We start from the raw sequence: 115,343 nt of genomic DNA, 5'->3' as shown, positions 1-115,343 counted from the left end.
ATGGCGAAAGTAAAACGGGAGAATGGCGAAAGTAGTTAGTGACTACTATCTATGAAATCGTTGAATAAATGGTACGCCCGGCAGGACTCGAACCTGCTACCCTCGGCTTAGAAGGCCGATGCTCTATCCAGATGAGCTACGGGCGCATGTGATTTTTACTAAGCGAGGACATAAGTTAAGAAGTGGTCGGGGCAGAGAGATTCGAACTCCCGACCCTCTGGTCCCAAACCAGATGCGCTACCAGACTGCGCTATGCCCCGACTTAATTCGAGAAGTCATCCCCGAAGAAGGCGAAATAATACGTGGTTAGAATTTAAGAGTCAATCACTGTTTTGATATTTTTTGCTGTTCAGCTCACATCATGCGATCATAGCCGCTTTTGCATAAGCGGGAATGATGAATGAGCGCAAAGATTATCGATGGCAAGGCAGTTGCAGCTGACCTGAAACAACAATTGAAATTAGCGACGGCAGAACGATTAGCAGAAGGAAAACGTCGTCCAGGTCTTGCGGTCATATTGATAGGCGCTAATCCGGCATCGCAGGTCTATGTAGGTAGCAAACGAAAAAGCTGTGAAGAAATTGGATTCAAATCTGAAGCCTATGATCTTCCAGAAACAGCGACCGAAGAAGAGTTACTCTCTCTGATTGATAAATTAAATCAAGATGACGATATAGATGGCATTCTGGTGCAGTTACCTTTGCCTCAACACATTTCTGCGGAAACGGTGATTGAACGAATCGCCCCACATAAAGACGTCGATGGTTTCCATCCATACAATATTGGCCGTCTTGCTCAACGCAATCCACAACTCAGACCTTGCACCCCAAAAGGCGTGATTTCTTTGCTTCGCACTACCGGTGTTGATCTCAAAGGACTCGAAGCAGTTGTAGTAGGTGCATCAAATATTGTTGGTCGTCCTATGGCGTTGGAATTATTACTCGCCGGTTGCACAACTACCGTTTGTCATCGCTGGACTAATAATCTGGAAGAACAAGTTCGCCGTGCTGACTTATTAGTGGTTGCCGTAGGCAAACCCAACTTTATTCCAGGTGAATGGATAAAACAGGGAGCTATTGTCATTGATGTGGGTATTAACCGCTTAGACAATGGCAAACTGACTGGTGATGTTGAATTTGAAAAAGCAAAAGAAAAAGCCAGCTGGATAACCCCAGTACCTGGAGGTGTTGGACCAATGACCGTAGCGACATTGCTGGAAAATACCTTATTTGCCGCCGAAACCTTACATAAAAACTAGAAATATAAGCGCCTGCTATAAAAAAGCAGGCGCGCATGTTCTTATAGTCGACGCCAGCTCGTTTTACCGGCCGCATCCTCAAGCACAATGCCCATTTCAGTCAATTGATCACGAATTTCATCGGCAAGAGCCCAGTTTTTGTCGGCTCTGGCCTGATTACGTTCAGCAACTAAGCCATCGATATCAACTGCTAATTGATCGGATGAGCTATCTCCTGTCAGGAATTTATCGGCATCTTGCTGGAAAAGGCCTAGCACGTCACCAAAAGATGACAATAGACCGGCAAGATAAGCGACTATTTCAGATTGTGTCTGCTCTCTCGCCTTATTTATCGCTTGTCTGACATCAGCCATCACCGACAGTGCTAATGCGGTATTAAAATCATCATCCATGGCGGCTTTAAAACGTCCACCAAACTCTTTATCATCCTGCCAGTTTACCCTCTGTGTTGTATCCACATCACGCAGGGTTGTATAAAAACGTGTTAACGCCGCTTTGGCTTGTTCAAGCTGATCTTCGGCATAATTCAGAGGGCTACGATAATGACTCGACAGAATAAAATAACGAATAGCTTCTGCAGGATACTGTTCCAGGACTTCACGCACAGTAAAAAAATTACCCAAAGACTTAGACATTTTTTCATCATCAATACGCACAAAGCCATTATGCATCCAGTAATTCACTGACTGGCAACCATGGGCTCCCTCGGATTGAGCTATTTCATTTTCATGGTGTGGAAACTGTAAATCCTGCCCACCACCATGAATATCAAACTGCTCACCTAGGCAATGTGCTGACATAGCAGAACATTCAATATGCCAACCAGGGCGTCCATCACCCCATGGAGATTTCCAAGCAGGTTCACCGGCCTTGGCAGCTTTCCACAAAACAAAATCCAATGGATCTGTTTTTGCTTCATTGACAGCTATACGTTCGCCGGCTCGAAGATCTTCAATATTACGACCCGATAATTTGCCATAACCATTGAACTGGCTAACGTCGTAATACACATCACCATTATCAGCTTTATAGGCAAGTCCCTTACTGATGAGGGTCTCAATCATCGCCAATATTTCTGTCATTGACTCAGTGGCTTTAGGCTCAATATCTGGTCTAAGCACACCTAAGGCATCGGCATCCTTGTGCATTTCATCAATGTAACGCTCAGTTAATGTCTGAATTGATTCGCCATTTTCTGCAGCGCGTTTAATGATTTTATCGTCGATATCGGTAATATTTCTGACGTAGGTAACGTTATAGCCTAATGCGCGTAAATAGCGTGTCACTACATCAAAAACCACCATCACACGAGCATGACCAACATGACACAAGTCATACACCGTCATACCACAGACATACATATTGACCTTGCCTTCCTGCAAGGGTTTAAACACTTCTTTCTGTCGGGTGAGACTATTATAGATTTTTAGCATATTAGTTATTTTTTGACGTATCTTCTTTTAAACCAATGGTCAGGTTAAATACCGGCGAATCAACGCTATGGTCATAACGATCAGTGACAAAATAACCTTCTCGTTCAAACTGGAAAGCTGTCTCTGGCTTGCAATTGACAATAGCGGGTTCCGCAACAGCCTTAATCACCTTCAGAGAGTCAGGGTTAACATCGTCCAGATAGTTACCTGTTTCTTTTCCAGGTGCTTCAGCCAGGAACAATCTGTCATATAAACGCAGCTCAACTTCCTTACCTTCTGTTGCTGAAACCCAGTGAATCACACCGCGGGGTTTCATTTCAGCAGGTGGATTCTGACCCACTGTATTAGGTACTAACGAAGCAATCACTTCAACCACATCACCGCTATCATTCTTGATGACATCATCGGCTTTAATCACATAAGCACCACGTAAACGCACATAGTCGCCTATCACCAGACGTTTGAATTTTTTCCGGCTCAGACTAGTGTCTTCTGTAAAGTCAGACGCATCGATATAAATCGTGTTTGTAAAAGGTACTGAGCGATATCCCATAGACTCTTGTTGTGGATGATTAGCAACTTCAAGCCATTCAACGCCATCACTTGCATTAGTGATGGTCAGTTTTAAAGGATTGAGTACACACATCGCTCGTGCTGCGTTTTCATTCAGATCATCACGAATCTCAAATTCCAACTGTGCAATATCGACCACACCATCGGTTTTTGCCACAGCAAGACCATTACAAAATGAACGTAGAGCCGATGCAGTGTAGCCTCGTCTGCGCATACCAGAAATTGTCGGCATTCGGGGATCATTCCAACCAGCCACAATCTGCTCATCAACCAGTTGTTTGAGATTACGCTTACTGGTCACCGTATAATTCAGATTTAAGCGTCCAAATTCGTATTGTTTTGGCTGTGACGGTACAGGCAGATTTTCGATAAACCATTCATATAATGGACGGTGATCCTGAAACTCCAACGTACAGATACTGTGCGTCACACCTTCAATAGCATCGCCCTGCCCATGTGCAAAATCATAGCTTGGGTAGATACACCACTTGTCTCCGGTTTGATGATGCGCTTTTTTGCGAATGCGATACAAAATCGGATCACGCATATTCATATTAGGCGAGGCCATATCAATCTTCGCTCGCAGCACACAAAAACCTTCGTCAAACTCACCCTGTTTCATTTTTTCAAACAAAGTCAGATTTTCTTCAACACTACGGTTGCGGAAGGGTGACTCTTTACCTGGCTTTGTTGCCCAGCCACGATACTCACTTGCTTGCTCAGCAGTCAGATCACAGACATAGGCTTTGCCTTGTTTGATCAGATGAATAGCCCAGTCATAAAACTGTTCAAAGTAGCTTGATGCATAACGTACATCGCCCGCCCATTGAAAGCCAAGCCACTGTACATCTTCTTTAATAGCTTCGATGAATTCCTGCTCTTCCTTTGCTGGATTGGTATCATCGAAACGTAAATGACAGTCGCCGCCAAACTCCTCGGCCAGACCAAAGTTCAGACAGATGGACTTGGCATGCCCAATATGCAGGTAGCCATTTGGCTCAGGTGGAAAACGTGTGACGATTTTTCCAGTCACCCTTCCAGTATCAAGATCTTCCTGAATAATAGGACGAATAAAATTATGATTAACAGCAGATTCGGACATATCGAATGACAAATTTATATGAAAACGCGCATTATACGCTCTCCGCCGGGCTGGGTAACAGCGCTGTTTTGAATAGTGATTCAATAATGCTCTAAATACTGGTTGATTATTGCTTTGTTAGCAAACATTAAGCGGACTCATCAACTACTTATATTTTCTGTTTTATCATGCAGGCTCTTTACAAAAGTCGTCCCCATACCCATCACTTTGTTCCCATAAGAATGCATATTGCTCTATCATGTCGACTTTAAAATTGATCTGGACACTTCCTTATGATCAAACGTTTTATGCAAATGCTATGCTGGCTATTTGCCATTTTTTCTTTTTCAATACAAGCAGATGGGACATCCAAAATGCCACAAGTCAAACTTGAAACCAGTCTTGGCGATATAGTTATCGAACTCAATGAAGATAAAGCACCTGTCACGGTTGCCAACTTCCTTGGTTATGTCAACGATGGTTTCTATGACGGTACGATTTTTCATCGTGTCATCAAAAACTTTATGATTCAGGGTGGTGGTTTTACTCAAGAATTTCAGCAAAAAACCACAAAAGCAGCGATTGAAAATGAAGCTGATAATGGTTTGAGCAATAAGCGTGGCGCAGTTGCTATGGCAAGAACTAATGACCCACACTCAGCTACAGCTCAGTTTTTTATTAATACCGTTGATAACGGTTTTCTCGATTTTCAGGCTAAAGTGCCCAGCGGTTGGGGCTATGCTGTATTTGGTGAAGTGATTGAAGGCATGGACGTCGTCGATGCCATAAGAGAAGTCGATACCACCATGCGAGGTCCTCATCAAGATGTACCTGCAGAAGATATCGTCATCATTAAAGCAACTGTTATCAATTAATCAGACAAAACCTGCTTGTTATTTTACAAGCAGGTTTCTCTCCCATGACCAAACTGTTTATTTCCGATCTTCACTTAAACCCAGCCAGACCTGAATTAACCGCACTTGCCTGTCATTTTCTGCAACAGCAAGCTGATACCGTCTCTGACGTTTTTATACTGGGTGATATTTTTAATACCTGGTTAGGTGATGATTTAGTTCCTGATGAATTTGCTGACTTTATCGAAACACTGCGATCTTTAACGCAAGCAGGTGTAAAACTTTATCTTATGGTCGGCAATCGTGATTTCATGCTGGGAAAAAGATTTGCCGATTCAGTCAATGCCACTTTAATTCAGGATGGCTATCAATTAGAACTGGCAGGCCAACCAGCACTGTTATTACATGGTGATAGTTTATGTATCGATGATGTCGGCTATCAACGTTATCGCAGAGTGGTTAATAATCGTTTTTTGCAGTGGTGTTTTTTAAAACTACCCGCCCGCTTTCGTCAAAAAATATCCGATAAGATCAAACAGCAAAGCCAGCAAAAGAAACAATATAAATCGAGCCAGATCATGGATGTGAATCAAGCAGAGGTTGAGAAAGTTATGCTTGAGAATAATGTCAAACTACTGATTCATGGCCATACCCATCGTCCAGCCATTCATCAAGTCTCATTAACCAACAATAGCGATGCCTATCGAATTGTATTAGGTGATTGGGAAGATAAAGTCAGCTATCTATTAGTCGATGATCAGCAACTTACCTTACATGATCACCGACTTAATCATCAGCAACAATCTTTACGATTTTTTTGAGTTCTCATCTAGCACCTGAATTAACTTTTCAGGTGGCAAATAACCAGGCAGAATCTGACCAGATTCAAGGAAGATCGACGGTGTACCCTGTACACCTAATTGTTGTCCGAGTTCAAATTCTGTTTTGACTGGATTAACACAAGTTTTGGTAGCGATTTCCTGTCCTTGCTTAGCCTTGGTCATGGCTTTTTGTCTATCTGCAGCACACCAGACATTAACAGCATCATCGTAAGATTTAGAGCCTATCCCGCCTCTTGGGAAAGACATATAACGCACACGAATTCCCAAATCATTGTATTTTTCCATTTCCGAGTGCATCTTGCGGCAGTAGCCACAATCAATATCGGTAAACACAGTAATCGTATATTTGGCCTTTTCAGGACCAAAAATAATCATGTCTTTTTCATCGAGCTTATCAAGCGCTTCTTTGCGTAAACTGACTCGGCGTTGCTCAGTTAGATTCGTTCTTGAATCCAATGAAACCATATCACCCTGAATCACATAACGCCCATCTTTAGAAAAATACAAGATTTGTCCATTGATAACCGCTTCGTAAAGTCCAGTATCGTCTATCGCTTTGAGGCTGCTTACTTTCACATCCTGTAATGACTTTTCTATTTTTTTACGTAGCTCATCATTATCGGCATGAACAACACTGACACCTAACAAGGACAGGACTAATATGGTGTATTTCAACATGGGACTTTTAATCTCTAAAATTATTAAACTGCAGTGGCATATCGATTTTATCGTGACTTTTTAACATCGCAATAATCGTTTGTAACTCATCACGTTTTTTGCCTGTTACCCTGACACTTTCTCCCTGAACAGCGGCTTGCACTTTCACTTTACTTTCTTTGATAAGCTTGACGATAGTCCGGGATAACTCTTTATCAATACCTTCTCTAACTAATACATCCTGTTTACGCATTTTTCCATTGCCAACAGAATCTTTAACCTCTAAACAGCTCACATCGACACCGCGTTTAACTAACTTGAGTCGCAAAATATCGAGCAGTTGATCCAACTGAAAATCACTTTCAGCATGCATAGTCAGTACTTTGTCAGACTGTTCCACTTTGGCGTCAGTTCCGCGAAAATCAAACCTGTTCTTCAATTCACGATTTGTCTGATCCACTGCATTGGCAAGCTCATGTTTATCCACTTCAGAAACGATATCAAAAGAAGGCATCTGTTCACCTAAATTACGCTATAAAAATTCGAGTCAGTTTAGCATTTGTGATTGATATCGTCAGTGCTATAAGCACTTAACCACGGGGATGATGCTGACCATGTAATTGTTTTAACCGCTCTTTGGCTACATGGGTGTAGATTTGTGTCGTCGATAAATCAGAATGCCCCAGCAATAACTGAACTATCCTCAAATCAGCACCATGATTCAATAAATGTGTCGCAAATGCATGTCGTAAAGTATGTGGCGACAAATGCTTTTCAATGCCCGCTTGACCAGCATAACGTTTGATTATGTACCAGAAGGCTTGTCTGGTCATTGCTTTACCTCGACGGGTGGGAAATAAATCATCTGTTATTTGCCCATTTAATATAGCTGGTCGACTTTCATATAAATATTGCTGTAACCAATCTAAAGCGATTTCACCGATAGGTATCAGGCGTTCTTTATTGCCTTTACCAATACAACGAATTAAACCTTGGCGAAGATTCACTTGCTCAAATTGTAGTGATACCAATTCAGATACTCGTAATCCTGCTGCGTAGAGTAGTTCCAACATGGTTCTATCACGTAAACCCAGTGGCTCAGTGATATCAGGTTGTGCCAGCAAGGCCTCGACTTCGGCTTCTGTGAGACTATCAGGTAAGGAACGACCGAGTCGGGGTGAGTCAAGTTGCGCCGTTGGATCAGAGTCACGTATGTCTTCACGTAATAAATAACGGTAAAAACGTCGTAATGAGGACAGCAGCCTGGCTTCACTACGGACTTTTCTTCCTTCACGTAGGCGTTGGCTTTGGTAACGTTGGATATCCAGCTGGGTGGCTGAGACTAAATCTATATCAAACTGAGCTAACCAAGCTGAAAAGGCTAATAAATCACGCCGGTAGGCATCGACTGTATGCTGACTCAAACCAGACTCAAGCCAAAGGCTGTCAAGGAAAGGCTCGAGATAATAAGATGTTTGTGACTCACTCATATAACTATTGTTAGATATCAATTATTTAATAGTAACAAGTAAGCAATAAAAAAGGGCAGTGTATAGACACTGCCCTTTTTTTCCAATCGTCTGTTATGACAATTCGGATTATAGCTTTTCTTTAATACGTGCTGCTTTACCAGTCAGATCACGTAAATAGTAAAGTTTAGAACGACGTACATCACCGCGACGTTTTACTTCAACGCTTGCAATGGCTGGGCTATGTGTTTGGAAAACACGCTCAACACCGACACCGCTAGAGATTTTACGAACAGTGAATGCTGAGTGCAGACCACGGTTACGTTTAGCAATAACGATACCTTCAAACGCCTGTTCACGTTCACGGTCGCCTTCTTTGATTTTAACTTTAACAACAACAGTATCACCCGCTGAAAATTCAGGGATATCCTGTCTCACTTGTTCAGCGTTAAGCTGTTCGATAATGTTACTCATTGTTAACTCCCAACTAATCCTGCCCGCTCTCGGCAATAAACTCTTTTAATAGCGAAGCCTGTTCATTAGTCAAAGTCTCTTTGTCTAATAAGTCAGGTCGTCGCAACCATGTTCGTCCCAAGGACTGTTTGAGACGCCATTTACGAATCGCTTCATGGTCGCCTCCCAGCAATACCTCGGGTACTGACTGGTCATCTAAAACTTCTGGTCTGGTGTAATGAGGGTAGTCTAATAAGCCATCCACAAAAGAATCCTGCTCAGCAGACTGTTCATCACCTAACACACCGGGTATCAATCTGGACATACCATCAATCATGACCATGGCTGCCAGTTCTCCACCACTGAGGACGTAGTCACCTATGGACCATTCCTCATCAATCTCTTTTTCTATCAGACGTTCATCAACGCCTTCATAACGGCCGGCCAGTAAAATCAACTTCTGTTTACCCGCCAATTGTTCCAGACTTTTCTGGTCCAATTTTTTGCCTTGTGGTGACAAATAGATAACGGTTGCCTCATCTCCCAGCTTTTGCTTTGCTGCTGTGATGGCCTCTTTCAAAGGCGCAACTTTCATTACCATTCCAGGACCACCACCATATGGCCTGTCATCTACCGTTCGATGCCGATCATAGGCAAAATCACGCGGATTCCAATAGTCTAAATTGAGTAGACCATGTTTCACCGCCCGACCTGTTACTCCATATTGAGTAATCGCATCAAACATTTCAGGAAAAAGGGATATAACACCAAGGTGCATTATCCGATTTCCATCAATAATCTTCACTCCAATCTACCTGGATAATTTCTTCATCCAAATCGACCAGTTTAACAATCTCATCCACTACAAATGGAATCAATATTTCCGCTTTTTTCCCTTCAGCTTTAACAACCAGCACATCATTTGCACCAGTTTCAAGCAGATGGTCGACTTTACCTAAAACCTGATTCTGAAGATTAACCACTGTCAGACCTTCAAGGTCATTCCAGTAAAACTCGTCTTCATCTACGGGTTCCAGTTGCGATTTTTTAATCGCTAAGTCTGCTCCAACCAGCGGCTGAACCTGATCACGGTCAGTGACGTTTTCAATCCCCATCACCACACCTTTACCTTGCAATCGACCACCATACACTTTGATTTCAATCCAATCGCCACGTCTGGATAAAAATAACGGTGAATATTGCAAAATATTGGTACGAGGTTCGGTAAAAGAATACACCTTCACCCAACCTTTGACACCAAAGGCACCGGATATTTTACCTACCGGGATAAACTCCTCGGATGTTGACATAATACCCTGACAACCTAATTATTAAGCGGCTTTTTGAGCTTCTGCAATCAATTTAGCAACGCGTTCTGATGTTTGTGCGCCTTGGCTAATCCAATGTGCAACGCGGTCTAAATCAACACGAAGTTTTTCTTCTTGACCACGAGCAATCGGGTTGAAAAAACCAACGCGTTCGATATAACGACCATCACGTTTGCTGCGTGAATCAGTTACTACGATACCGTAAAAAGGGCGTTTTTTAGCGCCACTGCGAGTCAATCTAATTGTTACCATAATTTAGCCCGTTGAAAACTGGATCGGAAAACCGTCGTATTCTACGCAAGTCTCCGAAGTTTGAAAAGTCCTTTCGACACTTATTAGAAAGGCAGGCCTCCGCCCATAGGAAATTTGCCGCCCAAACCTCTCATCAATTTAGCCATTCCGCCTTTTGAACCCATCTTCTTCATCATTTTCTGCATTTGACTAAATTGTTTCAGCAGACGATTCACATCCTGGATTTGGGTTCCGCTACCAGCCGCAATTCTTTTTTTGCGCGAGCCTTTAATAATTTCAGGCTTCTGGCGCTCTTTTTTTGTCATCGAATTAATGATGGCTTCTAGTTTGGCCAATTCTTTATCATTCACCTGCTGTTTTGCGGCAGCAGGAATATTCCCCATCCCCGGCATTTTGTCTAATAGTGAACCGATGCCGCCCATTTTGCCCATTTGACGTAATTGTTCCTGAAAATCTTCCAGGTCAAAGCCTTTGCCTTTTTTCAGTTTGTTAGCCAGTTTCTCGGCTGAACCAACATCCATTTTACGTTGTGCTTCTTCAACCAGTGACAGCACATCGCCCATCCCCAGAATCCGAGAGACCACACGATCGGGATGAAAGGGTTCAAGGGCAGCTGTTTTTTCACCTACCCCCATAAACTTAATGGGTTTACCAGTAATATGTCTTATTGATAAAGCGGCCCCGCCCCGCGCGTCACCATCGGTTTTAGTCAGAATGATACCGGTAAGCGGTAAAGCTTCATTGAATGCTTTGGCCGTATTCGCCGCATCCTGGCCCGTCATACTATCAACAGTGAATAAGGTTTCTATCGGATTGATCGCAGCATGAATCTGCTTGATCTCATCCATCATGTCATCGTCTATATGTAAACGACCGGCGGTATCGATAATCACCACATCCACATAATCACGTTTAGCCTGTTCAACCGCATTACGCGCGATATCAACAGGATTTTGTGAAGACTGGCTGGGGAAAAAACGTGCATCAACTTCTTTTGCTAAGGTTTCTAACTGATCAATCGCAGCAGGTCGGTAAACATCGGCACTCGCGACCATAACGGATTTACGTTCCCGCTCTTTTAGCCATCTTGCCAATTTCGCTACGCTGGTTGTTTTACCTGCCCCTTGTAGACCTGCCATTAAAATGACCGCTGGAGGTTGGGTGCTCAGATTTAGTGAGTTTGAGTCATCCCCCATCACCGCAACAAGTTCGTCATTGACGATTTTGACCAACACCTGACCGGGGGTTAGACTGCGCAAAACATCCTGTCCCATCGCGCGTTCTTTAACATTATCGATAAATTCACGCACTACTGGTAAAGCGACGTCGGCTTCAAGTAACGCCATTCGCACTTCTCGAAGTGTCTCTTTGACGTTATCTTCGGTAATACGGCCCTGGCCACGGATTTTTTTGAGAGTACTGCCGAGTCTATCGCTTAAGCTATCAAACATAGATCACCTTGTTAGCTAATGATGTCCTAATTTCAGAATTTAGGATTAGTAATTAATTCATCATTATAACTGATATATTGTTTCGGTCATTGCTACATCGTTATATTATTGATGTATTAAGGTAAAAAAAACAGGTTCAAGGATCACACACCATTATGGCAATTGCGAATGCTTTAGCATTTCTACTTTATCTCTGCAGTAGCGTTATTCTTATTCGGCGTTTTGTACAAAAAGATCCAACCAGCGTAAATGCCAGCATCCCGGTTGGGATTTTAATTATCATGGCACTGTTGTTTCACGCGACAGATATCTTTTTCACGATGAAAAATGCCGGAGGATGGGAGCTGGGTTTGTTCACCACGTTTTCGCTCACTACATGGTTGATGGCTTTAATCGCATTATTAATTGGTATGCGTTTACCTAATGCTCATCCGGGCATTATCGTCTACCCGCTGGTCGCTATGAGTTTGATGCTCAAAGTAGAACTTCCATCACCCGAGCCTCCCTCCTTAGCGGAACCCGCATTAGAATGGCATGTTTTATTATCTCTGGCTGCTTATAGCTTTTTTATGCTTGCCGCAATACAAGCGATTATTCTGGCGATACAAGAAAAGCAGCTTCATCAGCGTCATATCAATGGCTTATTACGTAAACTCCCCCCTTTACAGACGATGGAACGCGCTTTATTCCAGCTCCTGACCAGCGGTTTTATATTACTTACCTTAGGTTTAATTACTGGTCTGATGTTTGTTGATGATTTATTTGCCCAGCATCTGGTGCATAAGACGGTGTTGTCCATTATCGCCTGGTGTGTATTCGCTAGCTTGTTGTGGGGGCGCCTACGTTATGGCTGGCGTGGACAAACTGCTGTCAAGTGGACCTTAGCAGGATCTGTCTTTTTATTACTGGCTTATATGGGCAGTAAATTCGTTCTTGAATATTTGATGAGCTAATCGCTTATGTTAGAAGAAACCTCTTTATTGGTTCTGTTTCTTATCCTGTTTTTTTTACTGTTTCTGTCTGCCTTTTTCTCAAGCTCTGAAACAGCCTTGATGTCACTGAATCGCTACCGACTGAGACACCTGGAACAAGAAGGCCATCGCGGTGCGATCATCGCCAGTCAGTTATTGAGTCGCCCTGATCGACTGATTGGTTTGATTCTGTTAGGCAATAACTTTGTCAACATTCTGGCCTCAGCAATTGCCACTGTTATTGGTATCAAACTGCTGGGTGAAAACGGTATCGTTGCAGCGACTTTCGCCTTAACTTTAATCGTTTTGCTTTTTGCCGAAGTGACCCCAAAAACACTGGCGGCACTGCATCCGGAAAAAGTGGCCTTTCCAGCCAGCTTTATCCTCAAGCCATTGCTATTCATACTTTATCCGTTGGTATGGTTTACCAATAGCATCACCAATAATATGGTGAGGTTATTTGGTGTATCACCAGAGCAAGCAGCAACATCGGCCATCAATACTGAAGAACTGAAAGTCGCCCTGATGGAAGCTGGCAGTATGATCCCAACACGTCACAAGGATATGTTGATGAGTATCCTTGATTTAGAAAAAGTGACCGTCAATGACGTCATGGTGCCAAGGAATGAAATTGAAGGATTGGATATTAATGCGCCCTTTCCGGAAATTGTTCAGCAATTATCCCATTGTGGTCATACCAGACTGCCAGTCTATGAAGAGAGTATGGATAATATTGTTGGGATACTGCATCTGCGTAAAGCCCTGCATCTTATCTCACAGAATAATCTGACACTGGAAAGTCTTCGCAGCATTATAAAAGGCGCTTATTTTGTCCCCGAAGGCACACCATTAAATACACAACTTATTAATTTCCAAAGAAATCGTCGTCGAACGGGTTTAGTAGTTGATGAGTATGGTGATCTGCTAGGCCTGATCACTCTGGAAGATATTTTTAGAGAAATCGTGGGTGAATTTACAGCCGATACTATCGACGAAGATAAAGATATTCATCCTCAAAATGATGGTAGTTACTTAATTAATGGTACGGCTAATATTCGCGAAATTAACCGAAATAATAGCTGGAATTTGCCTACTGACGGACCAAAGACCATTAATGGCCTTGTACTTGAGTATCTGGAAAGCATTCCGGATCCCGGAGTCAGTGTCCGTATGGGTGACTATGTTATTGAAGTTATTCAGACGTCAGACAACGCCATCAAGACTGTTCGTATCAGACATTTACAGCCTGAGTTGGAACGGGAAGAATAATCTTGTCGCTCAGATATCTAAAACTATTAGGTCTGAGCGAGAGCGAGATTCGCTCGTTAAAATCCATGCTTCGTATAGCTTCTCCACTACTCACCAGTCAGTGGAGCATTACAGATAGTAACGAAGCTGATTTAGTGATTTATAGCTTTGATTCAATCGCAGGCCGTAAAGCCTGGCAAAAACGCTCGGCGAGTCTGACAGGCTTATTAACCCATCATGCAGATTCTCATGAGCCTGTCGACATCATCTTCCAAAAGCCACTGCATAAAACGCAGTTTGCTGAAACGCTTAATCTGGCTGAGCAAAAATTATCAAGCCATCAGTCTGTTAAGAAATCAAACAGCCAGCTAATTCCTCAAACCAAAGCAAGTTGGTTAAATACATTTCATCATCTTGTCGGCTTTTCAAAAAAGCCTGCGGATAATCTGCCGGCCTTAAATCTGCAGGCGGTTTCCCATGATGAAAATGCCGTTTCCACTATTAAAGATCCGGCCTTGTTACTGGTTTGGTTAAACCAGCTACCTAACGATACATATCAGCGTGTTCCCTCATTACTCGCTAATCTTAAAGCGCTTACTCAGCAAAAAATCAAGCCGGGTCTGTTACTGCCATTACTGGAAATGTATCGCTCTCAGGTAAACGAGTTGTTGTTCACCCGTGATATTGCCGCAGTAAAACGGGATCTGTACATGAATACTGAAAGTTTACGTACGATAAGTTTAATCAATGAGCTTATTGGCTTACTGTCAGTCGCTTACCAGCAAATTGTCCGTTTCTTTTATCAGCGTGGGAAAACGCCACTTGCACAGCCGCTCATGTTGCTGGCACTAAACCGAACAGCAGAAATGCTCGGCTTACAACTCTTACACAGCTTCCAGTATTACCGGGTTGCTCCCGCTGGTATCTGGCAATTACTACATGAACTTTTTCTGTATCAGGAGAAAGCGCAAACGTTACATCAGGAAGTCACTGTTAAACCTTATTATCAGAGTCGCAGTTTTTTTGAGATTTATGGGCAGATAGTTTTGACTGCACTCACCGATCCCTACAGCCAAATGCGGTTTGACGTATTACGCTTATTCAGGCTGATGTCGCAGTTTACTGACAAAATCGTCATTGTCAGGCTCTCAGAACAACAAAGTAAAGTGAACAGTCGCTTCTTACTTCTCGGACATTTTTGTATCAATGCTCAGCAGGATCACTGCCCGCAACCGATGCATAACATACCAAAAGAAATCAGATCAGCAGAAACAAGTCGCTTATTTGATGCTCAAGCGGTGTTAAAGTCTATCGAAACCACATTACGTGAAGCTAAAAGTCACCGTACTCATACAGTTATGTCGGCCGAATTAAGGCTGGTCAGACACATTCTTCCGCAACTTAATACTAGCTATGAAAGACGGTTTGAGCGCATAAAACAAGAAACAGACGAACACATCCAAATCACACTAGGCTTAGAATCTGTCCACCAGAGCTTACAAGGTAATCTGGTCAACGCATTAGACTGGCAACTGGTGAACCTGAGTAATGGCGGCATGATGGCTAAACGTGCGCATACAGATTGTTATCATCTGAATATTGGTGACTTTGTTGGCTTGTTTGATATCAATCAAAAGGTCACACTTGCTGTCATCAAATGGTTACAAATTGACATCCATAATGATGTGCAAATCGGGCTGGAACGCATTATCGGTAAACCAGAGCCCGTGATGTGTCAGCCTGCTGATGAACAAGAAGAACATCCTGCTTTACTGTTACAGACTGATAACGTGACTCAAGCGAATACAAAGATAATATTGACAGAAAAAGGGATCTTTTCACCTAACCGTAAAATTCAGATAAACGGACAGTCTACACCCTACTCAATCCTTGCTAATGGACTTATCGACAGTAGCCTGGACTATGAAATTTTCAACTACAACCTTAATCTCGGTTCATAAATGCGGCTCGATCGCATATCATGAATGCAATTTCTCAGGATAAGAGTTCAAAACGGAATACCAATATGCGTACTGTTATAAAAATTATCATTTTCCTCATCGTTCTGGTTGTAGCCGCTTTAATCGCACTGCCATTTTTTATCAATCCTAACGACTACAAAGATGAAATTTCCCGTGAAGTAGAAAAAGCCACTGGCCGTAACCTGACTCTGCAAGGTGATATTGGCCTGTCAGTATTTCCCTGGATTGCCTTAGATCTCGGTCCTTTAACACTCAGCAATGCTGAAGGTTTTAAAGCCGACTCTTTTGCTAAGGTTCAAGCCGCCGAAATTCGCATTAAACTTATTCCACTGCTCAAAAAACAGTTAGAAATGGACACCATCGTACTCGATGGGTTGGTACTGAACTTAGAGACCGATAAAAATGGCAAAACCAACTGGGATGATTTAATTAACAAAACGGAAGAACAAGATTCAACACCGGCAACAGAGTCGACAAGTCAGCCTGAAGATGCATCTGAACCTGCTTTACAAACCATCACTGTAGCGGGTGTCAAGCTGACCAATGCCAATATTCTCTGGTCCGATGCATCAAAAGGAGAAAGTTACCAGTTACGTAATCTTAACCTGACAACAGATCCTCTTGAACCGGGTGTACCAACTGCGGTTGATATGGACTTTGATCTAATCAGCACCAAACCAGAAGCCAAAGCACATGTTACGCTGAAAACCAATGCCGCTGTGGATATGAAAAAACAACAATATGCACTTCAAGGACTATCATTCTCAGCCATTGCTGAGGGTAAAGAGCTCGCTTTCAATCAAGCAGATTTATCTTTGAAGGGAGACATCAAAGCAGATATGGCTAAACAATGGCTGGAAGTGAGTGATTTAGTTCTTTCTGCCAAAGCGTCGAATAACCAGCAAACGATTGATGCAAAATTAACAGGACAACTTACCTCCAACCTGGCCACACAACAGTCCAATATTGATAACCTGGACCTTACTGCCACTATCGAAGATCCCAGTTTGCCGAATGAAAAAGCCGAACTTCACCTGACTAGCGGCATCAAAGCGGATCTCAAACAGCAAACCCTCACCGTTTCCGCTCTTGCGCTAAAACTGCAGGATTTACTCCTTGAAGGCGATATTCAGGCGAAAGATATTCTGAAAGAAAAACCGACTTTTGCAGGCAGCATTCATATCCAGCCTTTCAGTTTAAGAAAGCTGGCATCAGATATGAAAATTGAACTGCCAGAAATGAGTGATGAATCGACTCTGGAGAAAGTCGAACTTCGTTCAGAACTCAGTGGTTCAACCAATCAAATCAATTTAAATCAACTGGCTTTAACACTGGACCAAAGCAATCTGACTGGCCAATTTTCTGTCAGCAATTTTGCCAAGCCAGCATTCAACTTCAAATTGAAACTGGATCAGATTGATGCTGATCGCTATATGCCTCCAGTTAAAGAAAACAAAGACACTACTGAAGCACCAGCTTCAACAGAACAAGATAACAAAGCCAAACCCGAGGAAGCATTACCTGTTGAAGCTTTACGTCAAATCAACGCTAAAGGCACCATTGATATAGGAAAAATGAAAGCCACTGGACTGACCAGTGAAAATATCCATATCACCATTGATGCCGCCGATGGTCTAGTTAAGCTCACCCCTATGAGTGCAAACTTATATCAAGGCCAATATAACGGTAATGTCATCTTGGATGCACGCCAAGATGCCCTTAAATTATCGTTGAATGAACAGATCAAAAATGTTCAGGCTGGTCCCTTACTTAAAGATATGACTGGTGATGCCAAAATCAGTGGTACCGCTAATGCTAACGCCAAGTTGACAGGTAGCGGCGCCACTGTCTCACAAATCAAACAAACGTTAACGGGCAATGGTGGCTTTGCTTTTACTGATGGTGCTTTGCAAGGTATCAATATCGCAGAAATCATTCGTAAAGCAAAAGCGGCTTTAAAAGGCGAAAAATTGCCTGAATCAGATGCGCCAGTCCAAACTGACTTTTCCAGCATGTCAGGCACATTTACAGCAAACAATGGGGTAATTAACAATCAAGATCTCGCTGTTAAGTCCCCCTTGCTGCGCATTGACGGTGCCGGTAAGGCAAATTTAGCTAATGAAGCACTTGATTACGGCTTAAAAGTTGGGATTGTCGGTACCAGCAAAGGTCAAGGTGGAAAAGAGCTTGAAGACCTGAAAGGTGTCACTATCCCTATCAAAATTACGGGCACATTTTCAGAACCGAAACCCACCGTTGATCTTGCTAATCTTGTGAAAGATAAAGCCAAAGAAGAGCTGAAATCAAAAGCAGAAGAAAAACTCAAAGAAAAACTGGGTGATGATTTGGGCGGTCTTCTTAGTGGTAAGTTGGGTGGTTCAGAAACCAAATCTGAAGCCAGCTCAACAGATGCTGAGAAAGCGACTGACGCTGAGTCGCAAGAAGAAAAATCCTCTGATAAAAAATTAGAAGATGCCGTCAAAGATAAATTAAAGAACTTCTTCTAAGCAATAAGCATTATTTTTACATGCCCGTCTTGATAACATGTCAGGCGGGCTTTTACGTTGAAAAACATGACAACATCGTTCAACTTCGCTGACGCATTACTCGACTGGTTTGATCATCACGGTCGTAAAAATCTGCCGTGGCAACAAAATCCAACGCCCTATCATGTCTGGCTATCGGAGATCATGCTGCAACAAACGCAGGTTGCTACTGTCATCGATTACTACAACCGGTTTATTCATCGGTTTCCTGACGTTCAACCATTAGCAAAAGCAAAACAAGATGATGTGTTAGCGTATTGGTCTGGTTTAGGCTATTACGCCCGTGCTCGCAATTTGCACAAAACCGCACAAATAGTCAGCGAAGAATATACTGGACGTTTCCCAAAAACATTAGAGGAGCTCATCAATTTACCCGGTATTGGACGCTCTACAGCCGGCGCTATACTGACACTGGGCTATCATCAGAAATATCCCATCTTAGACGGTAATGTGAAACGCGTCCTGACACGTTTTTTTGCTATCAGTGGCTGGCCTGGAAATAAAAAAGTCGAAGATAATTTATGGCAAAAAGCAGAGTCGTTACTCCCCGACAAACGTATTGCTAATTATATTCAGGCACAAATGGATTTAGGGGCAACCCTTTGCACACGCAGTAAACCAGACTGCCCAGATTGCCCGCTGCAGAGCCATTGTTTAGCCTATAACACGGCTAGCCCAACCGATTATCCTGAGAAAAAACCCAAAAAAACTATTCCGACCAGAACATGTTACTGGCTTGTCTGTCAGAATGGTGATGAGCTATTTCTGGAACAAAGACCCTCAGCGGGTATCTGGGGGGGCTTGTGGAGCTTTCCAGAAAGACAGGAAAAAGAGGAGCTGATTGCTTATTGTGAACGGACTTTCCATTTTTCTGTCGATAATATCGAACAGTTACCCGAGCTGACTCACGTTTTCAGTCACTTCAAATTAACGATCCGACCGTTATTGATAACGTCACGACCAAAGGGTGTGACCGACAAGAGTGTCGGCAACTGGTATAAAATAGACGACATTATGCAACTGGGTCTTCCGGCACCAGTGCGTTCTTTTTTACACACTTTACAATAGAGGCAAATATGGCACGCACAATACACTGTGTAAAACTCAACAAAGAAGCCGAAGGTTTAGACTTCCCGCCTTACCCAGGTGATATGGGAAAAACCCTTTATGAATCTGTTTCAAAAGAAGCATGGCAAATGTGGTTAAGTCAGCAAACCATGCTGATTAACGAATATAGACTGTCACTTGCCGATCCCAAGTCACAGGCATTTCTGAAAACTGAAATGGAAAAATTCTTCTTTGGCGAAGGCTCTGCTCCTCCAGCGGATTTTGTTCCAAAAGGTTAAAACCCAGATAAAATAGCGCAGTTTCATCAAAAAATAAGGGATAGTTAAATTTAACTATCCTTTTTTTTTGTAATATGGAAATGTTTAATTTTTACGATAAATATATAAAAAACAAAATAATAAAAGAGGAAACACTCATCAGCGTTAAATTAAACTGGGATGTATAACAAAAAAAATATTGCTTTTTATTCTAAAGAGAGTGTCCTTTTTCTATTTTATGTGGTTACAATGCGGATAAGCTTCTCAGAAGTGTAGATCGGGCAACAAGGAGTTGTGCCGATGTAGTTATTAAATTGAGGTTGATATGGCAGAGCAAGTTACAGGTAAAGTTAAATGGTTCAATGATGCAAAAGGATTCGGTTTTATTGAGCAGGTTGATGGTCCAGATGTATTTGTCCATCACTCGGCGATTAAGTCAGAAGGCTTTAGAACATTGAAAGAAGGTCAATCAGTTACCATGGAGGTAACTCAGGGTCAAAAAGGTCCACAAGCAGAAAATGTGATTCCTGGTTAATTTTAACCATACTACGCAACATCAGAGGCCGTTCAGATATAACTGTTCGGCCTTTTTCTTTTCTGTACTACTATCTATGCGTTAAAAACAGACGAACAAACTGATAGCAGCACACATCTCACTTCCCAGAGGATATTGTTATGAAGATAAAAGCAACTGCCATTACCCTTGGTATAGCGTTAACTCTTGGCACTGCAAATGTCATGGCAGATTGGGGCGGTTTACTGAAAGACATTCAAGAAAATAGTAAAACCTTATTAAACTCATCGCTTTCCGAAGCCACTTCTGACAAAACCTCAACAAACCTGGATATTGCCACCATCGTTTCCGGCTTAAAAGAAGCGTTGGTGGTTGGCAGCCAACGGGCTGTTTCCAGTGTTAGTCAAACGGATGGGTATTTAAAAAATGCCGCCATTCATATCCCCCTCCCGCCTCAAATAGAGAAAGCTGGCTCATTAATGCGCCAGTATGGAATGGGCAGTCTGGCGGATGAATTTGAAACAAGTATTAACAGAGCCGCTGAGAAAGCAGCACCACAAGCAACAGATATTCTCGTCAATGCCATCAAAACCATGAGTATTGATGATGCGAAAAACATATTGAATGGCGCTGATAATGCCGCAACAGAATACTTCAGGAAACACACCAGCGATCAACTAAGAACCTTATTTAAACCGACCATTGATGAAAGTCTGGATAAAGTAGGATCTACCCAGTATTACAATCAACTAACAGACAAAATCGCTGATATCCCTGTGGTGGGAAAAAATATCAACATCAATCTACCCGATTATGTAACAGAGCAGGCGCTTGATGGGCTATTCACCATGTTAGCCTCAGAAGAGAAAAAAATTCGGGAAAACCCAGCTGCTCGTACAACAGAGTTGCTCAAAACAGTATTTCAATAATGAATCTTTCTCAATAGCTACTATTGAACGATTGAATGTAATAACATAACGCTTACATAGAAAATAAAGGAAAAATTCATGGCTCAATCGCACAAGCTGAACCTCGCCAGTCAAGGCACTTCATTAAAAGCTTTGTTTAGTGGATACCTGATGGTGGTCGCTGTTGGCTATCTGATGGCGCTGGTTCAGATTCAACTCACACATGGCTTGGCTGATGGTAAATATGGTCTTTCTGTTGATGATATTGTCTACAGTTACTACGGCAACAGAAATAATTCTTTATTAGAAAATAAATTAAGTGGCTCAATGAAGCCAATGGCAAGTGATGAAGATCGTGCTGCCATTGTTACCTGGGTCCATCAGGGAGCAACTGAAGCTGCCTATGAAGGTACAGGTATTAAACAAATCTTTGAAGCAAACTGTATTCCTTGCCATAACGCCGATTCAGGTATGCCAATCCCTGATTACACTGACTTCAAAAACATTAAAGAGCGTGCTGTTGTAGACACCGGGGCTTCATTTCAGTCTCTAGCCCGCGTTTCACATATCCACTTATTTGGTATCGCTTTTATCTTTATGTTTGTCGGTTTGATATTCAGTTTGGCTTCAGGTGTGCCAAAACCATTAAAAGTCACGGCCATTGTTACGCCTTATGTTTTCCTCATCGTCGATATTAGCTCATGGTGGCTGACAAAACTTAACCCCAACTTTGCTTGGATGGTCATCATAGCTGGTGGTGCCATGGCTATGTCATTTGCCTTTATGTGGTGTGTATCGATGTATGAAATGTGGATTATGCCACGCCGTCACAATGATGACCGTGATGCCTTGTTAGATGAATAATTAAACCATCTATCTCGAATAAAAAAGCCATTTACCCACTTAGGGAAATGGCTTTTTTGTTTTAGCCCTATCACAATAAACTCTCGTCAATCGGGAAACTCTTCCATTTCGTCATATAACGTATGGATTTATTTTCTGAAATATCGTAAAAAAATACATAAATCTCACTTTATATAGGCGACACTGATTGTGGATACTTTATGGTTACTTTGTTCTGCTTGCCTCGTATTTACCATGCAAGCAGGTTTTCTTTGTTTAGAAAGTGGCCTTGTCCGCAGTAAAAATAGCATTAACGTTGCAGCAAAAAACATCACTGACTTTACGATTTCCAGCGCTATTTTCTGGCTAATTGGTTTTGGCATTATGTTTGGTGACAGTGTTTCCGGTTTTTTCGGTATTAGTCATTTTATGTTTGGCGAGAAGCCAACAGCCAGCGTAACCACTTTTTTTATTTTCCAAATGATGTTCTGTGGCACTGCAGCCACGCTTGTATCAGGTGCGGTTGCTGAACGCACCAGCTATATCGGTTATGTCATTATTACCATCACTATTACACTGCTTATCTACCCTGTTATTGGACATTGGGCATGGGCAGGCATTCATGATGGTACACCAACCGGCTGGCTGGAACAGTTAGGTTTTGTTGACTTTGCTGGCTCCACGGTTGTCCACTCGGTAGGTGGTTGGGTTGCCTTTGCTGCCATTTTGATTATTGGGCCACGTATCGGCCGTTATGATGTAGATGATCGTCGTATTCCTGGCAGTAACCTGCCCATGGCCGTTTTAGGTGCAATGCTTATCTGGTTTGGCTGGTTTGGATTCAATGGCGGCAGTACGCTTGCCTGGTCTGATAATGTGCCCAGTATCTTGCTTAACACCCTTGTTGCAGCAGTCTGGGGCGGCATTTCAACAACGCTTTTGAAATACTTCTCTGATGGTTATGTTGATGTATTAATGATCATCAATGGCGTATTAGGCGGCTTAGTGTCTATTACAGCAAACTGCCATGCGGTGAGCAGTGACCAGGCCTTTTTAATCGGCATTATCGGTGGGGTTATTGTTTTCTACGGTGACAAACTGCTTGAATGGAAAAAGATTGATGATGCGATCAGTGTTATTCCGGTTCACCTGTTCGCTGGCATATGGGGCACCATCGCTCTGGCGTTATTAGGTGATCCAACAAAAATTGGCACGGGGCTTAGCCGACTGGCTCAATTAGAAGTTCAATTATTAGGGATTGCAACTATCGGTATTTACAGTTTTGTCATTGCCTATGTGGTATTCAAACTTATTAACCGGTTTTATCCACTTCGTGTTGATGCCAATGCCGAACTAATCGGCCTTAACGTGGCTGAACACCGTGTCAGTACCGAGGTCTTTGATTTGCTGGCTGCCATGCATCATCAGCAACAAAAGTCTGATTTTTCATCTACTGTTCCCGTTGAACCGTTCACAGAAGTGGGTCAAATTGCCCAACAGTACAATCGCGTTATTGATAAGGTTAATCAGGAAATAAAACAACGCGATCAGGCTTTCTCTGCTTATAAGGAAAGTGAGTTCCGCAAAGGCGCTATTTTACAAGCGGCAATGGATTGTATCGTCACCATCAATGAACGCGGTGAAATCATCGAATTTAATCCTGCTGCCGAACAGTGTTTTGGTATGTCAAAACGCTCCGTACTTGGACAAAACTTTTTTGTTTTATTTATCACCGAACAATCGCGTTCAGCAGCAATGAGTAACCTGTCACATGGCTTTGTCAGTGGTGATGGTCTGGTACTCAAGCGCCATAATATTGCTGAACTTACACGCAGTGATGGTGAGGAATTCCCTGCTGAAGTGGTGATCACTCAAACCACTGATACAACACAGCCTCGTGTCGAATATACCTTACATATTCGTGATATTACTCAGCAAATAAAACTGCAAAATCGTCTAAAACAACTGGCATATAACGATCCTCTCACTGGCCTCTACAACCGTACCTATTTCATGAGTCATTTAAAACAGCTCATTCAATATCATCAGCAAACGCCTGGTTCCGTCGTTTTAATGTTCTTGGATTTAGACCAATTTAAAAAGATAAATGACAATCTGGGACATAAGGCTGGTGATGAACTGCTATGTGAGGTTGCTAATCGTCTTGGCAAAGTCACACGTGAACTGGATATGGTCGGACGCTGGGGTGGTGATGAGTTTGTCATCGTATTATCTGGCGATATCACGCTCGAGAACGCTGAAAGCAAGGCAATGGATATCCTCGGCGTGATGCGTGCGCCGGTGACGCTTGCTCAACAAAACCTGGTTGTGCCGACCAGTATCGGCATTGCTATATCAGAAAATGGACAGATACAAGCTGAGCAGTTGTTACAACACGCAGATATTGCAATGTATAAAGCAAAACAGGCAGGTCGAAACACCTATCGTGCTTTCCTGGAAGAAATGAGTGAGAAATCCTTACAACATTTTCAACTGGAACACGCACTGCCTGATGCCATCAAAGGTGATCAATTATTTCTTGAATATCAGCCTAAGGTCTCCTGTGAAACCAGTGAAGTCGTTGGTTTTGAAGCGTTATTACGCTGGCAGCATCCAGAGCACGGCTTAATCATGCCTGGCGACTTTATTCCCGTTATCGATGAATCCAATATGATCATCGACGTCGGTGAATGGGTGATTGAAAATGTCATCAAACAGTTATCAGCCTGGCGTGATGCCGGTGCAACATTATTACCCATCGCCATTAATATTTCTGGTCATCATCTGCACTCCAACACATTAACGGCCTATGTTGAAAAATTGATGACGCAGTATGGCATCAGTGGCGAATTGCTGGAGTTTGAAATTACTGAAGGTGTGCTAACCGGCAATACAGAAGAGAGCATCGCTGCATTAACAGCCTTGAAAAAAACCCGTATCCGCTTATCCATAGATGACTTTGGTACCGGCTATTCATCATTAAGCTACTTGAAGAAATTCCCAGTGGATGTGCTGAAAATCGATCAGGCCTTTATCAGAGAGTGCAGTGTTAATATTGAAGATGCCGCTATTTGTAAAGCAATTATTACATTAGCCAAAAGTCTTGGCCTGGAAGTCATCGCAGAAGGTGTTGAAAATCAGGAACAACTACAGTTCCTTAAACAACACCACTGCGATGTGTATCAGGGGTATTATTTCAGCCGACCGATAGCAGCTAAACATGCTATGACTTTATTAGAACAAAATCTGTCTGTCAGCTGATTCGGGACTAGCTGTTGGCCTTTTCTTCCAACAGCTCCCAACGCTCAAAGGCTTCTGCCATTTTGGCTTCTAATTCAGACAGCGCTTGCTGTACCTGACTGACTTTTTTGGGGTCCTGCTGATAAAAATCCGGTTCAGACATCTTTGCGGTTAAGGTTTCCTGTTCCATTTCCAGCTTTTCAATAATGGCTGGCAAGGCTTCCAGGTCTAACTTCTCCTGATAGGTCAACGTGGATTTTTTTGCAGGCTTATTAGCCGGCTTTTCTGCAGTTGTTTTAGCTGCCGGCTTGGGATTGCTCTTTTGAGTATCCGCACGCTGCCTTAACCAGTCATCATAACCACCGACATACTCACGGAGCTGACCATCCGTATCAAACACAATACTGCTGGTCACGACATTATTGATAAATGAACGGTCATGGCTCACTAACAGTAAGGTACCAGAGTAATTCAGTAATAAATCTTCCAGTAGTTCCAATGTTTCAGCGTCCAAGTCATTGGTCGGTTCGTCCATCACCAATAAGTTAGCTGGTTGTGTAAACAGTTTCGCCAACAAGAGCCGGTTTCTTTCACCACCGGATAATGCTTTCACCGGTGTGCGTGCTCTGTCAGGCGTAAACAGAAAATCCTGCAGATAACCAATGATATGTTTACGACTACCATTAATTTCGACGTGATCACTGCCCTGCCCGACATTCTCAACCACCGATTCTTCTTCATTAAGCTGACTGCGTAATTGATCAAAAAAGGCAATGTCCAGATTAGTACCTAATTTCACTGAGCCATGCTCAGGTTCGATCCGTTTCAATAAAATGGATAACAGTGTACTTTTACCGCAGCCATTCGGACCGATAATGCCAATACGATCACCACGCTGAATAACAATAGAAAAATCTTCAAACAGCATTTTACCGTCGTAACTCTGGCTAATATGCTCGGCTTCTAATACCAGCTTGCCGCTTCTGTCAGATTCTTGTAACTGAATGTTGGCTGTTCCCTGACGTTCACGTCGTTGACTACGCTCTTTACGTAAGGCTTCCAATGCTCTGACACGACCCTCATTACGTGTACGACGCGCTTTGATACCCTGACGTATCCACACTTCTTCCTGAGCCAGTTTTTTATCAAATTGGGCATTTTGCTCCGCCTCAGCCGCCAGCAATTCTTCGCGTTTTTTCAGGTAGTTTTCATAATCACCGGGGAAGCTGACCAGATTGCCACGATCCAATTGCACAATGCGTGTAGCCAGAGCCTGTAAAAATGTTCGATCATGGGTGATAAACAGCACGGTGCCGCCATAGCTTTTCAAAAAGCCCTCAAGCCAGGTGATCGATTCAATATCCAGATGGTTAGTCGGCTCATCAAGTAAGAGAATGTCTGGCTGTTTGACCAATGCCTGTGCCAGTAAAACACGACGTTTCTTCCCGCCGGATAAGCTATCAAACTCGGTATCTGCATCCAGCGATAATTTGGAAATGACAGTTTCGACACGCTGCTCTAAAGACCAGCCATCAGCCGCTTCAATTTTATGCTGCGCTTTTTCCAGTTTATCTAACAGAGCCTGTGAGCTGTCTGTTTGTAGTTGATGAATAATATCGTGATATTCCACCAGCAGAGGCGCTAACTGACCTAAACCCGCTGCCACCACATCAAATACTTTGCCATGCGTACCACTCGGGACTTCCTGCTCCAGTCGTGAAATGACCAAATCCTGAATACCGACCATTTCACCAGAGTCAGCAGTGACTTCGCCGGCAATTAATTTCATCAGTGTCGATTTGCCAGCACCATTGCGTCCGACTAAACAGACACGTTCACCACGATCTAATTGAAAATCGACTTTATTTAATAAATTCGGGCCGCCGAAACTGACGGTAATTTGTTTTAATGACAGTAATGCCACGGTTATTCCTCAGCAGCTTGAGCTGCTTCTAATTGTTCGCTGGCATCAAACCACTGCATTTCGGTCTGTTCCAGCTGTGTTTTAAGATCCGCCTGCTGTTGTAATAAGTGTTTTAACTTATCTTTATTGGCATCGGTATAAAGTGCTGTATCGGCAAGCTGCATTTCCAATGAGGACAGAGCTTCATTAAGCTTATCCATCTGCTGTTCCGCTTTTTTCACGCTATTTCGTAATGGCTGTAGCTTTTGCCGCTGTTGGGCGGCATTTTGTCTGTCCTGCTTTTTATTGTTCACAGCAGACGATGATTCTGTGGTTTTTTCAGGTTTATCTTTATTCAACAACCACTGACGATAATCATCCAAATCACCATCAAACACTGTCGCTTGTCCATTAGACACCAGCCATAAATCATCAGTCACCGTACGTAGCAAATGTCTGTCATGCGAGACAACAACCAGCGCACCTTCAAAATCCTGCAAAGCGACCGTTAAGGCTAAACGCATTTCCAGATCAAGGTGATTGGTCGGTTCATCCAGTAACAACACAGCAGGTTTCTGATAGACCAGAATAGCGAGTACCAATCTGGCTTTTTCACCACCCGAAAAAGGAGCTACAGGTTCTAATGCTTTGTCACCATGAAAACCAAAACCACCGAGAAAGTTTCGGCATTCCTGTTCTGAAGCCAGCTTATTCAATCGTTGAATATGTTTTAACGGACTGTCATCTGGTCGAAGTTGTTCCAGTTGATGCTGGGCAAAATAGCCAATGCGAATATCTTTCCCTTCTTTACGTTTACCACTCAGGGGCTCCAATACACCGGCAATCAGTTTAATCAGTGTCGACTTACCTGCACCATTCGGCCCCAACAGACCGATTCGATCTCCCGGTGCCAGACGCATTTTAATATTGCTGATCAGTGGCTTGTTTTCATCATACCCCACCGACGCTTTATCTAAATCCAATAAGGGAGTAGCGAGGCGACTTGGTGGAAAAAATTCAAAATGAAACGGTGAATCCACATGAGCTGGGGCGATTAACTCCATACGTTCCAGGGCTTTAATACGACTTTGAGCTTGTCGGGCTTTGGTTGCCTTTGCTTTAAAACGTGTCACAAAACTGCGCATATGGGCAATTTCGCGTTGTTGCTTTTGGTGAGCCGCTTGTTGATTGGCCAGATGCTCGGCACGAGCCAGCTCGAAATCAGAATAGCTACCCGTATAAAGTTTCACTCGCTGTTGTTCGATATGTGCGATGTGGGTGACCACGCGATCGAGAAAATCGCGATCATGCGAAATCACAATTAATGTGCCGGGATAAGCACGTAACCATTCTTCCAGCCAATATACCGCTTCCAAATCAAGGTGATTGGTGGGCTCATCCAATAATAAAAGATCAGAGCGACACATTAATGCCTGCGCCAGATTGAGCCGCATCCGCCAGCCACCGGAGAACGCATTCACTGGCCAGCTTTCCTGCTCAGCGGTAAACCCCAGACCATGCAACAATTTTCCTGCCCGACTATTAGCCGTGTAGGCATCAATTGCCGCCAACTTATCATGTAATACACCCACTAAGTGACCATCATGATTCGCTTCTGCGTCAGCCAGCTGTTGGTTCAACTCAGTTAATTCGGCATCGCCTTCCAGCACGTAGTCCAGTGCAGACGTGTTTACAGCCGGTGTTTCCTGAGCCACATGCGCAATGGTCCAGACATCAGGAATCGATACTTCACCGGTATCCGCATGAAGTTGTTGCCGTAACATCGCAAATAAACTGGATTTACCGGTACCGTTTGCACCGGTCAAACCCACACGTTGTCCGGGATGAACAATAAGATTGGCCGATTCAAACAGTAATTGAGTGCCACGACGGAGAGAGACTTGATTGAACTTTATCATGGCGCGAATTGTATCAAGGCCGGGGCCGGTCTAGCAGAATTTCTTATGACACCGTGTCTGGTAATTGCCAGTTAATCGGTGATTTCCCGTGCTGGACAAGATAATCATTCGCCTGACTAAAATGACGACACCCGAGAAAGCCACGATGCGCTGATAAAGGCGAAGGATGCGGAGCTTTTAGAACCAAATGTCTCTGCAGGTCAATCACGCTGCCTTTTTTCTGTGCATAACTGCCCCACAACATAAACACGACATGCTCACACCGCTCATTAATAGTTTCGATCACTTTATCCGTAAACTGTTCCCAGCCTTTTCCCTGATGTGCGTTAGCATTTGAATCTTCTACAGTTAATACGGCGTTGAGTAACAATACGCCCTGCTTCGCCCATGATTCCAGATAACCGTGTTTAACAGGGGTCACACCCAGATCGGATTCCAGCTCTTTATAAATATTGACCAGCGATGGCGGCACTTTGACGCCAGGTTTGACGGAAAAGCATAAACCATGCGCTTGTCCAGGCTGATGATACGGGTCCTGGCCCAGGATAACGACTTTAACCTCATCAAGCGGCGTCGTTTCCAGAGCATGAAACCAATCCGCAGAATGAGGGTAAATTTTCTTCTGCTGGTCTTTCTCCTGACGCAGAAAAGCTTTCAAGTCTTGCATATAAGGTGCATTAAACTCTGCAGCCAGGACGGCCTGCCAACTTGGCGCGTGTTCCAGAACCATGTTTATTCCCTACTAGAAAATCAGAACTATGATACCGAATCCGTTTATTGAATAGCCAAATCCGGGGCATAAAATCACCCGCTGGAAAAATTTCCTAAAATAAATCAGGAGAATATCCGATAGGGTGATGTTTACTCTGATGCTAGCCTACGAGTATTTAGTCACATACATGGTGTTCAGAAGTGAAAACACGTATCCGGTTTATTCTCTGCCTTCTTTTTATTAGTCTGTTAAGCGCCTGTGGTGACAATGAGGAAGAATATGATCTCACCGCATCTGACAGCACGGTGCCATCCCCCATAGAAAAAGACGATATTCCTCAATGGCTGGAACCCTATGATAGTCTTGCGCCTGAAGACTGGTTGATTCTTCGTAGTGCAGCGGCATTAAGAGGTGAAGTGACCGATCGTGAACATCGGATTGAGATTTTACAGCATGCCTCACATCACTTCCGTGAGAGCCCACGTATGATTGCTAACCGAGCAGTTCAGCTAGAAGACATGTTATTAGAAATTGGGATCGAAGAAAGCGCTGTCAGTCTGATTGATATGTTTACTCATTTACCGACCGAAGGCACGCCACATAATTTCTCAGCGTATTGTCAGTACTACTTTAATATCCGCGCCAAGGGATATCATCAGGGCTATGCCTTGACCCAACTCTCCAAACTGAAATAAATGCAGCAGCTCTCCCCATCACTGGGATGGGAGAGAGGATTGGTCGGGGAGAGCCGTGCATATTCTTTAATTAACCGGGGAATGGCGTATTAAAACTCAACATCTTAAGTTTTAAAGCCTGTCGTTGCTGCTTATCCAGAACCGCATAAAGCTCATGGGAAAATTCGGCTTTTTTGAGTGCATAACGCTTATGAAGCTTCAAGGACTTATCAATTAACTTTTCCAGTTTTTCCTTATCAAAATCATCCGAGAGTGTCATTTCCTCTATATCGCGTCTGACTTTACGCGCTTCATCCCGATCTTCCTCCATCAAATCACGTTCTTTTTCCAATAAGATCAGTATTTTGGCATTCTGTGCCGTCGTTAAATTGAGGTCATGTAAGAAAAAGCCTACATCATCAGGTTTAGGTAACATATGCATCGACGGTGGTGGCATTTTATTATCACTATGTGGTGGCGAAACATCTCTATCCATCATCGGATTGGCGATAGCCACTATTGGTAATAACATTATCAAAAACATTAGCTTCTTCATTAGCTACCTCCATATACAAACCAGGTCTTTATTCTTTAGGCCTATTTAGGCTCTAAACTTAGGATGTAGTATCCGGCATCTGGATGTTAATGAGGGTTAGCCAAAGGTAAAAACGAGTAAAGATAGTCGTTTAACTCTGGAGCAGACAACAAGTAAGCACTATCATGACAACATCAATAGCATAAGGAGCTTAATGTGGCTAATGTACTCATCATTGATGATGATGCTGAACTGGTTGAACTATTCCAGGAATATTTACAACAAGAGCAATTTCAGGTCAGTGCCAGCTTGACAGGCAAAGCGGGTTTAGAAATGGCATTAACAGGTGATTACGATTTAATCATTCTGGATATGATGTTACCGGACATTACCGGGACAGAAATACTGTTACAAATTCGTCAAAAAAGTTTGATACCGGTACTGATGTTTACAGCCAAGGGCGATGATATTGATCGAATTATTGGATTAGAATCTGGCGCTGATGACTATGTGCCAAAACCTTGTACGCCAAGAGAACTCGTTGCCCGAATTCGCGCCATTCTGCGTCGAATGGATGCTCTGATGGTCGATATGCAGACTCAGGATATTCAGATAGGTCCCTTGCAATTAAGCGCTCAAAAACGTCAGGTTTTATGGTTTGATAAACCGCTTGACCTTACCAGTACTGAATTTAATTTACTCGAAACTTTAGTCCGTAAAGCAGGCCATGTTGTCAGCAAAGACGAACTCTCTCAGCGCGCTTTAGGTCGGCCTTTAGTCAGATTTGACCGCAGTATTGATGTGCATATGAGTAGTATTCGTCAAAAACTGGGAAATCAGCAGGATGGACAATCGTATATCCAAACCATTCGTGGTAAGGGTTATCAGTTCATTCGAGACTAACTGATGAGAATGAGTAAATTATTCTGGAAATTCTTTATCGTATTCTGGCTAGCACTTTTAGTTGCTGGTATCAGCGTTGGCACTGTCGTCTGGTTACACCATAAATCTATTCAAGATCAGGCAAATAAAACCGATCCTGAAATTGATGTCCATGCGCACGCGTTTGTGTCCGTTGCAGCAGATATCTTTAGTTATGGCGGCGAGGCTGCGCTAATCACGTTTCTGGAAAAAGCCCAACAAGCCCCGTTTCCTAAAGTGTATGCCATCAATGATAATGGCAATGAAATCCTTGGTCGCTCAATCGATCCCAAAGTTGTTGCTTATGCGAGAGCCTTATTTCTGCAAGGAGAGTTTCCATTAGCGATCCGTTATGTCACCGATAATGAAGGCCATTCATTACTCCTTTTCTCACCGATGAAGAGAGGGATTTCCGAAACATTATTTATTGGTCCACCTCATGAACGACGTGAGTTTGGACCAGCGCCAATGCTAAATGAACCTTTTCCTTCACCACCATTTGAAGCCATGCATCTGCCTCCACCACCCAATGAGGCCGTCCCCTATCCTTTAATATTATTGATTGGTTCAGGGTTAATTGCCGCTATCTTTTTTAGTGCTTTATTAGCCTGGTACTTCACCAAACCCATTGGTTTATTGCGCCAGTCATTTGCAAAACTTGCCGAAGGCCAATTGCAGACTCGTATTGGTGAAAAAATGGGACGGCGCCGCGATGAATTGGTGGAGTTGGGCAAAAATTTTGATGATATGGCCGGAAAAATTGGGCATCTGATGTCAGCACAACAACGCCTGCTGCATGACGTATCCCATGAACTTCGCTCCCCATTAGCTCGCATGCAAGCGGCAATAGGTATCGCCGAACAACAACCAGAAAAAACCCATGAAATACTGAAGCGTATTGAACGTGAATCACAACGGATGAGTGATCTGGTCGGCGAGCTACTCGTCTTATCTCGTTTAGAAACAGGGGTCACAGATAATGTACAAACCGAAATTTGCTTGAATGATCTTCTTGACGAAATCATCAGTGATGCACGCTTTGAAGCAAGTAGTAAAGAAATCAAGATTCATTACTCAGCCATTGAAGATATCTTTATTACAGTGCGAAGCGAATTGCTCCACCGGGCAATTGAAAATATATTAAGAAATGCGATTAAGTTCTCGCCACCGAAATCGGATATTAAGCTTGTGGTATCAACAGATACTGAAAAAGACCGTCTATTTATTGTGATTGAAGATAATGGTCCGGGTGTTGCTGAAGCGGATTTAGAATCCATATTTAAACCATTCTTCCGTGGTCACCTGACTGAGCGAAACGATAGCATTGGGTTAGGATTAGCTATTGCCTACCGTGCCATTGATACACATGGCGGTGAAATAAAAGCATCTAATAGAGAAAATGGCGGACTTCGTGTCGAAGTCAATTTACCTTATAAGAAATAACCACTCCGATGATCATCGGAGTGGTTACAGTTAGTTAAGCGGAAACAGATAATGCTGGTTCACGCTCAAGATAGCTCATGTCATTCAGCTTGGCATATTCCATCACCTCACTTTGTGTCACAACGCCATCACCATCAGCATCTGCATTCTCAAAATTATCTGCCAGAGCACTGAATAGATCACTCAGCGGTGACTCTTCAGATGACATATCAGATAACTGCTTCTGTGTCAGACCTTCGTCAGACATTGCACCACCACCTTGAGGTGGCACAGGCATAGCAATGTCATTATCTTTTGCGTAAGCCATTGCCTCAGCTTGACTGACAACACCGTCTTCATTGGCATCAGCTTCATCGAAATTTTCGGCTAATGCACTAAACAGGCTACTCATTGGTGAATCTTCAGATGACATCTCGGAAAGCTGACCTTGTGTCAGCCCCTGTTCTGCCATTGCTACTGGTCCCTGTTCACCTGGTGGCGGTGCTACATCGATATCATTGGCTTCAGCAAAACTCATGGCTTCATCACGCGTAATAACACCATCACTATCCATATCGGCTTCATCAAAATTATCCGCCAATGCGCTGAATAATTCGCTCATAGGCGAGTCATCAGATGCCATTTCAGATAATTGAGATTGGCTAAAACCATTATCTTCTTCAGGTGGTGGAGGCATTCTGGCTCGTACCCCAGTCTCATTCGCCGCCAATCCACTTTCGTAAGAACCTGATCCAATACTTGTAGATGATAATGTTGAGCTTGCAGTACTCAATGCTGTTTGTAACAGAGAAGACTCGTCTGAACCTGATGAACCCGACTTTTTCAGATTGTTCAGATACGAGTACAGCATACTGCCATTACTGGCACTTATCCCGTTAATACTCATCACATATTTCCTTATGTTAAAAACAAAAGTAGCTCTAAATAAATAAAGAACTACAAGGCCTATTGAGCAATATATCGGCCACAGGCCTTGGTATTAAAGGGTTTAGCCAGTAAAGTTAAGTTAAATATGTGTAAATTTTTGTAAAAAAGAATATGGCAATGATTATCGCAAAACATTTTAAATATCAAAAACAAACTTGATCATAGTTTCATGATATGTAGATATAGATGACGGCAATAATTGCCGCCATCTAATAAACTGATTTTAAACAAAAAACCCCTGACAAACACAATTGAATCTTTGTCAGGGGAATAGGATGAAAATTGTCACTATGCAATAATCGTGATGTGTGGCTGATTATTGTCTATAGCATTAAATGCTTGCCGGTAACCTTCAGTTCTATTGTTTGACGACGAATTCGTCTTTTTGTCCTTATCAGCTGAGTCATCTTTCATCACCGTTCGCACTAAGACACCGCTGTCATCTATACTCAAATTCAGAGGTCGTTGCTGTTTTCCGATCTGGTTTTCATTTCCCTTCAATCGTATAGCAAGTTCAGCGGCCAGCTCGTATTGACTCGTTGATGTTTGTTTTTGGCTATCTATAGATTCTGGAGTAGAACTATCCAAAGAAAATTGTTCCTGGTTTCTTAACTCAATAACAGAAATATCCTGGAGCGCTTTTTCTACGGTGTCTTTATCGAGAAAATTTTGTTCACCTTCATTCAACTTTTTATAAATAGCATTGGCCTTCTCAGTAATATTCGACTGTCGTGTGTACTGAGACTTCAGACTGTTAGATGTACCATTTATAGTCATAACTCCACCCTTATCAATCAAAGGATGACGATAGTCTTCCAGCTATGCCACCAATTTAGCCAACACTATATTTCTTTTAACTCATTGATAATAGATAGAAAAAAGTAAACCTATGTAAAAGCATGTAAAGACCATAACGCTACCAGGCAAACTAATTCATAAAACGCAAAATTGATCGATAATTTAATCGGGCACTCAAATAAAACCTGCCAAGATTCATAGTAACAACATGAATTTATTATAAAAAACTGATAGCAGAAAATTAATCCAACAAACTACTTGATAATTTAAATAATAATCATTATCATTTGTAACCGATGGAGTTGATAGGAATTTGTATTAACAAAGACTGACCTGCTCCCTCTCTCTTAAATCTGAAAACCGAGTTTGTTGCCAGTCTTTCGGCTGGCAACTTTTTTTCTCTGATTTCACTCCCCCTTCCTCCAAAAATTCAGTTAGGCTGATTTTTCAGCATGTTTTGCCTACAATAGTCAGCTTCGTAGGTACGACTTCAAAAATAAAATGCCCAACAAACTTCTAAAATCCGATGCTGAGTGGCGGCAAGAACTCAGTGAAGAGCAGTTTTATGTGACTCGTCAATCTGGAACCGAGCCCGCATTTTCTGGGATCTACGTCGATCATGATGATGAAGGTGTATACCGATGTATATGTTGTAAGCAGCCTTTATTTTCATCCGACAATAAATTTGATTCAGGTTGTGGCTGGCCAAGTTTTTCTGCACAGATATCGCATGGCGTGGTGAATCATCTGGCAGATCATAGTCATGGTATGGATCGTACAGAAGTGCGCTGTCAGTCCTGCGACGCACATTTAGGTCATATCTTTGATGATGGACCGGCTCCTACAGGGCTGCGTTATTGTATTAATTCGGTCGCTCTCGATTTTGACGATAAAAACTGACTGGACGGTTTATATTATCGAAGCGGAGAACGGTCATCTTTATACCGGCATCACCACCGATATTTCCCGCCGCTTTCAGCAACATCAGCAAGGCAAAGGCGGCGCCAGGTTCTTTCATACCAGTCAGGCAAAAAAAATTGTCTATCAGGAAACCCACCCTGATAGGAGCACAGCCTCCAAACGCGAAGCAGCCATAAAAAAACTAAGTCGTCAGGCGAAATTAGCCCTTATCGCTTCACGCTAACAATCTGTATAATGGCACTTTTTTCAGCGTCATTCTCGTCGCACTTAAATAACAGGATATTCCCTTGCTTAGTACCGCAAATATCACCATGCAATTTGGTGCCAAACCCCTATTTGAAAATGTGTCCGTCAAATTTGGCGACGGCAACCGTTATGGTCTTATTGGCGCTAATGGTTGTGGTAAATCCACCTTTATGAAAATTCTTGCTAAACAACTGGAGCCAACATCAGGCAACGTGATGCGTGATGTGAATGAGTCCTTTGCTATATTAAAGCAGGATCAGTTTGCCTACGAAAATGAACGCGTCATCGATGTGGTGATCATGGGCCAACCTGAACTGTATGAAGTCCATATTGAACGTGACCGTATCTACAACCTGCCAGAAATGAGCGAAGAAGATGGCCTCAAAGTAGCCGAACTGGAAGGCCAATATGCTGAGATGGATGGCTATACCGCTGAGTCCCGTGCAGGCGAACTGTTATTAGGTGTCGGCATTCCTGTCGAACAACACTACGGTCCGATGAGTGAAGTCGCACCGGGTTGGAAGTTACGTATTTTGCTGGCCCAGGTGCTGTTTGCCGACCCAGACATCATGCTGTTGGATGAGCCGACTAACCACTTGGACATCAATACTATCCGTTGGTTGGAAGATACCCTTAATCAGCGTAACAGCACCATGATTATTATTTCGCATGACCGCCATTTCCTGAACAGTATTTGTACGCATATGGCCGATATGGATTATGGTGAGCTGCGAATCTACCCGGGTAATTATGATGAATATATGCTGGCATCAACACAGGCCCGCGAACGTCTGATGGCTGATAACGCCAAGAAAAAAGCCCAGATAAAAGAACTACAAGGCTTTGTCGCTCGCTTCTCAGCAAACGCATCCAAAGCCAAACAAGCGACATCTCGCCAGAAACAAATGGAAAAAATCCAGCTGGAAGATATCAAACCTTCCAGCCGGGTCAATCCCTTTATTCGTTTTGATCAGGAAAAGAAATTATTCCGTAATGCCTTAGAAGTCAGCAAAATCACCCAGTTCTATGAATCGGATGAATCCTCGTTGTTTAAAGACTTTAGTTTCATGACAGAAGTCGGTGAAAAAATTGCGATCATCGGACCCAACGGTATTGGTAAAACCAGTTTAGTCAAAACACTGGTAGGTGAGCTGCCACCTAAAGCCGGTGAAGTAAAATGGTCAGAAAATGCCAATATTGGTTATTACGCACAAGATCATGATCACCTGTTTAAAGACGATTTGACACTGTTTGAATGGATGTCTCAATGGGCAGGTCCAGAAGATGATGAACAAGTCATCAGAGGCACGTTAGGTCGTTTACTTTTTTCTGGTCACAGCATTGATAAAAAAGCCAACGTCTTATCCGGTGGTGAAAAAGGTCGTATGTTATTCGGTAAATTGATTTTGCAACGACCTAACATCCTGGTCATGGACGAACCTACTAACCATATGGATATGGAATCGATTGAATCGTTAAATATGGCATTGGAACAGTTTGAAGGCACACTGATTTTTGTCAGCCATGATCGTGAATTTGTCTCTTCATTAGCAACACGTGTGTTTGATATGGAAGCCGATGGCATCACCGATTTCCGCGGCAGCTATGATGAATACCTGAAAAGCCTCGGTGTCACCAACTAGTTAGTTCATATTCAGTTCAGCTGAGGCGCTAATGCCTCAGCTAAACTTAACTTTAATCCAAGGCTTCTGCCTGAAAAGCATCACAGCGCGATAAATCAAAGCCATGTGAAGCTTGTAATTGTTTATTCGCGTGTCGCAAGGCCGTCCGCATTCCCTCTTCCAGCACCGGATGATAAATCGGCATCGCCAGCACCTGAGTTGCCGTCAGTTCCTGACTGATTGCTAAAGCCAAGGTATGTGCCATATGTTCTGCGGCAGGACAGGCCATTTCAGCACCAAGAAGCTTGCCAGACTCTTTATCCAGGTATATTCGCATCAATCCCTTATTACGTTGTGCCGCCCGTGCCCTTCCCTGATCAGCATAATCCACTTCACCAATCACGATATTCTGCTCTTCAAGCTCAGCATGAGATAAACCAACGACCGCAGCTCCCGGCTCACTGAACACCACACTTAAAGGAGTTCGTCGACAATAGGCATTGATACCGTCGCTCACAACATTATGACCCGCTATGCGGCCCTCATCGGCAACTTCATGCAACAGCATTTTATTCGCACCGGCATCACCGGCAATAAAGACAGCCGTTCCCTCAACTTGCGTTGAATTTGGGTTAATTTCTGGCATGCCTTTGTCGTCAAGACTCACATCCAGCGTATTCAATCCCATCCCATCTAGGTTAGGGCGACGACCTACAGCGACCAAAACCTGATCCACCTCGACTTCATTATGCTCACTAACCACTTTCACACCAGTTTCCGTCTCAATAAGATCGGCCTTGGCCTCAGTGAAAATATCAAACTCTTCAGCCAAAGCTTGCTTTAGCACATCACTGACCTTTTTATCTGTTAGTCCTGCCAATAAAGATTCTGCGCCAAAGGCGGTCACTTTGATGCCTAATCGTGACAAAGCCTGCGCCATTTCAATACCGATTGCCCCGAGACCTATCACCGCCATTCTGGGTTTTAAGTTTTTTTGTTCAAACAAGGTATTTGTTGTCAGTATTTTTTTGTTGCCTATCTGTTCCCAGTCAGCCGGCACTATCGGTCTGGAACCCGTAGCGATGATTATTTTTTTTGTGGTGATTAACTGATCATTAACACTGATCGTGTTCGGCCCCTTAAGACAGGCGCGTCCGGTAATGACCTTATCTTCAATATCACGAATGGATGATAATGTGCTTGATACAAAATAATCTCGCAGATGACGAACCCGCTCGAATACAGCAGCGATATCAATCGTCAGTTGATCGGCGTGTTGAATACCGAACTCAGCAAAAGTATGACGATGATGATACGCATTGGCCGCTTCGATAAGCAGCTTGGATGGCATACAGCCGACTCGGGCACAGGTAGTGCCGTACTCGCCTTCGTTAATTAACAAAAAATTATCAGTCTCTTTCTGTACTTGTTTGAGGGCTGCTAAGCCGGCCGTACCTGCCCCAATGATAATGACATCGGTCTGGGTTGCTTGTGTCATGATTATCCTTTTTGGAGCAATGTTTAATCTTCGATTCTAAATCCGACTTTGATCGTGACCTGCCAGTATTTCACACCATCGTTTTCAATATAGCCACGTGTTTCAATCACTTCAAACCAGTGCATATGCTTGACGGTTTCGCCAGCTTTTTTGATAGCATTTTGAATAGCCTGATCTGAACTTTCACTGGAACTACCGGTTAACTCAATCAGTTTGTATGTATGTTCACTCATCTCTCGCTCCTTTCTGTGATAGATAACGTTCTAAGCCATCATAAAACCTAAAACCTGACATTACCAGAAATGCGCCATATCACATTAAACAAATGATTTTTCTATCTTTTGCTTGTTCAGGATTGTATAATATGCTGTTTATCATCCCGCTCCTCAGTTTTGCGTTCAAAACTGACATTCACAGGTTTTTGCATGTCCACAGAACAACTTGACTCGATCCCCTCATTTAGTGAGTTGGGTATCGCTCCCGCTATTGTCAAAGCAATCAAAGAAGCCGGTTACGAAACACCGTCACCCATTCAAGCACAAAGTATTACGCCTTTATTAGAAGGTCGTGATTTACTGGGCCAGGCCCAAACCGGTACAGGTAAAACTGCCGCGTTTTCTCTGCCGCTATTAAGTCGTTTGAATGACCGTCAAAAAACACCTCAAATTCTGGTACTCACCCCAACACGTGAGTTAGCTATTCAAGTCGCAGAAGCGATGCAAGGCTACGGCCGCCATATGAAAAATTTCCATGTTTTACCCGTTTACGGTGGTCAAAGCATGGGGATTCAACTACGCCAGTTACAACGTAGCCCACAGGTTATCGTCGGCACGCCTGGTCGTATTCTTGATTTGATCCGTCGTGGCAAATTACCACTCGAAGATCTGAAAGCACTTGTGCTGGACGAAGCTGATGAAATGCTGCGCATGGGTTTTATTGATGATGTTGAAACCATACTGAAAGAAACGCCAGAAAATCGTCAGGTTGCGCTGTTCTCAGCAACAATGCCAAAACCGATCCATCGGGTAGCTCAGCGTTATTTAAAAGATCCAGTGGATGTCCACATCCAGTCAAAAACATCGACGGTTGACACGATCACACAACGTTACTGGCAAGTCACCGGTTTACATAAACTGGATGCGCTTACCCGTATTCTGGAAGTCGAAAACTTCGATGGCATGATCATCTTTGTCCGTACCAAAAATGCGACCGTTGATCTGTCTGAAAAGCTTGAAGCTCGCGGTTATGCCAGCTCACCATTAAATGGTGATATGAATCAGGCTTTACGTGAAAAAACCATCGAAAGAATGAAAGCCGGCAAGATTGATATCCTGGTTGCCACCGATGTGGCTGCACGTGGTCTGGATATTGAGCGCATGAGTCATGTCGTCAATTACGATATTCCTTACGACACTGAATCTTACGTTCACCGTATCGGCAGAACAGGTCGTGCCGGTCGTAAAGGTGAAGCCATTTTATTTGTCTCACCACGTGAAAAACGCATGTTGGGCGCGATTGAAAAAGCGACCAAACAAACCATCACCCGCATGCAATTGCCAAGCAGCGAAGATATTGCTGATCGCCGTGTGATGGCTTTCAAACAAGACTTAACGGAAACTATCGAGTCACAGGATTTGGCCTTTTTTGAGAACCTGATTCGTCAGTATCAGGAAGAACATAATGCAGATCCGATTGAAATGGCTGCAGCATTAGCCTTTCAAGTGCAAAAAGCGCGCCCATTAAATCCTCCCGTTGTCCATTCAGAGCGTAAGCAACCCAGAGAGCGTGCTGAGCGTAGTGACCGTCCTGAAAGAGCAAATCGTGGTGAACGTGGTATGCGTTCAGAAAGACCACCCAGAGCAGAACGTAGTCCTCGTCGCCAAACGTCCCATCAAGCTGAAGAAGGCATGAAGACGTACCGGATTGAAGTCGGTACAGAACAAAATGTTGAGCCTAAACACATTGTCGGTGCTATCGCCAATGAAGCTGGCATGGATAGTCGCATGATTGGTCGTATTACGATTAATCAGGATCACAGTCTTGTTGATTTACCAGATGGTATGCCAAAAGATATTTTTCAGCATTTAAGAAAAGTCTGGGTTAACAATAAACAGCTTGAAATTAGTCTGCCTGATTCAGATGCTGATACTTCTTCAGCAAGAGCTGAAAGAAAGCCACGTCGGGCAGGACCACTGCCAGCAAAAACCAAAAAGCGTCCAGCCATAGCCGCAAAAAAGCAAAGAAAAGCGAATCGCGACTAAATTAAGAAAAACTGATTAACAGCCCGCGTATGTGACACATGCGCGGGCTTTTTTTATTGCTTCAATACACTCGCTTCCGCAAACAATTCACTCATGCCACAATAGCGCTATGCTGAATATCATCTGGATGGCTTTTTTCCTTATCGCCTTTGTTGTCGCACTGATTAAATTATTAGTGCTGGGCGACCAGTTGATATTTACTCAACTGATGCAAGCCATGTTTGAACTGGCTAAAACTGCTTTTGAAATAGCATTAGGACTCACCGGCGTGCTTGCCTTGTGGCTCGGCATCATGAAAATTGGCGAACGTAGCGGCTTTATACAATTACTGACCTATGCCCTAACGCCATTATTCCAGCGCCTCATGCCGGATGTTCCCAAAAACCATCCCGCTATCGGTGCAATGGTAATGAATATTTCTGCTAATGCATTGGGCTTAGATAATGCAGCAACCCCGCTTGGCATCAAAGCCATGAAAGAATTGCAGACGTTAAATCCTTTTAAGGATACCGCCAGTAATGCACAAATACTTTTTCTGGTCATCAACACATCTGCGGTGACGTTATTCCCAGTCACCATATTTACCTACCGGGCACAAATGGGCGCCGCCAACCCAACCGATGTGTTTATTCCAATTCTGATCGCAACCTATATTTCAACCCTGGTTGGATTACTCAGTGTGGCATGGGTGCAGAAGATTAATCTCTTGGATCGGGTTGTTCTGGCCTATCTTGGCGGGTTCACAGCCGTCGTTTTTGCTTTATTGTTGTACTTTTCTAACTTGCCACAACAGGACATGGTGAACCAATCATCGTTAATCAGTAATGTAATTTTATTTTCTCTGGTGATTGTCTTTATTACTGCAGCATGGATAAAAAAAGTAAATGCTTATGACGCCTTTATTGATGGTGCTAAAGAAGGTTTTGAAACAGCCATTACCATTATTCCCTATCTTGTGGCCATGCTGGTAGCCATTGGTGTTTTCCGGGCCAGTGGTGCAATGGATATGCTGGCAGAAGGATTACGCCATCTAGTACTTAGTCTGGGATTGGATGATCGTTTTATAGAAGCACTGCCCACGGCATTAATGAAACCCTTCAGTGGCAGTGGTGCCAGAGCCATGATGGTCGATACCATGCAAACCTATGGTGCCGACTCGTTTGCTGGACGTCTGTCCTCCATTGTTCAAGGCAGCACCGAAACGACTTTTTACGTATTAGCCGTGTATTTTGGTTCGGTCGGTATCAAACATATTCGCCACGCGATTGGCTGTGGACTTGCCGCAGATTTTGCTGGCATTTTAGCGGCTATCACTGTGGCCTATTGGTTTTTCGGCTAAGCAGAAAAAAATCATACCTAAACAGCAAAAATTTGCTAAATTTTGCTGCCTGCTCAACCCCTTACCTCAATGGAACCAGCCGGTCATTAGACTCCCAAGCTCTCCATCTAAAGTAATCGGTCTGGTCTTATTTGTCCGTTTGGAGATTGCATGCTTGAAGCCGTTAATTCACCCCACAGAAGCCACCTATGATTACATTGCTGATGCCATAGCTGATAAAGGCTATTGCGTCCTGCCACAGCTTCTCCATGCTAATATGAATAATGCATTACAACAACGTGTGATGAACCTGGATGAAGATGACTTCAAACGTGCAGGTATTGGCCGTGAACAGGACTTTCAGTTGAATAACACTGTTCGTCGTGATGAAACCCGCTGGCTAACGTTGGACAACAGTATTGATAAAGCTTATCTCGATCAGATGGCTGAGTTTCGTCTGGCTATGAACCGTCGCTTGTTTATGGGCTTGTTTGATTACGAAGCCCATTATGCGCATTACGCACGGGGGGCTTTTTATAAAAAACATGTCGATGCATTCAAAGGTGAATCTAACCGGGTATTAACCACCGTGCTCTATCTCAATCCTGAATGGCAAGAAGCTGATGGTGGTCAGTTATTCATTTATGCAGCAGATTCAGATACCGTCATTGAAAGCGTTAACCCAAACTTTGGCTGTTTTGTAATTTTTCTCAGTGAGCAATTTCCACATGAAGTAGTCAAAAGCTACCGAGATCGTTACAGTATTGCAGGTTGGTTCCGATTACATGATCCGTTACAAGCACCTTTAATATGACAAAACTTTTCGACATTTTTCAGTTAGGCCATCCGATTCTTCGTCAACCTACTGAAAGAGTTGAAGACATCATGAATCCCGCCTTCCAGTCACAACTGGATAAGCTGATGGATTTTGTGATGGAAAAAGGCGGCATGGGTATCGCCGCACCACAAGTAGGGATTTCACAGCGTTTTTTTATCATGTCATCCCATCCGAATGCCCGTTATCCTCATGCACCGGATGTGCCTGCTTTTTTTGTTATTAACCCAGAAATCATTTCCACCTCAAATACACAAGAAAAAGACTGGGAAGGTTGCCTTAGCCTACCCGGTATCCGTGGATTAGTGCCTCGTCATACTCAGATTCACGTTCGTTATCAAACCCGCCAGGCTGAATGGGTTGAAACCCGATATGATGGTTTCCTTGCCCGTGTTTTTCAGCATGAGTTTGATCATCTGCAAGGTCATGTTTTTCTTGATCGGGTGGAATCGACTTATGAGGTGATGATGGAACACGAATGGCAAAAACAAATCGTCGAAAACAGAAAAGGCTTATAAACGAATATGGGACAGAAATTTGATGCGTTATCTGATCGCTTAATCGAATTTATTCAGCAACAACATCTCTTTTTTGTTGGCACAGCGACGGAACATAGTCGTGTGAATATTTCACCAAAAGGTATGGACTCACTTCGCGTTCTGACCCCGAACAGAGTCATTTGGCTCAATGTAACCGGCAGCGGTAATGAAACAGCAGGCCATATTCAGCAACATCCCCGAATGACCATTATGTTCTGTGCCTTTAGCGGTAAGCCCATGATTTTGCGTCTCTATGGTACTGCCAGCGTGATTCATCAAAATGATGCCGAATGGCATGAATTATTCTATTTGTTTGATCCACTTCCAGGTGCCCGACAAATATTTGATCTGAACATTGATTTAGTCCAAACCTCTTGTGGCATGGCAGTTCCTTTTTTCGACTATAACGGTGAACGTGAGCAGCTTAATAATTGGGCTGAAAAAAAAGGGACTACAGGGATTGAAGACTATTGGCGAGAAAAAATAGCAAAACAATTGATGGTATCACCACACATATTGAAGATAAGAATCTAAGCTAATCATGCTCGACTATACTGAATATACAAAATTTCTGGTGTCCTTAATCGCCATTGTTAATCCACTAGGTATTATTCCCATTTACATCAGTCTGACGGCTGATTACAGCAGTGCTGAGCGTGCAAAAATAGCACGGACTGTGATTATCGCTGCCACAACCATTCTTTTAGTCACTGCCTTTTTAGGGCAGTGGATTTTAGAGTTTTTTGGCATCAGTATTAACTCGTTTCGTGTTGGTGGTGGCATTATGCTGTTACTGATGGGTATTGGCATGCTTCATAACACCAGTAAAGGCCTGAAACAAAATCATGAACTGGCCCAGCAGTCAGGTGAGTCCATTGCTGTTGTTCCTCTTGCCATGCCTCTTCTTGCCGGTCCGGGTGCAATCAGTACCGTCATCATTAATGCTTATAAAGGTCATGGCGTTGCCCATTACAGTATTATCGCCCTGGATATCATCCTGCTGGGCTTGTTGTTATGGATTTTATTATTGTTGGTGCCATGGATAGCCCGCCGTATGTCTACAAATGGTATCAATATCGCTACACGTATTATGGGGCTTATTCTGGCTGCTATTGCGGTCGAGTTTATTGCGAATGGTTTAAAAGGCCTGTTCCCTGCCTTAGCAGGGTAAAAAAATTTATTGCACTTTATCTTTGTCATTAAAGAAGCTTTTCACCTGCTGCACAATAAGATCTGGTTTGATATCCATACAGGCAAATGGCGTATCCAAATGACACTTACTTTGTGCGCAATACTGACAATCAATATGTTTCTCTGCTGAGACTTCTGCTCCGAGAATGGATGGAGGCAAAGGGCCAGTGATCATATAAGATGGACAATCAACCAGCCTGGCTAACCACTGTGTCGCTGTTGCTACGGTAATTAATAAGTCCGTTTTCGCCAAACGCCCGAGCGTGACATCCATGCTCACTTCACCATTAAACTCGCTCCACACATAATAACCTTCAGCTTCCAGTAAACGCTTCAATTCGTCCTTATAGGGATATTGTTTACTGGCAATACGTCCAGAAGTCGATAAAGCAATAACTCTTTGCCGCTCACCGCATGGAAAAGTCACAGTTTTATCAAAGCTATCCAAAGAAATATCGATAGTTTCAGGGAACTGACAACACTGATTTAGGTAAAACTGTGGATAGGCCATTTCAGCATATTCAGGCTTATCCCACCAACGCTCAAACCACTGGGCCATATTAGGAAAGGTACTTTCTATGTATTGCCATGGCTGTTGAACATATGATTGTTGAATTTCAAAGGTTAACAATGATGAAAATAGCTCTTGCATCGACATTTGCAGGTAGTTACCCGCGACGGGCAACCCCATATCTTTAAGACATCTAGCCAGCACACAAGGCATAAACCAAGTATCAAGATTAATAATCTGATCGTATTCTTCGTAAGCAAGATATTCGGCCAAATCAATAAAGCGAGGTAAGGCTTCCTGCATTTCAGACGGCCACTGTTCTGACGTCACCATATGCACTTTATCAATTTCGGGCATCAAGCCCATGAGTTCAGCGCCAACATTAAATGTCATCACGTCCAGCTCGGCATCAGGGTAGCGTTGTCGCATTATCTTGGCTGCAGGTAATAATATGGAAGCCACATCACCTAAGCCCATCATCCTTAATAATAAGATTTTCATACTAGTATTCTGTCATTTAAGAAACCTAATACTAACAATCCTTTGAGCATAGGGTGTAATAAGTTGTACTTGATAGTACATAGTAGTGAAACGTCAGTGAGTCAGAAGAAATCTTATGCTAGAACTCAAGAGCCAAACATTGTACCCACTTGCTGGGTCAACTCGGCTGAACGGTTTGGGTTGCGTAATGCTGTCATCACTAATTCACGCATACCAGGCATAAACATTAAATCTGCCAGTATATGGCTAAAGCCTTCATAACCAGCTTCATTAACAGCGAGTTTTTCAACAAATAGCTGACACAGTTCCGAAGACTCAAGTACTTTCCAGCAACGACCGGCAATCACGGCTAACACTTCAATATGACGACTGATATCAGACATAAGCGTCTGCTTGACCATACTCTCAACCATGCCCTGAGCAGAGGTATTAGAAACAGCCCTCAGACAAGCACAAACCTCAGTTATATCAGGCTGATTTTGCTCTAACTCATTTTTAAGCCGCCACTGCAAAGCCTCAACCATATTATTCGCTGGTTCAGCATTTTCCATAAATGAAGTCAGCATATGAAAGGGTTGAGGTGGAAGCTGGGGTAAGGTTTGAATTAACGCTTTTGTCAGCGTTTTATCATCAGTTCTCACCGCAATATCGGCAACGCCCTGCATGCCAAGAACTTGCCAACTATCAAACGGTTTCTGACCAGTAAAGTAGTCGTATGCTGCCTCGTAAAATGATGAAGGTCTTAAGCTGAGACTTTTGGTTGCCTGTGCATTAAAAGCCGCCATCCGATCTTCGCGTGGATTGAAGCTATAAGGACTATCTTTTAATGCGCCTTCAATATACTTGCCATCAGCAGCAGCGAGTAAATACTCACCTACCCTATCCAGCACCATTACCAGAAACTCGTCGCGAGCGGCCTGAATTAATAGGCCCTGTTCATCGAGAGGAAACTTGAGAAACCAGACATAGTGTCTGTCTGTGAATTGTGGATGCCAAAAGATAATGCCAAATAGAGCGGTACGTTGGAATGGATACGGATAAGGTACTTCAGCCGCTTCAAAACGAGTAAATTTCTTAGCACTCAGTTTGGTGACTCTACGGCCCATATCAAAGACGCGGTAATGGGCGCCACTCTGCTCCAGAAACTCACTCAGGGTGGTAATAGTATTTTCGCTCATTGTTTGCTCTAATTCAGGTGCGATACTCAGCGTTAATTTTTACGTAGTCGTAAGAAAAGTCACAGGTCCAGACTTGATCATAGGCATCACCTCGGTTCAATTTCACCGTGATAGTAATTTCTGACTCAGCCATCACAGCCTGGCCTTTTTCTTCAGTGTAACTATTCTCAGGTTGACCAGACTCAACAATACAGACATCACCTATAAAAATAGATACGCCTGATAAATCAAAATCCATTAAACCACTTCGACCAACGGCCGCCAGGATTCGTCCCCAGTTTGGATCTGAGGCAAACAATGCCGTTTTTACTAATGGCGAATGGGCTATGGTATAAGCCACTTGTCGACATTCTTCCTGACTTTGGCCTTGTTCGACATTGATAGTAATAAACTTGGTGGCACCTTCACCGTCACGCACAATCGCCTGAGCCAGATATCGACACACATCGGTAATCGCTTCCTGCAAGGCTTCACCTTCAGCGGTGCTGATTTGTTTAACTTCTTCATTACCTGCCTGGCAGGTTGCCATTAATACACAAGCATCATTGGTTGATGTATCACCATCCACCGTGATGCGATTGAATGATTGTCCCATGGCATTATTAAGCATTGTCTTTAATACCGCAGGGTCGATATTGGCATCAGTCGCAATATACGCCAGCATGGTGGCCATATCAGGCCGGATCATGCCGGATCCTTTTGATATGCCTGTAATCGTAACAGTTTTGCCATCAAGCTGTAACTGAACAGATTTTGCTTTAGCAATGGTATCAGTGGTCATAATGCCATGGGCGGCAGCCAGCCAATTATCTTCAGATAAACGACTATAGGCTTCCGGTAATACTGCACTGATTTTATCAACTGGTAGTGGCTGACCAATGACACCTGTAGAGAAAGGTAAAACGCTGGCCTCATTGACATGAGCCACATCGGCGACAGCCTGACAACAGGATTTTGCGGCTAAAAGGCCTGCATCACCGGTACCGGCATTAGCATTACCAGAATTGATGAGTAAATAGCGCGATGCTTCATTGCTTTGATGTTGTTTAGCCACAATAACAGGTGCTGCACAAAACGCATTTTTTGTATAGACAGCTGCTGTTTGTGTACCTTCTGCCAGCTCAATCAAAACAACATCCTGTCTACCAGGCTTTTTTATTCCTGCACTTGCTGTGGCAAGCCGGATACCTTTAACAGCTAATAATGCTTCTGCAGTAGGTGCTGACAAATTCACTGCCATTAACTAATCGCTCCGTGACACTGTTTAAACTTCTTACCACTGCCACAAGGACAAGGATCATTACGTCCCACTTTATTACCTTCACGTGTGTAAGGCTGATGAGCTGCTAAATCTTCTTGTTGATTGTCTTCACTGCTGGCTAATTGCTGAGCCTGCTCATGTTGATATTCCATTTCAGCCGTTTGTCGGCGTTGTTCTTCAACAGCTTCCACATCTTCTTCAGCGCGAACCTGAACACGAGAAATCAACTTGATTACTTCATGTTTAATATTATCCAGCATGGTTTTAAACAGACTGAACGATTCACGTTTATATTCTTGCTTAGGATCTTTTTGTGCGTAACCACGTAAGTTGATACCGGTACGTAAATAATCCATCTGCGCCAGATGATCTTTCCATTGCGAATCTAGTGTTTGCAACATGATGGCTTTTTCAAAATGACGCATCAATTCTTCACCAACCGCCTGTTCTTTCTGTTTATAGGCTTTTTCAGCTTCTTCTACGATACGTTCACGTAATGATTCTTCATGCAGAGAATCATCTTGATCTAACCACGTTCTAACCGGCGCATCTAAAGCAAACTCTTCGCGTAACGCATCCTCAAGACCAGCGGTATCCCACTGTTCATCAATGCTGTTAGGCGGAATATACAAACTGATAACATCATTAATTACACTACTGCGCATTGATGTGATGGTTTCTGACACATCATCAGCCGCCATCAATTCATTACGTTGCTCATAAACGACTTTACGCTGGTCATTGGCGACATCATCAAACTCAAGTAACTGTTTACGAATATCAAAGTTATGACCTTCAACTTTACGCTGCGCATTTTCAATCGCACGGGATACCCAAGGATGCTCAATGGCTTCACCCTCTTCCATACCTAATTTCTGCATCAAACCAGCCATACGCTCTGACGCAAAAATACGCATTAAATTATCTTCAAGCGATAAGTAAAAACGTGTTGAACCAGGATCACCCTGACGGCCAGAACGACCACGCAACTGATTATCAATACGACGAGACTCATGACGCTCTGTACCGATGATATGCAAGCCACCTGCTGCTAACACAGCTTCATGACGGTTCATCCACTCCTGACGAATTTTTTGTTTTTGTTCTTCACTGGTGTCTTCCGGTAACGCCTCTAATTCTGCTTCCAGGCTGCCACCCAGTACGATATCAGTACCGCGACCAGCCATATTTGTTGCAATAGTCACCGCTGAAGGCATACCCGCATTGGCAATAATATGCGCTTCTTTTTCGTGAAACTTCGCGTTGAGCACTTCATGCGGAATTTTGGCTTTTTTAAGCAAACTATGAAGGTATTCTGAACTTTCAATCGATGCGGTACCCACTAACACAGGTTGGCCACGTTTCACACAATCTTTCACATCTTCCAGAATAGCGTCGTACTTTTCTTTCGCCGTTAGGTAAATACGGTCCGCTTCATCCTTACGCAGCATTTCTTTATGTGTCGGAATAACCACCACTTCCAAACCATAAATAGACTGAAGCTCATAAGCTTCGGTATCAGCCGTACCGGTCATACCTGACAATTTGTTATACAAACGGAAGTAGTTCTGGAATGTAATTGACGCTAATGTTTGATTCTCATTTTGAATCTTCACATTTTCCTTAGCTTCAACAGCTTGATGCAGACCTTCAGACCACCGACGGCCCGGCATACTTCTACCCGTGAACTCGTCAACAATCACAATTTGATTATCTTGCACAATATAATCGACATCTCGTTGGAACAGCACATGTGCACGCAGTGCGGCTGTTACGTGATGCATCAGGCCGATATTTGCCGCGTCGTACAAACTGGCATCAGCAGATAACAAACCGATATCGGTCAGCATGGATTCAATTTTTTCATGACCCGATTCAGTAAAATGAACCTGCTTATTTTTCTCATCCAGGGTGAAATCACCAGGCACAGTGACATCATCACCCTCACCTTCTTGTTTGCTCAGGCTTGGAATGAGTGTATTAATTTTCTGATATAACTCAGAGCTGTCTTCCGCGGGACCAGAGATAATGAGCGGTGTTCTTGCTTCATCGATTAGGATCGAGTCAACTTCATCGATAACAGCAAAATGTAATTCTCGTTGAACCTTCTCTTCAAGACGGAACGCCATATTGTCTCGAAGATAATCAAAGCCAAATTCATTATTGGTGCCGTATGTAATATCACAGGCATAGGCTTCGCGTCGGTCATCATTAGACAGACCGCCAACAATTACGCCAGTTGTCAGTCCGAGAAAGCCATACAGTTTGCCCATTTGGGTAGCATCACGTTTTGCCAGATAATCATTAACTGTGATGACATGAACACCTTTACCTTCAAGTGCATTCAAATAGACGGCGAGTGTCGCCACCAGGGTTTTACCTTCACCGGTTTTCATCTCAGCGACTTTGCCATCATTCAGCACCATACCGCCGATCAACTGCACATCGAAATGACGCATGCCAAGCACACGTTTACTGGCTTCACGTACCACGGCAAACGCTTCGGTCAATAAATCATCCGTAGTCTGTCCATCGGCAAGGCGTTGTTTGAATTCTTGCGTTTTAGCCTGTAATGCCGGGTCATCAAGTTGCTCTATTTCGGTCTCAAACTTGGCAATCTCATCTATGTACTTACGCATTTTTTTTAATACGCGCTCGTTACGACTACCAAAAATTTTACTGAAAAACTTGCTAACCATTTTTTCGCCTTACACTGTGTTGACTTCGGCGTGAACGAACACCGATAAAAAGTAATAAATTTGTGATTATAACGCGGACAAAGTCAGCGTTTGTAGATCACACTGTTTCATGTGGAGACTTCCCACGGATAAAACAAGAGCTAAAAAGAATTTACTTGATAAAACTATAAGGATTGATATGTTGACCGTCTCGCAATACTTCATAGTGAACATGTGGCCCGGTTGATCGGCCTGTAGAGCCCATCAGTGCTACTATCTCACCTTTGGTTACACGCTCACCCTTGCTTACTTTGATCGTTTTATTGTGCGCGTATCGTGTGACATAACCATTGCCATGATCGATTTCAACTAAACCGCCGTAACCTCCACGATCACCTACCCAACTCACAATACCATCAGCAACAGCCATAACCGGACTATTTTCTTTTGCTGCGATATCAATTCCTTCATGAAAGGTTTTTTTACCATTAAAGGGATCAATACGATTACCATAGAATGATGATACCCAGCCATTCTTGACGGGTTTACCTTCAGGGATACCCGCTGCAATGTTTTCCTTTGTTATCAGGTATTCCTCAAGCGCGTTTAGTGTGTCGCTCTGACCACGTAATTGACTGGAAAGCTGTTGTATCCCACGATCTAATGCTTCACTACCCAGTGGTGAACCATCATGCTCAATGCCGCCCTGCCCCGGATGTTCATCTAACGAAAAGTCTTCTGTATCGAATCCGGCAATTTGCGCTAAGCGTTCGCTGAACATCTTCAAACGAATCGTTTCCGCCTGCAAGCCACCTAATTGCTTTGCATAAAATTCTTGCAGATTTTCTTCTTGATTATTGCTAGCCAGAGTCTGATTCGTATCGGTTGGCTTTGGAGTTGAAGTGAGAGGAGGTACAGGAAGAGGATTTTCAATAACGCGATCGGTATAAAGCCATTTAGCGAGGCTATAACTGCTCACACTGATCAAACACGTTAACATCAGCATGAGTATCAACAACGTCGATCGCGTCAAATGCCAATGCTTATGGGTCTTGCTGTTTGAGGATATAATGATAACCTGCATTGTTATCCTTTTTCAGTCACTTAAAATATGTCAAAAAAACCTGAGCGCATAAACCAACTCTATCAAAACGATAACCAGATGAAATGGTTATCAATTCGCGCCCAAAAACTGAACAAGCTTAACACCATTTTGCAAAAAAGCCTGCCTTTAAAATTTAGTAATCATTGCACATTGGCAAACATCACGGAAGACAAAATTGTCATCCTCACCGACAAAGCCAATTATGCCAGTCTATTGCGCTTTCAAGCTGCCTTTATTTGCAGTACTTTATCAGCGCATTTACCTAAACCAATCAAAAAACTTGAAGTAAAAGTTCGACCACAGTCTGAACCACTGAAACAGAAAACACTTCCGAATACACTTCGTGTTTCTGCAAAAACAGCAGACCTTCTCGAAAGTACAGCCGCTGAAATGCAAGACGGCCCGTTAAAGGCCGCCTTGAATAAATTAGCTAAACGTCAAGCCCAGGAAAAGGATTAACCTGAGATAGAAGCTGCAGGTCGACTGAAAAGAATGGGGGCATCTTTATCGTCTTCAAAGCTTACTAATTCCCAAGCATCTTCTTGAGCTAATAATTTCCGTAACAATTTATTATTCACTTCATGGCCTGATTTATGACCTTTAAAGGCACCAATCAGACTATGTCCAAGTAAATATAAATCACCGATGGCATCCAAGACTTTATGACGAACAAATTCGTCTTCGTAGCGTAAACCATCTTCATTTAAGACACGGTAATCATCAACCACAATGGCATTGTCCATACTGCCACCTAACGCCAGATTATTTTCGCGTAACTTTTCGATATCTTTCATAAAACCAAAGGTACGAGCACGGCTTACTTCACGGACAAACGATGTGGAGGAGAAATCAACATCGACTTGTTGGGGACGTCCGGTAAAAGCTGGATGCTCAAAATCAATAGTGAAAGACACTTTGAAGCCATCAAATGGCTCAAACTTCGCCCATTTATCACCATCTTCCATCATCACTGGTTTTTTGATTCGAATAAACTGTTTAGCAACATTCTGCTCTTCGATACCTGCTGACTGTACCAAGAAAACAAATGGACCAGCACTGCCGTCCATAATAGGTACTTCAGCCGCATTCAGATCAATATAAGCATTATCGATACCTAATCCGGCAAACGCAGATAATAAATGCTCTACTGTCGAAACGCGCTGACCATGTTCAATCAGCGTGGTTGATAAGGCTGTTTCACCGACATTCTCAGCTTTCGCCTGAATCTCAACTACAGGGTCGAGATCAACTCTACGAAAAATGATGCCTGTATTAGGGGCAGCAGGACGCAGGGTCAGATAAACCATCTCACCACTATGCAAACCGACACCGGTCGCACGAATCACATTCTTCAATGTTCGTTGCTTTATCACGGTGTATTACCCCCTTAAACAGTTACAGATCAAAGCATAATATCATAAGCACAATATTAGCAGCTACACTAAATTAATCAGCCTGGCGACGCAGGAAAGCCGGAATATCCAAATAATCCATATTGACATCACCATTGGCCACTTGTTTCTGCTGGCTATCTTTACCATTGCGAATCACTGTTGGTTCATCATAATCAATTTCAACAGGCTTTTTCACAATTTCAATTTGTGGCGCAGCTTCTTCAGGCGCTTTTGCAACGACGGCTCTAGGAGCTCCTAAACCAGTCGCGACAACGGTGACTCTCAATTCATCCGTCATATCCGGATCAATGACCGTTCCTACTACTACTGTGGCGTCATCTGAAGCAAATTCTTTAATGGTGTTACCCACTTCTTCGAATTCACCAATACTCATATCCAGACCAGCAGTAATATTAACTAACACACCACGAGCACCCGCTAAATCCACATCTTCCAATAATGGGCTTGAAACTGCGAGTTTCGCTGCTTCACGCGCGCGATGTTCACCTTTAGCATGACCTGTTCCCATCATCGCCATACCCATTTCTGACATCACAGTTCTCACGTCAGCAAAGTCGACGTTAATCATACCTTCGCGAGTAATTAACTCTGCAATACCTTGTACTGCACCTAATAAGACGTCATTTGCTGATTTAAACGCATTCAGCAAGGTCATGTCCTTCCCTAATACTTTTAATAATTTTTCGTTAGGAATAGTGATAAGTGAATCAACATGTTGCCCTAACTCTTCAATACCCGCCTGCGCAATTTTCATACGCTTAGCACCTTCAAATGGGAAAGGTTTTGTGACAACTGCCACAGTTAAAATCCCCATTTCTTTAGCTACTTGTGCCACCACTGGTGCAGCACCTGTTCCTGTACCACCACCCATGCCTGCAGTGATGAACACCATATCAGCACCATCAATCACTTCCATGATGCGTTCTCTGTCTTCCAATGCTGCCTGACGGCCTACATCAGGATTAGCACCTGCCCCCAGGCCTTTGGTGATATCACCACCAAGTTGTAACTGGGTAGTGGCAGAACTTTTACGTAATGCCTGTGCATCCGTATTAGCACTGATGAAATCCACCCCTTCAATTTGGTTGATGACCATATGCTCAAGCGCATTACCGCCACCACCACCAACACCAATCACTTTAATGATGGCATTCTCACTGTATGTATCAATTAATTCAAAAGTCATAACTTCTCCCCCAAAAAAATGTGTAAAACAAACATGCTTAATTACTTAGCTTAAAAATTCCCCTGGAACCAGCTTTTCATTCTTGCCAGCATGCCTTTTAAGCCGTCACTTACTTTAATTTCACCATGCCCTGGGGCATGCTCCTGATTGCCGAATAACAGCAACCCAACACCTGTTGCATGAATTGGGTTACGCACCACATCCACAAGTCCCCCGACATGTTGTGGTACTCCCAAACGCACAGGAAGGTGGAAGACCTCTTCAGCAAGCTCAATAGCGCCTTCCATTTTCGAACTACCGCCTGTCAGCACAATGCCGGCAGCCAATAATTCTTCAAACCCACTCCGACGTAGTTCAGCCTGAACTAACATCAATAATTCTTCATAACGTGGCTCTACCACTTCAGCGAGTGTTTGTCTGGCAAGCTGACGTGGAGGCCTGTCACCAACACTTGGTACTTCAATGGTTTCGTCTTCACGAGCCAGTTGAGTCAAAGCGCAGGCATATTTAATCTTGATTTCTTCGGCATATTGCGTTGGTGTACGTAATGCCACAGCGATGTCATTGGTGACCTGATCACCTGCAATAGGAATCACAGCAGTGTGTCGAATAGCACCATCAACAAACACAGCAATATCCGTTGTGCCACCACCGATATCGACCAAACAAACACCTAATTCTTTTTCATCCTGGTCTAAGACGGAATAACTGGATGCCATTTGCTCAAGCACAATGCCATCGACAGTCAAGCCACAACGCTCAATACATTTAGTAATGTTCTGTGCCGCACTCACTGCACCTGTGATCAAATGGACTTTGGCTTCCAGACGTACGCCTGACATACCAATGGGTTCGCGAATGCCTTCCTGATTATCAATAATGTATTCCTGCGGCAAAACATGCAGTAACTGCTGGTCACCGGGGAAATGAACAGCACGTGCCGCATCCATGACACGGTCGAGATCACCTTGTGTCACTTCTTTATCGCGAATCGCCACGGTGCCATGTGAATTTAAACTGCGTATGTGGCTACCGGCAATCCCGGCATAAACAGAATAAATCTGGCAACCTGCCATCAGTTCAGCTTCTTCGATGGCACGCTGAATCGATTGTACGGTCGATTCGATATTGACGACGACCCCTTTTTTCATACCTCTGGCTGGGTGAGAGCCAATGCCAATAATTTCGAGCGCATTATCATTTGGACCGGCATCAGGAACGGGAGCAGCGACGATAGCCACTACCTTTGATGTTCCGATATCCAATCCAACGATAAGTTCTCTTTCAGTTCGTTTCGACATCATACTGTTCCATTAAAATCAGGTTGCTGGCCGGATTTCCATACCACTGCCAGCCCATTGGTGTAACGCATATCAATTTCTTTAATCAGTTCTTTAAAGGTACCTAAGCCACCGAGGTACACCGTAACAAATCGGTCTAATCGCTGTTCATCATCAGTTCGGCCTAATTTCAGGTGCAGGCCGTCTTTAAAATCCACTTGCCAGGCGCGACGTTTATCCATGCTCATACTGATGACTCGCAAGCCCAGTACATTGACCTTTTGCTGAACATCGACCAGACGACGAGACATCATCTCGCTCATACCATCTGGCCCGTTTAACTGAATCAATCCATCAGGCATGGTGTCTTTACTCGGTTTAAACACCTTCCCGTGGCGATTCACCAGACCATCATCATTCCAGCGGGCAACCGCTTCATGCTCAGCCACAATGAGGTGTAGCGTATCTGGCCAAACCCGTCTTACTTGTATCTGTTCTACCCAAGGCAAGGTTTCACCGGCTTTTTGAATGCTGGCCACGTCCACATTTAAAAAGCTGCCCCTGACATAAGGCATAACCGCTTTAACCAATTCATTCCTGTCGGTATGAAGCAAGCTGCCATCCACCGTGACATGTTTTACAGGCAAGGTGTCGGCTTCACGCAGGTATACGCCACCAGCCACTAATAAAACGACTATCAACAAAGCCGCAGAGTGTTTAAACACACTTTTCCATGGCACAGGCGGTCTAGGCTGTTTCACCTTAGGTGCTTGTTGCATCACAGCGCCTCTGCGTGGTTTAGCCATCAGTTCTCATCCTTAAAACTGGTTTCTAAAATACGCCAGACAAGGTCTTCAAAAGACAGGCCTGCCTGCTTAGCTGCCATAGGGACTAAACTGTGATCGGTCATCCCAGGGACACTATTTGCTTCCAACAGAAATAAATTACCCTGGCTGTCCCGCATAAAATCAATACGTCCCCAGCCTTTCATACCTAAGGCATTAAATGCTTTTACGGCAATATCCTGCATACCTTGCTCAACATCAGCATCCAGACCACATGGGCATAAATATTCGGTATCGTTAGCATGATATTTCGCATCAAAATCATAAAATTCATGTGGCGTTTTTAAGCGAATCGCTGGCAGTGCTTCACCATCTAAAATCGCCACGGTATATTCCTCACCATGAATCCATTGCTCAGCAATAACGTCAGCGTCATACTTCAATGCCAAATCAATTGCCTGTTGCAATTCAGTAATATCATTGACCTTTGACATGCCAATACTGGAGCCTTCATTCACAGGTTTGATAATAAGCGGCAGCCCTAATTCATCCACCAATGGTTGCGTATCCGTCTGCTCCGTCACAGGCATAAAAATCGCTGTGGGTAAGCCCTGCTGAATCCACGCCAGTTTGCTCAGTCGTTTATTCATCGATAAAACGGAAGCAGTAATTGCACTGCCTGTATACGGCAAATTAACCGCCTGCAAAAAGCCTTGAATCTCGCCATCTTCACCGCCTCTTCCATGCAATACGATAAAGGCACGATCAAACTCGCCGCTGGCTATCTTCTGACAAATATCAAAACTGACATCAATGCCATAAGCATCAATACCCTTACGCTGTAATCCGGCTAATACGGCATTACCGCTTATCAGTGAAATCTCACGTTCAGCTGAACGTCCGCCCATCAGCACAGCAACTCGACCAAAATCAGCAGCAGAACTTATGCGTTTTGTCATAGTTGCTCTCCAATAATATGTACTTCTGGAATTAACTTGACGCCGTGCTCGTGTTCCACTCGTTGTTGCACATCAGCAATCAGTGTTTCGATGTCTGCCGCAGTCGCTTCACCGTTGTTGACGATAAAGTTAGCATGTTTATCTGAAACACTGGCGCCACCGACTGTCAGCCCTTTTAGACCGCTGACTTCAATTAAACGTCCAGAAAAATCACCTGGCGGGTTACGGAATACCGAACCGGCACAAGGCTGATTTGTTGGTTGGCTGGTATTTCGTTTTTTCAATAACTCACGAATCAGTTCAAGCTCAGCATCACTGTCACCACGTTCAAACTGCATTTTTGCCGCTACAAACCATTGGTTCTCAGGCAAACTGACATGGCGATAATGCACATCAAACGCTTCAGCCGGGTAGTGATGCAGCTCACCCTGTTTATCTATTGTGGTCACTTCGACTACCGAGTCCCATGTTTCCGTACCATGAGCACCTGCATTCATTGCTAAAGCACCACCCAGCGTACCGGGAATGCCTGCCCAGAAAGCCGCGCCTTTCAAGCCCGCCTTAGCCGCTTGTTTAGCCAGCTTGCTGCAATAGAGTCCCACTTCAGCCGTAATTTCATTATCACGGATATCAATTGTTTGTAACGTCCCTGCGGTCACAATAACGGTACCGGCAAAACCACCGTCACGAATCAGTAAGTTACTGCCTAGCCCCACCCATAAAACGGGCTCGTTTTCCGGCAGTTGTTGTAAAAACAGGGCAAGATCATGTCTATCTGTAGGGCGATATAGTTGTTTTGCCGGACCACCTACTCGCCATGAGTTATAACGAGACAAGGGTTCGTTTATTTTCAATTCACCTTTCAGCGTTTGTGGCAGCGCCATCATTCAGCACCCCCATCATTTAATATCTCGGGCAAGGCCTGCGCCATACGACCAATATCACCGGCACCTAAGGTCAACAACACATCACCGTCTTCCAATAAGCCTGGTAATAAGCTGTATAAAGCCTCTTTATCTTCTGCAAAAACCGGCTCAACCTGACCACGTAAACGAATAGCACGGCATAAACTACGAGAGTCCGCACCAGCAATTTTTGCTTCACCAGCGGGATACACTTCTAATACCACCAGGACATCCACACTGGACAATACGTGGGCAAAATCTTCAAATAAATCGCGTGTACGTGTGTAACGGTGAGGTTGGAATACCAACACCAAACGATTATTTGGCCAACCACCACGGGTAGCTGCCAACGTAGCGGCAATCTCCGTTGGATGATGCCCATAATCATCAATAAGCATGGCCTGACCTTGTCCGGCTTTGACCTGACCTAATAAATTGAAGCGACGGCCAACACCATCAAATTTCAATAAGGCTCTTTGGCAATCGTTGACGCTGACATCAAGGTTACGCGCCACAGCCATAGCTGCCGTTGCGTTTAGCGCATTATGTAAACCAGGCATATTCAGCGTCACAGGGAAGCTCTGCCCTGAGCGTTTCTCAACAACGGTGAAAAAGCTTTGGCCCTGATGCTGAGTGAGTTCAACTAACTGATAATCAGCCTCTTCATTCTGGCCGTAGGTAATGAACGGTCTGGTAACATCGGCTAATAAAGATTGAATGACGGGATCGTCCAGACACAAAACAGCCAAACCATAGAATGGCAAATGATGCAGAAATTCAATAAAGGTGGCTTTTAACTTGCCAAAGTCGCCGTCATACGTCGCCATATGATCTTCATCAATATTGGTAACAACAGCAATCATCGGTTGCAGATATAGGAATGAGGCATCACTTTCATCTGCCTCAGCCACCAGATAACGCCCAGTGCCTAATCGGGCATTACTGCCTGCACTGTTTAAACGTCCGCCAATAACAAATGTGGGATCCAGTTCGCCTTCACTTAACAAAGCAGCGATCAAACTGGTTGTTGTGGTTTTACCATGCGTGCCGGCCACCGCGATGCCATAACTGAACCGCATCAGCTCAGCCAGCATTTCAGCTCTTGGCACGACAGGAATTAACTGCTCTCTCGCCGCAATCAGCTCAACATTGTCTGAATTGACGGCGGTAGTCACCACCACCACATCAGCGCCTTCAAGATAGGATGCATCATGACCAATCATAATGGTCGCGCCCAGACTACGAAGGTGTTTGATCAGGCTGTTTTCAGCTAAATCACTACCACTCACCTGATAGCCAAGGTTTAACAAGACTTCGGCAATACCACCCATGCCTACCCCACCGATACCGATGAAGTGGATATGCTTCACGCGACTTTGCATAGCTGAGGTCAGTCTATCCATTTGCGGCCTCCATACATAAATCTGCGATATAAGCCGCTGTACCCATTTTTGCGACTTGTCTTGCCGCGTTTGCCATGTTCAACAATCCTTCTCTATCGCCATCCAGTCGGCGGATGGTGTTGGCAATCACATCAGCATCTAAGCTGTGATCAGCCATTAAAATGGCCGCATTAGCATCAACCAGAACAGCGGCATTGTGGGTTTGGTGATCATCTACGGCGTGCGGATAAGGCACTAAAATTGATGCAATACCTGCTGCAGCGACTTCAGCAACAGTCAGTGCGCCAGCACGACATATCACTAAATCAGCCCAGGCATAGGCTTCGGCCATATCTTCAATAAATTCTTTAACGTCCGCCTCGACACCCGCGTCTTTATATGACTGACGGCAATCATCGCTGTGTTTGCTACCACATTGATGAATCACTTCTGGACGATGTTCAGCCGATATTTTGGCTAAGGCTTTCGGTACATAAGTATTCAATGAGCGTGCGCCCAGGCTTCCGCCTAATACTAAGAGTTTTAAGCGGCCTGTTTTTTCTGTCTGACGAAGATGAGGCATTGGCAAATCTTCAATCATTTTTCTCACCGGATTACCCACCCATTCAGCATCGATTTTTTTATCAAAACTATCAGGGAAACCCGTCAGCACTTTGTCTGCCAGTTTTGCTAATAAACGATTAGTCAGGCCCGGGATCGCATTTTGTTCATGGATAATTAACGGTTTACCCATCAGCCATGCAGCCAGACCACCTGGGCCAGAGGCAAAGCCACCCAAGCCCATTACCACATCCGGTTTTAACTCACGGATAAGCGAACGGGCTTCCAGAACAGCTTTGACAACTTTAAATGGTGCCATCAACCAACCCAACGCACCGTTTCCACGTAAGCCTTTGACTTTAATTTCAGATAATAAATAACCGGCAGCGGGCACTAATTTCGCCTCAATACCATGAGCAGTGCCAATCCATGACACTTCAACATCTCTTTGACGCAATTCATCTGCCACCGCGAGCGCCGGGAAAACATGCCCACCTGTACCGCCTGCCATGATCATGACTCTTTTCATCGTCTGATCCTCGCTGAGGCTTTTTCAGGTACTCGTGTTTCCATATCTACACGGAATAACAATGCAATCGCTGCACAGACAATCACTAAACTACTACCGCCATAACTCATCAAAGGCAGTGTTAGTCCTTTTGTCGGTAAAGCTCCCATATTGACGCCAATATTGACGCAAGCCTGTAAACCTAACCAAATACCGATTCCATAAGCGATCTGTGCACCAAAAACTTGTCCAGCCTGCTCTGCTGCACGACCAATCGCTAAAGCTCGCCAGATAAAGACAAAAAACAGCACGATCACTGTTAATGCCCCTACTAAGCCCAATTCTTCAGCAATGATCGAATAGAGAAAGTCGGTATGCGCTTCTGGTAAATAAAATAATTTCTGCATACTGCTGCCAAGACCAACGCCGAACCAATCGCCACGGCCGAATGCGATCAACGCCTGTGTTAACTGAAAACCGCTGCCGAAGGGATCAGCCCATGGGTCCATAAAACTCTGTAAACGTTCAAGCCGATAAGGTGCAATCCACACCAGCATCGCAAACAGCATGCCCATCACACCAATCAAGGTGGCGAATACATCCAGTCGTGCACCACCCAAAAACAACATAGCCAAAACGGTAGACATAATGACCACCATTGAGCCCATATCTGGCTGTAATAAAAGTAACAATGCAGCAACGCCCAAAAGTGTAAGTGGCGCTAAGACTTTTAAGAATGACACATGCAACTGACCATGGTGACGCTGTAAATAGTCAGCGATATAGATAATCGCAAACAATTTAATCAATTCTGCTACCTGTAAATTCACAGGTCCCAACGGTAACCAACGAGAGCTACCATTCACTTCACGACCAATGCCAGGGATTAATACCATGATCAGCATCGCTACCCCGGCCATCAACAGTTGTGGTGCAATACGCTGCCACACGGCTAAACGCACAGAAATAAACGCCCAGGCCACAGCCAGTCCCACCATCGCAAATGCAAACTGACGAATAAAAAAGTAAAGCGGTTGTTCGAGGCGACTATCTGCAACCGTGATAGAGGCTGAACAGACCATCACCAGACCGATAAACAGCAAAGCGCCTGTGGCAAACAGTAAGCTTTTATCGAATTGCAGTGATGAATCACTCATGCTGCAATCTCCCTGACGGCTTGTTCAAATGAATTGCCACGGTCGGCATAACTGCTGAACATATCAAAGCTGGCACAAGCCGGTGAAAGCAGAACATTGTCACCCTCACTGGCGATCGACTGTGCGATTTTTACTGCATCAGCCATGTCGCTTGCTTGAATTTGCTCAACACCAGGCGGAATCACTTTTGCAATCTTATCGGCATCAACCCCCATCAACACCACGGCTTTAACCGACTGTTTTAAGGCTGACGTCAGCTCTGAAAAGTCCTGATCTTTACCTACACCACCAGCAATCAGAATAATATTGCCTGATCCGGCAAGCCCATTAATGGCTGCCACACAGGCACCCACATTGGTTGCTTTAGAATCATTAAACCAACGAATACCATTGAGCTGTCTGACTAATCGGCAACGGTGTGGCAGACCTTTATATTCACGTAAAGCCGATAACATGGACGACATGGGTAAGGCCATGGCTGAGCCAAGTGCTAAGGCAGCCAACGCATTAGCGATATTATGTGAACCGACAATTTTCATTTGCTCAACCGGCAGTAACGGATATTCACCTTCCGCTAACCAGGTTTGCCCGTCAGCTTCCATTAAACCGAAATCCACCCCATGGGATTGTTTCAAACTGAATCCGATAGTATTTCGGCCAGATTGACGCATGTCATTAACAATGGGGTCATCCTGATTAATGACCATGACGCCATCACCATTAAAGATGGTTTGTTTCGCCCGCTGATATGCTTCCAGCGAATCATAACGATCCATGTGATCAGGACTGACATTAAGTACCACAGCCGCAAACGCATTTAAGGAACGTACCGTTTCTAATTGGAAACTTGATAGCTCCAGAATATAAAAATCAGGTGCAGACTCTTCCAGCAGATCTAATGCTGGCGTACCTAAATTACCACCGGCACGTACTATTTTTCCCGACACCTGAGCCATCAAAGCAAGTAAGGTGGTGACGGTGCTTTTACCATTGGAGCCCGTTATGGCCACAACAGGAGCATCAGCATAACGGGCAAACAGCTCAATATCACCGACAATCTCAATGCCCGCCTGACGTGCTATTTCAATTTCAGGTAAACGTGGGTCAATCCCTGGACTCAGAACAATAAGATCCGCTTTTAATAACCAGTCTTGGTCCAGCCCACCCGTTTTAATTAATACTTGTGGATACTCATTTTTCACCTCCTGCACAGAGGGTGGATTCTCACGCGTATCCATGATGGCAATACCCAAAGCTCTGTTGGCTAAAAATCGCGCGCACGAAAGCCCTGTCTGACCCAGACCGATAATCAGGCAATTTTTATGTGAAAGACTATTCATGCCGTATGTCATCGTATTTTCAACGTCGCTAAACCAATCAACACCAGGAACACAGTGACAATCCAAAACCGCACAATAATGCGAGGTTCCGGCCAGCCTTTCAGTTCATAGTGATGATGAATCGGTGCCATAAGAAACACGCGTTTACCACGTAATTTGTATGAGCCCACTTGAATCATTACGGACAGTGTTTCAATAACAAACACACCGCCCATGATGAGTAAAACCAACTCCTGTCTGACCAATACGGCAACCGTGCCTAATGCCGCGCCAAGTGCTAAAGCACCGACATCGCCCATAAAGACTTGTGCTGGATAAGTGTTAAACCAGAGGAAGCCAAGTCCGGCGCCCACCATTGCCGCACAAAAGACAACAAGTTCGCCCGCACTTGGGATAAAAGGAATTTGCAGGTAGGTGGCAAACTCAAAATGGCCACCGACATAACTAAACAGACCCAGCGCAGCTGCTACCATTACTGTCGGCATAATCGCCAGACCATCTAAACCATCAGTTAAATTGACCGCATTACTACTGCCAACAATCACTAAATAAGTCAGCAGCATGTACCAGCCACCCAGAGGAATAACAATCTCTTTGACAAACGGTACGATGAGTTGCGTTTCAGCCGGCACGGTGGTCGTCATATATAAAAATACGGCAGCACCGCCACCAAACACAGACTGCCAGAAGTATTTGTAGCGACTGATTAAACCACGTGGATCCTGACGGACTAATTTGATGTAATCGTCAACAAAACCAATCAAACCAAAAGCCAGAGTGATAATCAGTACGACCCAGATGTAGCGATTGGATAAATCAGCCCACAGTAATGTACTCACGGCAATAGCCACCAGAATCAGCGCCCCCCCCATCGTAGGTGTGCCCTTCTTACTGAAATGTGATTCAGGACCATCTTGTCTAACCACCTGACCAATCTGTCTGAAACTCAAATGGCGAATCATGGTTGGGCCAATAATCAAGGCAATACCAAGTGCTGTCATCACCCCGAGAATGGCTCTTAAGGTCAGGTATTGGAAAACACTAAACCCACTGTAGAACTGGCTTAGGTAATCACTTAATAACAACAGCATTACTGTGCCTCCGCTACCAGCGCATCGGCCAGTTTGTCGAGTTGCATAAAGCGTGATCCTTTAATTAAACAAGTCACATCTGCAGTTAGTGTGTTTTGCAAAAGCTGTTGCAATGTTTGTACATCCTCAAAATGAATAGCGTTATCACCAAACGCGGCTGCCGCCAGTTGGCTTTTTTCTCCGACCGTAAATAATGTCGTCACACCAGCAGATTTCGCTTGTAATCCCATGGTTTGATGGATGGCATCAGCCTCTTCACCCAACTCACCAAAATCACCGAGTACCAGCCAACGCGGTTCTTGAAATCCAGCTAAGGTTTCTAAGGCCCGAAGATATGAGCCGGGATTAGCATTGTAGGTATCATCAATTAAACGGCTGTCTGACAAGCCTTTACGCATTTGTAGTCGATGGGGCACTGCTTGTATTTTGTTCAGCCCACGCACCATGGCATCAACCGGAATATCTAGGGCAACACTCACAGCGATAGCTGCCAATGCATTGCTGACGTTATGCAATCCCGGCAGAGGTAAAGTCATGTGATGGTTTACACCGTCGATATGCACCAGGAAATGACTAGAAGCGGGTTCTGGCTGAATATATTCAGCATGAATATCCGCATTATTTTGCAGTGCAAACCGAATAGTTTTTCTATCAGCAATTAAAGGTTGCCAGATTGTGTCATAAGGCATATCCGCATTCACTACAGCTACACCGTTTTGCTTCAAGCCCTGATAGATACTGCCTTTTTCTTTGGCAATGCCTTCTTCACTACCCAATCCTTCAAGATGAGCTGAAGCAATATTATTGATAACTGACACATCAGGTGACACGATGCTCATCAGATAAGCAATTTCACCAGGATGATTGGTGCCCATCTCGATCACAGCATAATCATCATTTTTGTCGATTCGACAAACGGTTAACGGTACACCCAGATCATTATTCAAATTACCCTGTGTTGCCGATACAGTACCCACTTCTGACAAGATAGCTTTAACCATTTCTTTCAAACTGGTTTTGCCATTACTGCCTGTGATAGCAACCACTTTTGCTTTGCATTCAGCTAACCAGGCCCGGGCGATCTGCCCAAATGCGACGCGGACATCATCGACCTTAATCTGTGGTAATTCATCATCCTGATATTCACTGACTAATGCCGCGATAGCACCGTTTTCTCTAGCTTTGGCTATATACGCGTGACCATCAACATGTTCACCTTTAAAGGCAATAAACAAATCACCCGGTGTTACCTTACGTGAATCAATCACCGCACCAGTAACGGTAGCATCAACGACCGGCATATCAGCTGCGATAATTTCAGCAATCTGTTTAAGTGGCAGTTGCAGACCCATTAATGTCCTCCCACCACGTTTTTAATGCCATTTGCCTGAGCGTCAAATACAGCCGTCACTACCGTCGCATCACTGAATGGATAACGCACATGATTGATTTCCTGATAGGACTCATGGCCCTTACCCGCTACTAAGACGATATCTTTTGCTTCGGCATGATTTATCGCATAGGTAATCGCTAACTTACGATCAAGTTCGACACGAATTTTTTGAGGCTCATCACAGCCAGCCAGAATGTCTTCGATAATGAGCAAATGATCTTCTGTACGTGGATTATCATCTGTGACGATGACCTGATCAGCCTCACGTTCAGCGACTTTACCCATAAGTGGGCGCTTACCTCTATCGCGATCACCACCACAGCCAAACACACACCAAAGCTGACCCGCATCAGGTAAATGTACCTGCAGTGTTCTTAATGCCTGATGTAAAGCATCAGGAGTGTGGGCATAGTCAATCACAACGGTGGGTTGGCCTGCCTGAGTATAGGTTTGCATACGACCACTCACCGCCTGACACTGATTAATAGCATCGCGACATTGTTCTGTGTCCAGTCCCAGTGCAGTTAATACCCCGATTGCCGCCAGGATATTATCGACATTAAACTCACCTAAAACGGGTAAGTTGACTGCTACAGATTTGTCATTGACCCGGGCATCAAACGCCACTCCGTCACGTTTGTATGAAATATGTTCAGCACGAATATTGACCTGGTTTTCAGCATCACCGTAGGTTAACAACGCTACATTTTTTCTGAGTTTTGAAATGACATCGGTACCAAAAGCATCATCCGCATTAATGACGGCATATTGCACGCTATCCATATCAAATAACCGTTTTTTAGCTGCGGCATAATTGGCCATAGTCTTATGGTAATCAAGATGATCACGACTGAGGTTGGTCAGTACAGCAATATTAATCTCGACACTGTTTAAACGGCCTTGTGCAAGCGCATGTGATGAGGCTTCCAATGCTACATAGTCACAGCCTTCACGTTGGAATCTTGCCAGCAGTTTTTGCATGGTGACCGGATCAGGCGTAGTCATACCAGTCATTTCCAGATCACATAGACGCCCCGCTCCCATAGTGCCAATAACACCGCAAGGTTTATTCATCGATTCAAGCGCCTGAGCAATAAACTGGCTTACTGATGTTTTACCATTGGTGCCGGTTACGGCAATCACTGTCATATCTGCCGACGGATGACCATAGAAACGAGCTGCAATGAACCCAGCTTTTTCAGCTAGATTGTCGACGGAGTAAGCAATCACCACGGCTGCATTGAGCATCTCCAGCTCAGTCTCGGTTAGAGGTTGCTGCTCATCAATCAATACCGCAAAAATATCTTTTTCCAGAGCCTGTCGAAGATGCTTTTCTCTATCGACCGTATTTTTAGCCAAGGCTAAAAATAAACCACCCGCAGCAACTCTTCGGCTGTCCATACTAATGTCCGTCAAAGAACATTCTTGTAGGGCCGAATTATCGACGACAACATCACTAAGTAATGCCATCAATGATTGAGGTTTTACGATTGAAGTCATCATTTGTGAGCCACCTGCATCTGGGTCATCGGTAAATCATCAGGGGGAATATTTAGCAAACGCATTGCCCCGGTCATCACTTCTGCAAACACAGGCGCAGCAACTGCGCCACCGTAATATTCGCCTTGAGGCTCATCAATCATCACCACCATCGCCAGTCGAGGCGCAGAGGCAGGAATAATGCCCGCAAAGACAGATTGATAACGTTTATCGGCGTAACCACCGCTAATCGCTTTTTTCGCTGTACCGGTTTTACCGGCCACATGATAATTTGCTACTGCTGCCCGCGTCGCTGTCCCACCTGGCTCAATGACTTTCACCATCATCTGCACCACTTCATGCATGATATCTGCTGAAAATTCTCGACGGCCTTGTGGCACTTTATCTGTTTTGATGAAAGTCACTGGCTTGAGAATGCCGCCATCTGCTAACACGGTATAGGCTCTGGCAAGCTGCATAGCACTGGTTGATAAGCCGTAGCCATACCCCATAGTGGCGATATCCAGCGTGCGCCATGATTGTGGATCTGGCATGGTGCCCATTGCTTCGCCTGGGAAGTAAGCACCGGTCGCTTCACCTAAACCAAAACTGGCAAAGTCATGCCATAACTTAGCCGGATCGAGTGCCAGGGCTATTTTACTGGCGCCAACATTACTTGACTTCTGGATAAGGGTAGCTAAATCAATTTCGCCATAATCACGAAAATCCCTGATGGGATGACCACTGACTCGGTAATAACCGGGATGCGTGTTAATAATCGTCGTAGTATCGAACTGACCGGACTTGATACCACTGGTAACCGTGAAGGGTTTGACAGTCGACCCAGGTTCGAATAAATCGGTGACGGCACGGTTTCTTAAATCACTCGGTTTTAACCCCGCTCGATTATTGGGGTTATAAGATGGCTGATTTGCCATTGCCAATACTTCACCGGTATGCGTATCCAAAATAACTGCCGTACCTGATTTGGCATGGTGTTCGGTAACCGCTTTTTTCAGTGCCTGATAGGTTAAATACTGTAATCTCAGATCAATGCTTAACTGAACGTTCTCACCGGATTTTGCAGGACGAATCAGCTCCCCACCTTCTACATAGTTACCTCGGCTGTCACGCACCATACGTTTCAGGCCTGGACGGCCAGTTAAAACCGCATCATAAGTCAGCTCAAGACCTTCCTGACCGATATCATCAACATTGGTAAATCCGACAATATGAGAAGCAACTTCACCAGCTGGATAATAACGTTTGTATTCGCGTTGAAGTGCTACGCCCTGAATACCTATCTCTTTGACCTTGGCTGACAGCTCAGGTGTGATACGACGTTTCAAATAAACGAATTCACGCGATTGATTCTGTTCAATCTTTTCTCTGATAGTTTGTGTCGATAAACCAAGTAACTGCGCCAGTTTGGGTAAACGAGGATCAGTAGCAAGCACATCCTGAGGATTCAACCAAACAGAATGCACAGGTGTACTAATTGCTAAAGGCTCGCCATGGCGATCCAAAATCATTCCGCGGTGAGCAACAACAGGCACCTGACGAAGATGACGTGCATCACCCTGGTGACGAAGAAACTCTGGATTAACGACCTGAATATCTGCCAAACGCCAGCATAAACCAGCGACCATCAACACAAACATGATGCGAACAAGATTAAGGCGCCACGCCCCCACTGGATGAACTTTTTGACCACGATACTTCATGGTTTAATCACCACAGTCATATCTGATTTAGGTACCACCATGCCTAAACGGCTTTTCGCTTCCTGTTCAATCCGGCTTGGACTCGCCCAGGTACTTTCTTCCAGTAGCAGGCGTCCCCACTCTTCATTCAGCGCGTCACGTTCTTTTTCTAACCGTTGAAGTTGCACAAATTCGTTCCGGCTCAAATGCTTGGTATAAATCACCGCTACCGCCGACACCAAAACGACAAAAACCATCACAAACAATGGCGTATCAATTTTAATGGTTTCGAGCAGTGCTTTTATATTCATGCCAACTTCTCCGCAATACGAAGTACAGCACTACGCGCACGAGGATTTAAGCGAGTCTCATCTTCTGAGGCTTTAATCGCTTTACCAATCACTTTCAAACGTGGATTTAATTGATCCACGGTAATGGGAAAGTGAGACGGCAAATCATCCCCCCGGGCTTCATCACGGAAGAAACGCTTCACAATGCGATCTTCAAGAGAATGGAAGCTGATGACAGCTAAACGACCGCCCACCGCTAGCACATCCAAAGCTTGCTCTAATGCGGTTGTGAGTTCTTCCAGCTCATTGTTAATAAAGATACGAATGGCCTGAAATGTTCTGGTCGCCGGATGTTTGAATTTGTCGCGGGAAGGACTCGCTTTGTCGACTAAATCTGCTAACTGTTTAGTCGTGATAATAGGGGTTTCGTCCCGGGTTTCCACAATCGCTCTGGCGATACGCTTGCCATAACGTTCTTCACCCAAGGTTTTGATGACATCCGCAATCTCATCCATCTCAGCAGTTGCCAGCCACTCAGCTGCACTGATGCCTGCATCTGGATTCATGCGCATATCCAGTGGACCATCTTTCATAAAGCTGAAACCACGCTCCGCATCATCCAACTGGGGTGAAGAAACGCCGATATCCATCAGAATACCGTCAACACTTCCCTGCCAGAGACGAGAATGCACGGCCGTGCTGAGTTCTGAAAAATTAGCTTGCTCGATAGAGAAACGAGGATCTTCGGCTGCCAGAGCCAAACCGGTTTTAATTGCTTGAGGATCACGATCCAGTCCAAGTAGACGACCGTTATCAGACAGCAATGCCAGAATGGCACGGCTGTGACCACCACGACCAAATGTCGCGTCTAGATATTTACCATCTGCCTTTACTGACAAGCCCTGTATGGTCTCGCTTAACAAGACTGGCAGATGTTCCGAGTAGTTCTCAGTCATAATTCCGCCTTTATATCGACAGGCTTTCTAATTCAGCCGGTAAAATCTCGCCAAAATCTTCTTCTAGACATTCATCCATGAGCTCATTCCAAGTTTGCTCATTCCATAATTCAAACTTGTTACCTTGACCAATCATCACCATGCTTTTATCAAGGCCTGCAAACTCACGTAATTTAGCGGGTAATAAAATACGGCCATTGCCATCCATTTCACATTCAGTGGCATAACCGAGAAGCATTCTTTTTAAACGACGTACTTGAGGATTCAAACTGGGTAATGCGGAAAGTTTTTCTTCAACAATTTCCCATTCTGGCAATGGGTACAACTGTAAACAATGATCAGAATGATCGATGGTGATGACTAATCGGCCTTCACAACAGACGTCAAGATGCTTGCGGAACTTGGCTGGAACAGCCATCCGCCCTTTTGCATCCAGATTGAAAGTTGCCACGCCTCGAAACACTGCTCATCCCCAAAAAATACGATCCACTAAGATCCACTTTCCCCCACTTGTCGACACTATAGGAGGGCAAATGGCCGAAGTCAAGCCTGTAAATAAACAAAATCCTCTTTTTATGACAATGACTTAGGGCATTTTCACAAAAGTGGGAGAAAAAGATTGGAGGTGTTTCTGAAGGAGGTCTTTCTTATCAAAAAACTGGCATGTGAAGTTAAAGTAAATTCTAGAATACTCGTCTAAAAGACAAAAAAATAACTGCCAAGACAGGAAAAATGATGCTGTCTATAGCAGTTATTTTGCTTGTTACATATATAGGTTGAGACGACCGATAAGCCGGGTTCTGTCGTGGACAATCATTCATCTGGGACTGATGTCACCATCAGCCTCAAGCAACCTACCCAGGAACAGTACGGGTCGCACATGTCTGCAAGCAGACGTTCCTCTATTTGGTCTTGCTCCAGGTGGGGTTTACCATGCCACTTCTGTTACCAGAAGCGCGGTGCGCTCTTACCGCACCCTTTCACCCTTACCGAATCACTTCGGCGGTATACTCTCTGTTGCACTGGCCGTGGGCTCGCGCCCCCCAGGTGTTACCTGGCACCTTACCCTATGGAGCCCGGACTTTCCTCACCAATATGACTATCAGTGCGATTGCCAAGTCGTCTCAGTGCGCTATTCTACCTAAAGGCTAGTTTTTCTGCTGTAATTTCAACGCTAACTGATAGGCTTCGTTTTTACTGCCACCCGTAATGTTAGCCACCATCGCCGCGGCCTTTTTCACAGGAAGCTCAGTAAGCAGAATTTTTAATAGCCGACTGACCTCTTGCTCATCCGCCGTTGCTTCATTTTGACTACCTTCTATCAACAGTACACACTCACCCCGCTGTTGATTATCATCTGCTTTAACCCAATCAATTAATTCGACCAATGGTCGCGTTTCGATGGTTTCATGGAGTTTGGTTAATTCACGTGCCAGACAGGCTTGTCGTTGATCACCGAAGATCAAAACCGCATCTTCCAATGCCGCCAGTAAACGTCGTGGGCTTTCATAGAAAATCAAGGTTCTGCCATCTGACTTCAATGACTCCATGACTTGTTTGCGAGCTGATGACTTAGCGGGTAAAAACCCTTCAAAACTAAATCTATCAGAAGCCAGGCCCGAAGCAGATAATGCCGTAATTAATGCACAACACCCTGGAATGGGGATCACACGAATGCCCGCATCTCTAACGGTAGTAACCAGTCGATAGCCTGGATCACTAATCAGTGGCGTACCGGCATCACTAATTAATGCTACTGACTCTCCCGCAAGCAAACGTTGGCAAAGTGCGTCGCTGCGCTGTTGTTCATTATGTTCATGCAGAGAAATCGTCGAGGTCTGGATAGCATAATGCTGCAATAAATACTTACTATGGCGAGTATCTTCAGCAGCAATCACATCAACGCTTTTTAATACCTCAATCGCTCTAGCTGAAAAATCAGCTAAATTACCAATAGGCGTAGCGACAATGAATAATTGACCTGCCTGACTTTCGTTCACAGTCTTTCCTTAAAATCTTGAATACAGTGTGGTCGTAATATACGCGAACAGGTAAGATGATGCCTCCTATGACTAATAATAGAATGACCTTATGTTCCTGAAACGCAGCTTCTGGTTATCCGCCATTATCCTCCTGAGCTTGACGGCTTGTCAGCCTGTGCAATCACCGGTCAGCATGACAAAGCCTGCTCAAATTGAAACGGTCGCCTCAGAGTTATCCGGACAATACCAACAGGCAGCGGATGAATATGCCCAACTGGCAATGACAAATGACGGTGCTGAACAAGCGGCATATCAACTGAAAGCAGCTCAAATGTATTGGCAGTCAGGCCAGGTTGAACTAAGCCAAAGTCAACTAGATCAAATCAAACTCAGCTTACTGGATAAAAGCCGACGCTATGATGCCGCGATCCTGGGCGCCAATATCGCATTGTTTAACAGTGAAGGTGAGCGTGCATTAGAAGCTCTCAGTGCTGTGCAGGAAAAAGACTTGTCCGCTCAGAATCTAAAGAATGTTCTAAAGCTTAAGGCTGACGCTTATACCTTGACTGGAAATTGGCTGGAAAAAGCCAACACCCATTTGAAGCTTGAAAAAATTCTGACAGATCCTGAATCATTGAAAAACAGCCGTGAAGCGCTTTGGCAGGCATTAATGCAAATGACGCCACAAGCATTGGATCTGTTTAACCCAGGCTATCCACCCGCCGAAGATAGTGGTTGGTTTGCCCTTGCCTACAACATTAAAGCGTATCAGGATAACCCGGAAGTACTGGCTGTCGCACTTGAAGACTGGAAACGAAGCTACCCCAATCATCCTGCTGATCCAGCGCTGTATCAAAAAACCTTGGCAGCCGGAACGCATATCCCAAAAGATATTGAAAATATTGCCGTCTTACTGCCTAACTCAGGGCCATTTGTAGAAGCGGCTAAAGCGATTAAAGACGCCATTATTGCCGCACAATATGTAAATGGTTCAACGGCCCAACTGCACTTTTACGATATACAAACCGATGCGATCAGCGGGCAAAGTAATGTGTTATCTCAATACGATGCTGCCGTTGCTGATGGCGCCGGCGTGGTTATCGGTCCATTGCAAAAATCATCAGTGGAAACATTAGCAACACACCCAAACTTGAGTGTACCGGTACTGGCTTTGAACCGCACTGATGGGCCTGAGGCTTATAAAAACCTCTATCAGTTTGGACTTGCGCCAGAAGACGAAGCTGCCGCTGCTGCCAATTATGCTAAGCAATTGGGCTACAAACGCAGCATTGTGCTCGCGCCCTATAATGACTGGGGACAACGCATCGCTTCAGCCTTTACCAATCAATGGCGGAAGGATGGTGGCACCACGTTATTAGTCTCAAATTATAATGAAGCTGAAAATGACTTTCGGGATACACTCATTCCATTAATGGGATTAAATGAAAGTGAGCAACGTTATAAGTCCTTGCAAGGCACATTAGGCCGCTCACTCGACTTCGAACCACGTCGTCGTGAAGGCGTTGATTTTTTATTTTTAGTCGCTCGCCCACTCAAAGCACGTCAGCTCGTACCACAGCTGAAATATCATCGTTCAGGTCAGTTACCGTTACTGGCAACCTCACATGTTTATAGCGGGCAGTCCGATCCGCAACAAAATATTGATCTGAATGACTTGATTATTTGTGATATTCCATGGGTATTTGAAGAATTAGCCGCAGAAGATCCGGTGTATCAGGCACTGAAAAATCAGTCTCCGGAGAACTTTGCCAGTGCAATCCGACTCTATGCTCTAGGTGTAGATGCTTATAAGTTGATTCCACAACTTAATAAACTAAGTCGAGATCCCACCAGCTCAATGGCAGGCGCTACTGGTACGTTATCTATCAACTCGCAGGGACATGTCATTCGCAAAATGTTGTGGGCAAAATTTGAACAAGGAGAGCTAAAGCTCATTAAATAATTATGTTTGCCAGGGAAAAAGGCCAGCAAATAGAAAAACAGGTTTCCAGCTATCTACAAAAGCATGGTATGCGTCTGATACAACAGAACTATCATTGCCGTGGAGGTGAAATCGATTTAATCATGAAAGAAAAAGATACCTTGGTATTTGTCGAGGTACGGTTTCGGAAGAATGCACGATTTGGTTCAGCACTGGAAAGCGTAAATAGTCAAAAACAGACTAAAATTATTCATACAGCGCAGCACTACATTCAAACAACATCATCACCATATCAGCACTATCGATTTGATGTTGTGGCGGTAACACCTGCTGACTCATCCATACAGATTGAATGGATAAAAAACGCTTTCCAGCTTAGTTAGCTAAAAAAATGTCAGTACATAGCGTTATTACAAGGAAAATCATTATGCTCAACATCAAAAAAGCAGCTTGGTTAGGCTTAGTTATTCCTGCCGCCACATTGTTTCTTCAAGCATGTGTGCCTGTTGTGGCAACAGGTGCAGCGACAGGCGCATCAGTTGCCTATGATCGTCGTACTACCGGTAGTGTGATTGATGATCAAGGGATCGAATTTAAAGCGTCATACGCCATCTATAACAACAAAGAAATCTATAACCAGAGTCATATTAACGTCACCAGTTATAACGGCGTTGTATTACTGACAGGTGAAACTCCGAGCGAGTCACTAAAACAAAAAGTAACGGCAGAAGTAAAAGCGATTCCTAAAGTCAGACGTATTCATAATGAGTTAGCGATTGCAGCCCCGAGCGCTTTGCCTTCTCGTAGTAGTGATGCCTGGATTACATCCAAAATCAAAGCGAAAATGACCACAGATGAAAATACGGATCCATTCCATGTAAAAGTGGTAACAGAACGTGGTGTAGTTTACTTGATGGGCATGGTGAGTCATGCTGAAGCGGATCAAGCCGTCAATATAGTTAGGAATTCTGCCGGTGTTCAGCGTGTAGTGAAAATTTTTGAATACACTGATTAAGTTAAGCCGTTTCAACAATCTTCAAAAAAAGGGCTCTTTATGAGCCCTTTTTTTATTAAAACGGTTTTACAACAACCAGAATAACAATCGCGATCAAGGCCAGTACTGGCAGCTCATTAAACCAACGGTAAAACGTATGGCTACGCTCATTTTGATCTGCAGCAAATTTCCTTACCATAGATCCGCACATACCATGATAAGCAAAGAGCAGTAATACCAACGTCAGTTTTGCATGCAACCAACCCATTGATGCTATTTGTTCTAGCGGATAATAACTCACTAACCAGACACCAAATATGAGAGTCAAAAGTGCACTTGGCGTCATAATGCCACGGTAGAGTTTGCGCTCCATAATTTTAAAGCGCTCTTTACCCGCTTGATCCTCAGTCATCGCATGGTAAACAAACAAACGCGGCAAATAGAACATGGCTGAAAACCATGTCACTACAAAAATGATATGAAATGCCTTCACCCAAAGCATGGTGTATTCCTCATACAAAAACAATGATAGTATCAGTTTATATTCAAGGGGGTATTTATGACCGATTCAACCGCTCAGGATAGACGCCGTTTCAGCCGCATACCTTTTGATGCTGTTGCCCACATCAACACTGAAAATGGTGATTTATTTCTCAATTGCCAAATCATTGATATTTCATTAAAAGGTCTATTAGTTCATAAACCAGGACAGTGGCAATCTGAGATTGGCGATAAATGTCGTCTCGACTTATTACTGGATAATGCCCAAGTCATTATCGAGATGGAAACCGTAATAGCCCATATCGATGATGAACAGATCGGTTTTGACTGCGAACATATCGGTTTAGATAGCATCACACACTTAAAACGCCTGATTGAGCTGAATCTGGGTGATGAAGCCATTCTCCACAGGGAATTATCAGCTCTGATTGATCAGCATTAAGCAGTGATATCCCGGAGTATATTAATCACTTCTGACAAGTGTTTTACCGCATGCACCTTCATACCCTTCAAGTCTTTTCGTGGCGCATTTGCTGCTGGCACAATCGCATGAGTAAAACCATGTTTATTTGCATCTTTAATGCGTTCTTCGCCGGCCTGCACAGGTCGAATTTCCCCGGTCAGTCCGACCTCACCAAATAATACCCAGTCTCTGGGTAGTGGTTTATTACGCAGGCTGGAAATAATCGCAGCTAATACCGCCAAGTCAGCCCCAGTCTCACTCAGTTTTACACCACCGACAACGTTAATAAATACATCCTGATCATGACAGGTAATTCCACCATGTCGATGCAAAATAGCCAGCAACATGGCTAAGCGATTTTGCTCAAGCCCCACCGTCACCCGTCTTGGGTTTCCGAGAGGACTACTATCAACCAAGGCTTGCACCTCAACTAACATCGGTCGGCTGCCTTCTCGTATCACTGTGACAATACTGCCTGGTACCGACTCCTCACCCCGAGACAGGAAAATGGCCGACGGGTTACTCACTTCTTTGAGTCCCAGTTCCGTCATACCAAATACACCGAGCTCATTGACTGCACCAAAACGATTTTTTACGGCACGGAGAATTCGAAATCGCGTTGAGGTGTCTCCTTCAAAATACAGTACCGTGTCGACCATGTGCTCAAGTACCCGAGGTCCGGCTAATGCACCTTGTTTTGTCACGTGACCAACGAGAATCATTGTCGTACCACTAGATTTCGCAAACCGAACCAGCTGTGCAGCACTTTCACGCACCTGTGCCACAGTTCCAGGTGCCGACTGTAATAACTCGGTGAACACGGTTTGAATAGAATCAATCACCATCACCTGAGGTTTACGGTTTTTAGCTACCTGAATCATCTGTTCTGCGTGAGTTTCAGCTAATAGATCGACCGGTGCCTGCTCTAACTGTAAACGCTCAGCACGTAGCCTGATTTGCTGTAGGGATTCTTCGCCACTGATATAGAGAGGACTGATACCACTGCTGTCAGCCATCGTCGCCATGGCTTGCAATAATAGTGTCGACTTACCAATCCCGGGATCACCACCAATTAAGACGACTGAACCGGTGACTAATCCACCGCCGAGCACACGATCAAGTTCTGGTAAACCTGTAGTCCAACGTACAGCCTGTTCTGATGTGACGTCTCCCAGCGCCTGCACTTCACTTTTTTGCTCACCAGCATAGCCTGAATGCTTACTGATTGTGGCTTGTGCGGTTGAAGACGCACTGGAATAAATCTCTTCTTCCAGACTATTCCACGCTCCACAGTCAGAGCATCGTCCCGCCCACTGTGGTGTTTGCGCGCCACACTCTTTGCAAACATAGACCTTTTTGACTTTAGCCATCTTTCACATCCCTGTTAACGCGTTTACTCAAGACAGTGACGAGTTCATAAGGAATGGTGCCAGCATAGTTGGCAATCTCTTCCACCATCAACTCTGAACGTCCCCATAACAACACTTCATCACCGACATTTGCCTGAATACAATCCGTCAGATTGATACAAATCGTATCCATGGAAATACGTCCAATCACCGGACAGCGTTGACCTTGAATAACCACTTCAGACTGGTTAGACAAATGACGACTATAACCATCACCATATCCAATACTGGCGACACCAATGCGGGAAGGTTGCTTCGCCGTCCAGTCGCCACCATAACCAACCTGTTCACCTGTATTGAGGTCATAAGTTGAAATCAACCGTGTGGTTAACTGCATCACTGGCAGTAAGCCATGTTCAGCAGACGTCGTTTCTGCAAATGGAGAAATACCATACAACATTAAACCGGGACGAACCCAGTCCAAGTGTGACTCGGGATATGCTAACACTGCAGCAGAATTAGACAAACACACTGGCAAGCCCGTTTTTTCTTTCAGACTGAGCATGTGTTCAAGTTGATGTTGATTACGGATGTCACCAACAAGATCAGAGTTTGCAAAATGACTCATCAAGCCGAACTCATCATTCATATTGCCTGATACTTTTAAACGGCTAAGGGCCGTTTCAATATCCTCTGGTCGAATGCCAAGCCGGTGCATGCCACTATCAACCATGATCCAATTAAAACGCAAAGGCTGAATCAAGGTGATTGAACTCAATAAATCGACTTGAGAACTGAGATGTATCACTGGCGATAAATTGAACTCTGCTGCAAGCTGAAAATCATCAGCCGTATTAACGCCTTCAAGAATAACGATCGGGAGTGTCACACCGTGGTCTCGAAGCGATACCGCCTCTGACAGTCGTGCCACAGCAAAAGCATCACTTTGCTTTAAGGCTTCTGCTACGGCTATCACACCATGGCCATAGGCATCGGCTTTAATAACCGACATAACCTTACTCTTGGGTGCATAGTGTTTTACCCGTGCAAAGTTATGCTGTAAGGCACTAATAGAAATAGTCGCAGTGGGGAAAGTCAATGTTACTCCTCGCCGTAGCTCGGATAATTATCCTGATCTTCGTAATAACTTGGGGCAAAATTCTCAAATCGTGTGTACTTGCCCTGGAATGTTAACGCCACGGTACCAATAGGACCATTACGCTGTTTACCAATGATAATTTCGGCTTTACCTTTATCAGGTGAATCTGAATTGTAGACTTCATCCCTATAAATAAAGACGATGAGATCCGCATCCTGCTCAATCGCACCCGATTCACGCAAATCAGACATTACCGGACGTTTATTTGGACGTTGTTCAAGACTTCGGTTTAACTGGGATAAGGCAATCACCGGTACTTCCAGTTCTTTACCCAGTGCTTTTAATGATCGCGATATTTCAGAAATCTCGGTAGCTCTGTTTTCATTGGCTTTACCGGCGTTACCCTGCATTAATTGCAGATAGTCAATCACGATTAAACTTAGACCATGCTCACGTTTAAGACGTCTAGCACGGGCACGTAATTCTGTTGGACTTAACGCAGGAGTGTCATCTATAAATAACGGCGCTTCATTAAGCAAAGCTATCGCTGATGTTAACCGAGGCCAATCATCATCATTTAATTTACCCGTACGTAAGCGATGCTGATCGATTCGGCCCAATGAAGACAGCATACGCATGGCCAACGCATCTGCAGGCATCTCCATACTGAACACCGCTACAGGTTGTTTACTGTGTATGGCACCATTTTCGGCAATATTCATTGCGAAGGTGGTTTTACCCATTGATGGGCGACCAGCAACAATCACCAAATCGGCCGGTTGCAAACCTGAGGTTTGCTCATCAAAGTCAATGAATCCGGTCGGTAAGCCGGTAATAGCACTGTCTTGCTCAAACAGGCTGTCAATTCTGTCGACCACTTTACTCAATACATCTTTTACCTGAATAAAGCCACCACCACGTTTTGCGCCTTTTTCAGCAATCTCAAAAACATGACGCTCAGCAATATCGAGCATATCTTCTTTGCTCATGCCTTCAGGCTTAAACGCCATATTGGCAATGCTATTGCCGACTTTGATTAATTGACGAAGAATAGCCCGTTCGCGCACGATTTCAGCATACGCGGCAATATTCGCTGCACTTGGGGTATTGCGTGCCAACATACCCAGATAGGCCAGTTCGCCAACTTGGTCTAACTCACCACGCTTATCATGCCATTCAGCCAGTGTAATCACATCAACAGGCTGTGAATGCTCCATTAACTGAGCAATCGCACGATAAATTAATTGATGGTCATGACGATAGAAATCTTGCTCAACCAGGAGATCGGCCACTTGTTCCCAGGCAGAATTGTCGAGCATTAATCCGCCAAGCACTGACTGCTCAGCTTCGATGGAATGAGGCGGCACCTTCAGTGCTTCAGTGGCAGAATCCTTAAATGAATCAAAATAATTTAAGTCTTCCACAGTGTTAATAGCCTCTATTTAACTAAGAAACAATTCTCATAAATGAGATGATGACAAAAAAAATGGAGGCTGGGCAGTAAGCTCAGCCTCCATACTTTTTATTACGCTTCTTCTTGAGCTTTAGCAATCGCTTCAGCTTCTTCTAAAGCTGCTTCTCTTGCTTTTTTCGCTTCTTCAGCTTCCGCTTTTGCTTGCAGTTCAGCTTCTGAGCTTACATTGACTTTAACGACTTCAATAACATCAGCATGTAATTGAATATCAATGTTGTATTCGCCTGTATGACGTAATGGACCTGTCGGTAAGCGAACTTCATTACGGTCAATATCAGCACCGGCTGCATTTAATGCATCAGCGATGTCTGCAGCAGTGATTGAGCCGAATAGTTTACCCTCAACACCAGCATTAGCCATAATGTTAAGAGAACCAGCTGCAACCAGTTTCGCTTTACGCGCTTCAGCTTCAGCTAATAACTTCGCTGCTGCCGCTTCCAGATCCGCACGACGTGCTTCAAACTTTTCTCTGTTTTGCTTAGTTGCAGGTAACGCTTTACCTTTAGGTACTAAGAAGTTACGTCCAAAACCAGACTTAACATTGACTTCATCGCCCAGATTACCAAGCTTTTGAACTTTTTCTAGCAATATAACTTGCATCGTTCTACCCTCATTCGCAATCAAATCGATTGCTTATTCAAATACCCGTACCACTCTTTTTAGAGCGATCACGTAAATTAAACCACTGATCTAATACACCCAGGCTGGCTAGTATCATTACCATTTGTGGCAGCATAATGACGAGTAAAACATAGACAGTCACTAACCATGCTTTACTTTTTTGCTTTATCGCCACCATCGCATGCACGATAGCCAAACCTTGAACACCAAACACTACCAGCATCACTGGTAAACAATCTATCAACCATGGCACATAGCTACCAATAGAGGTAAGTGCCAAAATGATAAGTAGCCCGGTAAAAACGGCAGGCGCTTTACCCAAGCGTAACTGTTTAAACTCTGCACCAAATGCTCCTGGATTATAGAGTTCAGACTGCCAGGCACGTCCAATAATGATGCCTAAAATCGCATTAAGACAAACACCAGCGGCAACCAGACCGGTCATTAAACCAGATAATCTCATCGCCACCTGTTCGGTCTGTGTTGCATTTAATTGCCAACTAGGCTGTTCACTCAGATTATCGATGAATGGTTTTAACATCTGTTGCCACCAAGATGCTGTATCTGGAATAAACAGATGCAGCATCAGTACAACCAGAATGCCTAAACCACTCGCCGTTAATAAAGACAATGCAAATGAACGAGTATAACCAAGCGCCAGAGTTACCAGGTAAACCGGCAACCAACTGGTTAGCAAAACCAAACCCGCAATCCACAACTGCCCCACTAAGAAACCAGCAAGCAAAGCAAACACAACTAACGTTGCCAGAATAACGCTCACGCCTTCACGTGGGCCCATTCTCAAAGTCGTCAACGAAATCACACCACTAGACAAATAGTTTAGTGGCGGAAAGATTATCGCCAGAGCTGACAACACCGCTGTTGTTGCTGCCGCTTTCCAGCGACCTTGCATAGCGTAAGAGGCAATAACTTTAAACAGCATAACTGATACGTTTAAGTGCTTAGATCAAGACAAATTATTTATGCATGTCGCAATATGGCAACAATGCCAGGAAACGCGCACGCTTCACACAAGTTGAAAGCTGACGCTGGTAGCGCGCTTTAGTACCTGTGATACGGCTTGGTACGATTTTTCCTGTTTCAGTGATGTAGTTTTTTAACAAATTTACATCTTTATAATCGATTTGTTTAATGCCTTCGGCAGTAAAGCGACAAAATTTTCTACGTCTAAAAAAACGTGCCATTATGAATTCTCCTAAAAGTCTGCAGCAGTATTAAGCTGATTTTTTCTCGTCTTCTTTTTGCATCATAGGTGAAGCTTCAGTAACCGCTTCTTCCATGTTAACAACCAGATGACGAATAACAGCATCGTTGAAACGGAATGCAGTAGTTACTTCATTCAACTGTTCAACACCACATTCAACGTTCATAAGAACATAATGTGCTTTGTGTACTTTATTGATTGGGTATGCAAGTTGACGGCGGCCCCAATCTTCCAAACGATGGACTTGACCACCTTCGCTTGTCAGTGTTTGGGTATAACGCTCGATCATGCCAGGCACTTGTTCACTCTGATCAGGGTGGACCAGAAACACGATTTCGTAATGTCTCATTTGAGCTCCTCACGGTTTAAACAGCTTTATGGTCTTAGCCATAAAGCAAGGAGTTTTGCTTAACTGACGAATCAGAATTTAAAGCAATCTGACATTTTACTTGAATTCAGGTACTTATCACAAGCTGCGTTGACGAAATGCTTCAAACAGGCACACGCCTGCGGCTACTGAAACATTCAAGCTTTCGGCTTCGCCTTGCATAGGTATAAACACCACTTCATCACAATTTTCACGAGTCAAGTGGCGGATACCTTTACCTTCAGCACCAAGCACGATTGCCATCGGCCCAGTCAGTTTGGTTTGATACAGACTGGTTTCGCTATCACCCGAGGTACCAATTAACCAAACACCTCTTTGCTGCAACTCTCGCATCAAACGCGCAATATTCGTCACTTGGGCAAAAGGTAAGCGCTCTGCTGAGCCACTGGATATCTTAATCGCCGTTGCAGTTAAGCCAGAAGCACGATCCTTGGGAGCAATAACAGCATGAGCTCCTGAAGCTTCAGCTGTACGTAAACATGCGCCTAGATTGTGAGGGTCTTGAACACCGTCCAGAATCAACAATAAAGGCGGCTCATTCAGATTGTCTAAAAGATCGAATAACCCTTTCTCATCCAGACTTTCCAGAGGCCGACATTTAGCGACACAGCCTTGGTGCTGAACATCAGGAGCAATCTTATCGAGGGTTTCACGTTCAGAAAAGTGAATAACCACACCTTGCTCATTTGCCGCAGCAAGGACATTCTCAACACGGTTATCCTGTCTCTCGGCTGCCAGCCATATTTCTTTCACACGGCTGACAGGTACTTCCAGAGCGGCCTGCACAGCATGCAGGCCAAAAATGACATCGGGATCAATCGGTGCGTGATGGGCTGTTTTCGTTTTACGGCGTTTGATAGGCTTCAGACTCTTGTCCTTCAATAACAGGTTTAACAAACAGTTCGACACGACGATTTAATTGTCGGCCAGCTTCAGTATCGTTAGTTGCACGCGGATCACTTTCACCTTTGCCAATAGCGTATAAACGACTGGAAGACACGCCTCTGGAGGATAAATAATCAACAACAGATTGCGCTCTTCGCTCTGATAGCTTCATATTGTAGCTTTCTGAACCTACGCTGTCTGTATAACCAACTACATGAATAATGGTATTAGGATAACGTTGTAAGATATCAGCGACTTTATTCAGTGTCGGTGTAAAAGCCGATTTTAATGAAGCACTGTCAAAATCAAATGACACTTCACTGGCAATATCAATTTTGAGTGTTTCATTTTCTAATTGCTGAATTTTTAATTCATTGCGTGCACGCTCATCAGCTAAAGCCGCTTCCATTTCTTGCTGCTGTTTATCCATGTAGTGTCCGACACCACCACCAGCCAGCGCACCCACAGCCGCGCCAGCGAGAACACCACCAGCTCCGTCATCGACTGCATAACCCAGTAGAGCGCCAGCCGCAGCGCCTATCGCCGCACCTGTTTTCGTTTTCTGGTTAGGATCGTCAGCAGCACAGCCACTCAAGGCCGCTGCAATCAGTGAAACCAAGACAATTTTCTTCATCTAATTTTCTCCTAGGGTTTTAATCGATTCTAGACCGTAGACTGGTTGCTCATTATACTGGTTCCGCAAATATCATTTTAAAGCAGGTACCAGATGGGCTCAGAATTTATTCCTGTCAACATTGCTATTTTGACAATATCCGATACACGCACTAAAGACAACGATGCCTCAGGCGACGTGCTGCAAGATAAAGCTACAGCGGATGGTCATAGCGTGAGTCATCGTGACATTGTGGCTGATGATACCTACCGGATAAGGGCGGTTATTTCACAATGGTTAATCAATGACGACATTGATGTCATCATTACTACAGGTGGAACAGGCCTGACCGGTCGGGATGGTACTCCAGAAGCCGTCAAAGTATTATTCGATAAAGAAATTGAAGGCTTCGGCGAGTTATTTCGTGCTCGTTCTTATGATGTTATCAAAACATCGACAGTTCAAAGTCGAGCTATCGCAGGCCTAGCCAATGGTAAATTTATTTTTTGCCTGCCCGGTTCTAAAGGTGCCTGTATTACTGGCTGGGATGAAATACTCCATGACCAGTTAAATGCCACGCACAAGCCCTGCAACTTTATTGACCTGATTCCGCGTTTATTAGAAAAATAATGGTCATTCATCTTTATACCACGGCTGGTTGTCACTTATGTGAGCAAGCTCAAGAGCTCTTACACGCGTCGTCACAGGCATATGCAATCGATATCAAGCTTATCGAAATCGGTGATGATGATAAGCTTGTTGAAGAATTCGGAGTACATATTCCGGTTGTCGAATTTCCAGACAAACAACAACTTTTCTGGCCATTTGATTTGACACAACTCAATCAAAAAATCCAAGAGCAAACAGTTTCTTACACGTAAACTTCACATCGCTAAAACTATGCTCCGGTAAGATTCATCTTGGAGCATGTGATGTCTGTAAATTCCATATCCACTGTTATTTTTTTGTGCCTATTTCTTAGTTCTGCCTATGCCAGCGAATATCCTAAGGCACCTGGCGTCCGTTATGATGTAGGTGGATACAAACTTCATATGCTATGCAAAGGTCACGGACAGCCCGTCGTTATTATCGATACTGGTCTTGGTGATGACTCCACAGCCTGGTTTAATATTCAAAATAACATTGCCAAACACACACGTACCTGTGTGTATGACAGAGCGGGTTATGGCTGGAGTGATGCAGGACCTCAACCTCGTACCAGTGTCCGTATTGCAAATGAATTAGAAACCCTGATCCATAAAGCAAAGCTAGATGGTCCATTCATTTTGGTTGGACATTCGTTTGGTGGCTATAACATGCGAGTATTCGCGGCTAGTCACCCTGAAGAAGTGACTGGTATTGTGTTAGTAGACGCTTCACATGAAAATCAGTATGAAAAGTTAAATATTAAGCTACCGCAAAATTACGATCGTAAACGAAATATCATCATTCTTCCCAAACCTTCGGGTACGCCACTGAACGCCGAACAATCTATGCTCAAAGAACGGGCAATTAACGCTGCTCGAACTGAAATATCCTCACTTTATCAAAGTGCTTTACAAGTTAAACATCTCAGACATCTGCCAAATGTGCCATTAGTCGTTATCAGCCGTGGCCAGAGTGAATGGCAAGGCCAAAAAGATGCTGAAAATCGTGAAAAAATCTGGGTTCATCTCCAACAAGACTTATGGAAACTCACCTCCCATAGCCAGCATTTGTTTGCTTTTCACAGTGGTCATGATATCCATCTTCATCAACCTGACATTATTGTAAATGCTGTTTTAGATATGGTGTCAACACATCAGGGTCAGGTTATGCATTGAACAAGAAACTGGCTATACTGTGTTCCTTTTTTAAAGACACAGCATGACTATTCAGTTTGTAAATACAGAAGCCGGTCTCAATACACTCTGCCAACAGCTAGCAGACAGTGAATGGCTGGCAGTGGATACCGAATTCCATCGCGAAAAGACCTATTTCCCGCAGTTATGTTTAATTCAGGTTGCCAGCAATGATGTCATCGCTTGTGTTGATCCATTGGCTATTAGTGATTTATCCCCCTTGATGGCGTTGTTTTACTCTGAAAACATCACCATTGTGTTTCATGCTGCCAGACAAGATTTAGAATTATTTTTCTTAATGAAAAATGCACTCCCGCCCAAAGTCTTTGATACACAATTGGCCGCAACAGTCCTAGGCTACGGCGATCAAATAGGTTATGGCAATTTGGTTAAACAATGTCTCGGTGTTGAGCTTGATAAAGGTCAGGCAAGAACAGACTGGCGCCAACGACCTCTATCAGAAGCACAGGTCGACTATGCCGCTGATGATGTCAGATATCTTCGACAACTCTATCTTCAACTTGTAGATGAACTTAATCGAACAGGTCGGGTGGAGTGGCTGAGTGATGACTTTGCGGCATTAACTGCAAAAGAAACTTATCAAGAAGATCCACAACAAAGTTGGCTGAGAGTGAAAGGCGCAGGACGCTTAAAAAGTCAGCAATTAGTGATCTTGCAAGAACTCGGTGCCTGGCGTGAGAAACGAGCCATTGAGCTTGATTTACCTCGTCGCTGGATTTTGAAAGATGATGTGATGCTGGACTTAGCTCGCTTCACGCCAATGACGCTCGATGCAATGAAAAAAATTCGTGGCCTAGAAGCGCGTGATATAGACCGGTATGGCAACACCATCATCAAAGTCATCACCGCAGCAAAAGATATTCCGAAAGAAAAGTGGCCTGTATTGAAACGACCTTCAGCGCTTAGTAATCAGCAAGAAGCACTGATTGATGCGTTGATGGCATTATTAAGAAAAAGTTGTGATGAACAATCCATCACCCCTTCTGCAGTGGCTACACGTAAAGATATTGAATCATTGGTGCGGGGCCAGGATTGTGCTTTATTACATGGCTGGCGCTATAAAATTATTGGGCATACCTTGCATGCATTCATGCGAGGAAAAATCAGTATTCAGGCCCACCCTACCCATCTAGAAATAAAGGAAAGTTAAGTTATGTCAGTGCTTATTTGTGGCTCATTCGCTTTCGACAATATTATGGTTTTTCCTGATAAGTTTAAAAACCACATATTGCCGGACAAAGTGCACATGTTAAATGTGGCCTTTCTGGTGCCAGAGTTACGTCGTGAGTTTGGTGGCTGTGCTGGTAATATTGCCTATAACCTGAAACTACTTGGTGACAACCCTGTGCCAATGGGTACGGTAGGAACTGACTTTGCGCCATATGCAGAATGGATGGATGCGAAAAATATTAAACGTGATCATGTCCATGTTAAACAAGGTCATTACACGGCTCAGGCCTTTATCACCACCGATAAGGATGATAATCAGATTACAGCTTTCCACCCCGGAGCCATGAACCTGGCACATGAAACACCTATCAGTGAAGCCAAAGATATTAAACTGGCTATCATTGCTCCAGATGGTCGTGATGGCATGATTCAACATGCTGAACAATTAAAATCAGCCGGTATTCCTTTTATTTTCGACCCAGGTCAGGGCTTACCGATGTTTAATGGTGATGAATTGATGGCCTTTGCTGAACAAGCCAGTTATATCGCTTTAAATGATTATGAAACACAATTATTCATGGACCGTACAGGGCTTCCTGAAGAAGAAATCGCTCGTCATGTTGAGGCATTGATTATCACCCGTGGCGCCGAAGGCTCTTACATCTATACTGAAGGTAAGCGCATTGATATTGCGTGTCAGAAAGCGGCTCAGGTTGTTGACCCAACAGGTTGCGGTGATGCTTATCGTGCTGGCCTGTTACACGGTATTTTGCATGGTAAAGATTGGCAAGAAACCGGCAGAATTGCTTCTACCCTTGGGGCTTTAAAAATTGCCCATCACGGTACACAAAATCACTCGATTGATGCCGCTTCTATCCTGTAGAGAAAGATAAATATTGGTTATCGTCGGATTAGACAAAATACGCAATAAGCTGAAGTATCAGCAAAGCGTATAATCCGGCGATAACATCATCTAACATCACACCAAAACCGCCATGCAGTCTTTTATCAGCCAGACTGACTGGCCAGGGTTTCAAAATATCGAATACCCGGAATAGAACGAATCCCAACAAAATCCATAACCAGCCACTCGGGGCTGCAATCATAGTGATGAGAAACCCAACAATTTCATCCCAGACAATAGCGGAGGGATCATCCTGTTGTAACCAGTCGACTGTTTTCTGACAAAACCAGATGCCTAGGAAAAAAAATACAACCGTCAGCAAGAGATAACTCGCCATAGGTAAGGACTGCATCAAATAGAAAACAGGGATAGCCGCCAAAGTGCCAAATGTCCCGGGCGCCTTAGGTGCAAGACCTGAACCAAACCCATAAGCTAAAAATGCCGTTGGTCTTTCTAATAATTGTTTAAAGGTCACTTTAGGCAAAATGGTCATATCCTTTGCTAGTGATATCTAATATCGAGGGTTTCCCATCGTCATCGAGCAGAACAATGGCCTGTTCATCGATAATTTCACCAATTTGTTGAATATCCAGATTTAATGCTTCAACGGCAGCCACTTGATCTGCCGCCACGGTAAAGCAGAGTTCATAATCGTCACCTGAACTCAGTGCAAACTTTAGCGCTTGTTGTCTATCGATTTTTTGTAGGCTGGAAGATAAGGGAATAGCACCGAGATTAATTCTGGCTCCCTTACCACTCGTCTCCAGAATATGACCAAGATCAGCTAATAAACCGTCAGAAATATCAATTGCTGCGTGAGTAAAAGGTAAGATTTTTTGTGAAATCGCCAGTCTTGGGCTTGGTTGCTCAAGCCGTTTATTGAGGAATAGCCAATCTTGTTCTGTCAGTTCTGAGGGTTGCCATGATGATAGACGTTTTTGTAAAGCTGCCCCGGCATCACCCAGTGTTCCGCTGACATAAATCTTATCGGATAACTTTGCTTGACTGCGTCGTAGCTGCGTGCCTTTTTTCACCAGCCCATGAACCTGAATACTGATGGTCAGAGGCCCTTTCGTGGTATCACCGCCCACAAGTTGAATATTATGCTGGCTAGCTAATGCAGCCATGCCTTCAGCAAAAGCCGATAACCAGTTTTCATCCAGTTCAGGTAATGTTAACGCGAGTGTAAACCAGGCTGGTGTTGCTCCCATCGCTGCCAAATCACTTAAGCCCACAGCAAGTGATTTATGACCCAGTGTAAACGGATCTACATCGGCAAAAAAATGAACGCCTGAAACTAAGGTATCAATGGAAATAGCAATATCACTGTCTTCAGGACAGGACAAGACAGCACAATCATCTCCAATATCAACAATGACATCCTGGCGTTTTTGCGTTGCATCAGCAAAATACTGTTTTATCAGAGAGAACTCGTTTAAAGCCACACAGAAACCTTATAGTAATCAAGGCCTGAATCCTGCAGGATTCAGGCCTTGAGCTTAATTATTTCTTTTGACGTGCAGCTTTTGCTGCCTGATGTTCATGCGTGCGCAGACGCGCGCCCATTTTATCTAATACACCGTTGACGTATTTATGGCCTTGTTCACCACCAAATGATTTGGCTAATTCAACAGCTTCATTGAGCACAACGCGGTAAGGTATTTCCGGCAAATGCATAAATTCAAACACGGCTAAACGTAAAACCGACACTTCAACAGGGTCAATTTTGTCCAGGTCACGATCAATCACTTTGGTGAGCTCAGCGTCAATTTCGCCCTGATACTTGAGCGTACCATCGATTAACGTCACAAAATATTTCTTATCAATCTTGTCAGCATATTCGGCGGTAACAAACTCAAGTGTATCTTTTTGTGGTGCTTCACCATTGACTTGAGCCTGATAGAGCGCTTGTACAGCCGCTCGGCGTGCTTTTGTTCTGGGTAATCCCGTGGCCATTTATTTGCCAGCCTCAATTTGTTTTAAACCATTAACCATTTCAATCACTCCAGTGGCTGCCTTAGCAACGCTGAAAAGGTGAGTGTCAGTCCCCATCTCCTCGCCTTTCGCAAATACGTCAGCGGAATAGCTCGTGACATCACTCATTATTTTTAATCCAGAAATTAATCAATATGAAATATATTGTACTCATTTTCACAGAGCAGTGGCGAACCAATACCTACAGCCAACGTCTCCGCTTTTTATCCGACTTTTTTTTAGGGAAAGGTAAACTAGCCGCATCAGCTTCAACCGTTATCCATTCATATGGCTCTTGATCAATCCGGACTGCCGTCAGTGTTTCTCCCCACACAGCGCCACTGTCTAATGAAAACACATTGCCATAACGACCCACCCCCAGGGTAGACCAATGCCCAAACACAATACGGTCATTGGCTGTTAACCGATTGGGCATTTCAAACCAGGGACGTTGATGCAGCGGTTTATCTTCCGGTGCCCCTTTAAACTTTAAGGCGATTCGGCCATCTTCATGACAATAACGCAGCCGGGTAAAACAATTGGTAATGAAGCGTAATCTGTCCCAACCTCTCAGCTCCGGTGTCCAGCGTTTAGGTTTATTACCATACATATGCTGAAAAAAATCGCGCCAGTTATCACTCTTTAATACGGTTTCAACTTCTGCCGCGCGCGCCAGTGATTCCTTTACTGACCATTCGGCCGGAATACCCGCATGTACCATACTAAAATCAATAGCGGGATCGTGATAAAACAAGGGCTGTTGTCTTAACCAATCGATAAGCTCATCTCTGTCAGGTGCTGAGAGGATTTGCTCAATCGTGTCCAGATGGTGTTGATACTCAATCACACCGGCAGCATTAGCCAGTAAATGCAGGTCGTGATTTCCTAAAACGGCGACACAACTATTGCCCAGCTGTTTTGCCAATCTCAAGACTTCAGCGGATTTAGGCCCTCGGTTGACAAGATCACCAGCCAACCATATCTGATCATCAGCTGGATCGAACTGAATTCGATCCAGCATTTTGACTAACTCATCGTAACAGCCCTGAACATCACCAATCGCATATACAGCCATATAGACGAGAACTGAAACCTAACGACGACGATAGAGCGGTTCAGGACGCAACACTGTGGCTTGATAACTTTCACTAAAGTCATCAAAAGCGGTCAATGCCTTGTCGATGCGATTTGGATTCGCCAGTTCAAAACTATTAATTCCGCACTGTGACATATAAAACAGCTGATCATGTAATACATCACCTTGTGCACGGATTTCAGCTTTAAAGCCATAACGCTCACGTAATAAACGAGCGAAGGAATAACAGCGTCCGTCTGTAAACGCAGGGAAAACCAACACAATTAACGAAAAATGAATCAAATCCGGAACTACTTCTTCCAGAGGGTCATCACCACTTAAACGTAAACCCAGTTCACCTTTATGCTTGACCAGTGTTTCATGTTGTTCCTGCCAACGAGCTAAGGAGACGGTAATATTGCCAGCAACCAGATCTGCATCATCATCCAGATGTGTCCAATTATCTTCGACGATTTCACGATCTTTAATTATCTGCATATACACGCTCCTTGAATGGATCAACACCTAAACGACGGACAGTGGCCAGGAATGACTCATCCTCATGGCGTAAATCAACATAAGCATCCAGTAAATGACCCACAGTATCAACGACTTCTTCTTTAGGAATAGCCTTACCTAAACGTTCACCTAATGATGCATCAGCTTCTGAACTGCCACCAAGCGTGAATTGATACCACTCTTCACCTTTTTTATCGACACCCAGGATACCGATATGACCAACACTTTGATGAGCACATCCATTCATGCAGCCTGAGAACTTGATCTTGATATCACCCAAATCATACAGATAATCCAGATCTCCAAACCGTTCCGCGATCTGTTTCGATAGAGGAATTGATTTAGCATTCGCCAGACCGCAATAGTCCAGGCCTGGGCAGCAAATAATGTCAGTGAGTGTATTAATATTTGGCGTTGCCAGATTATCTGCTTCGAGTCTTAACCATAACGCATACAAATCTGCTTGTTTTACATCAGCAAAAACCAGGTTTTGGTTATGGGTTGAACGAACTTCACCGAAGCTGAATTCATCAGCCAGATCCGCAATCACTTCAAGCTGGTCAGATGTGACATCACCCGGCGCAATACCCGGCGCTTTCAGTGAGACATAAACGGCACGATAACCAGGCTGTTTATGAGCAAACGTATTTTGTTTAGCCCAACGTGCAAACGCCTTATCTTCCGCCAGTGCTTTTTCATAGCTTTCATCTGCAGCCGCGTCAGCTTCATATTCAGGTTCAGTGAAATAAGACTTAACACGGTCAATTTCTTTCTGATTCAATTCAAGCTGGTCACGGATTTGCACCCATTCGGCTTCAACCAATTCACGAATATGATTAATGCCGTGCTCACGAACAGTAATCTTGATACGCGCTTTGTATTTATTATCACGACGGCCCAATCGGTTATAAACACGCAAGATAGCTTCCAGATAAGACAGCAGATCTTTTTTCTCAAGAAACGGTCTAATTTGCTGACCAATGATTGGAGTACGTCCCAAACCACCGCCAACTAACACTTCGAAACCAATTTCACCTTCATGATTTTTGACTAAATGTAAGCCGATATCATGTAGTTTTGTCGCAGCACGATCTTCTTCAGAACCGATGACCGCAATTTTGAATTTACGCGGTAAATAGGCAAACTCTGGATGAAAGGTTGACCATTGACGAATAATTTCTGCCCATGGACGTGGATCTTCAATCTCATTGGCATTGATACCCGCAAACTGATCAGACGTTGTATTACGAATACAGTTACCACTACTTTGAATGGCATGCATCTGTACAGTAGCCAGTTCAGCAAGGATATCTGGCACATCTTCTAACTTCGGCCAGTTCATTTGGAAATTCTGACGCGTAGTGAAGTGAACAAACCCTTTATCGTAACGGCGTGAGACTTCCGCGATTTTACGAACTTGTTTGGATGACATCAGTCCATAAGGAATAGCAACACGCAACATAGGTGCATGTATCTGAATATATAAACCATTCATCAGTCGTAAAGGACGGAACTGCTCTTCGGTCAGCTCACCCGCCAAGAAACGACGTGTTTGATCACGGAACTGTGCGACCCGCTGCTCAACCATCGTTTGATCATACTTATCGTATTGATACATTTAAGCTCTCTAAACTCTTAATACCGGACTCGCTATTATAACGCTGGCGATATATAACAGGAAATTATAAATACCAATATCTATATTAGTTAATTGACTAATACCCCGTCATCTCTATGGTTTAATCCGACCATAAAATATCGTTTTATCGCTAGTGATTGCTGTCAGTTTTAATTGTGCGCGTCACTTAACGGGCGAATCTCAGTTTTAATCACTCCTGAGTCAATCTGTTTTGCTGTTCTCACTGCTCTCTATAATTCACTGTAAACTGGTTATACTGAATATATTTTTTGATCAGGAAATCTTGCATGTCTAAAGCAAGTCGACAAAAACAACGTTTATGGCTGGTGATCGCTTTTGGCTTTCTGATTTGGGGAGCCAGTCATTATCAGCCACACAATAAAAATGTTAACAGTCCTGAAGCCACATCGATTTCGTCACTTTACCAACAGCAAAAAAGTGATGTTCTGGTTGAAGTCAGTGGCGTCGTTAGTCGCATTCTCCCAGACGATACTAAAGGCAGTCGTCATCAGCGTTTTATTATCACGCTGCCGGATAAGCTGACGGTCCTGATTGCTCATAATATTGATCTGGCACCACGTATTGACGCTCTGAAAGTCGGCGATGAAGTACATGTTTTTGGTGAATATGAGTGGAATGACAAAGGCGGTGTCATTCATTGGACTCATCATGATCCTGACAATAAACATCCTCATGGCTGGATACGCTACAAGGGTCAGTTGTATCAATAATGTCAGCTCATGAATCTCGCTGTTACAGCTTTCCACCGATCGCCAAGCCTTCAGCTGAAATTCTCATTCTCGGTTCTATGCCGGGATTAGAATCACTTCGGCAACAGCAATATTATGCTCATCCACGCAATGCTTTCTGGTCAATTATGCAAAGTCTGTTTGCTATTGAAAAAAGCTGGCCATATCAGCAACGTTGTGAACTGCTGACGCAACATCGCGTAGCAGTGTGGGATGTGTTAAAGGCCTGCGACAGATCAGGCAGCCTGGATAGCAATATTGCGCCTGACTCTATTGAAGCCAACGACTTTAATTCCTTTTTTCAGGCTCATCCCAATATTCAGGCTGTGTTTTTTAATGGTGCTAAAGCAGAACAAATTTATATGAAATACGTTCAGGCGAGCTTAGAAAAACCATGGCAGAACATCACGACATCTCGTCTGCCATCCACCAGTCCTGCTAATGCGGCTATTTCTTTAGAGAAAAAACAGATCATCTGGCGTGAACAACTAAGCAGCATCAAGCAACTTATCCAATAAATAAAGGGGCGTATTTAACGCCCCTTTAGTTTCAGACTATTTAAGCCTGTAGTGCAGCCGCTACTCTGGCAGCATAGTCCGGATCAGCCTTTTCAAACTGAGCTAACATACGTTGTTGAACAGAGGCATCACACTGCCCAAGTCCACCAGCAATATTATTTGCTAATTGTTGTTTTTGATCGTCACTCATAATACGGAACAAATTGCCCGCTTGTGTGTAATGATCCTCTTCATCAGTATCAAAGCGATCCAACCAGGCCCCCGCTTCCACAGGCATCGGAGGTTCTGCCACAGCTTGATCCGGTGCCGGACCATCATCACGATCATTCGGATAAAAGTTTGCACCACTTGTCTGATGATGATGTCCACCCGCCGGGCACAAGCCCGCCATAGCCCCATCACGCTGATAATGATTGACCGGACATTTTGCCGCATTAACAGGTAACTGATTGTAGTTCACCCCCACTCGATAACGATGAGCATCCTGATACGCTAACAGCCTTCCTTGCAACATTTTGTCAGGTGATGAACTAATACCCGGCACAAAGTTACTTGGTGCAAAAGCCGCTTGTTCGGTTTCAGCAAAATAATTATCCACATTACGGTTCAACTCTAGCTGACCCACCTCAATCAGTGGAAATTCATCATGCGGCCATACTTTGGTTAAATCAAACGGATTAACCTCCGCATCACGCGCTTTCTGTTCCGTCATGATCTGCACTTTTGCCGTCCAGCTTGGGAAATCTCCACGGTCAATGGCCTCCACCAAATCCTGTTGTGCCCCATGAGGATCCGCTACTGCCGCTTCTTCTGCTCGTAGCGTTTTGATGCCCTGATTGGTTTTAAAGTGCCATTTAAACCAAAACCGTTCGCCCTTTTCATTCCAGAAGCTATAAGTATGAGAGCTGTACCCATTCATATTACGGTATGAAGCCGGAATCCCCCGATCAGACATCAAAATAGTGACCTGATGTAAGGCCTGAGGATAATTAGCCCAGAACTCATAAGCCATGCGAGGATCTGGCAAGTTGGTACGCGGATTCTTTTTCTGTGAGTGAATAAAGTCCGGAAACTTACTTGGATCACGCAAGAAAAACACTGGAGTATTATTCCCCACCATATCGTAGTTACCTTGCTTGGTATAAAACTTTATGGCAAAGCCACGTGGGTCACGGGCGAAATCATGTGAATCCTGACCACCACCTACTGTCGAGAAACGAATAAACACATCCGTTCTTTTACCTTCATTTTGCAAGAAATCAGCAATGGTAAATTCTTTTAAACTTTTGGTGAGGGTAAAGGTTCCGTAAGCCCCGGTACCACGTGCATGGACCACGCGTTCAGGAATTCTCTCACGGTTGAAGTGAGCCAATTTTTCGAAGGTGTAGTGGTTGTCATAAGTCAAAGGTCCTCTTGGTCCGACACTGATACTGTTATTATCATCAGAGACAGGGGCTCCTGCTGATGTCGTCAAAACTTTTTTAGTCATCATTTATTCCTTGCTGCTGCTAATTATGTTGAGCAAATTCATTGCACACAACAAAGTCTATCCAGCTTAAAACGATTTGTATAATTGTTTATTATGTTCCTATTAATCGACAAAAACGATTTATATATTTTTAACGGACACAATAAAGCCAGTCAGCAAACACTGACTGGCTTTATTCTGCGATAAGATTTTATCGTGCTTTTATTTGAGAAGTTGATTCAAATCTTTGGCATCCCAGTGAGGGAAATGTTTACGAATCAGTGCATTCAACTCTAATTCAAAAGCAGAAAACTCACCTGCAGCCACGACTTCATGACTACCTGAAACGGCATCCGTAATCATACCGGCACCAATGGTCACATTCGTCAGACGATCAATAATGATGAAGGCACCAGTAGTACGATTGCGTTTATATGAATCAAACACAACCGGTTTATTCAGTGAAAATTCACACAAACCAATTTCATTTAGTTTGAGTTCGCTGACTTTATTATGCTCCAGCGTATTCACATCAATTTGATAGTCAATCCCAGTTAAGGAACCACCCGCATCACTGACACCAACTTTAATACTGTACTGCTTGTTTGACACTAATGGTTGCTCGGTCATCCACACAACCATTGCTTTAAACTGGCTTGATACATGTGGTTGATGATGATTACTATGAACAAGCATATCGCCGCGGCTGACATCAATTTCATTTTCTAATGTGACAGTAATGGCTTCACCCGGCACAGCATGATCCAAGTCGCCATCGTAAGTGACAAGCGCTTTTACTTTACTTTCTTTACCTGACGGCAACACTGTCACTTCATCACCTGGCTTCAAAATACCCGATGCCAGAGTGCCACAATAACCACGGAAGTTCAGGTTTGGACGATTCACAAACTGCACAGGGAAACGCATATCATCGAAGTTGGGATCTTTATCAACATCAACCGTTTCCAGAATCTCCATCAAGGTTTGTCCTTGATACCAGTCCATCTTTTCACTGCGGTTAACGACGTTATCACCCACCAACGCAGACATCGGCACAAAGTGAATATCTTCCAGTTCTAACTCACGTGAGAACTCAGTGTAGTCGTGACGGATGTTATCAAACACTTCCTGACTATAATCCATCAAATCCATTTTATTGATGGCAACAACCACGTGTTTAATGCCTAACAATGAGGCAATAAAACTATGTCTGCGCGTCTGTGTTTGAACCCCATAACGTGCATCAATCAGGATAACCGCTAACTGACAGCTGGATGCCCCTGTTGCCATATTACGCGTGTACTGCTCATGCCCCGGTGTGTCGGCGATGATGAATTTACGTTTGGTGGTAGAAAAATAACGGTAAGCAACGTCAATGGTAATGCCTTGCTCACGCTCCGCCTGTAAACCATCTACCAATAAAGCTAAATCCACCTGTTCACCCGTAGTACCAGACTTGGCACTATCACGTGTGACGGCTTCCAGTTGATCTTCATAGATCATCTTCGAGTCATGTAGAAGACGGCCAATCAGGGTACTTTTACCATCATCCACATTACCGCATGTTAAGAAACGCAACATTTCTTTATTTTCATGCTGCTTCAGATACGCTTCAATATCTGTGGCAATCAGGCTATCTGATTGATATGAACTTGATTCAGTAGTCATCTAGAAATAACCCTCTTGTTTTTTCTTCTCCATAGAACCCGCTTGGTCATGGTCAATCGCACGCCCCTGACGCTCAGATGTCGTGGTTAGCAACATTTCCTGAATAATTTCAGGCAAGGTGTCTGCTGATGATTTCACCGCGCCCGTTAACGGATAACAACCTAAAGTACGGAAACGTACTTTCTCCATGCGTGGCTCCTGCCCTTCAGGAATACGCATACGATCATCATCGACCATGATGGTCAGACCGTTGTAGTCAACAACCGGACGTTCAGCAGCATAATAAAGCGGCACAATTGGAATTTGTTCTAGATAAATGTATTGCCAGATATCCAGCTCAGTCCAGTTTGACAGAGGGAAAACACGAATGCTTTCACCTTTATTCACTTTACTGTTATAGATATTCCACAGTTCTGGTCGTTGCGCTTTGGGATCCCAACGATGGTTCTTATCACGGAATGAATAAACACGCTCTTTAGCACGTGACTTTTCTTCATCACGGCGAGCCCCACCAAATGCCGCATCAAAACCGTATTTATCCAGCGCTTGTTTTAAGGCATCAGTTTTCATGATGTCGGTATAACGAGGATGATCGAATGGATTAATGCCCGCCGCACGCCCTTCTTCGTTGGTGTGAACCAACAGTTCCAAACCCAGTTCTTTTGCCCGGTCATCACGGAACTTGATCATTTCCTTAAATTTCCATGTGGTATCGATATGCATCAATGGAAATGGGGGTTTACCCGGCGCGAAAGCTTTCATCGCTAAGTGCAACATGACGGCTGAGTCTTTACCAATTGAATACAGCATTACTGGATTCTCAAACTCAGCAGCCACCTCACGCATTATATGGATGCTTTCTGCTTCCAACTGCTTTAAGTGTGTTAATTGTTTTTCAGTCATTATCTTTCTCGTTAGTTAGATTTGACATGCAAGCCGCATTCTTTATTTTCTGGATCTTCCCACCACCAGCGTCCGGCACGAATATCTTCGCCCATGGTGATAGCTCGCGTACAAGGCGCACAGCCAATACTGGCGTAACCTTCATCGTGTAATTTGTTATAAGGCACATCATTAGCTCTTAAATAAGCCCATACATTGCCATTTGACCAGTCCGTTAAAGGACTGAATTTCTGTAAGCCGTGATCATCATCCCACTCAGACACGGGTAACTCAGCACGAGTGACCGACTGTGAACGGCGCATGCCGGTAATCCAGGCTTTTTTGCCAGATAAAGCACGATTCAACGGCACTACTTTTCTGATACCACAGCATTGTTTTCTTAATTCAACACTGTCGTAAAATGCATTTGGTCCGTTATTGGTGACAAATAATTCAACATCGGCGGTGTTGGGGAAAAACACGTCGACTTTTTTATCGTAGTGTTTATTCAACGTTTGCATCAGCTCATACGTCTCTTTTGGCAAACGCCCAGTATCAAGAGTGAAAATGTCGATGCCCGGTGCATGTTTGCAGATTAAATCCATCAGCACCATATCTTCCGCACCAAAGCTGGTTGCCAGCGTGGCAGGGAGATAATTCTGTTCAATATCTTTTAACACTGCGATGACAGCATCAATTTTGGCGGCTAGAGCCGGTTTTATTTCATTCATTGTTTTCTTCTCACACGAATTGTTGTGGTTAATCCCTCTGTTGAGGTGATCTCACACTGCTGCCCATCCTGGGTTAAGCTGTTGAATACTTCATCCACGGCATCACCAGTATTCACCAGTAGATCTATTGACTGTTCTAATGCCAGTTTCTGCAAGGCTTCTCTGGCTTTGATATAGTGCATCGGGCAGCCAAACAGGGTTAAATCGACTTGCTTTATATCAGACATTTTATCCCCACCAATACAAGTATGACGGCCAGCAATGGACGCATAATGTGATCCGAAATACGAACCCCTAGATGCGTACCAATAAAAATGCCTGGTAATGATCCAGCTAATAAATACACTAATAAGGACCAGTCTACCGTGCCCACGGCAGAATGCCCGAGACCTGCTACAAATGTCAGTGGCACTGCATGAGCAATATCCGTCGCCACAATTTCCACCCCTTTCAGGCGTGGATACAAAAACAACAAAATCACTGCACCAAGCGCCCCGGCTCCCACCGATGAGAGCGTGACCATTACACCAAGCAGTGCCCCAGTTATGACCGTAATCATGGCCTTATTTAATTCATTTTCGCGAATATCATAAAGCGCACTCACCACAGGATGACTTTCCTGTGAACGCAATAATCTGCCTAAAGGCGCTTTGAGTAATAATGCGCTAGAGGTCAAAATCAACGCTACCCCGAGCGCTTTTGTAATAATTTCATTGTGGTTGCCATCATGCATTCCTGTTGCATTCATAAACCACAACGTTGCCAGTGTTGCTGGAATACTGCCCGCAGCCAGACGCCATACGATATGCCATTTGACTACGCCATGACGCCAGTAAGACCAGATACCACCTGCTTTGGTGATCGCTGCGAATAACAAATCCGTACCAACAGCAATAGCTGGTTGCACATGAAAAATAAAAATGAGTATGGGTGTCATTAAAGACCCGCCTCCCACACCGGTCATGCCGACCATAATGCCGACAAATAGTCCAGCAAGAAGAAAGCCCCATTCCATTTGTTTTACGCCTTATGTATTACGAAAATGCTGACAAGTTTACCAAAGCGTAATATTCTATCAATGAATATTATTGACTATCTTTATAACTAAATCATATATAGATGAAGCTTCAGCAATTAAAATATGTCCGTGAAATAGCCAGAAGGGATCTGAGTATCTCTGCTGCAGCAAATGCATTACACGCCTCACAACCCGGCGTCAGTAATCAGGTGCAGTTACTGGAAGATGAGCTTGGATTACAGATATTCGAACGACACGGTAAACGATTAACCGGCATTACCCCGATTGGTCAGTCTGTCATAGAGATGGCTGAGAGAGTCTTGCAGGATGTCGACAATATTCGTCAGTTAGTAGCGGATAGTAAAACCGAACAATCCGGTACTTTATCAATTGGTACAACACACACCCAGGCCCGTTATGCCTTACCTAGTGCCATTAAAAAATTCTCCGAACACTACCCGAATATTCATTTAAATATGGTGCAAGGCACGCCGACCGAAGTCGGCGAAATGGCAGCGACAGGCAAAATCGATTTGGCCATTGCAACAGAGGGGCTTGCTCAATTCGAATCATTGGCTATTCTGCCTTGTTATGAATGGAATCGTTGTGTTGTTGTTCCGCCTGAACACCCGTTATTGTCGGTGAAAAAGTTATGTCTGGAAGATATCGCGCAATATGAAATTCTGACCTATGTGATGGGCTTTACTGGCCGCGCCAAACAAGATCAGGCCTTTATTGAAAAAGGCTTGCATCCTAACGTTATTTTTACGGCGACTGATGCCGACGTCATCAAAACCTACGTTGAATTAGAAATGGGGATTGGGATTATCGCCAGCATGGCATTTGATCCTGACAAAGATGCGCCTCTTCAGGCACTGGATGCCAGGCACTTATTTCCACCCAGTGTTACCCACATGGGTATTCGTAAAGGCAGTTATCTTCGAAGTTATATGTATGCCTTTATCGAGTTTTTTGCGGCTCATCTTGATAAAAAGACTGTTGAAAAAGCCATCAGTCTTTAAATCTGCCAAGATAATCTGTTTAGTTCACTTTCACTGGGATCATCAATGAACACATCACCTTCCTATACCAAAATAAGACAGCTAATAAAGCAGCTTGAAAACATTATCTCTGAGGAACATCACTATTTACTGTCTGAACTCAATACTGAAATTGAGCAATTAGTGACTGTTTTACCCGATACATTATTATCGGGGGAATACCTCGCTAAACCTGAATTAGATGGTTCATCGGGGTGTTATCGTCGCGGTCAGGAATCAGTATTTTATTGCCCCCGTTGTTATGAAACACAACAAGATTTAATCGCCACGCAACGTATCAATAGCCGTCTACGTGTATGCCCTCAGTGCATAGCCAGTATCAAACCCGCCAAATAAATACCGTAACAAGCTTTTCGCTAGAAAAAAGAGTGTAATTACAATAGAATAATTACCATTCACAGGATGTGACTGCATAAATATAAGGAATGATGCCTCGGGGTGGCGAAAGCCTGAGATGCTCGTTTAAAGAGCGGACCCGATGAACCTGATCCAGTTAATACTGGCGTAGGGACAGGCTGAAATAGATCTTCATCTACACCGCGTTGGTGTCTCTCGATTTATTCCCCTGTCCTTTTTGATTCAAAAAAGGATAACCATGAAAGTAAAAACACTTGCCATAGCTGTTTCAACGGCTATGTCATCGCCAGTGGCCTTGGCGGAAGTCACCCCAGCTGACTTACCATCGATGATCGTCAGTGCAGACTTTCGTCCTAACGATGCGCATGACACCCCGATTAGTTTAACGACGATCGATCAAGACACCATCGAATCTCGTGGCGCTCAACATATTGAGGACGTTCTTAACCTCGCTCCTAATGTCAATGTCTCCAGCGGTGCGTCACGAGGCCAGTATTTTCAGATTCGCGGTATTGGTGAACGAAGTGAGTTCCAAGCACCACTCAACCCTTCGGTAGGTATGTATATCGATGGCATCGACTTTAGCCGAAGTGGTGGTGCTGCAACTCTATTTGATATTGAGTCAGTCGAGATTTTGCGTGGTCCTCAAGGCACACGTTATGGTGCAAACGGAATGGCGGGCACCATCAACTTGAAAAGTACTGAACCGACAAATGATCTTGCTATGAAGTTTGAATCAACTTTAGCCACTTATAATACTCATGCTGAAGGTATCGCTGTTGGTGGTCCATTAATTGATAATACTTTGCTTGGTCGTTTTTCTGTTCACAGCTATAAGTCTGATGGCTACATGGATAACGACTTTTTAGGTAGAGATAATACTCAAAACCGTGATGAAATCACTGCCAGAGGCCACCTAAAATGGCTTGCCACTGATGACCTGACTATCGATCTTAACGTATTGCATCTCAATATTGACAATGGTTACGATGCATTCACACTTGATAACAGTCGCAACACTTTTTCAGACCAGCCAGGTAAGGATGCTCAAAATACTAATGCCTTTGCTTTAAAAGCAGATTACCATGCTAATGACAAAGTTCAATTACAATCCAGCCTCAGTTATTCAAAATCCAATCTTGAATATAGTTACGATGATGACTGGTCTTATAAATCACAATTTCCAGTTGATGCCACCTGTGTAGACTCCGATGACTCTAACGATGCATTCACCTGTCCTTATAGTGGTTTCGATCAATATAAGCGTAAACGTGAAAACACCGCTTTAGAATTCCGTGCATTATCAAATGAGAATGGACGTGTTTTTGCTGATACGACGGATTGGACAGTTGGACTATATATTTCAGAACAACGTCAGAACTTGGATCGTACTTATTATTCAAATGCTATTAATAGTGATGCTGTAACAGGATTTGTCACAAAAAATGCCTATAAAACACTAAACACCGCTGTATATGGTCAATTGGATACCGCTCTGACAGAAGATCTCAAACTAATTAGCGGGTTACGCGCTGAGTATTGGGATGCAGACTATAAAGATTCTGCAGGACTTAAAGATGATCCAAACGACTGGATGTTTGGTGGAAAGCTAGGTCTTGAATATCATCTTAATGAGGATCACATGGCCTTCACGACTTTATCTCGAGGTTACAAAGCTGGAGGTATAAACGTCGAACCTAGAATCAGCGATGATCTACGTTCTTTTGATACTGAGTCGTTATGGAACCTTGAAGCTGGTTTAAAATCTTTTTGGCTTGATGGAGACCTTATCACTTCTATTACAGCCTTCTATACACGTAGAAGCGATGCCCAAATAAAAAGCTCGATTCGAGTACCAAAGACATCGGGCAGTGGTACCGACTTTGTTGATTATTTTGTGAATGCTGACAGAGTTAGAAACATTGGTCTCGAAGCAGAGTTAAACTGGTCCATTAACGAAAAATATCGTGTGATTGCTTCTCTAGGGCTATTGGATGCAAAACTTGAAGATTATGAAAATCCCAGGTTATTAGAAGAAGGCACTAAACTAAGCGGTCGAAGAATTGCTCACGCACCTGCCTACCAATTTAATCTGGGTGGTGAGTATTACTTTGCTCCAGGTTGGACTTTTAAAGCGGACATGGAAGGTAAAGACGAGTTTTACTACTCAAACAGCCACAATGCAAAATCCCACTCTTATGTTCTATACAATGCCAGTGTCGAATACAAAAAGGATCAATGGAAAGTCACCTTATGGGGACGTAACTTATTCGATAAAGACTACTACACTCGTGGCTTTTACTTTGGTATCGACCCATCAAAATCATATGCTGAAGAAACCTACACTCAATATGGTGATCCAAGAGTTGTTGGTCTAACGCTTAGCTACGACTACTAATCAGACTAGAGGGCTTATCTAAGCCCTCTTTTTATTTTTTTAAGGAATCATATATGCGCGTTTCTGTTGATATCAGTCTCTACCCACTCACCGAACAATTTGTTGAACCTATTCTGGCATTTATTAAAAAGCTGGAAGACAATCCAAAGCTGAATATTTCACGGAATAATCTGAGCACACAAATCTTTGGTGAATACCGTGATGTGATGGATGCCATGGATACCGAGATTGAAGCCGTTTTTGAGCAACTACCACACAGTGTATTTGTCCTGAAAATGATCGGTAACGATCGTTACCACATTGAAGATTAGGCGAAAAGACTCATGATAGATGCCATGATAAATGGCCTGCTGGCGTTATCCGGCTGGGAGGTATTTGCTGCCTTGCTGGGCATGGCTTATGTCATTCTGGCGGCTCGGGAATCGCAATGGTGTTGGCCCATGGCGTTTATCAGTACGTTGATCTATACCGTGTTATTTTGGGAAGGTCAGCTGCCTATGCAAGCTTTGCTAAATTTTTATTATATGGGCATGGCGGTATATGGCTTCGTTTTGTGGCGGCGACATCAGCAAAATAATGATGAGCTGGTAATTCACAACTGGTCATTTAATGCCAACTTACTATTTATTGTATCAGGCACCATCATCAGCTTGCTGCTGGCTTATTATCTGGACAAGAATGAAGCCTCACAACGTCCCTACCTTGATGCCAGCATTACCATCTTTTCTGTAATGAATACCTGGTTGATGGCCAGAAAAGTGCTGCAAAACTGGTTTTATTGGATCATTATTGATGCGGCATCCGTCGTGTTGTATTTCCAAACGGGTTACTATGCCACCGTGGTGTTATTCTCAATCTACACCGTGCTGGCAATGATAGGTTTTGCCAACTGGATCAAGCTATACCATAAACAGCCGATACCTCGGACTCACTAAATGCAAGCTGTTATTTTTGATATGGATGGGCTGCTGATTGACTCAGAACCTTTCTGGAAACAAGCTGAAAAACGTGTATTTTCTGCACTTGGTATTGAAATCACCGATGCGCTATCGGCTAAAACCATGGGCATGACTACGCGTGAAGCAACCGAATTCTGGCTGCATCATGCAGGCCTGTCACTCAGTCAGGACGCGATGGAACAGGTCGAAAATGATGTCATCGATGAAGTTGCCTTATTAACCGCCACGCAAGGCCAGCCACTGCCGGGTGTTCATTACCTGTTGGAACAACTCAAACAACACAAGCTGAAAATTGGTCTAGCGACTAATGCTCCGGCCCGTCTTGTTCCTGTGGTACTGGAAAGACTAGATATCACAGCATTATTCGATAGTTATGTCGCCGATGATCACGTGGAACAAGGCAAACCCCATCCTGCTATCTACCAACTGGCTCTGGAACGCATTAACGCCCAAGCCAACCACACCATCGCTTTTGAAGATTCTGTCACCGGTATGACGGCCGCTATTGGTGCCGGTATCCGCACTGTTGTTGTTCCGTCAAAAGCCAATTATCACTTACCACACTATGATGTTGCCGCCTTAAAGCTGGAGAGTCTAAATGGCCTTGCGATCCAAGAGCTGCGTGATTTATTTAAATAAGATGGGCTGCTCAAGCCAGTTTCGCAAATCGGTTTCACCAAGAATATTCATCAAAAACAAAAGTAAACGGTAGCTTAAGCGACAGTTCGTAAGATCAGGGATGGGCTGATATTGTGAATAGGCTTCGACAAAATGTTTCGCTTGCTGAGGGCTCAGCAGATATTCAAGTATTACCCACTCAACTTCACGGGGTGCTCTGACAAAGGCATCCAAATCCACCACGGCTAATTGATGATTTTCACACTGGCGCAGTTGGTCCCAGCGAAAATCCGGCATGATCGGCACAAACTGTTGAGCTGATAGTCTTCGACATTGTTCATAGCTGAGTTTTAACGTATCAGCAGGGATCGAGATATCACTGCGGCCAGATAAAAACTGAATCGTCTTCTCCAGTCGTACAGGCCAATCATTCGCATTGAATACGGGGTTATCGAGACCACCCCATTGAGATGATATTTGTTGATGCAGTTTGCCCCAGTGATGAGCAAGCTGTGTCACCACAGTGTTATCGACTTTTTCTGCCGTCAGATCTATGCCTTCCAGGTAACGCACCAATACATACTGCCCTGCCTGTTCAGCCACCACATCGGGTACGCTAAAACCGCCCTCTCGTTGTAGAAATTGACTGATGATTTGGGTACGAGCTAAAGACTGTGGAAAGTCGAGTTGAAACAGATGATTCATCCCCAACCAAAACGTTGAGTCTTGCACTCGCGATTGGTGACAGACTTTTAAGATCATCATGCCATCAGCGGTATCACACTGCCAAAGCTGGTGCGTGCTATCAGGAAATTGTGCATCCAAGGCTAATGCCGGTGCACGTAACACCGGCAATGTCGCCTGCTGCTCAACAGTTAATTCAGGATACGAATACATCTAACGTTGCTGTATTACCAAGGTAATTTTTCACCATTGGTATGCCAGAAAGTGCCACTGGTTTCGAGTGTTAACTCTTCCATACGTTGGATGAGACCTGCTGCTGATTCATCTGGATCAATCAATCCACCATGTCCGGTCATATCCGTTCTTACCCAACCTGGATGCAGGATGGCGACAGCAATGCCTTTGGGTTTGAGATCAATTGATAATGATTTCCCGGCGGCATTCACCGCTGATTTCGACATTCGATACGCATAACTACCACCCGAGTCATTATCATCAATCGAGCCCATGCGGCTGGTAATAATACCAACTTTACTACCCTGTCCCAGATGATTTAATAAAGCCTGAGTGGTCAGTAATGGTCCAAGGCTATTAACACGATACATTCTGACAAAATCATCGATCGCATTATCATCAATTTGCCCAAGACCAATGCCACCGGCAATACCCGCATTATTGATTAGCCAGTCAATTTTTCTGTTCCCTAATGAATCAGCCAGTTTTGCTAAGCTTTTAGGCTCACTGACTTCCACATCTTCAATAATTTCGACATTCAGGGACGTTAATTCAGATGAGGCTTTGCGGCAGGTTGCAATAACATGCATGCCTTTTGCGGCAAGCTGACGACAGAGTTCTAAACCAATTCCCCGGTTACTTCCAGTCACTAATGCTGTTTGTGTCATTTTTCCTCCTCACTTTTTAGTTGCTTCATATTTTCTTTTGAAGGCGACCTTACCACGCCTGACTCTGTCACAATGGCATCGATTAATTCTGCCGGTGTGACATCAAACGCCGGATTCGATACATGAACCTCTGCGGGTGCAATAGCACGTCCATCTATTTCTGAGACTTCTGAACCCGTGCGTTGTTCAATCGGAATTTGACTCCCATTATCAATTGACCAATCAATTGTTGTGGTGGGTGCCACCACCATCACTTTCACCCCATGATATTTTGCTAATACGGCTAATGAGTAAGTACCAATTTTATTGGCTGTATCACCATTTGAGGCAATTCTGTCAGCGCCAACAATGACCCAGTCTAATTGACCACTCGCCATCAACGCACCAGCGGCGACATCGGCGTGTAAGGTCATAGGAATCCCTTCCTGCATAAGCTCCCATGCTGTCAGTCTGCTACCTTGCAACCATGGACGGGTTTCATCCACGTAAACATGCTCAATTTTTCCATCGATAAAACCTTGCCGAATAACGCCCAGGGCCGTGCCAAAACCAGCAGTGGCAAGCGCACCAGCATTACAATGTGTCAGCACAATACTGTCATTATCCAGCAAGTCAGCACCATATTGCCCCATGGTTCTATTGGCTTTGACGTCTTCTTGATGTATCTGCTGAGCAAATGTTAACAAGGCGGGTTCTGGTGACTCATATTTAGACAATGATGCAGAGGCTGTCTTCATACGATCAATCGCCCACGACAGATTCACTGCGGTAGGACGTGATGCAGCTAATCTTTTGAGTGGTGGATTGATTGCCTCCTGCCAGTTTTCTCCAGCACTAAACCAAGCTTCTCTTGCTGCCAACACCACACCGTAAGCAGCAGTCACACCAATAGCTGGGGCACCACGGACCACCATCGTTTTAATGGCTTCAGCGACGGCATCGGAATCATGAAATTCCAACCAATTTTCTTTATGTGGTAAAACACGTTGGTCCAATAAATGAAGTCGTTCATCACGCCATAAAATTGGCTCAATAGTCTGCAATAGTTTGGTCAAAACAAGCTCCTGTGATGCTTGATGAATTTTAGTTGTGATTGGTTTGTCATGATAATTGATTAGAATAGGTTTTCATTCAGCTCAACGGTATAATCAAACCCTATGGAAAATGTCGATCTGATAATTAACGCACGCTGGTTAGTCCCCGTCACTGAAGACCAGACCGTGTTAGAAAACCACGCCATCATTATCAAGGATGCACGTATTTTAGCGCTTCTGCCACAGCAACAGGCAAAACAGCTTTACTCTGCAAATGCTACACATGATCTGAATGAGCATTGTTTAATACCTGGTTTAATCAATAACCATGCCCATACCCCCATGTCGCTGTTTAGGGGACTGGCTGATGACTTACCTTTAATGACTTGGCTGAATGATCATATCTGGCCCGCAGAAAAAGCCTTTGTTAGCGATCCGTTTGTGGAAACGGGCAGTGCACTGGCCATTGCAGAGATGATTCGGGGTGGCACTACCTATTTCAACGATATGTATTTTTTTCCGGAAGCCACGGCCAGAGTTGTTGATACATCAGGACTTCGAGCCAGTCTAGGTATTGTTGTTATTGAGTTTCCGACAAACTGGGCTAGCTCAGTAGAAGAATATTTACATAAAGGCCATCAATTACACGATCACTATCGTCATCACCCACGGATTAATACGATTTATTCACCGCATGCCCCATACACTGTCGCAGACAAAACACTGGAGCAAATCATTACCAATGCTGAAGAAATGGATATGCCGATCAGTATGCATATTCACGAAACAGCAGATGAAATATCACAGAGCATTGCAGAGTTTGGGGTTAGGCCGCTTGAGCGTTTGAAACAAATCGGCCTGCTCTCGCCCCGACTACTCGGTGTGCATATGACACAACTTAATGACCAAGAAATCACATGGTGCGCCGAAGCGGGTGTTCACATCGCTCATTGTCCTGAGTCTAATTTAAAACTGGCCAGTGGCTTTTGCCCCGTTGCTGAACTGCAAAAAAATAATGTGAATGTCACGATTGGCACCGATGGCGCTGCCTCAAATAATGATCTGGATATGTTTGCAGAAATGCGTCAAACAGCTTTACTCGCAAAAGCAGTAGCCAAAGATGCTGCCGCGGTGCCTGCTCATAATGCGCTAGAAATGGCGACTATCAATGCGGCAAGATCATTAGGACTAGACCAGGAAATAGGATCACTCGAAGTGGGAAAACAAGCTGATATCGTTGCGGTGAAGTTATCGGATATCGAAACACAGCCTGTTTTTGATGTTGTATCTCAGTTGGTCTATGCCGCCAGTCGGGATAAAGTCACCGATGTTTGGGTCGCCGGTAAACAGCTACTCAATTCCCGTCAACTAACGACATTAAACGAATCAAAAATTATCCAAGATGCTCAGCAATGGGCAATAAAAATAGGATCACTCGGTCAATGAGCCAAAAACAAGCAAACGTCGACTTAAATGAAGTAGCAAAATTTGATGCCTTAGCATCCAGTTGGTGGGATCTGGAAGGTCAATCGAAACCGTTACATGATCTTAATCCAATTCGCTTGGCTTATATCGCAGAGCGAACATCATTAAAAGATGCCAACGTCATTGATGTTGGTTGTGGTGGAGGCATTCTTTCAGAAGCGCTGGCAAAAAGTGGGGCCCATGTCACTGGTATTGATATGGGAGAGATGCCACTTAATATTGCCAAGCTTCATGCGTTGGAAGAAGGTTTGACAATCAATTATCAACATATCACCGCAGAAGAAATGGCAGCGCAAAATAAAGAACAATATGATGCCGTTACCTGCCTCGAAATGTTAGAACATGTGCCGGATCCAGCATCCATCATCAGTGCCTGTGCAGGTTTAGTTAAACCGGGTGGTGATGTGTTCTTTTCCACATTAAACCGTCATCCCAAAGCCTATCTTCTGGCTGTGCTTGGCGCTGAATATATTATGAAAATGCTACCAAAAGGCACCCATGACTATAAACGCTTTATTCGTCCAGCTGAGTTATCTGCCTGGTGTCGCCAAGCAGGACTGAAAGTCAAAGATGTGACAGGAATGAATTACAATCCTTTGACGCGTCAATTTAGTCTTGGAAACGACGTCAAGGTCAACTACCTCATCCACTGCAAAAAAATCTGATATGGCAAAATACGATGCTGTTTTTTTTGATCTGGATGGCACCCTTGTTGATACCGCACCAGACTTAGCTTACGCACTTAATCAGGTTTTGCTTGACTACGATAAATCACCGCTAGCTCTTGAAACAATTCGCCCTGTGGCCAGCGATGGTAGTCCGGGATTAATCAAACTCGCTTTTGGGATCTCAGCTGAAGATCCTGAATATACGTCGATACAAACACGATTTATTGAACTCTATCGTCACCACATCAACCGGGAATCCAGACTCTTTGACGGCATGGAAAATGTTCTACAAACAATAGAAAAAACAGGCTTGAAATGGGGAGTGATTACTAACAAACCTGCATTTCTGACCGATCCTTTAATGCAGGCATTAAAGCTGAGTCAGCGAGCGAGTTGTATCGTGAGTGGAGATACCACGGCCAATAGCAAACCTCATCCAGATCCGATGTTATTTGCATGTAACGCCTCTGCCGTAAAGCCAGAAAACTGCTTATACATCGGCGATGCCCAACGCGATATCGAGGCTGGGAATATTGTGAATATGGATACGCTCATCGCTCATTACGGTTATTTAAAAAGTACTGACCAACCTGAAACGTGGCAGGCTAAAGCCACGATTTATAAGCCTGAAGAAATCCTCAACTGGATTTAACTATTGCGTTATGACAACGAATAAAAATCTGGCTGCTGCTTATGATTTCTGCTTAAAACTTGCAAAGTCGCACTACGAAAACTTTCCTGTCGCCTCAGTTTTACTTCCTAAAAGGTTAAGAAAACCGATTGCTGTTATCTATGCCTTTGCTCGCACTGCCGATGATTATGCTGATGAAGGTCAGCTCACCGAAGCAGAACGAATAACCAAGCTACAAAACTATCGTTCGCATCTCACTGAGATAAGTGATGGTTCATACACAGGTGATGACCCGATCTTTATTGCTCTTGATGATGTGATCACACACTTTCAGTTACCCATCTATTTATTTGATGATTTGTTATCGGCTTTTATGCAGGACGTTGTCAAAAACCGCTATCAGACAATGGAAGAAGTTCTGCATTACTGTCAACGTTCTGCTAATCCTGTAGGTCGTTTATTACTACACTTAAATGGTGAGCCAACACAACAACAGTTAGTAGAGTCTGACGCCATCTGCACATCGTTACAATTGATTAACTTTTATCAGGATATCCTGCAAGACAAACAGGAAAACAACCGCATTTATATCCCCCAACACATGCTTACAGAGGCTGGACTGAATGAGGATGACATTACCCTGGCAAATAGCCGGAAATTAGCACCTCTGCTTCGTCATTTATTTCAACAAACGATGGATCTGATGAATGAAGGCCTGGAACTCGGTAATGGTATTAAGGGACGCTTAGGCTGGGAAATCAGAGCGATGACATTGGGTGGACTGGAAACATTAAACAAATTATCGGCACAAGATGATGAGAACATATTGAGCCGACCAAGATTAACGCGCAGAACACAGTTAAAAATTTTATTGTTCAGTCTCTCAAAAACGCACTTAAAACGTAGCTAAAATCAGGTTTAAAGATTCTCATAGCGGTTTGCATCGAATACCCCCGCATCAATCGGATTTTGTTCACGTTGCCATTGAGTGAAATCATGAAAAACTTGCCAGAACTGCGGATGTGTTCTGCGGACACCCCACTTCAGTACTAGGGTATCAAATTCTTCTTCAGACGTTGCTTTCATCAAGGCTTTCTCGAACTGTTCCAGTTCCTCAGCATTAATATCAAAGATAAAGTTAGGATAACTTCCGGCAATTCCCGGATAAACCGTTAAACTGTCTTTTTCAGGTTTATAGCGAAGTGACTCACCAAACAGAAAAGCCACATTACTGTGATAACGATTGCGTATTAGGGAATAAACTGTTCTTTCATCACCATGCTTCACCCGTATAAATGTTAACTCAGGCAAGAACTGTAGCCCTGACTGTTCCTTAAATGTAGCTTCCGTTATACGACTTAACCGTGAATCAGCTTGTTGTACCCAGTCAGTCTGTGTCTTCCTGAAACATTGCTGATTTTGACAACGATTAATCGCATCGTTTGCAGCAGCGTTAACCTGAGTAAATTGCTTTAATAATCGATTGGCCAGCTCATTTTTGGTATCCTCAGACGAGAATTTTTCAGCAGTTCTACTATCAACATCAAGCGGTGCATAGGTGAAGTAAGTTTTGACTACGCCCATACCTTGATACCAATCCTCCAACACTGACTTTCGCTTGTCTTTAGGTAATAATCGAAGAAAATTATGCTCGGCACCATTACGGATTAAATCAAAATATAACCGCGTTTGAAGTTGATGAGCTACATTGCCAAATAAATCAAAATTAACCACTAACTCATAATATGTTCGCTCAAATAATGGAAAATCCATCCACCAAATCGTTTGAGGAACCTGTCCCACCATACCTTTAACAACACTGGCATTATCGAAGTGCCTGAACACGGTCAGAAACGCATTAGTATTACTGCCATCGCCGTCCCAGATAGCATTAGTCAAAGTCCAGTTTATCGGTGCATCTCGATAATGTTGATCTCTTAAAGATAAATAAGCATTGCGTTTATCTTTATATTTATCCCAATTCTCTTTTGCCTCTGTCAGGTTGTCGTCCTGTCCAGGCAAACCTAGAAGTGGCTCTACTTTTTTCCTATAGCTAGGATCAGTGATGAAAAGATCATTGGCTGGATCCTGATACATCACCCAAAACTGATCACGGATCACATCTGTTGCGATTTGACCGCGACAAACAGGGCCTCTAATAAACGTTCGTGTGAAATATTCGGCATGTTCCAGCAAGAACCGATATCTGGCTTCAGCCGGTATAGCAGAATACGTTAAAAAGGGATTAGCTCTATCTTCATAATCATAACCAGGCATAGTATTTATTTGCCATGGCTCTGAGAAGAAGAGTTGCTCTATATGTTTTTTTAGCTTCTCATCAAACAAAAATGTTATGTGACGTTTATGAACAGTAATCCCTTTTACTAATCTTAATCTGTAATAAATTGGCTGTCCTGGATCAGAATTTGGAAGACGGGTTTTTACAATTGAAATTGGCTTACCTGTCGGTGTATAGGATCTAACAAGTTCAAAGAAATGGGTATTTTGACCTTGGTTCTCAAAGTACAGATGAGCTAGAAAAAGGTGCTCAAAAAGCCACCTGGAAACTAGCCTACGCGGATTAGATGTTTGATTAAGGTATGTTTCCCATTTTTTTATTGCTGATAATTCTTTTTGGCTTAGCTTAACCTCATTTATATTGACTTTAGCGCCCTGATATAACCAACCACTGATTGTCGAAAATTCCTCATCTGTAAGTCCGGAGACGGCAAATGGCATCCCTGTTAGAGGATGTTTCTCTTCATATTCAGTAATCGTATCGACGGTTGGACATTGGTTATCTCGGCGAATACTAATATCAAGATCATCCGGTAACTTACTATTGTCTTTAAATTGATGAGTTTTTCCCAGAGCTAACATTCTATATAACAAGCTAGCTTGTGCATCATGCCCGGTAATAATCGAATGAAAACCTGCTTCTTGCCATTCTTCTTGCGAATGAGCATCTATAAATAAGCGTGTCGGTGTAATAGGCTCCTTCCTTGTCCCATCATAAGCATTTAATTTGGTGGCACCACGCAGGAATCCCTCTGTAGATTCCATTTTTAACTGGCATGGCGCATCAAAGCAGCCGTGACAAGCAACACATTTTTCTTCAATAATCGGTTTTATCTCAGAAGCGTAATCAACATCTATTGTACGTGGAAGTGGTAAATTATTATTGAGCTCAAGCTCTTGAGTGTCATCTAAACAGGCCGTCACTAAGCAGGCGATAAAAAGGTAAATAAGTGTTTTGTACATTAATCGCCTTGCGAAATTCTAATATTTTAAAGCTCATATTTTACTTCAAATTAGTGACAGGCTGGTTAACCTAAGTGAAGAATTCAGGCTATCGCCAATACCCAAGTAACAACTATTATCACTAACTTTCTATATACCCCCGTTGATAAACATCCAGCAGAAATTCTCAAGCGAACCAACATTTGTAATGATCAAAGAACTTTGTCTATTGATGAGCGCTTTCTTTGTATTAACTTCATTAACATTTACCAGGATATGCTGTATGCCGTCCATGCAGAGCGATTGGCAGTGACTTCGTTCAAAGTAGGTCATATATCTAGATTACAGACAATAAAAAAGGTCACCATTATTTAGGATGAGCTTTTCTATTATCCAAAAGCCTGTCGGTGATCTACTTTATTGCTTATATCCCTGTAAGCGCCCCTTCAGTTTCACTTCACTCATTCAAAATGCTTAT

The 115,343-nt window shown here is 43.9% G+C and carries 115 protein-coding genes, 2 tRNA genes, 1 other RNA gene and 1 riboswitch; of the genes, 47 read left to right on the top strand and 71 right to left on the bottom strand.

Translation table 11 applies throughout. From position 1 onward, the window contains the following. Positions 1 to 69: 69 nt before the first annotated feature. Together QQL60_RS00620 and QQL60_RS00615 are read right to left on the bottom strand one after the other, a co-directional pair. Positions 70 to 146 (bottom strand) — tRNA-Arg (locus QQL60_RS00620). A gap of 37 nt (positions 147 to 183) precedes the next feature. Further along, positions 184 to 260, bottom strand: a tRNA-Pro gene (locus QQL60_RS00615). Positions 261 to 400: 140 nt separating this feature from the next. On the opposite strand from QQL60_RS00615, the gene folD reads away from it, so the two are divergent. Beyond that, positions 401 to 1,258: a bifunctional methylenetetrahydrofolate dehydrogenase/methenyltetrahydrofolate cyclohydrolase FolD gene (gene folD, locus QQL60_RS00610; protein ID WP_284722089.1), complete on the top strand. Its 858-nt coding sequence runs from the start codon at positions 401 to 403 to the stop codon at positions 1,256 to 1,258. A 41-nt stretch (positions 1,259 to 1,299) separates the two neighbouring features. On the opposite strand, the gene cysS is transcribed toward folD, so the two are convergent. Together cysS and QQL60_RS00600 are read right to left on the bottom strand one after the other, a co-directional pair. Next, the gene (gene cysS / locus QQL60_RS00605; protein WP_284722088.1) at positions 1,300 to 2,691 is read right to left on the bottom strand and encodes a cysteine--tRNA ligase; all 1,392 of its coding nucleotides are present in this window, start codon (positions 2,689 to 2,691) and stop codon (positions 1,300 to 1,302) included. A gap of 1 nt (position 2,692) precedes the next feature. Then, positions 2,693 to 4,366 (bottom strand): glutamine--tRNA ligase/YqeY domain fusion protein, encoded by a 1,674-nt coding sequence (locus QQL60_RS00600; protein WP_284722087.1) that lies wholly within the window; start codon positions 4,364 to 4,366, stop codon positions 2,693 to 2,695. A gap of 272 nt (positions 4,367 to 4,638) precedes the next feature. Here QQL60_RS00600 and QQL60_RS00595 point away from each other — a divergent pair, with 272 nt between their 5' ends. Further along, positions 4,639 to 5,220 carry a peptidylprolyl isomerase gene (locus QQL60_RS00595; protein ID WP_284722086.1) on the top strand — a complete coding sequence of 194 codons (582 nt, stop codon included), beginning with the start codon at positions 4,639 to 4,641 and terminating at the stop codon, positions 5,218 to 5,220. A gap of 44 nt (positions 5,221 to 5,264) precedes the next feature. After that, a complete protein-coding gene (locus tag QQL60_RS00590) occupies positions 5,265 to 6,020 on the top strand; it encodes a UDP-2,3-diacylglucosamine diphosphatase (RefSeq protein ID WP_284722085.1) in 756 nt (251 codons plus the stop codon). Here the strand turns inward: QQL60_RS00590 and QQL60_RS00585 are convergent. The 8 genes from QQL60_RS00585 to ffh all read right to left on the bottom strand — a co-directional run bounded on the left by QQL60_RS00585 (position 6,006) and on the right by ffh (position 11,651). Beyond that, entirely contained in the window at positions 6,006 to 6,719 is a 714-nt protein-coding gene (locus QQL60_RS00585) for a DsbC family protein (RefSeq protein ID WP_007145954.1), read from the bottom strand. The two genes, QQL60_RS00590 and QQL60_RS00585, sit on opposite strands and share 15 nt — an antisense overlap. Before the next feature lie 7 nt (positions 6,720 to 6,726). Continuing rightward, on the bottom strand, positions 6,727 to 7,212 hold the full coding sequence (locus QQL60_RS00580) for a YajQ family cyclic di-GMP-binding protein (protein WP_007145955.1): 486 nt from the start codon (positions 7,210 to 7,212) through the stop codon (positions 6,727 to 6,729). 76 nt (positions 7,213 to 7,288) lie between these two features. Further along, entirely contained in the window at positions 7,289 to 8,188 is a 900-nt protein-coding gene (gene xerD, locus QQL60_RS00575) for a site-specific tyrosine recombinase XerD (RefSeq protein WP_284722084.1), read from the bottom strand. 108 nt (positions 8,189 to 8,296) lie between these two features. Then, the gene (gene rplS / locus QQL60_RS00570; RefSeq protein WP_007145957.1) at positions 8,297 to 8,641 is read right to left on the bottom strand and encodes a 50S ribosomal protein L19; all 345 of its coding nucleotides are present in this window, start codon (positions 8,639 to 8,641) and stop codon (positions 8,297 to 8,299) included. 13 nt (positions 8,642 to 8,654) lie between these two features. Beyond that, the gene (gene trmD, locus QQL60_RS00565) at positions 8,655 to 9,398 is read right to left on the bottom strand and encodes a tRNA (guanosine(37)-N1)-methyltransferase TrmD (RefSeq protein ID WP_284722083.1); all 744 of its coding nucleotides are present in this window, start codon (positions 9,396 to 9,398) and stop codon (positions 8,655 to 8,657) included. Positions 9,399 to 9,411: 13 nt separating this feature from the next. Continuing rightward, positions 9,412 to 9,930 carry a ribosome maturation factor RimM gene (gene rimM, locus QQL60_RS00560; RefSeq protein ID WP_284722082.1) on the bottom strand — a complete coding sequence of 173 codons (519 nt, stop codon included), beginning with the start codon at positions 9,928 to 9,930 and terminating at the stop codon, positions 9,412 to 9,414. Positions 9,931 to 9,951: 21 nt separating this feature from the next. Next, positions 9,952 to 10,200 (bottom strand): 30S ribosomal protein S16, encoded by a 249-nt coding sequence (rpsP, locus tag QQL60_RS00555; protein WP_040576276.1) that lies wholly within the window; start codon positions 10,198 to 10,200, stop codon positions 9,952 to 9,954. 83 nt (positions 10,201 to 10,283) lie between these two features. Continuing rightward, positions 10,284 to 11,651: a signal recognition particle protein gene (gene ffh, locus QQL60_RS00550; protein WP_273182603.1), complete on the bottom strand. Its 1,368-nt coding sequence runs from the start codon at positions 11,649 to 11,651 to the stop codon at positions 10,284 to 10,286. Between the two features lie 155 nt (positions 11,652 to 11,806). Here ffh and QQL60_RS00545 point away from each other — a divergent pair, with 155 nt between their 5' ends. The 10 genes from QQL60_RS00545 to amt all read left to right on the top strand — a co-directional run bounded on the left by QQL60_RS00545 (position 11,807) and on the right by amt (position 25,249). Further along, the gene (locus QQL60_RS00545; RefSeq protein ID WP_284722081.1) at positions 11,807 to 12,604 is read left to right on the top strand and encodes a cytochrome C assembly family protein; all 798 of its coding nucleotides are present in this window, start codon (positions 11,807 to 11,809) and stop codon (positions 12,602 to 12,604) included. Positions 12,605 to 12,610: 6 nt separating this feature from the next. Further along, on the top strand, positions 12,611 to 13,891 hold the full coding sequence (locus QQL60_RS00540) for an HlyC/CorC family transporter (RefSeq protein WP_273182609.1): 1,281 nt from the start codon (positions 12,611 to 12,613) through the stop codon (positions 13,889 to 13,891). Positions 13,892 to 13,893: 2 nt separating this feature from the next. Further along, on the top strand, positions 13,894 to 15,831 hold the full coding sequence (locus QQL60_RS00535) for a hypothetical protein (RefSeq protein ID WP_284722080.1): 1,938 nt from the start codon (positions 13,894 to 13,896) through the stop codon (positions 15,829 to 15,831). A gap of 65 nt (positions 15,832 to 15,896) precedes the next feature. Further along, on the top strand, positions 15,897 to 18,359 hold the full coding sequence (locus QQL60_RS00530) for an AsmA family protein (RefSeq protein WP_284722079.1): 2,463 nt from the start codon (positions 15,897 to 15,899) through the stop codon (positions 18,357 to 18,359). Between the two features lie 66 nt (positions 18,360 to 18,425). Continuing rightward, complete coding sequence (gene mutY, locus QQL60_RS00525) at positions 18,426 to 19,466, top strand: A/G-specific adenine glycosylase (RefSeq protein WP_284722078.1); 1,041 nt, start codon at positions 18,426 to 18,428, stop codon at positions 19,464 to 19,466. Positions 19,467 to 19,474: 8 nt separating this feature from the next. Continuing rightward, on the top strand, positions 19,475 to 19,744 hold the full coding sequence (locus QQL60_RS00520) for an oxidative damage protection protein (protein ID WP_007145967.1): 270 nt from the start codon (positions 19,475 to 19,477) through the stop codon (positions 19,742 to 19,744). Positions 19,745 to 20,048: 304 nt separating this feature from the next. After that, a complete protein-coding gene (locus tag QQL60_RS00515) occupies positions 20,049 to 20,258 on the top strand; it encodes a cold-shock protein (RefSeq protein WP_007145968.1) in 210 nt (69 codons plus the stop codon). A gap of 140 nt (positions 20,259 to 20,398) precedes the next feature. Continuing rightward, positions 20,399 to 21,166: a DUF4197 domain-containing protein gene (locus QQL60_RS00510; RefSeq protein ID WP_273182620.1), complete on the top strand. Its 768-nt coding sequence runs from the start codon at positions 20,399 to 20,401 to the stop codon at positions 21,164 to 21,166. Positions 21,167 to 21,244: 78 nt separating this feature from the next. Next, positions 21,245 to 22,009 carry a hypothetical protein gene (locus tag QQL60_RS00505; protein WP_007145970.1) on the top strand — a complete coding sequence of 255 codons (765 nt, stop codon included), beginning with the start codon at positions 21,245 to 21,247 and terminating at the stop codon, positions 22,007 to 22,009. Positions 22,010 to 22,198: 189 nt separating this feature from the next. Further along, positions 22,199 to 25,249 (top strand): ammonium transporter, encoded by a 3,051-nt coding sequence (amt, locus tag QQL60_RS00500; protein WP_284722077.1) that lies wholly within the window; start codon positions 22,199 to 22,201, stop codon positions 25,247 to 25,249. Between the two features lie 7 nt (positions 25,250 to 25,256). Here the strand turns inward: amt and uup are convergent, their stop codons facing one another. The 3 genes from uup to ung are packed head-to-tail and all read right to left on the bottom strand — an operon-like array spanning position 25,257 to position 29,780. Continuing rightward, a complete protein-coding gene (gene uup, locus QQL60_RS00495) occupies positions 25,257 to 27,152 on the bottom strand; it encodes an ATP-binding cassette ATPase Uup (protein WP_007145972.1) in 1,896 nt (631 codons plus the stop codon). A 2-nt stretch (positions 27,153 to 27,154) separates the two neighbouring features. Continuing rightward, entirely contained in the window at positions 27,155 to 29,050 is a 1,896-nt protein-coding gene (locus QQL60_RS00490) for an ATP-binding cassette domain-containing protein (RefSeq protein ID WP_007145973.1), read from the bottom strand. Between the two features lie 43 nt (positions 29,051 to 29,093). Further along, positions 29,094 to 29,780 (bottom strand): uracil-DNA glycosylase, encoded by a 687-nt coding sequence (gene ung, locus QQL60_RS00485; protein WP_007145974.1) that lies wholly within the window; start codon positions 29,778 to 29,780, stop codon positions 29,094 to 29,096. 182 nt (positions 29,781 to 29,962) lie between these two features. On the opposite strand from ung, the gene QQL60_RS00480 reads away from it, so the two are divergent. Further along, positions 29,963 to 30,457, top strand: coding sequence for a hypothetical protein (locus tag QQL60_RS00480; protein ID WP_007145975.1), 495 nt, complete (start codon positions 29,963 to 29,965; stop codon positions 30,455 to 30,457). 70 nt (positions 30,458 to 30,527) lie between these two features. Here the strand turns inward: QQL60_RS00480 and QQL60_RS00475 are convergent, their stop codons facing one another. Beyond that, positions 30,528 to 30,992, bottom strand: a complete 465-nt coding sequence (locus tag QQL60_RS00475) for a Spy/CpxP family protein refolding chaperone (protein WP_284722076.1) — start codon at positions 30,990 to 30,992, stop codon at positions 30,528 to 30,530. A 195-nt stretch (positions 30,993 to 31,187) separates the two neighbouring features. Between QQL60_RS00475 and QQL60_RS00470 the strand changes: the two genes are divergently transcribed. Both QQL60_RS00470 and QQL60_RS00465 read left to right on the top strand, forming a co-directional pair. Beyond that, positions 31,188 to 31,874, top strand: a complete 687-nt coding sequence (locus QQL60_RS00470) for a response regulator transcription factor (protein WP_007145977.1) — start codon at positions 31,188 to 31,190, stop codon at positions 31,872 to 31,874. 9 nt (positions 31,875 to 31,883) lie between these two features. Further along, a complete protein-coding gene (locus QQL60_RS00465; RefSeq protein ID WP_284722075.1) occupies positions 31,884 to 33,335 on the top strand; it encodes a sensor histidine kinase in 1,452 nt (483 codons plus the stop codon). Positions 33,336 to 33,369: 34 nt separating this feature from the next. On the opposite strand, the gene QQL60_RS00460 is transcribed toward QQL60_RS00465, so the two are convergent. Both QQL60_RS00460 and QQL60_RS00455 read right to left on the bottom strand, forming a co-directional pair. Then, positions 33,370 to 34,221 (bottom strand): EF-hand domain-containing protein, encoded by an 852-nt coding sequence (locus tag QQL60_RS00460; RefSeq protein WP_007145979.1) that lies wholly within the window; start codon positions 34,219 to 34,221, stop codon positions 33,370 to 33,372. A 329-nt stretch (positions 34,222 to 34,550) separates the two neighbouring features. Further along, positions 34,551 to 35,039: a hypothetical protein gene (locus QQL60_RS00455; RefSeq protein ID WP_007145980.1), complete on the bottom strand. Its 489-nt coding sequence runs from the start codon at positions 35,037 to 35,039 to the stop codon at positions 34,551 to 34,553. Positions 35,040 to 35,561: 522 nt separating this feature from the next. Between QQL60_RS00455 and msrB the strand changes: the two genes are divergently transcribed. The 3 genes from msrB to QQL60_RS00440 all read left to right on the top strand — a co-directional run bounded on the left by msrB (position 35,562) and on the right by QQL60_RS00440 (position 37,870). Then, a complete protein-coding gene (gene msrB, locus QQL60_RS00450) occupies positions 35,562 to 35,960 on the top strand; it encodes a peptide-methionine (R)-S-oxide reductase MsrB (RefSeq protein ID WP_007145981.1) in 399 nt (132 codons plus the stop codon). Beyond that, the gene (locus QQL60_RS00445) at positions 35,944 to 36,204 is read left to right on the top strand and encodes a GIY-YIG nuclease family protein (RefSeq protein WP_284722074.1); all 261 of its coding nucleotides are present in this window, start codon (positions 35,944 to 35,946) and stop codon (positions 36,202 to 36,204) included. Before msrB ends, QQL60_RS00445 begins: the two co-directional genes overlap by 17 nt. Before the next feature lie 64 nt (positions 36,205 to 36,268). Next, positions 36,269 to 37,870, top strand: coding sequence for an ABC-F family ATPase (locus tag QQL60_RS00440; protein WP_007145983.1), 1,602 nt, complete (start codon positions 36,269 to 36,271; stop codon positions 37,868 to 37,870). A gap of 52 nt (positions 37,871 to 37,922) precedes the next feature. Here the strand turns inward: QQL60_RS00440 and QQL60_RS00435 are convergent, their stop codons facing one another. Continuing rightward, entirely contained in the window at positions 37,923 to 39,347 is a 1,425-nt protein-coding gene (locus tag QQL60_RS00435) for a dihydrolipoyl dehydrogenase (protein WP_007145984.1), read from the bottom strand. Positions 39,348 to 39,370: 23 nt separating this feature from the next. Continuing rightward, entirely contained in the window at positions 39,371 to 39,580 is a 210-nt protein-coding gene (locus QQL60_RS00430; RefSeq protein ID WP_007145985.1) for a dodecin, read from the bottom strand. A gap of 192 nt (positions 39,581 to 39,772) precedes the next feature. On the opposite strand from QQL60_RS00430, the gene QQL60_RS00425 reads away from it, so the two are divergent. From QQL60_RS00425 to QQL60_RS00400, 6 genes are all read left to right on the top strand, one after another. After that, a complete protein-coding gene (locus QQL60_RS00425; RefSeq protein WP_273182654.1) occupies positions 39,773 to 41,608 on the top strand; it encodes a DEAD/DEAH box helicase in 1,836 nt (611 codons plus the stop codon). Positions 41,609 to 41,717: 109 nt separating this feature from the next. Continuing rightward, complete coding sequence (locus tag QQL60_RS00420; RefSeq protein ID WP_284722073.1) at positions 41,718 to 42,947, top strand: nucleoside recognition domain-containing protein; 1,230 nt, start codon at positions 41,718 to 41,720, stop codon at positions 42,945 to 42,947. Between the two features lie 154 nt (positions 42,948 to 43,101). Further along, entirely contained in the window at positions 43,102 to 43,740 is a 639-nt protein-coding gene (locus tag QQL60_RS00415; RefSeq protein WP_284722072.1) for a 2OG-Fe(II) oxygenase, read from the top strand. Continuing rightward, on the top strand, positions 43,737 to 44,279 hold the full coding sequence (gene def / locus QQL60_RS00410; RefSeq protein ID WP_284722071.1) for a peptide deformylase: 543 nt from the start codon (positions 43,737 to 43,739) through the stop codon (positions 44,277 to 44,279). Before QQL60_RS00415 ends, def begins: the two co-directional genes overlap by 4 nt. A gap of 6 nt (positions 44,280 to 44,285) precedes the next feature. Further along, positions 44,286 to 44,834 (top strand): pyridoxamine 5'-phosphate oxidase family protein, encoded by a 549-nt coding sequence (locus tag QQL60_RS00405; RefSeq protein ID WP_284722070.1) that lies wholly within the window; start codon positions 44,286 to 44,288, stop codon positions 44,832 to 44,834. 7 nt (positions 44,835 to 44,841) lie between these two features. Next, entirely contained in the window at positions 44,842 to 45,471 is a 630-nt protein-coding gene (locus QQL60_RS00400) for a MarC family protein (protein ID WP_007145991.1), read from the top strand. A 6-nt stretch (positions 45,472 to 45,477) separates the two neighbouring features. Here QQL60_RS00400 and QQL60_RS00395 read toward each other — a convergent pair whose 3' ends face one another. The 5 genes from QQL60_RS00395 to QQL60_RS00375 form a co-directional block, all read right to left on the bottom strand. After that, complete coding sequence (locus QQL60_RS00395; protein ID WP_284722069.1) at positions 45,478 to 46,503, bottom strand: glycosyltransferase family 9 protein; 1,026 nt, start codon at positions 46,501 to 46,503, stop codon at positions 45,478 to 45,480. A gap of 125 nt (positions 46,504 to 46,628) precedes the next feature. Beyond that, positions 46,629 to 47,681 (bottom strand): DUF3549 family protein, encoded by a 1,053-nt coding sequence (locus QQL60_RS00390; RefSeq protein ID WP_284722068.1) that lies wholly within the window; start codon positions 47,679 to 47,681, stop codon positions 46,629 to 46,631. A 13-nt stretch (positions 47,682 to 47,694) separates the two neighbouring features. Next, complete coding sequence (gene argJ, locus QQL60_RS00385) at positions 47,695 to 48,921, bottom strand: bifunctional glutamate N-acetyltransferase/amino-acid acetyltransferase ArgJ (protein ID WP_284722067.1); 1,227 nt, start codon at positions 48,919 to 48,921, stop codon at positions 47,695 to 47,697. After that, on the bottom strand, positions 48,921 to 51,641 hold the full coding sequence (secA, locus tag QQL60_RS00380) for a preprotein translocase subunit SecA (protein ID WP_273182672.1): 2,721 nt from the start codon (positions 51,639 to 51,641) through the stop codon (positions 48,921 to 48,923). The genes argJ and secA overlap by 1 nt, the downstream gene beginning before the upstream one ends. Before the next feature lie 151 nt (positions 51,642 to 51,792). After that, positions 51,793 to 52,626 (bottom strand): M23 family metallopeptidase, encoded by an 834-nt coding sequence (locus tag QQL60_RS00375; RefSeq protein WP_007145996.1) that lies wholly within the window; start codon positions 52,624 to 52,626, stop codon positions 51,793 to 51,795. Positions 52,627 to 52,782: 156 nt separating this feature from the next. On the opposite strand from QQL60_RS00375, the gene QQL60_RS00370 reads away from it, so the two are divergent. Further along, complete coding sequence (locus tag QQL60_RS00370) at positions 52,783 to 53,184, top strand: DciA family protein (RefSeq protein ID WP_284722066.1); 402 nt, start codon at positions 52,783 to 52,785, stop codon at positions 53,182 to 53,184. Here the strand turns inward: QQL60_RS00370 and lpxC are convergent. From lpxC to rsmI, 19 genes are all read right to left on the bottom strand, one after another. After that, complete coding sequence (lpxC, locus tag QQL60_RS00365) at positions 53,181 to 54,098, bottom strand: UDP-3-O-acyl-N-acetylglucosamine deacetylase (protein WP_273182677.1); 918 nt, start codon at positions 54,096 to 54,098, stop codon at positions 53,181 to 53,183. The two genes, QQL60_RS00370 and lpxC, sit on opposite strands and share 4 nt — an antisense overlap. Positions 54,099 to 54,171: 73 nt before the next feature. Further along, positions 54,172 to 55,326 (bottom strand): cell division protein FtsZ, encoded by a 1,155-nt coding sequence (gene ftsZ / locus QQL60_RS00360; RefSeq protein WP_007145999.1) that lies wholly within the window; start codon positions 55,324 to 55,326, stop codon positions 54,172 to 54,174. A gap of 50 nt (positions 55,327 to 55,376) precedes the next feature. Then, on the bottom strand, positions 55,377 to 56,627 hold the full coding sequence (gene ftsA, locus QQL60_RS00355; protein ID WP_040576281.1) for a cell division protein FtsA: 1,251 nt from the start codon (positions 56,625 to 56,627) through the stop codon (positions 55,377 to 55,379). After that, complete coding sequence (locus tag QQL60_RS00350) at positions 56,627 to 57,412, bottom strand: cell division protein FtsQ/DivIB (protein WP_007146001.1); 786 nt, start codon at positions 57,410 to 57,412, stop codon at positions 56,627 to 56,629. Before QQL60_RS00350 ends, ftsA begins: the two co-directional genes overlap by 1 nt. Then, a complete protein-coding gene (locus tag QQL60_RS00345; RefSeq protein WP_007146002.1) occupies positions 57,412 to 58,350 on the bottom strand; it encodes a D-alanine--D-alanine ligase in 939 nt (312 codons plus the stop codon). The genes QQL60_RS00350 and QQL60_RS00345 overlap by 1 nt, the downstream gene beginning before the upstream one ends. Beyond that, positions 58,347 to 59,237 (bottom strand): UDP-N-acetylmuramate dehydrogenase, encoded by an 891-nt coding sequence (murB, locus tag QQL60_RS00340; RefSeq protein ID WP_007146003.1) that lies wholly within the window; start codon positions 59,235 to 59,237, stop codon positions 58,347 to 58,349. The genes QQL60_RS00345 and murB overlap by 4 nt, the downstream gene beginning before the upstream one ends. Continuing rightward, on the bottom strand, positions 59,234 to 60,658 hold the full coding sequence (murC, locus tag QQL60_RS00335; protein ID WP_007146004.1) for a UDP-N-acetylmuramate--L-alanine ligase: 1,425 nt from the start codon (positions 60,656 to 60,658) through the stop codon (positions 59,234 to 59,236). Before murC ends, murB begins: the two co-directional genes overlap by 4 nt. Next, positions 60,651 to 61,727 (bottom strand): undecaprenyldiphospho-muramoylpentapeptide beta-N-acetylglucosaminyltransferase, encoded by a 1,077-nt coding sequence (gene murG / locus QQL60_RS00330; RefSeq protein ID WP_007146005.1) that lies wholly within the window; start codon positions 61,725 to 61,727, stop codon positions 60,651 to 60,653. The genes murC and murG overlap by 8 nt, the downstream gene beginning before the upstream one ends. After that, a complete protein-coding gene (ftsW, locus tag QQL60_RS00325) occupies positions 61,724 to 62,863 on the bottom strand; it encodes a putative lipid II flippase FtsW (protein ID WP_007146006.1) in 1,140 nt (379 codons plus the stop codon). Before ftsW ends, murG begins: the two co-directional genes overlap by 4 nt. Beyond that, positions 62,860 to 64,203: a UDP-N-acetylmuramoyl-L-alanine--D-glutamate ligase gene (gene murD / locus QQL60_RS00320; RefSeq protein ID WP_237701208.1), complete on the bottom strand. Its 1,344-nt coding sequence runs from the start codon at positions 64,201 to 64,203 to the stop codon at positions 62,860 to 62,862. The genes ftsW and murD overlap by 4 nt, the downstream gene beginning before the upstream one ends. 8 nt (positions 64,204 to 64,211) lie before the next feature. Continuing rightward, positions 64,212 to 65,294, bottom strand: coding sequence for a phospho-N-acetylmuramoyl-pentapeptide-transferase (gene mraY / locus QQL60_RS00315; RefSeq protein ID WP_273182690.1), 1,083 nt, complete (start codon positions 65,292 to 65,294; stop codon positions 64,212 to 64,214). Next, positions 65,294 to 66,646, bottom strand: coding sequence for a UDP-N-acetylmuramoyl-tripeptide--D-alanyl-D-alanine ligase (locus QQL60_RS00310; protein WP_284722065.1), 1,353 nt, complete (start codon positions 66,644 to 66,646; stop codon positions 65,294 to 65,296). The genes mraY and QQL60_RS00310 overlap by 1 nt, the downstream gene beginning before the upstream one ends. Next, the gene (locus QQL60_RS00305) at positions 66,646 to 68,190 is read right to left on the bottom strand and encodes a UDP-N-acetylmuramoyl-L-alanyl-D-glutamate--2,6-diaminopimelate ligase (protein ID WP_284722064.1); all 1,545 of its coding nucleotides are present in this window, start codon (positions 68,188 to 68,190) and stop codon (positions 66,646 to 66,648) included. Before QQL60_RS00305 ends, QQL60_RS00310 begins: the two co-directional genes overlap by 1 nt. After that, complete coding sequence (locus QQL60_RS00300; RefSeq protein ID WP_284722063.1) at positions 68,187 to 69,890, bottom strand: peptidoglycan D,D-transpeptidase FtsI family protein; 1,704 nt, start codon at positions 69,888 to 69,890, stop codon at positions 68,187 to 68,189. The genes QQL60_RS00305 and QQL60_RS00300 overlap by 4 nt, the downstream gene beginning before the upstream one ends. Beyond that, on the bottom strand, positions 69,887 to 70,180 hold the full coding sequence (gene ftsL / locus QQL60_RS00295; protein ID WP_007146012.1) for a cell division protein FtsL: 294 nt from the start codon (positions 70,178 to 70,180) through the stop codon (positions 69,887 to 69,889). Before ftsL ends, QQL60_RS00300 begins: the two co-directional genes overlap by 4 nt. After that, on the bottom strand, positions 70,177 to 71,115 hold the full coding sequence (rsmH, locus tag QQL60_RS00290; protein ID WP_284722062.1) for a 16S rRNA (cytosine(1402)-N(4))-methyltransferase RsmH: 939 nt from the start codon (positions 71,113 to 71,115) through the stop codon (positions 70,177 to 70,179). Before rsmH ends, ftsL begins: the two co-directional genes overlap by 4 nt. 10 nt (positions 71,116 to 71,125) lie before the next feature. Further along, positions 71,126 to 71,566 (bottom strand): division/cell wall cluster transcriptional repressor MraZ, encoded by a 441-nt coding sequence (gene mraZ, locus QQL60_RS00285; protein ID WP_007146014.1) that lies wholly within the window; start codon positions 71,564 to 71,566, stop codon positions 71,126 to 71,128. 322 nt (positions 71,567 to 71,888) lie between these two features. Continuing rightward, positions 71,889 to 72,242: RNase P RNA component class A (rnpB, locus tag QQL60_RS00280), an RNA gene on the bottom strand. Positions 72,243 to 72,263: 21 nt separating this feature from the next. Then, a complete protein-coding gene (gene rsmI / locus QQL60_RS00275) occupies positions 72,264 to 73,115 on the bottom strand; it encodes a 16S rRNA (cytidine(1402)-2'-O)-methyltransferase (RefSeq protein ID WP_284722061.1) in 852 nt (283 codons plus the stop codon). 91 nt (positions 73,116 to 73,206) lie between these two features. Between rsmI and QQL60_RS00270 the strand changes: the two genes are divergently transcribed. From QQL60_RS00270 to QQL60_RS00260, 3 genes are read left to right on the top strand one after another with little or no spacing between them, the layout of a single operon-like run. Further along, entirely contained in the window at positions 73,207 to 75,060 is a 1,854-nt protein-coding gene (locus QQL60_RS00270; RefSeq protein WP_284722060.1) for a penicillin-binding protein activator, read from the top strand. A 2-nt stretch (positions 75,061 to 75,062) separates the two neighbouring features. Then, positions 75,063 to 75,422, top strand: coding sequence for a YraN family protein (locus QQL60_RS00265; protein ID WP_284450421.1), 360 nt, complete (start codon positions 75,063 to 75,065; stop codon positions 75,420 to 75,422). A gap of 44 nt (positions 75,423 to 75,466) precedes the next feature. Beyond that, complete coding sequence (locus QQL60_RS00260) at positions 75,467 to 76,054, top strand: BON domain-containing protein (protein WP_007146018.1); 588 nt, start codon at positions 75,467 to 75,469, stop codon at positions 76,052 to 76,054. A 55-nt stretch (positions 76,055 to 76,109) separates the two neighbouring features. On the opposite strand, the gene hemJ is transcribed toward QQL60_RS00260, so the two are convergent. Continuing rightward, positions 76,110 to 76,535 (bottom strand): protoporphyrinogen oxidase HemJ, encoded by a 426-nt coding sequence (hemJ, locus tag QQL60_RS00255; RefSeq protein WP_284450422.1) that lies wholly within the window; start codon positions 76,533 to 76,535, stop codon positions 76,110 to 76,112. A gap of 57 nt (positions 76,536 to 76,592) precedes the next feature. On the opposite strand from hemJ, the gene QQL60_RS00250 reads away from it, so the two are divergent. Beyond that, positions 76,593 to 76,976 carry a PilZ domain-containing protein gene (locus QQL60_RS00250; protein WP_007146020.1) on the top strand — a complete coding sequence of 128 codons (384 nt, stop codon included), beginning with the start codon at positions 76,593 to 76,595 and terminating at the stop codon, positions 76,974 to 76,976. Here QQL60_RS00250 and radA read toward each other — a convergent pair. From radA to QQL60_RS00205, 9 genes are all read right to left on the bottom strand, one after another. Beyond that, a complete protein-coding gene (gene radA / locus QQL60_RS00245) occupies positions 76,973 to 78,367 on the bottom strand; it encodes a DNA repair protein RadA (RefSeq protein WP_284722059.1) in 1,395 nt (464 codons plus the stop codon). The genes QQL60_RS00250 and radA overlap by 4 nt on opposite strands. Further along, positions 78,360 to 79,445, bottom strand: a complete 1,086-nt coding sequence (gene alr / locus QQL60_RS00240; RefSeq protein WP_284722058.1) for an alanine racemase — start codon at positions 79,443 to 79,445, stop codon at positions 78,360 to 78,362. The genes radA and alr overlap by 8 nt, the downstream gene beginning before the upstream one ends. A gap of 2 nt (positions 79,446 to 79,447) precedes the next feature. Next, a complete protein-coding gene (dnaB, locus tag QQL60_RS00235; RefSeq protein WP_284722057.1) occupies positions 79,448 to 80,869 on the bottom strand; it encodes a replicative DNA helicase in 1,422 nt (473 codons plus the stop codon). A gap of 101 nt (positions 80,870 to 80,970) precedes the next feature. Further along, positions 80,971 to 81,519 carry a 50S ribosomal protein L9 gene (rplI, locus tag QQL60_RS00230; protein ID WP_007146024.1) on the bottom strand — a complete coding sequence of 183 codons (549 nt, stop codon included), beginning with the start codon at positions 81,517 to 81,519 and terminating at the stop codon, positions 80,971 to 80,973. A 37-nt stretch (positions 81,520 to 81,556) separates the two neighbouring features. Further along, complete coding sequence (locus QQL60_RS00225) at positions 81,557 to 82,483, bottom strand: YybS family protein (protein ID WP_284722056.1); 927 nt, start codon at positions 82,481 to 82,483, stop codon at positions 81,557 to 81,559. A 34-nt stretch (positions 82,484 to 82,517) separates the two neighbouring features. After that, positions 82,518 to 82,745 carry a 30S ribosomal protein S18 gene (gene rpsR / locus QQL60_RS00220; protein ID WP_007146026.1) on the bottom strand — a complete coding sequence of 76 codons (228 nt, stop codon included), beginning with the start codon at positions 82,743 to 82,745 and terminating at the stop codon, positions 82,518 to 82,520. Positions 82,746 to 82,775: 30 nt separating this feature from the next. Then, positions 82,776 to 83,114 carry a 30S ribosomal protein S6 gene (gene rpsF, locus QQL60_RS00215; RefSeq protein WP_007146027.1) on the bottom strand — a complete coding sequence of 113 codons (339 nt, stop codon included), beginning with the start codon at positions 83,112 to 83,114 and terminating at the stop codon, positions 82,776 to 82,778. Between the two features lie 117 nt (positions 83,115 to 83,231). Further along, the gene (rlmB, locus tag QQL60_RS00210; RefSeq protein ID WP_284722055.1) at positions 83,232 to 84,035 is read right to left on the bottom strand and encodes a 23S rRNA (guanosine(2251)-2'-O)-methyltransferase RlmB; all 804 of its coding nucleotides are present in this window, start codon (positions 84,033 to 84,035) and stop codon (positions 83,232 to 83,234) included. Next, on the bottom strand, positions 83,998 to 84,672 hold the full coding sequence (locus tag QQL60_RS00205) for a YiaD family glycine zipper/OmpA-like lipoprotein (RefSeq protein WP_284450424.1): 675 nt from the start codon (positions 84,670 to 84,672) through the stop codon (positions 83,998 to 84,000). The genes rlmB and QQL60_RS00205 overlap by 38 nt, the downstream gene beginning before the upstream one ends. Before the next feature lie 93 nt (positions 84,673 to 84,765). Between QQL60_RS00205 and moaB the strand changes: the two genes are divergently transcribed. The 5 genes from moaB to QQL60_RS00180 are packed head-to-tail and all read left to right on the top strand — an operon-like array spanning position 84,766 to position 88,566. Then, positions 84,766 to 85,281 (top strand): molybdenum cofactor biosynthesis protein B, encoded by a 516-nt coding sequence (moaB, locus tag QQL60_RS00200; RefSeq protein WP_007146030.1) that lies wholly within the window; start codon positions 84,766 to 84,768, stop codon positions 85,279 to 85,281. Then, positions 85,281 to 85,532, top strand: a complete 252-nt coding sequence (locus QQL60_RS00195; RefSeq protein WP_007146031.1) for a glutaredoxin family protein — start codon at positions 85,281 to 85,283, stop codon at positions 85,530 to 85,532. Before moaB ends, QQL60_RS00195 begins: the two co-directional genes overlap by 1 nt. Positions 85,533 to 85,583: 51 nt before the next feature. Further along, positions 85,584 to 86,474, top strand: a complete 891-nt coding sequence (locus tag QQL60_RS00190) for an alpha/beta fold hydrolase (protein ID WP_284722054.1) — start codon at positions 85,584 to 85,586, stop codon at positions 86,472 to 86,474. Positions 86,475 to 86,517: 43 nt separating this feature from the next. After that, a complete protein-coding gene (gene rnd, locus QQL60_RS00185) occupies positions 86,518 to 87,663 on the top strand; it encodes a ribonuclease D (RefSeq protein ID WP_284722053.1) in 1,146 nt (381 codons plus the stop codon). A 3-nt stretch (positions 87,664 to 87,666) separates the two neighbouring features. Continuing rightward, entirely contained in the window at positions 87,667 to 88,566 is a 900-nt protein-coding gene (locus QQL60_RS00180; RefSeq protein WP_284722052.1) for a carbohydrate kinase family protein, read from the top strand. A 28-nt stretch (positions 88,567 to 88,594) separates the two neighbouring features. Here QQL60_RS00180 and QQL60_RS00175 read toward each other — a convergent pair whose 3' ends face one another. The 7 genes from QQL60_RS00175 to QQL60_RS00145 form a co-directional block, all read right to left on the bottom strand. Beyond that, positions 88,595 to 89,080 carry a phosphatidylglycerophosphatase A family protein gene (locus tag QQL60_RS00175; RefSeq protein ID WP_273182717.1) on the bottom strand — a complete coding sequence of 162 codons (486 nt, stop codon included), beginning with the start codon at positions 89,078 to 89,080 and terminating at the stop codon, positions 88,595 to 88,597. After that, positions 89,064 to 90,032 carry a thiamine-phosphate kinase gene (gene thiL / locus QQL60_RS00170; RefSeq protein ID WP_284722051.1) on the bottom strand — a complete coding sequence of 323 codons (969 nt, stop codon included), beginning with the start codon at positions 90,030 to 90,032 and terminating at the stop codon, positions 89,064 to 89,066. Before thiL ends, QQL60_RS00175 begins: the two co-directional genes overlap by 17 nt. A gap of 58 nt (positions 90,033 to 90,090) precedes the next feature. Further along, positions 90,091 to 90,543: a transcription antitermination factor NusB gene (gene nusB, locus QQL60_RS00165; RefSeq protein ID WP_007146037.1), complete on the bottom strand. Its 453-nt coding sequence runs from the start codon at positions 90,541 to 90,543 to the stop codon at positions 90,091 to 90,093. Then, positions 90,544 to 90,690, bottom strand: a complete 147-nt coding sequence (locus tag QQL60_RS00160; RefSeq protein ID WP_007146038.1) for a hypothetical protein — start codon at positions 90,688 to 90,690, stop codon at positions 90,544 to 90,546. Between the two features lie 73 nt (positions 90,691 to 90,763). After that, on the bottom strand, positions 90,764 to 91,636 hold the full coding sequence (locus tag QQL60_RS00155) for a symmetrical bis(5'-nucleosyl)-tetraphosphatase (RefSeq protein ID WP_284722050.1): 873 nt from the start codon (positions 91,634 to 91,636) through the stop codon (positions 90,764 to 90,766). An 18-nt stretch (positions 91,637 to 91,654) separates the two neighbouring features. Then, the gene (locus QQL60_RS00150; RefSeq protein WP_284722049.1) at positions 91,655 to 92,134 is read right to left on the bottom strand and encodes a DUF934 domain-containing protein; all 480 of its coding nucleotides are present in this window, start codon (positions 92,132 to 92,134) and stop codon (positions 91,655 to 91,657) included. Beyond that, positions 92,121 to 93,773, bottom strand: a complete 1,653-nt coding sequence (locus QQL60_RS00145) for a nitrite/sulfite reductase (RefSeq protein WP_284722048.1) — start codon at positions 93,771 to 93,773, stop codon at positions 92,121 to 92,123. Before QQL60_RS00145 ends, QQL60_RS00150 begins: the two co-directional genes overlap by 14 nt. A gap of 308 nt (positions 93,774 to 94,081) precedes the next feature. Here QQL60_RS00145 and QQL60_RS00140 point away from each other — a divergent pair, with 308 nt between their 5' ends. Continuing rightward, positions 94,082 to 94,525, top strand: coding sequence for a DUF3465 domain-containing protein (locus tag QQL60_RS00140; RefSeq protein WP_273182721.1), 444 nt, complete (start codon positions 94,082 to 94,084; stop codon positions 94,523 to 94,525). After that, on the top strand, positions 94,525 to 95,061 hold the full coding sequence (locus QQL60_RS00135; protein ID WP_284722047.1) for a DNA-deoxyinosine glycosylase: 537 nt from the start codon (positions 94,525 to 94,527) through the stop codon (positions 95,059 to 95,061). The genes QQL60_RS00140 and QQL60_RS00135 overlap by 1 nt, the downstream gene beginning before the upstream one ends. A gap of 40 nt (positions 95,062 to 95,101) precedes the next feature. Here the strand turns inward: QQL60_RS00135 and QQL60_RS00130 are convergent, their stop codons facing one another. The 6 genes from QQL60_RS00130 to QQL60_RS00105 all read right to left on the bottom strand — a co-directional run bounded on the left by QQL60_RS00130 (position 95,102) and on the right by QQL60_RS00105 (position 100,825). Beyond that, positions 95,102 to 96,550, bottom strand: a complete 1,449-nt coding sequence (locus tag QQL60_RS00130) for a catalase (protein ID WP_284722046.1) — start codon at positions 96,548 to 96,550, stop codon at positions 95,102 to 95,104. A gap of 201 nt (positions 96,551 to 96,751) precedes the next feature. Beyond that, positions 96,752 to 98,197, bottom strand: coding sequence for a sulfate adenylyltransferase subunit CysN (cysN, locus tag QQL60_RS00125; RefSeq protein WP_284722045.1), 1,446 nt, complete (start codon positions 98,195 to 98,197; stop codon positions 96,752 to 96,754). Further along, positions 98,198 to 99,100 carry a sulfate adenylyltransferase subunit CysD gene (gene cysD, locus QQL60_RS00120; protein WP_007146048.1) on the bottom strand — a complete coding sequence of 301 codons (903 nt, stop codon included), beginning with the start codon at positions 99,098 to 99,100 and terminating at the stop codon, positions 98,198 to 98,200. An 11-nt stretch (positions 99,101 to 99,111) separates the two neighbouring features. Next, positions 99,112 to 99,810 (bottom strand): phosphoadenylyl-sulfate reductase, encoded by a 699-nt coding sequence (locus QQL60_RS00115; protein ID WP_007146049.1) that lies wholly within the window; start codon positions 99,808 to 99,810, stop codon positions 99,112 to 99,114. Further along, complete coding sequence (locus QQL60_RS00110) at positions 99,807 to 100,037, bottom strand: sulfurtransferase TusA family protein (RefSeq protein WP_007146050.1); 231 nt, start codon at positions 100,035 to 100,037, stop codon at positions 99,807 to 99,809. Before QQL60_RS00110 ends, QQL60_RS00115 begins: the two co-directional genes overlap by 4 nt. Then, entirely contained in the window at positions 100,025 to 100,825 is an 801-nt protein-coding gene (locus tag QQL60_RS00105) for a sulfite exporter TauE/SafE family protein (RefSeq protein WP_007146051.1), read from the bottom strand. Before QQL60_RS00105 ends, QQL60_RS00110 begins: the two co-directional genes overlap by 13 nt. Positions 100,826 to 100,929: 104 nt before the next feature. On the opposite strand from QQL60_RS00105, the gene cysB reads away from it, so the two are divergent. The 6 genes from cysB (at position 100,930) to QQL60_RS00075 (ending at position 106,242) form a co-directional block, all read left to right on the top strand. Continuing rightward, the gene (cysB, locus tag QQL60_RS00100; RefSeq protein ID WP_284450441.1) at positions 100,930 to 101,850 is read left to right on the top strand and encodes an HTH-type transcriptional regulator CysB; all 921 of its coding nucleotides are present in this window, start codon (positions 100,930 to 100,932) and stop codon (positions 101,848 to 101,850) included. Positions 101,851 to 101,895: 45 nt separating this feature from the next. Continuing rightward, on the top strand, positions 101,896 to 102,225 hold the full coding sequence (locus QQL60_RS00095; protein ID WP_007146053.1) for a hypothetical protein: 330 nt from the start codon (positions 101,896 to 101,898) through the stop codon (positions 102,223 to 102,225). An 88-nt stretch (positions 102,226 to 102,313) separates the two neighbouring features. After that, a riboswitch (TPP riboswitch) is annotated at positions 102,314 to 102,418 on the top strand. Positions 102,419 to 102,484: 66 nt separating this feature from the next. Next, positions 102,485 to 104,644, top strand: coding sequence for a TonB-dependent receptor (locus tag QQL60_RS00090; protein ID WP_284722044.1), 2,160 nt, complete (start codon positions 102,485 to 102,487; stop codon positions 104,642 to 104,644). Positions 104,645 to 104,697: 53 nt separating this feature from the next. After that, positions 104,698 to 104,955, top strand: a complete 258-nt coding sequence (locus tag QQL60_RS00085; RefSeq protein WP_007146056.1) for a YkoF family thiamine/hydroxymethylpyrimidine-binding protein — start codon at positions 104,698 to 104,700, stop codon at positions 104,953 to 104,955. A gap of 12 nt (positions 104,956 to 104,967) precedes the next feature. Continuing rightward, positions 104,968 to 105,579 carry a nicotinamide riboside transporter PnuC gene (gene pnuC / locus QQL60_RS00080; RefSeq protein WP_007146057.1) on the top strand — a complete coding sequence of 204 codons (612 nt, stop codon included), beginning with the start codon at positions 104,968 to 104,970 and terminating at the stop codon, positions 105,577 to 105,579. Further along, on the top strand, positions 105,580 to 106,242 hold the full coding sequence (locus QQL60_RS00075; RefSeq protein WP_007146058.1) for an HAD family hydrolase: 663 nt from the start codon (positions 105,580 to 105,582) through the stop codon (positions 106,240 to 106,242). On the opposite strand, the gene QQL60_RS00070 is transcribed toward QQL60_RS00075, so the two are convergent. From QQL60_RS00070 to mtnA, 3 genes are read right to left on the bottom strand one after another with little or no spacing between them, the layout of a single operon-like run. Continuing rightward, positions 106,231 to 107,118: a hypothetical protein gene (locus QQL60_RS00070; protein WP_007146059.1), complete on the bottom strand. Its 888-nt coding sequence runs from the start codon at positions 107,116 to 107,118 to the stop codon at positions 106,231 to 106,233. The two genes, QQL60_RS00075 and QQL60_RS00070, sit on opposite strands and share 12 nt — an antisense overlap. Before the next feature lie 14 nt (positions 107,119 to 107,132). After that, complete coding sequence (locus QQL60_RS00065; RefSeq protein WP_273182743.1) at positions 107,133 to 107,807, bottom strand: SDR family oxidoreductase; 675 nt, start codon at positions 107,805 to 107,807, stop codon at positions 107,133 to 107,135. Further along, positions 107,804 to 108,862, bottom strand: a complete 1,059-nt coding sequence (gene mtnA / locus QQL60_RS00060) for an S-methyl-5-thioribose-1-phosphate isomerase (protein WP_284722043.1) — start codon at positions 108,860 to 108,862, stop codon at positions 107,804 to 107,806. The genes QQL60_RS00065 and mtnA overlap by 4 nt, the downstream gene beginning before the upstream one ends. Positions 108,863 to 108,964: 102 nt before the next feature. Between mtnA and QQL60_RS00055 the strand changes: the two genes are divergently transcribed. From QQL60_RS00055 to hpnC, 4 genes are read left to right on the top strand one after another with little or no spacing between them, the layout of a single operon-like run. Continuing rightward, entirely contained in the window at positions 108,965 to 110,287 is a 1,323-nt protein-coding gene (locus tag QQL60_RS00055) for a TRZ/ATZ family hydrolase (protein ID WP_284722042.1), read from the top strand. Then, on the top strand, positions 110,284 to 110,991 hold the full coding sequence (ubiG, locus tag QQL60_RS00050) for a bifunctional 2-polyprenyl-6-hydroxyphenol methylase/3-demethylubiquinol 3-O-methyltransferase UbiG (RefSeq protein ID WP_284722041.1): 708 nt from the start codon (positions 110,284 to 110,286) through the stop codon (positions 110,989 to 110,991). The genes QQL60_RS00055 and ubiG overlap by 4 nt, the downstream gene beginning before the upstream one ends. Position 110,992: 1 nt before the next feature. Then, a complete protein-coding gene (locus QQL60_RS00045) occupies positions 110,993 to 111,646 on the top strand; it encodes an HAD family hydrolase (RefSeq protein ID WP_284722040.1) in 654 nt (217 codons plus the stop codon). A 10-nt stretch (positions 111,647 to 111,656) separates the two neighbouring features. Next, the gene (hpnC, locus tag QQL60_RS00040; protein WP_284722039.1) at positions 111,657 to 112,535 is read left to right on the top strand and encodes a squalene synthase HpnC; all 879 of its coding nucleotides are present in this window, start codon (positions 111,657 to 111,659) and stop codon (positions 112,533 to 112,535) included. Between the two features lie 8 nt (positions 112,536 to 112,543). Here the strand turns inward: hpnC and QQL60_RS00035 are convergent, their stop codons facing one another. Beyond that, positions 112,544 to 114,886: a fatty acid cis/trans isomerase gene (locus QQL60_RS00035; protein WP_284722038.1), complete on the bottom strand. Its 2,343-nt coding sequence runs from the start codon at positions 114,884 to 114,886 to the stop codon at positions 112,544 to 112,546. Positions 114,887 to 115,343 lie beyond the last annotated feature (457 nt).

It is taken from the genome of Methylophaga thalassica, from assembly GCF_030159795.1.
In the GTDB taxonomy this organism is placed as follows: Bacteria; Pseudomonadota; Gammaproteobacteria; order Nitrosococcales; family Methylophagaceae; genus Methylophaga; species Methylophaga thalassica.
The sequence above is the reverse complement of the archived record's forward strand: the minus strand, read 5'-3'. Positions and strand labels throughout refer to the sequence as shown.

Bases quoted from the DNA above. Each gene is read 5' to 3' on its own strand.
- QQL60_RS00085 (WP_007146056.1), top strand. From the start codon at position 104,698: ATGCGCGTTTCTGTTGATATCAGTCTCTACCCACTCACCGAACAATTT.
- QQL60_RS00310 (WP_284722065.1), bottom strand. From the start codon at position 66,646: ATGGGTCTGCAACTGCCACTTAAACAGATTGCTGAAATTATCGCAGCT.
- QQL60_RS00155 (WP_284722050.1), bottom strand. From the start codon at position 91,636: ATGGCTGTATATGCGATTGGTGATGTTCAGGGCTGTTACGATGAGTTA.
- cysB (WP_284450441.1), top strand. From the start codon at position 100,930: ATGAAGCTTCAGCAATTAAAATATGTCCGTGAAATAGCCAGAAGGGAT.
- cysS (WP_284722088.1), bottom strand. From the start codon at position 2,691: ATGCTAAAAATCTATAATAGTCTCACCCGACAGAAAGAAGTGTTTAAA.
- QQL60_RS00510 (WP_273182620.1), top strand. From the start codon at position 20,399: ATGAAGATAAAAGCAACTGCCATTACCCTTGGTATAGCGTTAACTCTT.
- secA (WP_273182672.1), bottom strand. From the start codon at position 51,641: ATGGTTAGCAAGTTTTTCAGTAAAATTTTTGGTAGTCGTAACGAGCGC.
- ftsW (WP_007146006.1), bottom strand. From the start codon at position 62,863: ATGAGTGATTCATCACTGCAATTCGATAAAAGCTTACTGTTTGCCACA.
- rpsP (WP_040576276.1), bottom strand. From the start codon at position 10,200: ATGGTAACAATTAGATTGACTCGCAGTGGCGCTAAAAAACGCCCTTTT.
- cysN (WP_284722045.1), bottom strand. From the start codon at position 98,197: ATGACTACTGAATCAAGTTCATATCAATCAGATAGCCTGATTGCCACA.
- rsmH (WP_284722062.1), bottom strand. From the start codon at position 71,115: ATGACTGAGAACTACTCGGAACATCTGCCAGTCTTGTTAAGCGAGACC.
- QQL60_RS00045 (WP_284722040.1), top strand. From the start codon at position 110,993: ATGGCAAAATACGATGCTGTTTTTTTTGATCTGGATGGCACCCTTGTT.
- QQL60_RS00455 (WP_007145980.1), bottom strand. From the start codon at position 35,039: ATGACTATAAATGGTACATCTAACAGTCTGAAGTCTCAGTACACACGA.
- QQL60_RS00035 (WP_284722038.1), bottom strand. From the start codon at position 114,886: ATGTACAAAACACTTATTTACCTTTTTATCGCCTGCTTAGTGACGGCC.
- QQL60_RS00540 (WP_273182609.1), top strand. From the start codon at position 12,611: ATGTTAGAAGAAACCTCTTTATTGGTTCTGTTTCTTATCCTGTTTTTT.
- ubiG (WP_284722041.1), top strand. From the start codon at position 110,284: ATGAGCCAAAAACAAGCAAACGTCGACTTAAATGAAGTAGCAAAATTT.
- murG (WP_007146005.1), bottom strand. From the start codon at position 61,727: ATGAAAAGAGTCATGATCATGGCAGGCGGTACAGGTGGGCATGTTTTC.
- rimM (WP_284722082.1), bottom strand. From the start codon at position 9,930: ATGTCAACATCCGAGGAGTTTATCCCGGTAGGTAAAATATCCGGTGCC.
- QQL60_RS00265 (WP_284450421.1), top strand. From the start codon at position 75,063: ATGTTTGCCAGGGAAAAAGGCCAGCAAATAGAAAAACAGGTTTCCAGC.
- QQL60_RS00505 (WP_007145970.1), top strand. From the start codon at position 21,245: ATGGCTCAATCGCACAAGCTGAACCTCGCCAGTCAAGGCACTTCATTA.
- ung (WP_007145974.1), bottom strand. From the start codon at position 29,780: ATGGTTCTGGAACACGCGCCAAGTTGGCAGGCCGTCCTGGCTGCAGAG.
- QQL60_RS00065 (WP_273182743.1), bottom strand. From the start codon at position 107,807: ATGACACAAACAGCATTAGTGACTGGAAGTAACCGGGGAATTGGTTTA.
- QQL60_RS00520 (WP_007145967.1), top strand. From the start codon at position 19,475: ATGGCACGCACAATACACTGTGTAAAACTCAACAAAGAAGCCGAAGGT.
- msrB (WP_007145981.1), top strand. From the start codon at position 35,562: ATGCCCAACAAACTTCTAAAATCCGATGCTGAGTGGCGGCAAGAACTC.
- ftsZ (WP_007145999.1), bottom strand. From the start codon at position 55,326: ATGACTTTTGAATTAATTGATACATACAGTGAGAATGCCATCATTAAA.
- QQL60_RS00250 (WP_007146020.1), top strand. From the start codon at position 76,593: ATGACCGATTCAACCGCTCAGGATAGACGCCGTTTCAGCCGCATACCT.
- QQL60_RS00430 (WP_007145985.1), bottom strand. From the start codon at position 39,580: ATGAGTGAACATACATACAAACTGATTGAGTTAACCGGTAGTTCCAGT.
- rplI (WP_007146024.1), bottom strand. From the start codon at position 81,519: ATGCAAGTTATATTGCTAGAAAAAGTTCAAAAGCTTGGTAATCTGGGC.
- QQL60_RS00195 (WP_007146031.1), top strand. From the start codon at position 85,281: ATGGTCATTCATCTTTATACCACGGCTGGTTGTCACTTATGTGAGCAA.
- rnd (WP_284722053.1), top strand. From the start codon at position 86,518: ATGACTATTCAGTTTGTAAATACAGAAGCCGGTCTCAATACACTCTGC.
- QQL60_RS00225 (WP_284722056.1), bottom strand. From the start codon at position 82,483: ATGCTGTTTAAAGTTATTGCCTCTTACGCTATGCAAGGTCGCTGGAAA.
- rpsR (WP_007146026.1), bottom strand. From the start codon at position 82,745: ATGGCACGTTTTTTTAGACGTAGAAAATTTTGTCGCTTTACTGCCGAA.
- cysD (WP_007146048.1), bottom strand. From the start codon at position 99,100: ATGACTGAAAAACAATTAACACACTTAAAGCAGTTGGAAGCAGAAAGC.
- argJ (WP_284722067.1), bottom strand. From the start codon at position 48,921: ATGGCAGTGAATTTGTCAGCACCTACTGCAGAAGCATTATTAGCTGTT.
- radA (WP_284722059.1), bottom strand. From the start codon at position 78,367: ATGGCTAAAGTCAAAAAGGTCTATGTTTGCAAAGAGTGTGGCGCGCAA.
- QQL60_RS00345 (WP_007146002.1), bottom strand. From the start codon at position 58,350: ATGACAAAACGCATAAGTTCTGCTGCTGATTTTGGTCGAGTTGCTGTG.
- QQL60_RS00580 (WP_007145955.1), bottom strand. From the start codon at position 7,212: ATGCCTTCTTTTGATATCGTTTCTGAAGTGGATAAACATGAGCTTGCC.
- ftsA (WP_040576281.1), bottom strand. From the start codon at position 56,627: ATGTCGAAACGAACTGAAAGAGAACTTATCGTTGGATTGGATATCGGA.
- rpsF (WP_007146027.1), bottom strand. From the start codon at position 83,114: ATGAGACATTACGAAATCGTGTTTCTGGTCCACCCTGATCAGAGTGAA.
- murC (WP_007146004.1), bottom strand. From the start codon at position 60,658: ATGGATAGACTGACCTCAGCTATGCAAAGTCGCGTGAAGCATATCCAC.
- QQL60_RS00425 (WP_273182654.1), top strand. From the start codon at position 39,773: ATGTCCACAGAACAACTTGACTCGATCCCCTCATTTAGTGAGTTGGGT.
- QQL60_RS00305 (WP_284722064.1), bottom strand. From the start codon at position 68,190: ATGATGACTTCAATCGTAAAACCTCAATCATTGATGGCATTACTTAGT.
- QQL60_RS00395 (WP_284722069.1), bottom strand. From the start codon at position 46,503: ATGAAAATCTTATTATTAAGGATGATGGGCTTAGGTGATGTGGCTTCC.
- mutY (WP_284722078.1), top strand. From the start codon at position 18,426: ATGACAACATCGTTCAACTTCGCTGACGCATTACTCGACTGGTTTGAT.
- QQL60_RS00435 (WP_007145984.1), bottom strand. From the start codon at position 39,347: ATGACACAAGCAACCCAGACCGATGTCATTATCATTGGGGCAGGTACG.
- QQL60_RS00460 (WP_007145979.1), bottom strand. From the start codon at position 34,221: ATGAGTATTAACGGGATAAGTGCCAGTAATGGCAGTATGCTGTACTCG.
- murB (WP_007146003.1), bottom strand. From the start codon at position 59,237: ATGATGGCGCTGCCACAAACGCTGAAAGGTGAATTGAAAATAAACGAA.
- QQL60_RS00375 (WP_007145996.1), bottom strand. From the start codon at position 52,626: ATGCTGATGTTAACGTGTTTGATCAGTGTGAGCAGTTATAGCCTCGCT.
- QQL60_RS00545 (WP_284722081.1), top strand. From the start codon at position 11,807: ATGGCAATTGCGAATGCTTTAGCATTTCTACTTTATCTCTGCAGTAGC.
- QQL60_RS00490 (WP_007145973.1), bottom strand. From the start codon at position 29,050: ATGATAAAGTTCAATCAAGTCTCTCTCCGTCGTGGCACTCAATTACTG.
- QQL60_RS00300 (WP_284722063.1), bottom strand. From the start codon at position 69,890: ATGAAGTATCGTGGTCAAAAAGTTCATCCAGTGGGGGCGTGGCGCCTT.
- QQL60_RS00110 (WP_007146050.1), bottom strand. From the start codon at position 100,037: ATGTCTGATATAAAGCAAGTCGATTTAACCCTGTTTGGCTGCCCGATG.
- hemJ (WP_284450422.1), bottom strand. From the start codon at position 76,535: ATGCTTTGGGTGAAGGCATTTCATATCATTTTTGTAGTGACATGGTTT.
- QQL60_RS00530 (WP_284722079.1), top strand. From the start codon at position 15,897: ATGCGTACTGTTATAAAAATTATCATTTTCCTCATCGTTCTGGTTGTA.
- folD (WP_284722089.1), top strand. From the start codon at position 401: ATGAGCGCAAAGATTATCGATGGCAAGGCAGTTGCAGCTGACCTGAAA.
- QQL60_RS00055 (WP_284722042.1), top strand. From the start codon at position 108,965: ATGGAAAATGTCGATCTGATAATTAACGCACGCTGGTTAGTCCCCGTC.
- QQL60_RS00135 (WP_284722047.1), top strand. From the start codon at position 94,525: ATGTCAGCTCATGAATCTCGCTGTTACAGCTTTCCACCGATCGCCAAG.
- QQL60_RS00075 (WP_007146058.1), top strand. From the start codon at position 105,580: ATGCAAGCTGTTATTTTTGATATGGATGGGCTGCTGATTGACTCAGAA.
- QQL60_RS00205 (WP_284450424.1), bottom strand. From the start codon at position 84,672: ATGAAGAAAATTGTCTTGGTTTCACTGATTGCAGCGGCCTTGAGTGGC.
- trmD (WP_284722083.1), bottom strand. From the start codon at position 9,398: ATGCACCTTGGTGTTATATCCCTTTTTCCTGAAATGTTTGATGCGATT.
- QQL60_RS00475 (WP_284722076.1), bottom strand. From the start codon at position 30,992: ATGAAGAAGCTAATGTTTTTGATAATGTTATTACCAATAGTGGCTATC.
- QQL60_RS00140 (WP_273182721.1), top strand. From the start codon at position 94,082: ATGTCTAAAGCAAGTCGACAAAAACAACGTTTATGGCTGGTGATCGCT.
- QQL60_RS00420 (WP_284722073.1), top strand. From the start codon at position 41,718: ATGCTGAATATCATCTGGATGGCTTTTTTCCTTATCGCCTTTGTTGTC.
- murD (WP_237701208.1), bottom strand. From the start codon at position 64,203: ATGAATAGTCTTTCACATAAAAATTGCCTGATTATCGGTCTGGGTCAG.
- QQL60_RS00145 (WP_284722048.1), bottom strand. From the start codon at position 93,773: ATGTATCAATACGATAAGTATGATCAAACGATGGTTGAGCAGCGGGTC.
- pnuC (WP_007146057.1), top strand. From the start codon at position 104,968: ATGATAGATGCCATGATAAATGGCCTGCTGGCGTTATCCGGCTGGGAG.
- QQL60_RS00595 (WP_284722086.1), top strand. From the start codon at position 4,639: ATGATCAAACGTTTTATGCAAATGCTATGCTGGCTATTTGCCATTTTT.
- mraY (WP_273182690.1), bottom strand. From the start codon at position 65,294: ATGCTGTTGTTATTAAGTGATTACCTAAGCCAGTTCTACAGTGGGTTT.
- QQL60_RS00070 (WP_007146059.1), bottom strand. From the start codon at position 107,118: ATGTATTCGTATCCTGAATTAACTGTTGAGCAGCAGGCGACATTGCCG.
- QQL60_RS00585 (WP_007145954.1), bottom strand. From the start codon at position 6,719: ATGTTGAAATACACCATATTAGTCCTGTCCTTGTTAGGTGTCAGTGTT.
- QQL60_RS00600 (WP_284722087.1), bottom strand. From the start codon at position 4,366: ATGTCCGAATCTGCTGTTAATCATAATTTTATTCGTCCTATTATTCAG.
- QQL60_RS00190 (WP_284722054.1), top strand. From the start codon at position 85,584: ATGTCTGTAAATTCCATATCCACTGTTATTTTTTTGTGCCTATTTCTT.
- QQL60_RS00105 (WP_007146051.1), bottom strand. From the start codon at position 100,825: ATGGAATGGGGCTTTCTTCTTGCTGGACTATTTGTCGGCATTATGGTC.
- QQL60_RS00590 (WP_284722085.1), top strand. From the start codon at position 5,265: ATGACCAAACTGTTTATTTCCGATCTTCACTTAAACCCAGCCAGACCT.
- xerD (WP_284722084.1), bottom strand. From the start codon at position 8,188: ATGAGTGAGTCACAAACATCTTATTATCTCGAGCCTTTCCTTGACAGC.
- QQL60_RS00130 (WP_284722046.1), bottom strand. From the start codon at position 96,550: ATGACTAAAAAAGTTTTGACGACATCAGCAGGAGCCCCTGTCTCTGAT.
- QQL60_RS00465 (WP_284722075.1), top strand. From the start codon at position 31,884: ATGAGTAAATTATTCTGGAAATTCTTTATCGTATTCTGGCTAGCACTT.
- QQL60_RS00095 (WP_007146053.1), top strand. From the start codon at position 101,896: ATGAACACATCACCTTCCTATACCAAAATAAGACAGCTAATAAAGCAG.
- QQL60_RS00515 (WP_007145968.1), top strand. From the start codon at position 20,049: ATGGCAGAGCAAGTTACAGGTAAAGTTAAATGGTTCAATGATGCAAAA.
- nusB (WP_007146037.1), bottom strand. From the start codon at position 90,543: ATGGCCACGGGATTACCCAGAACAAAAGCACGCCGAGCGGCTGTACAA.
- QQL60_RS00115 (WP_007146049.1), bottom strand. From the start codon at position 99,810: ATGAATGAAATAAAACCGGCTCTAGCCGCCAAAATTGATGCTGTCATC.
- ffh (WP_273182603.1), bottom strand. From the start codon at position 11,651: ATGTTTGATAGCTTAAGCGATAGACTCGGCAGTACTCTCAAAAAAATC.
- moaB (WP_007146030.1), top strand. From the start codon at position 84,766: ATGGGCTCAGAATTTATTCCTGTCAACATTGCTATTTTGACAATATCC.
- QQL60_RS00370 (WP_284722066.1), top strand. From the start codon at position 52,783: ATGAAATGGTTATCAATTCGCGCCCAAAAACTGAACAAGCTTAACACC.
- QQL60_RS00175 (WP_273182717.1), bottom strand. From the start codon at position 89,080: ATGACCATTTTGCCTAAAGTGACCTTTAAACAATTATTAGAAAGACCA.
- def (WP_284722071.1), top strand. From the start codon at position 43,737: ATGACAAAACTTTTCGACATTTTTCAGTTAGGCCATCCGATTCTTCGT.
- QQL60_RS00390 (WP_284722068.1), bottom strand. From the start codon at position 47,681: ATGAGCGAAAATACTATTACCACCCTGAGTGAGTTTCTGGAGCAGAGT.
- QQL60_RS00180 (WP_284722052.1), top strand. From the start codon at position 87,667: ATGTCAGTGCTTATTTGTGGCTCATTCGCTTTCGACAATATTATGGTT.
- QQL60_RS00270 (WP_284722060.1), top strand. From the start codon at position 73,207: ATGTTCCTGAAACGCAGCTTCTGGTTATCCGCCATTATCCTCCTGAGC.
- QQL60_RS00400 (WP_007145991.1), top strand. From the start codon at position 44,842: ATGCTCGACTATACTGAATATACAAAATTTCTGGTGTCCTTAATCGCC.
- rplS (WP_007145957.1), bottom strand. From the start codon at position 8,641: ATGAGTAACATTATCGAACAGCTTAACGCTGAACAAGTGAGACAGGAT.
- QQL60_RS00150 (WP_284722049.1), bottom strand. From the start codon at position 92,134: ATGCAGATAATTAAAGATCGTGAAATCGTCGAAGATAATTGGACACAT.
- QQL60_RS00405 (WP_284722070.1), top strand. From the start codon at position 44,286: ATGGGACAGAAATTTGATGCGTTATCTGATCGCTTAATCGAATTTATT.
- QQL60_RS00260 (WP_007146018.1), top strand. From the start codon at position 75,467: ATGCTCAACATCAAAAAAGCAGCTTGGTTAGGCTTAGTTATTCCTGCC.
- QQL60_RS00160 (WP_007146038.1), bottom strand. From the start codon at position 90,690: ATGAGTGATGTCACGAGCTATTCCGCTGACGTATTTGCGAAAGGCGAG.
- QQL60_RS00350 (WP_007146001.1), bottom strand. From the start codon at position 57,412: ATGGCTAAACCACGCAGAGGCGCTGTGATGCAACAAGCACCTAAGGTG.
- QQL60_RS00090 (WP_284722044.1), top strand. From the start codon at position 102,485: ATGAAAGTAAAAACACTTGCCATAGCTGTTTCAACGGCTATGTCATCG.
- hpnC (WP_284722039.1), top strand. From the start codon at position 111,657: ATGACAACGAATAAAAATCTGGCTGCTGCTTATGATTTCTGCTTAAAA.
- ftsL (WP_007146012.1), bottom strand. From the start codon at position 70,180: ATGAATATAAAAGCACTGCTCGAAACCATTAAAATTGATACGCCATTG.